At 44.7% G+C, this 95,705-nt stretch carries 85 protein-coding genes, 2 tRNA genes and 1 pseudogene; 43 read left to right on the forward strand and 45 right to left on the reverse strand.

Features of this window, described 5'->3' with window-relative positions; all coding sequences use genetic code 11:
- Positions 1-236 precede the first annotated feature (236 nt).
- A complete protein-coding gene (locus QUB52_RS08775; protein WP_332972745.1) occupies positions 237-395 on the forward strand; it encodes a hypothetical protein in 159 nt (52 codons plus the stop codon).
- A 5-nt stretch (positions 396-400) separates the two neighbouring features.
- Here the strand turns inward: QUB52_RS08775 and sfsA are convergent, their stop codons facing one another.
- Both sfsA and QUB52_RS08785 read right to left on the reverse strand, forming a co-directional pair.
- On the reverse strand, positions 401-1,135 hold the full coding sequence (sfsA, locus tag QUB52_RS08780; protein WP_332972744.1) for a DNA/RNA nuclease SfsA: 735 nt from the start codon (positions 1,133-1,135) through the stop codon (positions 401-403).
- 100 nt (positions 1,136-1,235) lie between these two features.
- The gene (locus QUB52_RS08785; RefSeq protein ID WP_332972742.1) at positions 1,236-1,895 is read right to left on the reverse strand and encodes a glutathione S-transferase family protein; all 660 of its coding nucleotides are present in this window, start codon (positions 1,893-1,895) and stop codon (positions 1,236-1,238) included.
- A 292-nt stretch (positions 1,896-2,187) separates the two neighbouring features.
- Here QUB52_RS08785 and murJ point away from each other — a divergent pair, with 292 nt between their 5' ends.
- A complete protein-coding gene (gene murJ, locus QUB52_RS08790; protein WP_265234710.1) occupies positions 2,188-3,804 on the forward strand; it encodes a murein biosynthesis integral membrane protein MurJ in 1,617 nt (538 codons plus the stop codon).
- A 75-nt stretch (positions 3,805-3,879) separates the two neighbouring features.
- Here the strand turns inward: murJ and QUB52_RS08795 are convergent, their stop codons facing one another.
- The 3 genes from QUB52_RS08795 to moaC all read right to left on the reverse strand — a co-directional run bounded on the left by QUB52_RS08795 (position 3,880) and on the right by moaC (position 5,111).
- The gene (locus tag QUB52_RS08795) at positions 3,880-4,182 is read right to left on the reverse strand and encodes a DUF3181 family protein (protein WP_265234709.1); all 303 of its coding nucleotides are present in this window, start codon (positions 4,180-4,182) and stop codon (positions 3,880-3,882) included.
- A gap of 61 nt (positions 4,183-4,243) precedes the next feature.
- Positions 4,244-4,501 (reverse strand): 2TM domain-containing protein, encoded by a 258-nt coding sequence (locus QUB52_RS08800; RefSeq protein ID WP_265234708.1) that lies wholly within the window; start codon positions 4,499-4,501, stop codon positions 4,244-4,246.
- Positions 4,502-4,589: 88 nt separating this feature from the next.
- On the reverse strand, positions 4,590-5,111 hold the full coding sequence (gene moaC / locus QUB52_RS08805; protein ID WP_332972741.1) for a cyclic pyranopterin monophosphate synthase MoaC: 522 nt from the start codon (positions 5,109-5,111) through the stop codon (positions 4,590-4,592).
- A gap of 105 nt (positions 5,112-5,216) precedes the next feature.
- On the opposite strand from moaC, the gene QUB52_RS08810 reads away from it, so the two are divergent.
- A tRNA-Arg gene (locus QUB52_RS08810) sits at positions 5,217-5,290 on the forward strand.
- A 280-nt stretch (positions 5,291-5,570) separates the two neighbouring features.
- Here the strand turns inward: QUB52_RS08810 and QUB52_RS08815 are convergent.
- Together QUB52_RS08815 and QUB52_RS08820 are read right to left on the reverse strand one after the other, a co-directional pair.
- The gene (locus tag QUB52_RS08815) at positions 5,571-6,815 is read right to left on the reverse strand and encodes an MFS transporter (RefSeq protein WP_265234706.1); all 1,245 of its coding nucleotides are present in this window, start codon (positions 6,813-6,815) and stop codon (positions 5,571-5,573) included.
- 291 nt (positions 6,816-7,106) lie between these two features.
- The gene (locus QUB52_RS08820; protein WP_265234705.1) at positions 7,107-8,294 is read right to left on the reverse strand and encodes a glycosyltransferase family 4 protein; all 1,188 of its coding nucleotides are present in this window, start codon (positions 8,292-8,294) and stop codon (positions 7,107-7,109) included.
- 100 nt (positions 8,295-8,394) lie between these two features.
- Here QUB52_RS08820 and QUB52_RS08825 point away from each other — a divergent pair, with 100 nt between their 5' ends.
- Positions 8,395-8,568, forward strand: coding sequence for a hypothetical protein (locus QUB52_RS08825; RefSeq protein ID WP_332972738.1), 174 nt, complete (start codon positions 8,395-8,397; stop codon positions 8,566-8,568).
- On the opposite strand, the gene QUB52_RS08830 is transcribed toward QUB52_RS08825, so the two are convergent.
- Positions 8,525-10,213 (reverse strand): DUF2079 domain-containing protein, encoded by a 1,689-nt coding sequence (locus QUB52_RS08830; protein ID WP_265234703.1) that lies wholly within the window; start codon positions 10,211-10,213, stop codon positions 8,525-8,527. The genes QUB52_RS08825 and QUB52_RS08830 overlap by 44 nt on opposite strands.
- An 88-nt stretch (positions 10,214-10,301) precedes the next feature.
- On the opposite strand from QUB52_RS08830, the gene QUB52_RS08835 reads away from it, so the two are divergent.
- Complete coding sequence (locus QUB52_RS08835; RefSeq protein ID WP_265234702.1) at positions 10,302-11,540, forward strand: histidine kinase; 1,239 nt, start codon at positions 10,302-10,304, stop codon at positions 11,538-11,540.
- 17 nt (positions 11,541-11,557) lie between these two features.
- Here the strand turns inward: QUB52_RS08835 and QUB52_RS08840 are convergent, their stop codons facing one another.
- From QUB52_RS08840 to QUB52_RS08855, 4 genes are all read right to left on the reverse strand, one after another.
- The gene (locus tag QUB52_RS08840) at positions 11,558-11,761 is read right to left on the reverse strand and encodes a hypothetical protein (protein ID WP_332972736.1); all 204 of its coding nucleotides are present in this window, start codon (positions 11,759-11,761) and stop codon (positions 11,558-11,560) included.
- On the reverse strand, positions 11,700-12,104 hold the full coding sequence (mutT, locus tag QUB52_RS08845) for an 8-oxo-dGTP diphosphatase MutT (protein WP_265234700.1): 405 nt from the start codon (positions 12,102-12,104) through the stop codon (positions 11,700-11,702). Before mutT ends, QUB52_RS08840 begins: the two co-directional genes overlap by 62 nt.
- A 324-nt stretch (positions 12,105-12,428) precedes the next feature.
- Positions 12,429-12,770, reverse strand: a complete 342-nt coding sequence (locus QUB52_RS08850) for a DUF760 domain-containing protein (RefSeq protein ID WP_194009546.1) — start codon at positions 12,768-12,770, stop codon at positions 12,429-12,431.
- 228 nt (positions 12,771-12,998) lie between these two features.
- The gene (locus QUB52_RS08855; RefSeq protein ID WP_265234699.1) at positions 12,999-13,958 is read right to left on the reverse strand and encodes an RNA polymerase sigma factor, RpoD/SigA family; all 960 of its coding nucleotides are present in this window, start codon (positions 13,956-13,958) and stop codon (positions 12,999-13,001) included.
- A gap of 506 nt (positions 13,959-14,464) precedes the next feature.
- Between QUB52_RS08855 and QUB52_RS08860 the strand changes: the two are divergent.
- Together QUB52_RS08860 and QUB52_RS08865 are read left to right on the forward strand one after the other, a co-directional pair.
- Positions 14,465-14,566: pseudogene (locus QUB52_RS08860) on the forward strand (cytochrome P450); the annotation flags it as partial.
- 110 nt (positions 14,567-14,676) lie between these two features.
- Positions 14,677-16,032 (forward strand): cytochrome P450, encoded by a 1,356-nt coding sequence (locus tag QUB52_RS08865; protein ID WP_265234698.1) that lies wholly within the window; start codon positions 14,677-14,679, stop codon positions 16,030-16,032.
- Positions 16,033-16,120: 88 nt separating this feature from the next.
- On the opposite strand, the gene QUB52_RS08870 is transcribed toward QUB52_RS08865, so the two are convergent.
- The 6 genes from QUB52_RS08870 to QUB52_RS08895 all read right to left on the reverse strand — a co-directional run bounded on the left by QUB52_RS08870 (position 16,121) and on the right by QUB52_RS08895 (position 22,194).
- Entirely contained in the window at positions 16,121-17,446 is a 1,326-nt protein-coding gene (locus QUB52_RS08870) for a condensation domain-containing protein (protein ID WP_332966566.1), read from the reverse strand.
- A gap of 101 nt (positions 17,447-17,547) precedes the next feature.
- Positions 17,548-18,825 (reverse strand): glycosyltransferase, encoded by a 1,278-nt coding sequence (locus QUB52_RS08875; RefSeq protein WP_265234696.1) that lies wholly within the window; start codon positions 18,823-18,825, stop codon positions 17,548-17,550.
- A 72-nt stretch (positions 18,826-18,897) separates the two neighbouring features.
- Positions 18,898-19,680 carry a TrmH family RNA methyltransferase gene (locus QUB52_RS08880; RefSeq protein ID WP_265234695.1) on the reverse strand — a complete coding sequence of 261 codons (783 nt, stop codon included), beginning with the start codon at positions 19,678-19,680 and terminating at the stop codon, positions 18,898-18,900.
- A 74-nt stretch (positions 19,681-19,754) separates the two neighbouring features.
- A tRNA-Leu gene (locus QUB52_RS08885) sits at positions 19,755-19,836 on the reverse strand.
- A gap of 318 nt (positions 19,837-20,154) precedes the next feature.
- On the reverse strand, positions 20,155-21,243 hold the full coding sequence (gene ald, locus QUB52_RS08890) for an alanine dehydrogenase (RefSeq protein ID WP_265234693.1): 1,089 nt from the start codon (positions 21,241-21,243) through the stop codon (positions 20,155-20,157).
- 105 nt (positions 21,244-21,348) lie between these two features.
- Entirely contained in the window at positions 21,349-22,194 is an 846-nt protein-coding gene (locus tag QUB52_RS08895) for a class I SAM-dependent methyltransferase (protein ID WP_265234692.1), read from the reverse strand.
- A gap of 352 nt (positions 22,195-22,546) precedes the next feature.
- On the opposite strand from QUB52_RS08895, the gene QUB52_RS08900 reads away from it, so the two are divergent.
- From QUB52_RS08900 to QUB52_RS08920, 5 genes are all read left to right on the forward strand, one after another.
- Entirely contained in the window at positions 22,547-24,082 is a 1,536-nt protein-coding gene (locus QUB52_RS08900; RefSeq protein ID WP_332972735.1) for a DEAD/DEAH box helicase, read from the forward strand.
- A gap of 235 nt (positions 24,083-24,317) precedes the next feature.
- Positions 24,318-24,779, forward strand: coding sequence for a DUF3598 family protein (locus tag QUB52_RS08905; protein ID WP_332972734.1), 462 nt, complete (start codon positions 24,318-24,320; stop codon positions 24,777-24,779).
- Positions 24,780-24,794: 15 nt separating this feature from the next.
- Positions 24,795-26,009: a DUF790 family protein gene (locus QUB52_RS08910; RefSeq protein ID WP_332972733.1), complete on the forward strand. Its 1,215-nt coding sequence runs from the start codon at positions 24,795-24,797 to the stop codon at positions 26,007-26,009.
- 204 nt (positions 26,010-26,213) lie between these two features.
- Complete coding sequence (locus tag QUB52_RS08915; RefSeq protein WP_332972732.1) at positions 26,214-26,933, forward strand: DUF2786 domain-containing protein; 720 nt, start codon at positions 26,214-26,216, stop codon at positions 26,931-26,933.
- A 33-nt stretch (positions 26,934-26,966) separates the two neighbouring features.
- Positions 26,967-27,200, forward strand: a complete 234-nt coding sequence (locus QUB52_RS08920) for a DUF433 domain-containing protein (RefSeq protein WP_332972731.1) — start codon at positions 26,967-26,969, stop codon at positions 27,198-27,200.
- A gap of 49 nt (positions 27,201-27,249) precedes the next feature.
- Here the strand turns inward: QUB52_RS08920 and QUB52_RS08925 are convergent, their stop codons facing one another.
- Complete coding sequence (locus QUB52_RS08925) at positions 27,250-29,091, reverse strand: tetratricopeptide repeat protein (RefSeq protein WP_332972730.1); 1,842 nt, start codon at positions 29,089-29,091, stop codon at positions 27,250-27,252.
- Entirely contained in the window at positions 29,081-30,484 is a 1,404-nt protein-coding gene (locus QUB52_RS08930) for an ATP-binding protein (RefSeq protein ID WP_332972729.1), read from the reverse strand. Before QUB52_RS08930 ends, QUB52_RS08925 begins: the two co-directional genes overlap by 11 nt.
- 123 nt (positions 30,485-30,607) lie before the next feature.
- Between QUB52_RS08930 and QUB52_RS08935 the strand changes: the two genes are divergently transcribed.
- A complete protein-coding gene (locus tag QUB52_RS08935) occupies positions 30,608-30,856 on the forward strand; it encodes a hypothetical protein (protein ID WP_332976159.1) in 249 nt (82 codons plus the stop codon).
- A 51-nt stretch (positions 30,857-30,907) separates the two neighbouring features.
- On the opposite strand, the gene QUB52_RS08940 is transcribed toward QUB52_RS08935, so the two are convergent.
- From QUB52_RS08940 to QUB52_RS08955, 4 genes are all read right to left on the reverse strand, one after another.
- Positions 30,908-31,468 (reverse strand): Uma2 family endonuclease, encoded by a 561-nt coding sequence (locus QUB52_RS08940; protein WP_332972727.1) that lies wholly within the window; start codon positions 31,466-31,468, stop codon positions 30,908-30,910.
- 214 nt (positions 31,469-31,682) lie between these two features.
- Positions 31,683-32,399 (reverse strand): GUN4 N-terminal ARM-like repeat domain-containing protein, encoded by a 717-nt coding sequence (locus QUB52_RS08945; protein WP_332972726.1) that lies wholly within the window; start codon positions 32,397-32,399, stop codon positions 31,683-31,685.
- Between the two features lie 224 nt (positions 32,400-32,623).
- The gene (locus tag QUB52_RS08950) at positions 32,624-33,196 is read right to left on the reverse strand and encodes a hypothetical protein (protein ID WP_332966543.1); all 573 of its coding nucleotides are present in this window, start codon (positions 33,194-33,196) and stop codon (positions 32,624-32,626) included.
- A 258-nt stretch (positions 33,197-33,454) separates the two neighbouring features.
- The gene (locus tag QUB52_RS08955; protein WP_332972725.1) at positions 33,455-33,664 is read right to left on the reverse strand and encodes a hypothetical protein; all 210 of its coding nucleotides are present in this window, start codon (positions 33,662-33,664) and stop codon (positions 33,455-33,457) included.
- A gap of 968 nt (positions 33,665-34,632) precedes the next feature.
- Between QUB52_RS08955 and QUB52_RS08960 the strand changes: the two genes are divergently transcribed.
- The 8 genes from QUB52_RS08960 (at position 34,633) to QUB52_RS08995 (ending at position 44,119) form a co-directional block, all read left to right on the forward strand.
- Complete coding sequence (locus tag QUB52_RS08960) at positions 34,633-37,263, forward strand: AAA-like domain-containing protein (protein ID WP_332972724.1); 2,631 nt, start codon at positions 34,633-34,635, stop codon at positions 37,261-37,263.
- A 168-nt stretch (positions 37,264-37,431) separates the two neighbouring features.
- A complete protein-coding gene (ruvA, locus tag QUB52_RS08965; RefSeq protein WP_265234679.1) occupies positions 37,432-38,052 on the forward strand; it encodes a Holliday junction branch migration protein RuvA in 621 nt (206 codons plus the stop codon).
- A 223-nt stretch (positions 38,053-38,275) separates the two neighbouring features.
- Positions 38,276-38,545: a 30S ribosomal protein S15 gene (gene rpsO, locus QUB52_RS08970; RefSeq protein WP_265234678.1), complete on the forward strand. Its 270-nt coding sequence runs from the start codon at positions 38,276-38,278 to the stop codon at positions 38,543-38,545.
- 170 nt (positions 38,546-38,715) lie between these two features.
- Complete coding sequence (locus QUB52_RS08975) at positions 38,716-39,192, forward strand: PAM68 family protein (protein ID WP_265234677.1); 477 nt, start codon at positions 38,716-38,718, stop codon at positions 39,190-39,192.
- A 367-nt stretch (positions 39,193-39,559) separates the two neighbouring features.
- Positions 39,560-40,621 (forward strand): 3-deoxy-7-phosphoheptulonate synthase, encoded by a 1,062-nt coding sequence (gene aroF / locus QUB52_RS08980; protein WP_332972722.1) that lies wholly within the window; start codon positions 39,560-39,562, stop codon positions 40,619-40,621.
- 444 nt (positions 40,622-41,065) lie between these two features.
- On the forward strand, positions 41,066-41,572 hold the full coding sequence (locus QUB52_RS08985; RefSeq protein ID WP_332972721.1) for a hypothetical protein: 507 nt from the start codon (positions 41,066-41,068) through the stop codon (positions 41,570-41,572).
- Positions 41,573-41,575: 3 nt separating this feature from the next.
- Complete coding sequence (locus QUB52_RS08990) at positions 41,576-43,324, forward strand: hypothetical protein (protein WP_332972719.1); 1,749 nt, start codon at positions 41,576-41,578, stop codon at positions 43,322-43,324.
- A 24-nt stretch (positions 43,325-43,348) separates the two neighbouring features.
- Positions 43,349-44,119, forward strand: coding sequence for a hypothetical protein (locus QUB52_RS08995; protein ID WP_332972718.1), 771 nt, complete (start codon positions 43,349-43,351; stop codon positions 44,117-44,119).
- A 476-nt stretch (positions 44,120-44,595) separates the two neighbouring features.
- Here the strand turns inward: QUB52_RS08995 and QUB52_RS09000 are convergent, their stop codons facing one another.
- Both QUB52_RS09000 and QUB52_RS09005 read right to left on the reverse strand, forming a co-directional pair.
- Positions 44,596-45,624 (reverse strand): C39 family peptidase, encoded by a 1,029-nt coding sequence (locus QUB52_RS09000; protein ID WP_332972717.1) that lies wholly within the window; start codon positions 45,622-45,624, stop codon positions 44,596-44,598.
- A 246-nt stretch (positions 45,625-45,870) separates the two neighbouring features.
- A complete protein-coding gene (locus QUB52_RS09005) occupies positions 45,871-47,199 on the reverse strand; it encodes a M16 family metallopeptidase (protein WP_332972716.1) in 1,329 nt (442 codons plus the stop codon).
- 147 nt (positions 47,200-47,346) lie between these two features.
- Between QUB52_RS09005 and QUB52_RS09010 the strand changes: the two genes are divergently transcribed.
- The 4 genes from QUB52_RS09010 (at position 47,347) to QUB52_RS09025 (ending at position 49,800) form a co-directional block, all read left to right on the forward strand.
- A complete protein-coding gene (locus tag QUB52_RS09010; RefSeq protein WP_332972715.1) occupies positions 47,347-48,219 on the forward strand; it encodes an ABC transporter permease in 873 nt (290 codons plus the stop codon).
- Between the two features lie 398 nt (positions 48,220-48,617).
- A complete protein-coding gene (locus tag QUB52_RS09015; protein WP_332972714.1) occupies positions 48,618-48,827 on the forward strand; it encodes a DUF2997 domain-containing protein in 210 nt (69 codons plus the stop codon).
- A 40-nt stretch (positions 48,828-48,867) separates the two neighbouring features.
- On the forward strand, positions 48,868-49,254 hold the full coding sequence (locus QUB52_RS09020) for a DUF1257 domain-containing protein (RefSeq protein WP_193974477.1): 387 nt from the start codon (positions 48,868-48,870) through the stop codon (positions 49,252-49,254).
- A gap of 78 nt (positions 49,255-49,332) precedes the next feature.
- On the forward strand, positions 49,333-49,800 hold the full coding sequence (locus tag QUB52_RS09025) for a ferredoxin (RefSeq protein WP_332972713.1): 468 nt from the start codon (positions 49,333-49,335) through the stop codon (positions 49,798-49,800).
- 78 nt (positions 49,801-49,878) lie between these two features.
- Here the strand turns inward: QUB52_RS09025 and QUB52_RS09030 are convergent, their stop codons facing one another.
- The 3 genes from QUB52_RS09030 to QUB52_RS09040 form a co-directional block, all read right to left on the reverse strand.
- Entirely contained in the window at positions 49,879-50,160 is a 282-nt protein-coding gene (locus tag QUB52_RS09030; RefSeq protein ID WP_265234666.1) for a YiaA/YiaB family inner membrane protein, read from the reverse strand.
- A gap of 333 nt (positions 50,161-50,493) precedes the next feature.
- Positions 50,494-50,853 (reverse strand): hypothetical protein, encoded by a 360-nt coding sequence (locus tag QUB52_RS09035; RefSeq protein WP_332972712.1) that lies wholly within the window; start codon positions 50,851-50,853, stop codon positions 50,494-50,496.
- Positions 50,854-50,904: 51 nt separating this feature from the next.
- Entirely contained in the window at positions 50,905-54,489 is a 3,585-nt protein-coding gene (locus tag QUB52_RS09040) for an nSTAND1 domain-containing NTPase (RefSeq protein WP_332972710.1), read from the reverse strand.
- A gap of 146 nt (positions 54,490-54,635) precedes the next feature.
- Here QUB52_RS09040 and QUB52_RS09045 point away from each other — a divergent pair, with 146 nt between their 5' ends.
- Positions 54,636-54,992: a CU044_2847 family protein gene (locus tag QUB52_RS09045; protein ID WP_332972709.1), complete on the forward strand. Its 357-nt coding sequence runs from the start codon at positions 54,636-54,638 to the stop codon at positions 54,990-54,992.
- Between the two features lie 154 nt (positions 54,993-55,146).
- Here the strand turns inward: QUB52_RS09045 and QUB52_RS09050 are convergent, their stop codons facing one another.
- From QUB52_RS09050 to QUB52_RS09070, 5 genes are all read right to left on the reverse strand, one after another.
- Positions 55,147-56,226 (reverse strand): hypothetical protein, encoded by a 1,080-nt coding sequence (locus tag QUB52_RS09050; RefSeq protein WP_332972708.1) that lies wholly within the window; start codon positions 56,224-56,226, stop codon positions 55,147-55,149.
- 191 nt (positions 56,227-56,417) lie between these two features.
- Positions 56,418-57,395 (reverse strand): hypothetical protein, encoded by a 978-nt coding sequence (locus QUB52_RS09055; RefSeq protein ID WP_332972707.1) that lies wholly within the window; start codon positions 57,393-57,395, stop codon positions 56,418-56,420.
- A gap of 56 nt (positions 57,396-57,451) precedes the next feature.
- Positions 57,452-57,820 carry a hypothetical protein gene (locus QUB52_RS09060; RefSeq protein ID WP_332972705.1) on the reverse strand — a complete coding sequence of 123 codons (369 nt, stop codon included), beginning with the start codon at positions 57,818-57,820 and terminating at the stop codon, positions 57,452-57,454.
- Between the two features lie 61 nt (positions 57,821-57,881).
- Entirely contained in the window at positions 57,882-58,583 is a 702-nt protein-coding gene (locus QUB52_RS09065; protein WP_332972704.1) for a hypothetical protein, read from the reverse strand.
- Between the two features lie 167 nt (positions 58,584-58,750).
- A complete protein-coding gene (locus QUB52_RS09070) occupies positions 58,751-59,017 on the reverse strand; it encodes a hypothetical protein (RefSeq protein WP_265234661.1) in 267 nt (88 codons plus the stop codon).
- Between the two features lie 252 nt (positions 59,018-59,269).
- Between QUB52_RS09070 and QUB52_RS09075 the strand changes: the two genes are divergently transcribed.
- From QUB52_RS09075 to QUB52_RS09085, 3 genes are all read left to right on the forward strand, one after another.
- On the forward strand, positions 59,270-59,593 hold the full coding sequence (locus tag QUB52_RS09075) for a helix-turn-helix domain-containing protein (protein WP_172189318.1): 324 nt from the start codon (positions 59,270-59,272) through the stop codon (positions 59,591-59,593).
- Positions 59,594-59,609: 16 nt separating this feature from the next.
- The gene (locus QUB52_RS09080; protein WP_332972703.1) at positions 59,610-60,299 is read left to right on the forward strand and encodes an ImmA/IrrE family metallo-endopeptidase; all 690 of its coding nucleotides are present in this window, start codon (positions 59,610-59,612) and stop codon (positions 60,297-60,299) included.
- 81 nt (positions 60,300-60,380) lie between these two features.
- On the forward strand, positions 60,381-61,232 hold the full coding sequence (locus tag QUB52_RS09085) for an ATP-grasp domain-containing protein (RefSeq protein ID WP_332972702.1): 852 nt from the start codon (positions 60,381-60,383) through the stop codon (positions 61,230-61,232).
- A gap of 46 nt (positions 61,233-61,278) precedes the next feature.
- Here the strand turns inward: QUB52_RS09085 and QUB52_RS09090 are convergent, their stop codons facing one another.
- A complete protein-coding gene (locus tag QUB52_RS09090) occupies positions 61,279-62,544 on the reverse strand; it encodes a hypothetical protein (protein ID WP_332972701.1) in 1,266 nt (421 codons plus the stop codon).
- Positions 62,545-62,629: 85 nt separating this feature from the next.
- On the opposite strand from QUB52_RS09090, the gene QUB52_RS09095 reads away from it, so the two are divergent.
- The 4 genes from QUB52_RS09095 to QUB52_RS09110 all read left to right on the forward strand — a co-directional run bounded on the left by QUB52_RS09095 (position 62,630) and on the right by QUB52_RS09110 (position 64,868).
- Complete coding sequence (locus QUB52_RS09095; protein ID WP_332972700.1) at positions 62,630-63,745, forward strand: hypothetical protein; 1,116 nt, start codon at positions 62,630-62,632, stop codon at positions 63,743-63,745.
- 79 nt (positions 63,746-63,824) lie between these two features.
- Positions 63,825-64,043, forward strand: coding sequence for a hypothetical protein (locus QUB52_RS09100; protein WP_332972699.1), 219 nt, complete (start codon positions 63,825-63,827; stop codon positions 64,041-64,043).
- Complete coding sequence (locus QUB52_RS09105) at positions 64,033-64,437, forward strand: type II toxin-antitoxin system RelE/ParE family toxin (RefSeq protein ID WP_332972698.1); 405 nt, start codon at positions 64,033-64,035, stop codon at positions 64,435-64,437. Before QUB52_RS09100 ends, QUB52_RS09105 begins: the two co-directional genes overlap by 11 nt.
- Before the next feature lie 17 nt (positions 64,438-64,454).
- Complete coding sequence (locus QUB52_RS09110) at positions 64,455-64,868, forward strand: hypothetical protein (protein ID WP_332966498.1); 414 nt, start codon at positions 64,455-64,457, stop codon at positions 64,866-64,868.
- A 216-nt stretch (positions 64,869-65,084) separates the two neighbouring features.
- Here QUB52_RS09110 and argS read toward each other — a convergent pair whose 3' ends face one another.
- A complete protein-coding gene (gene argS, locus QUB52_RS09115; RefSeq protein WP_332972697.1) occupies positions 65,085-66,842 on the reverse strand; it encodes an arginine--tRNA ligase in 1,758 nt (585 codons plus the stop codon).
- Positions 66,843-67,133: 291 nt separating this feature from the next.
- Here argS and QUB52_RS09120 point away from each other — a divergent pair, with 291 nt between their 5' ends.
- The 4 genes from QUB52_RS09120 to QUB52_RS09135 all read left to right on the forward strand — a co-directional run bounded on the left by QUB52_RS09120 (position 67,134) and on the right by QUB52_RS09135 (position 73,593).
- Complete coding sequence (locus QUB52_RS09120) at positions 67,134-67,529, forward strand: hypothetical protein (RefSeq protein ID WP_265234653.1); 396 nt, start codon at positions 67,134-67,136, stop codon at positions 67,527-67,529.
- Between the two features lie 253 nt (positions 67,530-67,782).
- Positions 67,783-67,929 (forward strand): hypothetical protein, encoded by a 147-nt coding sequence (locus tag QUB52_RS09125; RefSeq protein WP_265234651.1) that lies wholly within the window; start codon positions 67,783-67,785, stop codon positions 67,927-67,929.
- Between the two features lie 233 nt (positions 67,930-68,162).
- Positions 68,163-69,554, forward strand: a complete 1,392-nt coding sequence (locus tag QUB52_RS09130; protein WP_265234737.1) for a malic enzyme-like NAD(P)-binding protein — start codon at positions 68,163-68,165, stop codon at positions 69,552-69,554.
- A 196-nt stretch (positions 69,555-69,750) separates the two neighbouring features.
- The gene (locus tag QUB52_RS09135; RefSeq protein WP_332972696.1) at positions 69,751-73,593 is read left to right on the forward strand and encodes a PAS domain S-box protein; all 3,843 of its coding nucleotides are present in this window, start codon (positions 69,751-69,753) and stop codon (positions 73,591-73,593) included.
- Between the two features lie 95 nt (positions 73,594-73,688).
- Here the strand turns inward: QUB52_RS09135 and QUB52_RS09140 are convergent, their stop codons facing one another.
- From QUB52_RS09140 to QUB52_RS09150, 3 genes are all read right to left on the reverse strand, one after another.
- Positions 73,689-74,171, reverse strand: coding sequence for a GNAT family N-acetyltransferase (locus tag QUB52_RS09140; RefSeq protein ID WP_332972695.1), 483 nt, complete (start codon positions 74,169-74,171; stop codon positions 73,689-73,691).
- A 92-nt stretch (positions 74,172-74,263) separates the two neighbouring features.
- Positions 74,264-74,860: a tRNA-(ms[2]io[6]A)-hydroxylase gene (locus tag QUB52_RS09145; protein WP_332972694.1), complete on the reverse strand. Its 597-nt coding sequence runs from the start codon at positions 74,858-74,860 to the stop codon at positions 74,264-74,266.
- A gap of 303 nt (positions 74,861-75,163) precedes the next feature.
- Positions 75,164-77,338 carry a tetratricopeptide repeat protein gene (locus QUB52_RS09150; protein WP_332972693.1) on the reverse strand — a complete coding sequence of 725 codons (2,175 nt, stop codon included), beginning with the start codon at positions 77,336-77,338 and terminating at the stop codon, positions 75,164-75,166.
- Between the two features lie 99 nt (positions 77,339-77,437).
- Here QUB52_RS09150 and QUB52_RS09155 point away from each other — a divergent pair, with 99 nt between their 5' ends.
- The 5 genes from QUB52_RS09155 to QUB52_RS09175 all read left to right on the forward strand — a co-directional run bounded on the left by QUB52_RS09155 (position 77,438) and on the right by QUB52_RS09175 (position 85,308).
- Positions 77,438-78,103: a glycoside hydrolase family 108 protein gene (locus QUB52_RS09155; RefSeq protein WP_332972691.1), complete on the forward strand. Its 666-nt coding sequence runs from the start codon at positions 77,438-77,440 to the stop codon at positions 78,101-78,103.
- The gene (locus tag QUB52_RS09160) at positions 78,073-78,321 is read left to right on the forward strand and encodes a hypothetical protein (protein ID WP_332972690.1); all 249 of its coding nucleotides are present in this window, start codon (positions 78,073-78,075) and stop codon (positions 78,319-78,321) included. The genes QUB52_RS09155 and QUB52_RS09160 overlap by 31 nt, the downstream gene beginning before the upstream one ends.
- Positions 78,322-78,553: 232 nt before the next feature.
- Entirely contained in the window at positions 78,554-79,687 is a 1,134-nt protein-coding gene (locus tag QUB52_RS09165) for a serine/threonine-protein kinase (protein ID WP_332972689.1), read from the forward strand.
- Between the two features lie 479 nt (positions 79,688-80,166).
- Complete coding sequence (locus QUB52_RS09170; RefSeq protein ID WP_332972687.1) at positions 80,167-83,673, forward strand: PAS domain-containing sensor histidine kinase; 3,507 nt, start codon at positions 80,167-80,169, stop codon at positions 83,671-83,673.
- Between the two features lie 363 nt (positions 83,674-84,036).
- Complete coding sequence (locus tag QUB52_RS09175; RefSeq protein WP_332972685.1) at positions 84,037-85,308, forward strand: FAD-dependent hydroxylase; 1,272 nt, start codon at positions 84,037-84,039, stop codon at positions 85,306-85,308.
- 174 nt (positions 85,309-85,482) lie between these two features.
- Here QUB52_RS09175 and QUB52_RS09180 read toward each other — a convergent pair whose 3' ends face one another.
- From QUB52_RS09180 to QUB52_RS09205, 6 genes are all read right to left on the reverse strand, one after another.
- Positions 85,483-86,688, reverse strand: coding sequence for a catalase (locus tag QUB52_RS09180; RefSeq protein ID WP_332972684.1), 1,206 nt, complete (start codon positions 86,686-86,688; stop codon positions 85,483-85,485).
- A 23-nt stretch (positions 86,689-86,711) separates the two neighbouring features.
- Positions 86,712-89,498, reverse strand: coding sequence for a phospholipase effector Tle1 domain-containing protein (locus QUB52_RS09185; RefSeq protein WP_332972683.1), 2,787 nt, complete (start codon positions 89,496-89,498; stop codon positions 86,712-86,714).
- 597 nt (positions 89,499-90,095) lie between these two features.
- A complete protein-coding gene (locus tag QUB52_RS09190; protein ID WP_332972681.1) occupies positions 90,096-91,352 on the reverse strand; it encodes a DUF924 family protein in 1,257 nt (418 codons plus the stop codon).
- 670 nt (positions 91,353-92,022) lie between these two features.
- Positions 92,023-94,416, reverse strand: a complete 2,394-nt coding sequence (locus QUB52_RS09195; protein ID WP_332972680.1) for an EF-hand domain-containing protein — start codon at positions 94,414-94,416, stop codon at positions 92,023-92,025.
- 76 nt (positions 94,417-94,492) lie between these two features.
- Complete coding sequence (locus QUB52_RS09200) at positions 94,493-94,633, reverse strand: hypothetical protein (RefSeq protein WP_332972679.1); 141 nt, start codon at positions 94,631-94,633, stop codon at positions 94,493-94,495.
- Positions 94,634-94,776: 143 nt separating this feature from the next.
- The gene (locus QUB52_RS09205; RefSeq protein WP_332972678.1) at positions 94,777-94,938 is read right to left on the reverse strand and encodes a hypothetical protein; all 162 of its coding nucleotides are present in this window, start codon (positions 94,936-94,938) and stop codon (positions 94,777-94,779) included.
- A 233-nt stretch (positions 94,939-95,171) separates the two neighbouring features.
- Between QUB52_RS09205 and QUB52_RS29240 the strand changes: the two genes are divergently transcribed.
- Positions 95,172-95,345 (forward strand): hypothetical protein, encoded by a 174-nt coding sequence (locus QUB52_RS29240; RefSeq protein WP_442923171.1) that lies wholly within the window; start codon positions 95,172-95,174, stop codon positions 95,343-95,345.
- Positions 95,346-95,705: the final 360 nt, after the last annotated feature.

Genomic DNA, 95,705 nt, shown 5'->3' on the forward strand with positions numbered 1-95,705 from the left:
CTCCCCTCAGCTTCCTGGGTTTTGGGGCGGTATTTGTTGCATCCGCCGTGGCTGGGAGGACGTTAAGCGTGCGATCGCAAACCTCCTTCTACAAACACAATTCACTCTCATTTAACGATACAGTAGGGACAATAGCTCAAGAGATTTAGCCCAAAGGAGGCTGAATATGTCTGATGAACAAGTAGAGCGCATCATAGTGACTGTTGACGACCAACACTTATCGGTAATTCAATCTGTTGTCACTGCCAACCGAGTCGGCGGGAATGAAAGTCAATGGGGTGCTACCTGTGACTGGCATCATTACTGGAGAAGTTTCTCAGTCGAAACTAGAAGGACTAAAGAGTGTAACGGGCGTTGCTAACGTTGAGAGCGATGGAGAAATACAGGCAATTTAAACCAATCATTTAGAGGTTAGTAAATCCAGTTTTGCTAAGCCCAAATAGCGGACGCCTTCGGGAGTTACATCAAACCGGCAAGGCAAAACTTCGACACCTTCACTCATAGCTTGTCTGAACAATTCTCCGTAAAGGCGATCGGCACTATCTCCCGGAGCAAAATCCGTACAATCCCCGCGATTAATAAAATACAGCATTACAGCCCTCGAACCCTGCCGTACTACTTCGATCAATTCTCTCAAATGTTTCTGTCCTCTCTCCGTCACTGTATCAGGAAATAGAGCTAATGTATCTTTGACCCAAGTTGTATTTTTAACTTCCAGAAAAATCGGTTTTTCCTCACCAGTCAGCCAAAAATCAACTCGACTTTTATTGTCTTTTCCATAAACAACTTCCGGCTTAATCGCAGTATAATTGCCCAAATCGGGAAACAATCGCAATTCCAAAGCTAATTTAACTACTCGATTTGGCAGCCCAGTATTAACTCCCACCCAAGTTGGCACAGTATCGCAAACCTTAATTAATTCCCAAGTATAAGCTAACTTGCGTTTGGGATTGTCGCTGGGAGATACTAGGACTGGATTGCCGGGAATCAAAACACCAGTCATCGGGCCAGTATTCGGACAGTGAGCGGTGATGATTTCTCCCGAATCTAGTTCGATTTCGGCGAAAAATCGCTTGTACCGCTTGATGAGAGTTCCGGGTAAAAGAGGAGGATATTTGTAAATTAAGTTAGTCATTAGTCAGTTGGCAGTTGGCAGTTGGTGGTTGGCAGTTGCAAATTGTACTATACAAATTTTTATCTTCTTTTATCAACTCATTTATCTCATCATTTAAAGGCTAATTTGTCTTACTTTTCATCAACTGTTTCATCTGCGCTTTAAAAGCTTCCACCAGTTCGGGACTAGCTTGGGTTTTTTGCCAAGAAGGGCGGGAATTTAGCCGATCGCACCAAGCCTGCAATTTGGGGTAATTTTCCAAAGACAGACCTAGTTCGGGCAGCCAAGGCACGGAAACGCCAGCTACAACATCCGCGAGGGTAATCGTGTTGCTACCAAAAAAAGGTGTATCGCCCAACAACTCCTCAAAAAACCGCAGTACCGTCGCCACTTGCTGCCCAGCTTTTTCCAGCTTTTCCGGGTCGCCTGCGCCGCCGAAAGTCTGGCGTACCAAAGGACTCATTGCCGGTGACAATTCGTTGACTGTGACCATTTGTACCATGCGGGCGATCGCCAAATCCTGAGCATTCTTCGGCAATAGTGCGATCGCCGGATACTTAGCTTCCAGATAATCAAGAATAGCCAGAGTTTCTATTAAATGAAAATCACCATCAGCCAAAACCGGAACGTGGTGAAAAGGGCTAATAGCCAAAAAATCTGGTTGAAACTGATCCCCGTTTAATTGAAGTGGCACTAACTCAAACTCAATCTCCTTTTCCAGCAAAACAATCCAGACGCGGCGAGAATTAGTAGAGAGCGGATTATAATAAAGTTTCAGCAAAATCAAATCTCCTAATGGTCAAATTACTAAACTCTTGGTAGTTATTAGACTATACGCTTGGGTTAGCAGTTGTCATTTCGAGGAACGAAGCAATCGCAGTGTCTATTTTTCACATCGTTTTATTGACCGGACGCTCTTAACTGAACCGTATTGAGTTACTAGAGCGAATTAACGCCCAAAAATCATAGCACGAAACCCAGACACATAGAAAAAATCTGAATTCATGTTATGATTTTCCAGATTTGCTATTAAACTTAGTGAAGCCTTTTAGCACTAGCGTTAGTAACCATTTGTGTCTGAAACCCAGAAGCCCTCTCGTTCCCTAGCAGGGATTGCCGGCATTGTCGCAGTCGCCACTCTGATTAGCAAAGTCTTTGGATTGGTGCGCCAAATTGCGATCGCAGCAGCCTTTGGAGTCGGTGTCGCCGTCGATGCCTACAACTACGCCTACGTCATCCCCGGTTTCCTATTTATTTTGCTGGGAGGTATTAACGGGCCATTTCACAGCGCCATAGTCAGCGTTTTAGCCCGCCGCGACAAAAAAGAAGCTGCACCCTTAGTCGAAACTATCACCACCTTAGTCGGCGGCATATTGCTGTTGGTAACAATCGCTTTAATTATTTTTGCAGATCAGGCGATCGATTTGGTAGCACCGGGATTAAATAGAACAGCAGAAGGTTTAGAAATCAAAGCAATTGCCGTCCAACAATTTCGGATTATGGCACCGATGGCATTACTTTCAGGCTTAATCGGCATTGGTTTCGGCACTCTCAACGCCGCCGATATGTATTGGCTTCCTTCGATTAGCCCTTTATTTTCCAGCGTTGCACTTGTCGGCGGTTTGGGGATTCTCGCACTGCAACTCGGAGACAAAATTACTCAGCCAAAATATGCACTAATGGGCGGCTTAGTGTTAGCTTGGGGAACCCTCGCCGGAGCAATTTTGCAGTGGTTGGTGCAACTGGTGGCGCAGTGGCGGGCGGGCTTGGGAAAATTGCGTTTGCGGTTTAATTTTAAACGCCCCGGAGTACAAGAAGTAATTAAGGTGATGGTTCCTGCTACCTTGTCATCGGGAATGCTGCAAATTAATGTCTATACTGACCTATTTTTCGCATCGTACATCCCTCAAGCTGCATCTGCAATGGGCTACAGCGGCTTGTTGATAATGACTCCTTTAGGAATTGTTTCTAATGTAATTTTAGTACCATTTTTGCCAATTTTTTCTCGCCTTGCCGAACCCAAAGACTGGCCGGAATTAAAAGATAAAATTCGTCAAGCTTTAATTTTGACCGGGATTACGATGCTACCGCTAAGTGCTTTAATGCTAACACTTGCCGGGCCGATCGTCCGCGTTGTTTACGAACGCTATGCTTTTAATCAGTCAGCTTCCCAGTTTGTCACGCCGGTATTGATGGCTTACAGTATTGGAATGTTTGTTTATTTGGCCCGCGATGTTTTGGTACGGGTATTTTACGCTTTAGGAGATGGAGAAACCCCTTTTCGCGTCAGTATTATCAATATCTTTTTGAACGGACTTCTGGATTATTTGTTAGTAGGAGCTTTCGGCGCGCCCGGATTAGTTTTGGCGACGGTGGGAGTGAATCTGGTTTCGATGATTATGTTTTTGTACTTATTAGATAAAAAGCTGGGTGGCTTGCCCTGGGGGGAGTGGAGTTTGCCATTTCTGGGGTTAGCTTGTGGAAGTTCTCTCACTGCTTTCGTGTCTTTGGCTACTCTGCAAGGCTGTCAAAGAGTTTTGGGTACTGAAGGGTTGGTAATTCAATTAGTGCAGTTGAGTGTGGCAAGTTTCGCGGGGTTGGGAGTTTTTGCCATTTTTGTGAGTCAGATGAAGTTGCCGGAAGTTGATATGTTTGTCGATCGCATTCGCGGCCGTTTTGGTAAAAAATAAAATTTAAGGGGGCGGATTAAGCATGAAATACCAGACATAGCGCCCACAATCCACGCACAAAACCCGCCCTTTACTTTACATCTTCCGCTGAAATTCCTCAAGCACATCCATCAAATGAACCAGAGACTGCATCGGAATCAAATCTGCCAGCGGCACTTCCCGCTTACCACCGCCCAACTTAACTGAAATACCTTGCAAAACTTGTCCAACTTTGTCATCATCTAAATTGCCATCTGCCATCATCGGGTAAAGTTGTTCGGCAACCACCGTATGCAGGTGAGCATCTCTCAGATACAAATGCCACTTAGCAATGTCAATGTAGACATTTTCGCCGATTTCGGCTGCTAAGGATTCGATCGCCAGCGTAGTATTAGCCATATTAAAAAAGAAACTTATTTGTTATCAATCAAAACAGTTAACAAATCGCCGATAACTCCCTTCAGCCAGAATCTTTGGTGAGGGGCGAATAATTGGCGATCGCAAAAATGAAAATTGCGTGGGCTAAAACTACTAGAGCCCAGACACCCGTTACTGTAACTGCCCAAGGCCAATCAGCCTTTTGCAAATTTTGAACAAACCACAAACCAGAATTGGTAGCAGAAAAAAGACCGACGTGAATCGCAAAATTCATGCGATCGTCTAATTGGCGGTACTCTGGGTCTTGGCGATCGGGTTTGCGGGGCCAACGAGGAGGCATAGTTTTTCACTTGATGTTAGTAGTTCTCTGCCTATTTTAATCATAAGTGCAGCTTTTTGAATTCTGCATCCCTCTCAAGACAGGAAATTTAGTCCTCTAAATTTTCATAGTCTCCTGACTTGCCACCACTTTTGCTGATCAGTCGAATCGATTCAATGACGATCGACTTTTCCAAAGCCTTAGCCATATCGTACAGAGTCAGCGCCGCGATCGAAACCGCCGTCAGCGCCTCCATTTCCACCCCAGTTTCCCCCTTAATTTTCACCGTCGCCCGAATTTGATATCCCGGCAACCCAGCATCCGGAATCACCTGCACTTCCACGCTGCTAATGGGCAAAGGGTGACACAGAGGAATCAGATTAGCCGTCTGCTTCGCGGCCATAATTCCAGCCAGCCTTGCAGTACCCAACACATCACCTTTCGGCGCATTCCCGGCTTGAATCGCAGCGAATGTCTCCGGCAGCATCCGTACCCGCGCCGCAGCCACAGCTTGCCGCACAGTTGCCACTTTCGCCGAAACGTCCACCATTTGAGCTTCCCCGCTGTTGTCGAGGTGAGTTAGCTGCGCGCGATCGGGCAATTTAGAAAAAGTTTCGGAAATGTCTTGCATTATTTTGAGAATGGTGTTAGTGTTAGATTCTGTGCGGGACAGAGATTGTTCAATTTTAGATTAAATCTGAAATTTTAACTCTTAAAGCAACAGTAAAAACAACACGGGCTTGTAGCTTAGTTGGATAGAGTGCATGGCTACGAACCATGAGGTCGGGGGTTCGAATCCCTCCAAGCCCATTATCAAAAGCGACGCATCCTACAATATTTTGTAGGGTGCGTTGTTGTTTAAAATTGCAAAGTGCGATCGACAATAGACCAATACTTTTCAGTTAGAATTGTCCGCAGAGAGGAACGAAGCAATCGCAGAGTCTATTTTTCACATTGCTTTTACTCGCTTGACGGTCTGATCTAAACTGTATCGGACAATAGACAAGATTGCAAAAATAGCTAGGATGGGCAAGATGCCCGAAGAAACAAGATTTTTGTGGGATGGGCCGGAGAGCCCGTCCCCATCCTGTCACTCATTCAAAGCATAAACATCTTTGCCACGCCCGATCGCAAATCTCATCGAATGAGACAAATCCTTGCTACACCGAGTAGTGAAAATCAACAAAGCCAAGACAGCAAGTCCCGCAGCCAAACCAAACATATTTCTGTAACCGACTTGTTCAGCCACAAAGCCCAAAGTCGGGCCAGCCAGCGCAATCCCCAAATCAAATCCGCCAATACAAAGCGAAAACAATCTGCCTCTTTCTTGAGGTTCGCACCTGTCTGACATCAGCGTCACCATCATCGGCATAACAGTACCGCCCGCCGTACCTTCAAACAAAGCTGCCAGTAAAAAAGCATTGCTGGTATTAGCAAAATACAACAATAACATCGACACAGAATAACAGATTAAGCCGCCAGAAATAAACAAACCGCGCCCGTATTTGTCCGAAGCCCGCCCCGTCAACAACCGCACACCGAAACTAGCCACAGCCGCCGTAGAATAAAATAATCCCGGATTCAAATTAACCTGAGTTTCTTGGATAAACAAAGGCATGAAAGTGCTCAAAGTTCCAAATATCAAACCAACCAGCAATAACACCAAAGCCGGAATCCTCACCCTGGGATTCCACAGCATTTGCCAGTATTTTTGGGTATTTTTGTCCTCAGATAGCGAGTCATACTTTGTTAACTCAGCAAAATTTGGTTCCGCAATTTTGGTGGTAATAAATAAAGCTATTGTGGCGAAAGCCGCCGACATCGCAAACAAAGCTGAATAACCAACCCCAGCTTGCACAAATCCACCAATCGCCGGACCAAATGCCAAACCGATAGGACTTACCAAACTCATGTAACCGATTAATTCGCCCCGCTTTCCTGGTGGCGACAAATCTGTGACCAAAGCACTGTAAGCTGTAGTAAAAGCGGCGATACTAATCCCATGAAAAGCCCGAAGAACTAACAGTAAGGGGACAGATTGAGCGAACACGTAGCCGATGGGGGCAAGTGCAGCCACTGACACGCCTAGCAGCAAAACTTGTTTTCGCCCCCGGCTGTCGGCTATTTTACCCAACTGTGGTCTCGATAGCAAAAGCCCGATCGCAAATGCACCCATCACAAAGCCAATTTGCTGTTTTGTACCGCCCACAGATTGAACATAAAGTGGCAAAGTTGGCAGCAGCGAAGCCAAACTACACCAGAATAGCAAGCCTGCGGTAAATAAAATCAGCAAGCTGCGTTTGCGTTGGGGTTCGATGTCCCTAAAAATATTCAAGATGCAAATTCCCTTTGTATAGCAGTGGACAGTTGACAGTGGACCGTGGACAGTTGCATAACGGGAATCAAACCATTAATGCAGTACGGGTATCGGCTCTATTCATGAAGTTATTTATGTCCTCACCGATGTGGCGGTTGCTATACTTTATGATTACCCATTACCAATTACCCATTACCAATTACCCATTACCAATTACCAATTACCCATTACCCATTACCAATTCACTAACTTGAGAATTGCCATATCTCCCACTGTCAACTGTCAACTATCAACTGTCCACTGTCAGTTTCACCATTCAACTTCTGCCCTTTCCTCCAGTACCCGTTGATACACCCACTCAGTTTCCATCGCCAACTTCGGCCAACTAAAGCGGCGTTCCAAATCTTCATAAGCATTGTCAACCAACCACCGCCCGTAACCCGGATTTTTCAGCACTTCCAAAATTCCCCAAGCCAAAGAATCCCGATTATTGGCCTCAGTAACAACGCCAGTTTTAGTATGCTGCACCACCTCCGGCAAGCCGCCCGCATTCGACACCACCACCGGCACCCTAGCAGCAAAGCTTTCTAACGCCACAATCCCAAAAGGTTCATAAAGACTGGGGAAAACCGCGCAGTCAGCCACCGTCTGGAATTTGTCTAGATGTTCCTCAAACATGAAGCCCGTAAAATAACACTTATGCCAAATTCCTAAATTCCAAGCCAAAAGTTTGAGATGATCTGTATTGCCGCCACCAACAATTACTATTTTGGCTTTCCCCCCCATTTCCCAAATAACTTTAGGTGCAGCATTCAGAAATACAGCAATGCCTTTTTCATAGCTAATTCTTCCTACATAATAAACTATTTTTTCGTCATCGGCTGCAAACTGGCGACGGAAACCCATCGCGTCAAATTCGTTTCTGCGGGGCTTTTTTTCTGACCTAATTCCATTGTAAATTACCTCTATTTTGTTCCAGGGAGTCGATAGTACCCGTTCGGCTTCCCGCCGCATATAATCGCTGCACACAATTACTCGCCAAGAATTGTAAGCTAGGCTATTTTCCTTGGAGTTGATGTAGCGTTGTCCGTCATTGTGGATGCCGTTGAATCGCCCGTATTCGGTGGCGTGGATGGTGGCAATTAGGGGTACTTTAAAGGTATGCTTGAGGGCGATCGCCGCATCTCCCACTAACCAATCGTGAGCGTGGATCAGATCGAAGGGGCCTTCTTCCAGCATCAGTTTGCCACCTTGGTGGCCCATGCTTTGGTTGAGGTTCGCCACCCAGTGAAAAAAGTCCCTGGCGTGTCCCACAACCACCCGATGCACGTGTATTCCTTCCACCACTTCGTACATCGGCGCGTGGCCGAACTCTACTGTAATTAAATGAATCGAGTGGCCCAGCTTCACTAATTCTGGATACAGTTCCGATACGTGGCGGGCGATACCGCCTACTATTCTGGGAGGAAACTCCCACGCCAATACCAAAATTTTCATTTTTTCCCCCTCACAAAAATTTATAAATCTTTATGTGTATTGTTGACTACTTTATTGTATAATAACCAGCCTGAAATTTTGGTAGATCGCAAATTTATGCGTGAAGGCTGACATTTGGCAGCAACCAGGACGGAAAATTATGCAGAAACCGGGTTTTTGCAGGCAATTGCTCGATCGCCCGAAACTAAAATATTTGGGCTACACCGTCAGTTTCGGGCGATCGCGCACCGCTACCCTTGCTTCAAAATCGGCTCCAATTCACGGCGAAAACTAGCCCAACCAGCCACCGATGCAGAGTCAGACACAGCACCCTTACGCATCAAAATCGCGCCGTCTTCAAAGCCAACAATGCCATACTCGCCCGATTTCGATAGTCGATCGATCTGCGGGACGATCGCCTGCAACTGTCCCCGTTCCCGGCGAAACGCAGCCTGATACTGCTGCAACTGCCACATATCGGCAATCACATATTCCATTTTCACCGCTTTCCCAGCATCATTCCGCAGTTCAAACATCGGAAACCGGAGAATTTCGCGGCGGCTTGACAAAATCGGCACAATAGTATTCGTTGCAGCCACGCTAGCATCAGCAGGAATTTCAGCCAACAGCGGCCGGACTTGAGAAACGTGCTGCCACTGTCTGATCAGAGGAACCTGCACCCAAGGGGCGATCGCATCCGGTAAAATAAACGAAAAAGTCCGATTTGGGTTAGACGTGAAGGTAAAAAATAGCGATAAGCAGATGCAAAACCCCCAAAAGCGGCGAAACTTTGAAGACGAAGGGAAAGGCAAAACGGCATTCGGAAAACGCAAGATTGTTTGTTCTCCCCTTTTAATTTTATCCTCTTCCTTTTGGCGCCCGGCCCACCACAGGATCGCCCCATAAAACAGCCCAGGAACCACAGTCATCGCATAGCGAATATTAATCGCCAGCACCGACTCTCCTTTCGCTGAAAATAGCTTCAGCAGCGGAAATCCCGCAATCATCCAAGACGCAGGCGCTACCGCCGGAACCAAAGCTAATGGCAACCACTGACCCAGTAGGTATTTAATCTTACCAAAAAACGGCGTAAATAGTTCACCTACCAACCGCCCAGGATTGCTAACCATTCCCCAAAGAATTTCCAGAGTCGAAGCTTCATCCCCATCGGCATATTGGCCGAAGCGTTCCATCATAAACCGCTGGGATATGTCAGCCGAAAACAAAGGCATAATCAGATTAGTCAGAACGATCATGTAACCAAAACTGAGCGCGCACACAGCCAAGCCAGTTAGAGGATAGCGTCGGCTCAAAATTAGATAAACTCCCACGCCAAATAAAACAACTCCCCCATCTTCTCGCACCGCCAAAATTAAAGTTGCCAGAATCCCAAACAACGGCCACCAGCGCTTTTCCATCGCCAGCAGCAAGCTAAAAACAAAAAGCGGAATTTGACAAACATCGTGAAAATTGCCCAAAGTCGGGCCGATGACTGCGTTAGCACAGTAATAGCTGACAACAATTGTCGCTGACAACCGTGGTTCCAGATAGTGTCTGGCGAGAGCATAGAGCACTCCTCCCGCCGCCGTAATTAAAGTCACCTGTAACACCGTCAAAGTGACAGGCGAGGGAAACAGCGAGTAAATTGGCAGCCACAGCATTAGCGCTGGGGTGAAATGCTGCCCCAGCCGGTGATAAGACACTTCCGGGAGTTCGTTGTGATGAACGACATTGGTGGACAAAGCCGAAGAGAGGGAACTCTCAAACAAGTGACCACGAGTGCCATTCCAAAAAAGTTGATTGAAAATACCTTGGTCGTATGTAGCGTAAAAGTTGTAGTAGCGATGCAGTGTCAGCAATAGGCATAGCACAAAAAAGGCGATCGCCACTTGAACCACCACCCGCAGCGACTCATTTTTCTTCCAGTTCAAAAATACCATTCGCCCGCCGTAATGAAATCATCGGACAATAGCATAAATCTAAAGGAAGTATTAAATTAAAGTAGAAGTGAAATAACTCGGCTCGGCAATGGTCAATTATTTTCACCAGATCGAAAAGCTCAACAGCGTCCATCCGACATCCGGCACCAGCGACACCGACTGTTCTCCCGAACAGCCGGCCAATCCTGCACCGCTTTTACAGCTTTTGCTGTTCGTAGACAAGCGTCCCTCTTCTAGGGAAAAGACCAGACACATCCGCAAGTCCCTACAGGATTTGAAGGCAGAGTGCGACTTTGAGCTTCAAGTCATCGATGTAGGAGAACAGCCTGATTTAGCCGAACACTTTAAACTTGTAGCCACTCCCTCGCTGCTCAAAATTCATCCTGAACCGCGACAAACTCTCGCCGGCAGCAATTTGATCGCCCAACTCGAACACTCGTGGCCCCGCTGGAAGCGTTCTGTAGAAGAATACACAGCCCAGCAGCAGTCGGCCCTAGCTCTGGCGGTAGCTCAGGCAGACCCAAAACCAATCTATTCCGTTGCTTCCGCCACCGAGCTCGTACAGCTTGCGGATGAAGTTTTTCGGCTCAAACAGGAAAAAGAACACCTGCAAGAGCAGTTGCAGTTGAAAGACCGGATTATTGCGATGCTGGCTCACGATTTGCGTAATCCCTTGACAGCCGCATCTTTGGCTTTGGAGACTTTGGAGTCAAATCAGAAGGTGAAGGAGGGGCAAAAGTCTCGTTTGACACCGACTCTGGCGGCTCATTTGATGAAACAAGCCCGTCGCCAAATCCGCATTGTCGATCGCATGATTACAGATATCCTGGAAGCAGCGCGAGGTACAAACGCTCAACTCCACATTCAACCAAAAAAAATCGAACTGGGGGCGATTTGTCAAGATGTAATCCTGCAATTTCAAGACAAATTTCAGGCGAAAAGTCTCAACTTGGAAACAGACATTCCCACAGATTTGCCCTTGGTTTATGCCGATCCCGATCGCATGAAACAAGTGATTACCAACCTACTCGACAACGCCAGCAAGTACACGCCAGAGCAAGGAACTGTTAATCTTTCAATTCTTCACCGTACCGCTTACAAAATTCAAGTCAGCATTTGCAACAGTGGCCCGGGAATTCCTGAAGAAGATTGCACGAGCATTTTTGAAGATAGCTTTCGCTTGCAGCGAGATAAATCAAAAGACGGTTACGGCATTGGACTGTCTCTGTGTCAAGGCATTATCCGCGCCCACTACGGTCAAATTTGGGTAGACTCTGTACCCGATCGAGGCACTTGTTTTCACTTTACTCTGCCCGTCCAAAAATAAAAGTTAACTGTCAGTTGTCAGTTAACAGTTGTCAGTTGACAGTAGCAACCGCGCCCGACGGTTAGGACGTTCTTAATTGCTAAAACCCTTGCTTTTATTCCTTTTATTGCTTCTTCCTTCTTCCTTCTTCCTTCTTCCTTCTTCCTTCTGCTATACAGTTCAACTCGATCGCAGTGCAGCGATAATCTGTTCGTTGGCTTTGGGAAAAGTAAACTGGTCAATTTCGTCGAGTGTTACCCAGCGAATTTCATCGCATTCGATCGTTTGCGGTTCCCCGCTGACGTGGCGGCAGTGGTGGACGTAGAGCCTAACTGTAAATTTAGTATAGTCGTGGTCAATTGTAATCAGGCGATCGCCCACTTCGACGACAATCCCCAACTCCTCCATAATTTCCCGTTGTATGCAAGCTTCGACGGTTTCCCCAGGCTCTACTTTACCCCCCGGAAACTCCCAGAAACCGCCGTGCAGTCCGTGTTGTCGGCGTTTGTCAATCAAAATTTGTTGGCGATCATTCCAGATCACAGCAACGCCGATAACTTTGTGGATCAAGGGAGTAATAGACATATTTGGAAACTGGTAATTGCTAATTGGTAATTGCTAATTGGTAATTGCTAATTTAGTAATAATATCAACAATTATTCAATTATTTAATAAATCAACAATCTATAACAATCGCCACAGGGGTGAGGACATAAATAACCTCATGAATAGATCCGAGATCCCATAGCATCAACCGTTTGATTTCCGTACTGTGCAACCCAACTATCGGCAAGCTATCAACTGTCAACTGTCAACTGTCCACTGTCAACTGCTATAAAATCTAAAATATTAAGCCCCCATCTTACGAAGGGGGCTTGACATTTGTACAACTTAAATGTTAATAATCGACTAATCTTCCGAGCCGTGTCTCTCACTGGCTTGTATAGACTTTTCAAAAGTCATGCGCTGTTCGGCATTTTTGAGAAAATAACCACTAATCATAGCCGAGGCGAGCAATCTACCCAAATGTTCGCGACTGGTAGTTACTGTCACCCCGAAGTGTTCCGAAGGCAAATTCCCCAAGAGTCCGACAATATTTCGCTCCATTACTTGAAACACTTCATGAGAAGTCGGTTTAGACAACTGAGAAACAGTGTCGGGAGCCATTGACTGCACGTATTGCCATAATAAATTGGCATTTTCTCCATCTTCTTCAAAGAATTCTGGGGATTTATTAGATGAATTACTCACGAGTACCTCCGTTTCAGAGACAGCTTGTTATTTTAGATGCGGGCGGTGAAATTAAATAACCCTTACCTGATCCGATCGCTGTTGATCTTTATTACTAAGTATTTACTAATGTAGCAGGACAGTCGCAGCAACCAAGTGGGCACAACCGAATCAAAGGCGGCGGTTTTTACTATTTTAGATTGGGGAAGGGCGATCGGGACACACCCGATCGCACAATCCCGAATCTAGCTAGCTGGCGAGATAATCGTTGATATCTTGCTTGCGCTTGCGGAGTTTGGTCAAAGCTTCCCGTTCGATTTGCCGCACCCGTTCCCGACTGATGTTGAGTCGATCGCCTATTTTTGCCAAAGTTAAGGTTTGACCGTCTTCTAAACCGAACCGCAAGGCTAGCACATCTCGCTGTTGCTGAGTCAGTTCCGCCATCAGTTGGTCTAAGTCAGTCCGCAGGGAAGATTGCAAGGCAAAATCTTCTGGAGTAGTACCCGTATCTTCCAACAAATCCCCCAACTCAGTATCTTGATTGTCTCCCACGCGCAAGTCCAGGGAAAGTGGTAGGCGCGCGCGATCGAGATATTCGCGAATTTGCTTGGGAGTCAAATCTAACTCGGCAGCCAACTCGGCAGAAGTAGCCGCGCGGCCGAGCTCTTGAGCTAGCTGGCGCTGAGCTTTTTTAATTTTGTTGAGTTTTTCGGTAATGTGGATCGGCAGGCGGATGGTGCGACCTTTTTCGGCGATCGCCCGCGTAATTGCCTGACGAATCCACCAATAAGCATAAGTTGAAAATCTGTAGCCCTTTGTAGGGTCAAATTTTTCGACTCCCCGCTGCATCCCGATCGTCCCTTCCTGAATGAGGTCGAGTAAATCTACGTTGCGCTTGATATATTTTTTGGCGACAGACACTACCAGGCGGAGATTTGCTTCCACCATTTGGCGCTTTGCCCTGTCCCCGTGGTCGATCGTCCGCTGCAACTGTGCCTCAGACAGCCCGACTGCCTGTGCCCATTCAGCCGCCGTCGGGTCGCGGCCTAACTCTTCGGCTAAAATCTTTTTCTCCTGATGCAGTGCCGCCGATCGCTGTACCTGTTTCCCGTAGAGTATTTCTTGCTCATGGGTCAACAAGGGAACGCGGCCGATTTCCCGCAAGTAAGCACGAACAGAATCTGTATCTGAGGACTTAAGAGTTTTCATGAGCTTTTCCCGCTGAGGATCTTTGCCTCTAAAGGTTTGCGACTACCGCAAACCTTTAGTTTTAGTAAGGAAGGAAAGCGGGCGGGGATTTGCGCTTTCCTTCCATTTAAAGAGGCTTCGTTTTATGGTAGCTAGCTGCTACTCCCACTCAGCACCGTCTCAGGTTAGGTTTTGGTTGGGGGGTGCAAAATACTACTTGTGTTAAGAATCTTAACATTTGTGAGAGCGCTTGGCTACATTTCTTCACATTTATTTCTTGCAAGCCTGCACTGTTGGTACGAGAGTACCGGCAAACTAGCTTCACAGTTGCATCGTATTCAACAAAATCCCGGAAATATCAGAGAGGGAAATGGGGGAATGACAGGTGTAAGTTTTTTGCAAAAAAAAACTGCAAACCTAGATATTGCAACGGTTTTAAGCTTTGGTTTCGCACAAATTTTAAACTTTTATGGGATAAGACGTTTACCAAAAAACCTACACCAGTCAGGATCTGGTGAGGGGGAGATGAGGAGTTTAAACCAGAGCGGTTTCTGGAACGGCAATTTTCCCCATACCAATATTTTCCCTTTGGTGGCGGCAACCGGCGCTCTATTGGCATGGGATTTGCTCAGTAAGTAATCGCTGACAAATTTTCTGACTGTTTAGGTGTTATGTACCATAAATTTGGACAGATGCTATAGTTTATTATTAAAACAAAGAATTTTAAAATAAATAAAAAATGCCCTACAACAAACTGCCTGAAGGCCCCGAAACATCCCCCTTAAGACAGACATTCCAGTGGATGACTAAACCTCTGGAATATATGGAAGCCTGTTCCCAAAGCTATGGTGATATTTTCACCCTCCGCATTGGCCCTGTTTTTACGCCTCAAGTATTCGTTAGCAACCCCCAGGCAATTCAGGAGATTTTTAGCACCGATCCCAAACAATTAGACTCTGGGGAATCGGCGGGTATTAAATCGCCTTTGTTGGGACAGCAATCAATGCTTGCTCTGGCGGGGGAACCGCACCAACGCCAGCGCAAGCTGTTGACTCCTCCCTTGCATGGAGAACGGATGCGGGCTTATGGTGAGTTAATTGCTGATATCACTCAGCAAGTGACGGCGCAATGGGCGATCGGCGCACCTTTTTCAGTCCTTTCTTCCATGCAAGAAATCTCCTTTCAGGTGATTTTAAAAGCTGTATTTGGTCTGGAGGAAGGGCTACGTTATGAAAAACTTAAAGAACTTCTGATCGAAATACTGAATCCAAAACAACCTTTTGTGATGGGATTAATGCTACTTTTTCCGTCATTACAACAGGATTTAGGCGCGTGGAGTCCTTGGGGAAAGTTCATAGTGTTAAAGCAGCAAATTGACGATCTAATCTATGCTGAAATTCAGGAACGCAAAGCACAACCAGATCCCTCTCGGACTGATATTTTGTCTTTGATGATGGCGGCTCGTGATGAAGCTGGTGAAGCGATGACGAATGTGGAATTACGCGATGAGTTGATTACCCTCTTAGCTGCGGGTCACGAAACTACGGCGACTTCTTTGGCCTGGGCATTATACTGGATTCACTATCTGCCAGAAGTACGCGAGAAACTGCTGCAAGAATTAGATTCCCTGGGTGAAAATCCAGATTCTAATGCCATTTTAAAGCTGCCCTATTTGAATGCTGTTTGCCAAGAAACACAGCGTCTTTACCCAGTAGTAATGTTGGCATTAAATCGAGTTGTGAAATCACCTTTAGAAATCATGGGGTATTGTTTAGAACCAGGTACTTTGGTAATTCCCTGTATTTATCTCACCCATCATCGGGAAGATTTATATCCTGAGCCAAAACAGTTTAAACCAGAACGTTTTTTAGAGCGTCAATTTGCCACCTATGAGTATTTTCCCTTTGGCGGCGGCAATCGGCGCTGTATTGGCATGGCATTTGCCCAATTTGAAATGAAAGTGGTGCTGGCAAAAGTTTTATCTAGTTGGCAGATGGAACTTGCAAATACTAAGCCTGTGCAGCCGGTTCGTGGGGGCTTTCTATTAAGACCGTCAGAAGGTGTTAAGATGGTTGCAAATGGGATGCGATCCTAAAATCAGGGAATTCTCAAAACTAGCTCGATTGTTTTTAAAGATGTTAAAATAATCCGTGAGCAATGGTGTAATTAGATTCAAAGGCTAATCAAGTTATTTTATGATTTGATTCCGATATACAAGCTTGCTCAACAGTGTCTATAAAAGAATCTGCTAACAATTGTGCAGTCTGAGCACTTACTAAAGGAACTACATGGGCAAAACTACAAAATAGCTCTTCATGGAAAGTTACTACACCTAACCAAAAAGAACCACCAAGCCAATGCTGTCCTGTCGCAAAGTATAACTCTTTCAGTTTTAATTCGCCATATTTGTCGGCTAAATTAAATTGACCACGATTTGATATCTCTATTGTATTTTTTCGTCCCATATTCTGATTAGAAAGTTGGATAATCATATCCTCATTTACATATTGCAAACTTTCATTACAAAAACGAGCTATCGGAATTCCTAGACTAATGGACTTACTGATTTTTGATTTACATTCCCTTGCCAAATCCCAAAAACTAGTATTTTCTTCTAAGGTGTGAATTTCTTCCACGATCGAGATAAAGCAACCAATAGATTCAGGAGTTATTTCAGGCTGACAAGACTTTCTTAAACTTACATTTGAGCCGCAGGATAAACTCAGAGATGTATCCTTAAAAGCAATTTTTGCTGTTCCCAATAACATTGCTGCACATAAAGCACCATGTATGGTAGTTTGTTCTTGTTTACAACGTTCTTTCAGTCTTAGAGTCATCTCTTTACTGAAAATTCGAGTCACAAGATTTGTGCGTCGCTGACTTGGAGGTGCTTCGGTTTCAATAATTAACTGAGGTTTGGGAAATTCTTGAAGTGGTTTTTGTTCAGCTTCATCAAGGTTATTTGGACTGATGAGATTCCTGTTTAGCATCTCTTCTAGTGGCGGTAGAAGTTTCATCGTAGGGATTTCAGATATATTTTCTCCATCTGGAATTTTGTGACAATAGGACAATAGTTCATTGATGAAATTCATGCAAGACATACCATCAATGATAGCGTGATGAAATGTGGCAATAATTTCACTGAATTCGTTACTTTTAGCAGCACGAATAAACGTCACTCTACAAAGAGGATTTGTGCCACCAGGGAATTTTTTGTGCAATTCTTCTTCAGCAATCTCAATCCATTGATTCTCAGATTGCTTATCTATAACCTGCAAAGGAATTTTCGGTGTTCCTTCCGATTTAAAATAATTGCCATCTTCTGCATTAACGATATGAACTTGCAACATTGGATGACGCTTCTGTATCAAATCGAGAGCCTGTTGCAGGATATCAGGTGTAAGTTCACCTTCGATTCTAGCAACATTTACATCGATCATTCCACCCAACTCGTGGATAATTTCAAATAGATTTTCGAGCAGACCAAGTTTTCTATTTAGGATGTTCATATTAGTGGAATGGGAGAATGTAAAATAATCAGGACTTACGCACAGCGCTCAAGCCCATTATACAAATGCCTGATGACTAAGGGTGAAAAATTCCTGTTTTTCTATTTTTGAAATAATACAGTTTTTCCTGTAGATATCACCTGTTCCACAATATCAATAGCCCGACTAACCCCACCAGCCCCACGAATAGCTGCTTGTAACCTGGAAGCATTCTTTTTATAAGCATCTTCCGTCAGCACCCGCTTAACAGCAGTTCGCAATCTAGAAACGTTCAACTTAGCAAGGGGAACGACTTCACCCGCACCCGTCCAAGCAACACGCGCTGCTATTCCGGGTTGATCGTTAGTAACTGGAATTGCTACGATCGGTACACCATTGGTTAAAGATTCTAGGGTAGTATTCATGCCACAATGGGTAATAGTAAGTGTAGCTTTTTGAAGCAATTCCAATTGCGGTGCATATTCTACAACCAGCGGCGAACCAGGCAAATTAGGCAGCGAGTCGGGAGTGGCTGAACCGCCCAAAGAAATCACTAATTGAGCATCTAAACCCACACAAGCCTCAGCAATATTATAAAAAGTTTCTAATAGGCGATTTTGGATCGTCCCCATTGAAGCATAAATCAACGGTTGCCCAGTCAACTTTTCAAAGGGGAAATCGGCGATTTGCCTACCTGTTGCGCTATGGTAAGGCCCTGTGAAATGGAAGCATTGGGGCAACTGCTGGCGGGGAAATTCTAATTCAGCAGGCTGTTGACTGATTTGAGCCAGTTGCGAATAACCTTGATTGGGGTGTGACTGTAGAGGCAACTTCCACTCTCTGCGATATTCATCTATTAAATCTTGAACTGGTTGCGCCATGCGATCGAAAAAAGAATAAGCTGCTCGATTTCGCAATATTGACCACAAAGCCGGATTATAGCCCCAAGTTGTGAAAAAAGGCGGAATTGTTGCTTCTCGATTCACAACTACGGCACTGCAAATGGTAACAAAGGGAATCCCCAGGAAATCTGCCACCGTCCCTGCGCCTGGTGAAATTTGATCTATTAGCAAGGCTTCTACGCCAGCGGCTTTCAATGCTGGCGGAAGTTCTCGCAGAAACAAGGTCACCGTTTTCCCTATCCAGCTAAGGGTATATCGCAATGCTGTCATGCCGCTCAGTTTTCCTAGCTGGGTAAGCACTTGCGCTACTGATCCAAGGGGATATTCAGATTCACCTATCGCTTGAAATTCCAATCCTGCGGCTAGTGTCTTGGTTTGAGCATCGAGTATCCCGAATAGGGTGACGCGATGACCTCGCCGGTGCAGTTCTTTCCCCAAGGGCAACATAGTGTTGAGATGACCAGTTGATGCGGGACAAATCAGACCAAAATGAGTCATAAATAAATAGCCAGATGCGATAAAGGTCAATCCACCGGACATCAGATAAATCTCAAATCGAAGTCTCAAATCTCACATCGACTGACTTCTTTGCCGTTGAGCTTCATACAAGATTAGGGCAGAGGCGATCGACACATTTAATGATTCTACACTGCGACTGAGGGGGATTTGGATTTGTCGATCGGCCAAACTTCTCAATTCTGGCGACAATCCAGAACCTTCGTTACCCAAAACTATCAGAGTTGGCACTCGCAAATCTACTTCCCAATAAGTTAAACTGGCGTCGGCGACGGTTGCTAATATTTGCATTCCCCGATTTTTGTACCTGGAGACTTCGGCGGTTAAATCTGGAGTGACAGCTATGGGCAGTTTAAACCAAGCTCCTGCTGAGGCGCGCAGCACCTTTGGATGGTCTAAATCTGCGCTGTCTGCGCTCAGCAGTAAACCGTCGGCATTAGCAGCCGCAGCCGTACGGACGATCGCCCCTAAGTTGCCGGGATCTTGGATGGTTTCGAGGGCTATTCCTAAATTTGAGATTTCTGCGGGCGCGGTGGCGGTGCGGGGTGCGGTGGCGATAATGCCGTCTGGTTGAACTGTGGTGGCGATCGACTCTAAGACTTTTGCACTTACTAATTCTGTGCGATCGGCTAAACTAAGAATTTGATCCCACAGTTTTTCGTGCTGATCCAGCCATTCGGGAGTACAGCAAACTGTTTCTAACGGGTACTTTGCCGCGCAAGCTTCTTCGAGCAAATGCGTCCCTTCTAGTAAAAATAATTGTTGTTCCCTGCGTCCCTTCGAGCTGTGCAGCCTGCGGACTTCTTTAACTAGGGGATTTTGAATACTTGTAATCATTGTTTAATTCAGCAGAGCGAATGGGGTTAATTGCCTGTATCGGGTTAACCCCAAACTTTTTTCTGCCTTGGGAATGCGGAACCCGGGACTTGAACCCGGAAGGCTTGCACCACATGAACCTGAATCATGCGCGTCTACCAATTCCGCCAGTTCCGCATTGGTCACGAATCACTACTGTCCCATATCTTCGGGAATCTGTCAAGTGTTTTTTGCAATTAAATTTTAATTCGGGGATGCGATTAATTTAAATGCCCCATGCCCATTATGTTAAAATTGTCTTGGCAGATAGTTCTCACCTCGGCTACCTATGTGTCAGCCATTAACCCTCGATCCTCAAGAAAGAGCGACAATCTAACAGCGACGCACCAGGCTATTCAATAACTACAAAATTTAGTAATCTTGTAGGGTACGTCAGCAAAGTGTTAGTTTATTAATCGAGAAACTACGACCTGACGCACCCTACAGGATTTAAATTTAATCAGGCAAATCGGGGAAAACCTCGCGCACCGCCGGATGCACCAATCGGTGATTCTGCACGTTCAATCCCTTCGCTAAACTCGGATTAATTTCTAAAGCTTTAATCCCGTTATTTGCCAACTGCAAAACATAAGGCAAAGTGCTGTTATTCAAAGCTTGAGTTGCAGTCCAAGGCACGGCACCGGGCATATTTGGTACACCGTAATGCACAACTCCTTCCTCAACATAAGTAGGATTTGTGTGAGAAGTTACTCGCAAAGTTTCCACGCAGCCGCCTTGGTCAACGGCTACGTCAACAATCACAGAACCGGGGTGCATCTTGGCAACAAATGCGCGAGAAACCAACACCGGAGCTTTTTTGCCCAACACCAAAACTGCACCGATTAATAAATCAGCATCGGGGATAACTGCTTCAATTTGCAAAGGACTGCTGTAGAGGTATTCTACTCTGGAACCGAACAGAGTTTCTAGATAAGCGAGTCGATCGACATTTACATCTAAAATCTGGACTCTAGCGCCCATTCCGACAGCAATACGGGCTGCTTCTGTGCCAACGATTCCGCCGCCCAAAATCACAACTTTGCCCGGTCTTACCCCCGCTACGCCGCCCAAAAGTACGCCTCTGCCGCCTTGCTGCCGTTCCAGAAACCGAGCACCGAACTGCATGGCCAAACGCCCTGCAATAATGCTCATCGGCGTTAGCAGCGGCAATTTCCTGTCGGGGAGTTCGACGGTTTCGTAGGCGATGGCCTGGACTCCGCTGCTGATTAAGTGCTCGGTTAATGTACGATCGGCTGCTAAGTGCAAATATGTAAACAGCAACTGCTCTTTTTCAATCAGCGGATACTCAGCGGGCAGCGGTTCTTTAACTTTAACAATTAGTTGCCGATTCCAGACATCTGAAGCCTTGGAGACAATCTTCGCCCCGGCTTGAACGTAGTCCTCGTCGGTAAAACCTGCCCCAGCACCAGCATTCGTTTCCACAAAAACTGTGTGGCCTTTGTCCGAACAAGCCCGGACACTGGTGGGGCTGAGCCCGACTCGAAACTCCAAATCCTTGATTTCCTTGGGGACGCCTATTTCCATACGTGATACTCTAAATCTCAGGCTTATGTCGATCGAATTTAACCTAAAAACCAGCCCCACCGGGACAATACTCTTGGAGATTTTAGATTTGGGAATCCGGCGGGGCTAGGAGAATATTTGTTTGATTTTCATCCAGTGCGATCGCAATTTCCAAAATTTATCATTTTCCATAAAGTCGATCGCGCTTTTAGCCTGTTCCAACTTTAACTCAAGCTGCTGCATCTGAAGCTGCGAGTTTTCTAATTCCGACTTAGCCTCCTGCAACTGAATTCGCACCTCCTTTTCCCCAGGGTTTTTCCTAATCGCAATATCATGATAGCCTAGAGACTGAAGTGCTAAAAATACTACTTCCCAATCATTCGCAATACAAAACTCATTTGCTGCTTTCGCAACACCATAAGGTATGATCTCGCATACCGACCAATTCGTATAATCGTTAAAAACCATCATTCCGTCGGGCTTGACTTTAGTATAACCTTGCTGAATATCTTTGCAGACACCTTCATAGGCGTGGTCGGCATCGATATATATCCAGTCGAAATACTCGTTAGGAAAGCTGCTTAAAATTGTAGAGGAATCGCCTTCGTGAAGCTCGATAGTTCCATTTTCTATCCCCTCTTGAAATATATTTATTTCTTTCTGACTTAGCTCTTGTTTAAACAAGTCAAAACTATAATCTATGAGGTGCAGTTTTTGGGGCTTGGTAATAGAAATAATTTTCTCTGCAAACCGTCCGTATTGAGTTCCAACCTCAGCAACCACACTATTTTTAGGTAAAAATTCCAACATTTTAAGGCGGTTTTCAACCAAACGGCAATTTTTGATATGGCTGTGTTGAAGCATTGGAGCATAAATCACCAATGGATTGTCAGACCAATTATTCCATTTCTCGTTATCCCAGTCTTTAGTCGCGTCTAAAAAATTTTGTTTGTATTTGATAAAGTCTAACATATTATTCAGAGGGTAAGTGAGCTCAAAGCATGGAGAAACTCGATAAAAACCCCTTTTTAGTCAGGACTTCAGTTTTTTCTTTCCCAAGCCGTTTGCAGTCAGGACTTCATTCTTTTCTTTCCCCGTCAGCGGCAAGGACTAAAGTCCCTACTACAAAATTTTGACACTTTGGCAAATAAGTTTGCCAAAAAAAGGGTAAAAATCTCAACAAACAACCTGTAACAGTATAAAGTAGATTGTGCTTCTATAGATTTGCTTAGAAAAAAAATAACTTATAGAGAGTCTGCTGTCAATATATTTGATCGATCGCCTATAATTTAACAGGCTTGCACTCAGCGCGTCTCAAAAACAAATGCCCCGCATACCAACCCTAACATTCGATCGCGGAACGCTCCTGTTGCACCCGCCGCCCAAAGGCAGAGACTGGGCGGACTTTGCTACGTGGGACGATCGCGTGGAAAAATTCCGCATTCGGGCCATTCACTACCGCCCGCTGGTAGAATCGCTCCAAGCCGAGTGTACTAACTTCACCGACGAAGCTAGGGGATACGAACTACTTGAACTCGTGCCCAGCCTTGAAATGCAGCCTTACCAGCATCAACAAGAAGCCCTCGCAGCTTGGCAGGAAGCGGGAAGCCAAGGAGTAGTCGTCCTCCCCACCGCTTCCGGCAAAACTTATCTGGCACAATTAGCCATGCAAGTCACAGGTCGCAGTACACTAATTGTAGTACCGACTCTCGATTTAATGCACCAGTGGTACGCTAATTTAAAAGCAGCTTTTCCCGACATCGAAATTGGATTGTTGGGCGGAGGTTCGCGGGACAAAACGCCAATTTTAGTCGCAACTTACGACAGCGCCAGCATTCATGCCGAAACCTTGGGCAATAAATACGGCTTGTTGGTGTTTGACGAATGCCACCATTTACCAACGGACTTTTATCGGGTAATATCCGAATATGCGATCGCGCCTTTTCGACTCGGATTAACAGCAACACCCGATCGCACCGACGGCCGCCACAGCGACTTACATTTCCTCGTCGGCCCGACAGTATATAGCAAAAAACCAGAAGATTTAGCAGGCGACGCATTAGCCGACCATAAAATAGTTCAAATCATGGTCAAACTGTCAAAAGAAGAAACCGATCGCTATGCCGAATCCATGAACATTCGCAACGACTTCTTAAAACAGTCTAACATCAAAATATCCAGCCTCGAAGGTTGGAAACAGTTTATCATGGCCAGCGCGCGATCGCCATTAGGAAGGCGCGCCATGATTGCCCACCGCCAAGCCAAAGAAATCGCCCTTTGTACCGAAGGCAAACTGAGAATCCTAGCTCAAATATTAGCAGAACACTCTCCCCAGCGTACCTTAATCTTCACCGGAGACAACGCCACAGTCTACCGAATTTCCCAAGAATTTCTCATCCCCACAATCACCCACCAAACCCCAGTCAAAGAAAGACACGAAATCCTCGATAGATTTCGCAGCGGCGAATACAAAACCCTCGTCGCTTCCCACGTCCTCAACGAAGGAGTTGACGTACCAGACGCGAGAATTGCGATCATATTATCAGGTACGGGAAGCGAACGCGAATACATCCAGAGATTAGGTCGAGTTCTCCGCAAAAGCAGCGATGCAAATAAGTTAGCAATTCTCTACGAAGTCGTCACCGAAGACACCAGTGAAGAAAGAACATCGCAGCGTCGCCGAGGCGGAATGCAAGTTCACAAACCGCAACCAAAAATACAAACAGAACCACCACCAACCGAATATCCGAAATTAGAAACTGTCAAGCCAACACCAATTTACGGAGTCAACCGAGAGACAACAAAAAAAGCCGCAGAAACACCCGCAAAATGGGGAGATGATGATGACATTCCCTGGTAACAAGCTTAAAGAAGTTAGTTGTGGGATGGCAGTTTTAAGGAAAGGATTGCTATATAATTAAATCACTTCTAGGTTTCTTTAAAATTTTAAATCAATTTACAAAGTCAACCTAGAGGCGACAAAAAAATCAGCAGAACCAGCAAGAAAATAGGTCAAAACTGATGACCAAAATAAATATTGAATATAGCCAATTTAGTGTATAATCTCATAATCAATTAATTTAGATTACCTACAAATGAGCGATACCAGACAAATAAGAAACTTTAAAGTCTTTCCAAAACATACTGGAATTTGGGAGGGAAGCTGGACAATACTAGATGCTGACTGCAAAGAAATGCAGAAGTTTACAGCAGTGTTAACCCAGGAAATTGTTGACAACCAGTGGAGGCAAACTAACGTTCAAACCTATGCCAATGGCAAGACTGAAACCCAAACTTTTGTGGGTCATGTTGTCGGTGAAGGACAAGTGGAAATTGAAAGTCCTGATTCTATATTTTCTAACTACAAGACACTAGCGACAGAAGTTGGAGATCATCTGATAGTTTTTCAAATATGGGATAAAGCAACTAACATTCTCAGGGCCGTTGAAACAATCAATCTCGTCACTGACAATCGGCTAATTCGGACTACCCAAAGCTTGACAGAAGAGGGAAAACTTAGGGGAGTTATGGTGATTGTAGAACAAAAAATTGAGTAAAAGTTTTTACTGCTTATGTTACCAACCGACTTACTAAGTCACCGCCAAAACGGCGAATCAATCATTCCTCTCCGCCTAAAGATAGATGCAAAAAACTTAGAAGCAGCTAAGGAAACGATCGACTGTTTCCAAGAGGCGATCGGCAAAACCCAAGGCGAACTCGACGGACGCTTGCTAGAATTAGAAGGCGACAGCCCCGACTATCGGCTGAAACGGGGATTAGCGCACCTCCTCAAAGGCGGTTTCAGCACCTTGGAAGTCATCAGCCCCCTAGAACCCTCGGACTTGAGACAGCGAGTATTTGCCTTGTCCGCGCGATCGACTCCCAGCCCACAATCCACCCAAATAACCCTCGAAACAGTAGCCACAGAGCTCAGCCAAGACTTAAACAGAGAAGTTTTTGCCCACGAAATCAAAACAGGTTTATACGCCGATTTAAACGAAAACAAAATCCTCACCGAATTTGACGCACCAACACCCGAAAACTTACTTCACAAATACAACCTTTCCCAAGTTCAAGGCATATTTTACCGAGCAAGTCAAGTCCAATTAACCGCCCACCGCAACGATCCAGGAGAATACAAACTCTTATTTCGCTATCTGAAACTATTTCAATTAATGACTTATATTGAAGGCGATGCAGACCACGGTTTTACACTGACAATAGACGGCCCTACAAGCTTGTTCAAACCCAGCACCCGCTACGGCTTAGCCCTCGCAAAAATGCTGCCCGCACTACTGCACGTCACCAAGTGGAGTATGCACTCAACCCTGCAAACCAAAGATCCTTTTAGCGGGGTTGTAAAAACAGGTAAATTCACCCTAAATTCCGACTGCGGTTTAGTCAGCCACTATCCCCCCGGCAAACCCTATGATAGTATGCTAGAAGCAGCATTTGCTAGTAGGTGGGATAGCTTAAAAAGCGAGTGGAAACTCGAACGAGAAGTTGATTTGATCCCAATTCCAGGAAGCGTGATGATTCCCGACTTTCGGTTAGTACATCCCGACGGGCGAGTGTTTATCTTAGAAATAGTCGGCTATTGGCGGCCGGAGTATTTACAAAAGAAATTTGCACAAGTACATAAATCTGGATGTGATAACTTGATTTTAGCTATTTCCGAACGGCTGAATTTAGAAAAAGCTGGGGTAAATATCAAAGATGTTCCTGCAAAAATAGTCTGGTTTAAAGATAAATTGCAGCCTAAATCAGTCCTAGAAGTCCTCGAATAGTATGCCATCATTCCATCAATTGCAAACTTCTTTCTTCCTCTCTTCCTCTCTTCCTCTGTGAACTCTGCGCCCTCTGCGGTTCAAAAAACCTCTTCTATCAATTAAATTATCCTAAAAAGACGATCGCACATTCCAAACTCCAGTAAAATAGAAATATCCCCAAATCCATACCACCGCCTACCCTCACCCACAACCCATCGAACAATGGCAGACACAAGTATTGTCGAAAAAATCAAAAAGCTGTTAGCCCTCGCCACCTCATCCAATGAAAACGAATCGACGGCGGCGGCCGAAAAAGCTTCCGTTTTACTGGCGCAGTACAATCTGGGCCTCGCCGATTTAGGCCCGAATCATCAAGAAGAGATTGACGAAAACTCAGTTGAAACAACATCCAAATTTGTCACTTGGAAAATGATGCTGCTTTCGGGAATTGCTGAAGCTAACGGTTGTACTGGTATGCGGAACAGTTATACTGGTAGTATGTTTTTGGTGGGAAGTTCTACCAACTTGATTGTTTGCAAGCACCTTTATGAATATTTGAGTTCTGCGATCGAGAAACGGGCGAAATATCGCAAGGGAAATGGCCGGGGACTGGCGTATCTGAATGCTTTTAGGGTGGGGTGCGCGACAAGGCTGAGACAGCGATTGCTGGAACAAAAGCAGGAGATGGAGGAGTCGGGGATTCCGGGTTCGGTTGATACGGCGGCGACTCCTGCTATTGTAGTGCGATCGATGTTTGAGAAGAATCAACTGGCGATCGCGGATTATTTAAAAGGCCGAGGGGTTAAAGTTAAAACGAGAACAGATTCTCAAGTCAGCAGCGAAGCTGGTTTTAATTCGGGGTATGAAGTCGGTGACAAAATTAGTTTGCAAAAGCAAGTGCAGCCGGAAGGAGAACAAAAACAGCTTAATGAATGTGTTTGAGTTCGGGATTGTTATTGTACAATTAAAAGTGCCATGTCAGACCAAGAAATCGCTAACATCATAACCATAGAACCGGGTAAACGAGGTGGCAAACCTTGTATTCGAGGCATGAGAATTACGGTTTATGACGTGCTGGAATATCTCGCGTCTGGGATGACTTATCAAGAAATCCTAGATGATTTTCCTTATCTCACCCAACAGGATATTTTGACTTGTTTGAGTTTCGCGGCTAAACGGGAACGGTTGATGTTAGTTGTTGGGCAATGAAACTGCTTTTGTTTGATCAAAATCTTTCTCCTCACTCATACGTCACAGTTTATGTTTGTTGGTTCAGTAATTTTTCTTTTAACTCTTGACATTCTTTGGCTAGCGGGATGCCTAGTTCTGTGGATATGGATAAAGCGCGATCGCAATACTCAAGCGCTAGAGTGCGATCGCCCAACCTCAGATAAAGTTCTGCTTGGGTTGCTTGCACGATGGCTAAATGTTGCTGATTGTATGCGATCACTTTATCGTAGTCTTCCAAAGCACAGTAAACTTTACCTAAATGAATTAAAGCATACCCCTCTTCTTGGCGATTTTGGAGTTCCTGCATAACGGCTAAAGACTCTTGGAGCAAATTAAGAGCTTGGGGATAATTTCCTATAGAGAAGTAAGCATTTCCTAAATTTCCTAGCGCTTTTCCCTCATCAAGGCGATTGTCAATTTCACGAAAAATGGTCAAACTCTGCTGGTGATACTTAATCCCTTGAAGATAGTTGCCTCCAAAACGACACGCATTTCCCAAATTTCCCAGTACAATTCCTTCACCGTTGCGATCGCCTATCTCTTGAGCAACTACCAACGATTGCTGATAAAATTGAATTGCGTGTTCAATTTGTTCTAAATTAAAGTAAGCTAAGCCCAACTTACGTAAATAGGTAGCTTGACTCCAGCGATCGCCCATTTCTTGTGTAATTTCTAACCCTTGCTGATAAAACTGAGTTGCTTGGTTGTAATCTCCTAAATAACAATAAGCATCGGCGAGATTTGACACAGACATACTCTCGCCTCGGCGATGTCCTATCATCCGTTGAAGCTGCAACGATTGCTCATTGAACTGAATTGCCCGCTGGTATTCTCCCAAATGGAGGTAAGCAACACCTAGATCCAAAAGTGAATCCGCTTCACCTTGGCGATCGCTTATCTCTCGTGTAATCTTCAGTCGCCTCTGATGAAGTTCAATTGCTTGTTGAACTTGCCCCAAACAGCGGTAAGCATTAGCCAAATTGCCTAAAGAATTTGCTTCACCCCAGCGATCCTCTCTTTCGCGTCTAATCTCTAATGACTGCTGATGGCATTCAATCGCTTGCTGGTGCTGCCCCAATGAATTGTAAGCAGCTCCCAGATTCACAAGAGATATAGCTTCAAACGAGCGATCGCCACTCTCTCGCGCAATCTCCAATGCTTGTTCCAGTAGTAGAATTGCCTCCTGAATTTGCCTTAAAGAACGGTAAACGTTACCCAAAGCACATAGAGAATAACCCTCACTAGGGCGATCGCCAATTTCTCGCGTAATTTCCAATGCTTGTTGATATAACTGAATCGCCTGTTGAACTTCTCCTAGACAGTAGCAAACATTGCCAATATTATGCAGAGAATCAGCCTCAAATGAGCGATCGCCAACTTCCCTGTTAATCTCCCGTGCCTGTTGAAAAAATTCAAGAGCTTGTTCATGTTGCCCTAGTTGTTGATAAGCACCACCAATCTCAGTCAGGAAAGAACGGTCAAGGCTTGGGGAAATTTTATTTAAAAGGGCTTTATTTAATTCAATCACTTCACGATAATATCCCCAAATGCCCAGTTGATTATGCAGTTCGGCTTTAGCGGGTGTATTAATTATCATGTAGAAAATAGTACCTGCTGCTATCCATTCTTCTATTTCACAAAGATGATGAAAAGCCTCCAGATATCCCCGTACCTTTTCTAATTGGGAAGCATCCGACTTAGGTTTGTAATTTGTGAGCCAGTTTATTGAGGCTCTGTAGTGAGTACGCTTCCAAAGTGGTTTAATAAATTTGACAGATGCTAAATTAACACTTAAAACAATTTTTTCACCAGATGGTGTATCGCTAGCCAACACAACTGAGTTTTCAGGTGCTATGAAGTTACTCATCATTTTCGCCCAATTGCTTTAAGTGTTCAAGTGCTACACTGCGAATTAAATTGTGCTGTCGCAAGTGTACCTCATCGTCAATTAATTCTTCTTCTACCAAAAAGCGATCGCGCAACGCATCCAAAGCTAACTCTTGCTTCTCCTCATCACAATCCCAATCTTCCAAATGACTCAGCCAAAACTCCTCCCGTACTCTACAGCGATACACAGAAGCTTCGCAAAGCAATCGATAAGCATTCAAAACATCTTTTTTCAATCTCTCAAACGTCTTTTCCAGCCGGAATCGCACATTTTTTCGCAGTTCGCGAGTATATCGATCGAGTCGCCAGTCGTCATCTGCTGATGCGGTTATTCCTTTGGTCTTAGCTTCCTCAATTGCCTTCTCCACTTCTTCAATTTCATGCCCGTATTTATTCCAATAACCCGCCACGTTGCCATAAAAAGGCTGACTGCCAATTTCCCCAGCAATCACCCGCAAAGCCAATGGATGCCCTTCATAAGCAGCCCCGATTCGTTCTAAATAAGGTTTGTTTGGTGAATCTATTTCAACCTCTAGTCCAGTTTTATCGAACAAGTCTAACTGTTCTGATGCTGTCAGTCCCCTCAATTCTTGACGATACCAGAAATTTTTATAACGGGCCGGAATTTGCTCTGGCAAATCCTGCGATGTTACGATGATCCGACTTTGGCAAGATTCTACTGCCAAAACACTCTCAAAAAATCTTGCCCACAACTCATCCTGAAAACCATTCCAGCCTGCTTCTTCATTTCCTTTTAAAATCAGTTCCAGAGAATCTATCACCACCAAATACCGATTTTCTCGCAATCGCTTGACCAATCGATTCAGCAAATGCTGTGTATCTTTGCGGTCATCTGGCGTAATGCGTTCTCCCCACTTTTCCAACCATCGAATCGCGACACTAGCAAAATCCGAAGCTTGTTGCTCGTTTTCAAAATTCTCCTGATGAAACTTACGACCATCGTCTTGCAACTCCACCGCCAATCTTTCAGCTAAAGCCGTTTTACCAATTCCCGCGATGCCTAGAAGAATTAACACGCGACATGACCCCTGAACTTTCTCTGCGAGTTCAGCAATCAGGTCTGTTCGACCTACCCAAGCATCATCAAAAGCAAAAAACTCTGCTCTCGAATCTGTCTGAGACAAGGGAGTATTATCAACAATATCTTCCCAGTTATCCACTTCTACAGCCTTGCAAATATTGACAAAAACTTCCTGATTAATAGGCTTCCGCCGCCCCCAAAACCGCTTTAAAGTTGCTTTTGAAGTTGAGGCCTCTCGATACCAGCTAAGAGCGTCTTTGTTCCAGCCTTTCTTCTTTCTTGCTCGATCGACAATTTCCAGCCCAGATTCCGATGCTCTAAGAGTAGCTGCCATGCTGATTTTTTAACCTTCATTAACCATATTTAACTTATAACATCTGCCAATTTGTGGCGCGGCTCAATTTTGGCTCAGTTTTGGAGAGCGCCAGAGGTGCGTTGAAATAGAGCCGTCAAGCCTTTGCTGTTCAACGAATATAGAGAAGGGAAGCAAGCACAGGGCACGATCTCTTGCCAATTCCAATATCCATTACGGGCTAAAAAAATGCACGATTACAAACAATTGACCTTGGCTGACGCAGCAATCACACAACTTCAAAAATTACTTTCTGAACCTTTTTGTAGCCTCGAACAGGCTGAAAAATCGCGCCTACAAATTCGCGCACTTCTGGAGTTGCAAGAATTATTTTCTAAATGGAAGTATAACTGACATCTTGCACTCGCTGCGATCGCTCCACCTACCCAAAAAGAGCGATCGCCCTCAATCAATCAACTGGGCCTCTTCAAAAATCCGTCGAGTCGTCAAATCCAAACCAGGCAATAACTCATCCGCGATCGCCATTCTATCCGTATACACCTGACTAGAACCATCAGCGAAAAAGCTTCTAATTAAGATCAATTCGGGATCTATCACCCAAACTCGCGGAACCCCTGCCGCCAAATAATCCTGCGCCTTCTCTTCAAATTCCTTCATGGTTTGATCGGGAGAGATAATCTCAATCACCAATTCAGGAATTGCAGGACAAGCTTCATTCCGCCGCCAACTTTTCGGCAGACGTTCATAGGAAATATACGTCAAATCAGGAACAGGTGCCCAATCTTTACCCAGACGCTTTAACAAAATTGCCCATTCTGGAACAACTCGCCCGCGACTTTTACACCACACACCAATCAGGCGACATAAAGCAAACTGTAAAGTCGAATGAAAATATTTAGGAGACACTTTGGGGATTGCTTCACCATCTACAAACTCATAATATACATCTCCGTCGGGCAAAGCTAGAAATTCTTCTAAACTGAGTTTGGTTCCGATGCCTACCATGACTCGTAGCCCTCTCGCTAATTAATTCAAATATCAATTATACAAAATTTCCCAATATTTCTAAAAAGAAGACCGGGCGGTTGAAACCGCGGCTATACAAACAAAACCCGCCTGCGCGGGTTGAATAATAGGCGGTGAAAATCACGTTTTACGTGATTCTCTTAAGTCCGCGGAGGCGGACATCGTTTGTGTAGACGCGGTTTCAACGGCCGTCTTATTTCGCCCAAGCCGGATGAGCCATCAACGCCGAAAACGGCTGCACTCCCCGCAACTGATTTGACAGCGGCAAATGACCCCTCGGCGCGCTCAAATCCCAAATAAACTCTTGCGGGTAGCGCGTCCAATTATTGCCCTTCTTCCAGCCAATTAGCGGCCACAACTTATCCCAATTCTTCCCCGAACTCAGCCAAATGTCACGCTGCACCGAAAAGCCAAATTTGCCTTCGGAATGAACTTTCCACAAAGTATTCATTGTTTGCAAATCTGCCACCGGCAAACTCTCAACTTGCGTAAAATATAGCCACTTTCTCACCGAAGCTGTTCCACCTGCCAATTCACAAAGCTTCTCTAATGTCAAGCGATCGGCTTCTTGAAATTCCTGTATCGCCAATAATTGTTGCAGCGGAGTGTAGTCAATGTTAGCGGACGATCGCAATTGCACAACTCCAGTCGGAAAATTCGCTTGCAAAAACTCCGTCACTCTCGCAGAGTCAGCACTATAAAGAATTTGGTAAACCTTACCCATTACCGCCGTCGGTTCCTGCGACTTGCGCTCTAATAAAAATTCCATCAATACATCCCAACCGGCGTCTGCTATGTGTTGTTGCAGCAGTTGCAGTTGAGCTTTTTCCGAACCAGACCTCAACTGAGAGCGTAGTTCGGCTGTATCGGCCGCCGAGTCTAAAGGAGAAGTAGAAATCGAGTCAGTCATGGGACACTATCAGCTATCAGCTATCAGCTATTAGCTGAAGCCCTGGTTTTCCCCCATTGTACAATGCTACTGACTCTGATTCACTTCTCTGTACTCTGATGCCTGGGCGCAAGGCCGACCTAATGCCGATCGCCCGTGCACTCCTCGCCAATGGCAGCGATCGCAAATAGCTTTACCATCTGATTTTTGCGATCGATGCCATGTCAAAGAGTTTCTTGCCGAACCTAATCGTCCACGATCGACACCCATGCAGAGAACGAAGGCGGAAAATAGTTGATGTCATATTCCGAGTCTTCCCACTCTTTCACCCACAGCGGTACAACGCCCGGGCGAGGAGTTTCTGCAAAAATCCGTTCTTTGGACTCGATCGAGTGAAATAGCTGTTTCAAAGTATCCCCCCGATCCAAAGCTTCGCTGAGGATGTCATCCAACTCAGGATCGACCCGTTTGACGCGGTTTTTGTCCTCCTCAAGCCACAAAAGCTTCAAAGACTTCAGATCCCTCGGACTGAGAATGCTCTTGTAGTACACGCGCTTCAGGGTCGCTACGGGCTCCAATGAGCGTTCGATCCGGCGAATTTGCTGAACTCGCAGGTAGTGCCATTCCGCTAAACGCTTGCTTTCCGAAGGCGGGATGGTTCCCTTCCCCGCTGCGTGTTTGTAGTCGTATTTAATCAAACTGCAAGCCATATTGGCCAGCAGGTGAATTAACTGTTTTTCTTTTGGTGTCGCCTGACGCCGTTCCTGGGTTCTTGTCAATACGCGCTGTCTGCGGGTAGTTTCGAGAATATTTTCCATTGGGTTTTTACGAGATGAAATACGATTGTGCCAGATCCGAATCCCGAACATCAGAAGATAAGGAAGTTCATAGGCGGGGAAACTCCACCGACAGACTCGCCTTACCTGTTTATTTTCCCATTCACCGTTCTGACTTCAACCCCTCGGATTAGGTAGAATGAATATTCCGAGCGAGTTTTCACCCTTGAGCCAAGGCTGTTGCGACAACAACCACAACCACAACCACAACCGCTATGAGCGAACCAGTGACAGCGCCAATTATTTCCTGCCTTTACCTGTCTTTACGTCTTCTTGCTCCCCATCCTCATTCGTTCCAGTGTAGTTAAAGTCGGGACGACTCTCCCAAGCCGTCAAACTGCTGGCTGATGAAGATTGTCGGACGATCGCAGAAGCGCCGGCACTGCCCGTATGGAAAAGGCTCATGCCACCGGTGGCAACTACTGCTAATACTAAGATGCTGTTTTTCATGTTCGATGACCCTGATTTGAGTAGATAGACACCTTTTGGCTAACCCGATCTGTCAGAAGTGGGTTGATGCAATAGCCCACTTGTCTTCTGATAAATCTGCCTGCCATAATCAATTCAGACAGGCACACCCGCTTGCGATCGGAAACGCCGGAAGTGACGTGTTACTAATGTCCACGATCATCCACCAACCAGATTTTTTTGGGTAGTGGGGCTAAGGCCATCAGGGCGTCGATCCATCAGGGAGTTATGCCATCAGGGTGCTCATCTATCGGGTAGTTAATTCATCAGGGCGCATCTTCTACAAATTAGCCACAGACTTAACTTTTATCGTTGAGCCAGTGGCTAGCAGCGCACTGACAGCGCTTTTAAGAATTAAACTTTTTGTGGATTCATCCCCAAAAGTTTGTCCTTAAAGATTCCCGCACGCGAAAGCTGGGGAAGTGTCAGCAGCATGGAATTTCATGCAATCTAAGTCAACAAAAAAAACGCAGATTAACGATATCTCCCACTCAAGCAGTCCTCAGCCAAACGCTGAGGTTTTTTATTGCTACTCATTGCTGAGCCTTTTTCTGCGGCATTCCGCAGCCGGAGGCAGAAGGTTGACGCCATTGCGGTTATGAGTTTCCCTGGCAACATCATACCATCGGGTGAATTTTAAAGTATTATTGTAAAAAAATATGAACTCAAGGGCGTTTTGGTGTTCTCAATCCGATCGAGCAAAAATTGATATCGTTATGTGAACGAGTGTAAAGAATCAAGTGTCGGAGTCCGATCGCCCGCGAAACCAGATTTGAGGTCAACAGTTGCAAAGATACGGTAAAGATTGAGCAACAGAAAGGTCAGTTAGTAGACAATAGAGAAAGATGCACAAAAATTTTCCATAATAGGAAGCTGGAAATAATAATTATTGCAATTTGTAACCTTTCGATCGCACAGTATAGGGGCGCAGGATCTTGATGAATTCGCAGATGACAGCATACGTCAACTCAACCAACCAATATCAAGTCGGAGGATATTTGCCTGCCGATGCGCCCACCTATGTCAGGCGATCGGCAGATAGCGAACTCTACGAAGGACTAAAAGCCGGACAATTCTGCTACGTGTTGAGTTCGCCACAAATGGGAAAGTCCAGCCTGCTAGTGCAAACTGCCAAAAGGTTGCAAGCAGAAGGTACAGCTTTTGTCGCCATCAATTTGAGAAGCATCAGCAGCCCAGAAATTTCCCTCGAAAAATGGTATGCCGCGATCGTGTACCGCATCGCCAGCAGCTTACGCCTCACAAATAGGTTTGATGCCCTCAAATGGTGGAACGATCGCGAAGTGCTATCACCCGTGCAGCGATTGGAGATATTCATCGAAAAAGTTCTGCTCAAGTCTCTGCGGCAAAATCTGGTAATTTTGATAGATGACATTGACAGCACCAGTAGCCTAAATTTCAGTACCAGCGATTTTTTCGCCTTGATCCGGAGTTGTTACTCCAAGCGGGCAGAGCAACCAGAATACGATCGCCTGAATTTTGTGGTTTTCGGAGTAGCAGCCCCGTCACAATTGATCCGAGATCCAAGCTGCAACCCTTTTCATATTGGACGGTCAATTAATTTAAGTCGATTGCAACTGGACGAAAGTTTTCCACTAACAAAAGGATTGGCACTCAAAGCTTTTCGCCCGCAAAAAGTGCTCCAAGAAATATTAGCTTGGACGGCCGGTCAACCTTTTTTGACTCAAAGACTGTGCCAATTGGTACTTGAATACGGGAATTTTATTGGCAGAAATTGCGAAGCCCAGCAGGTGGAACAACTGCTCAAACACAGAATTATTACAAATTGGGAAGAATGGGACGAACCCCAGCATTTGACAGCAATTCGCGATCGCCTTTTCCACAACCGCTGTGATCTCACCAGACTGTTAACGCTGTACCAGCAAATTTTGCAACCGCCCGATCCCAAAAAACCGGAACAAACGCCGGGAGTTGCTGCCGATAATGCTCCCGAAAAAATCGAATTGCAACTGTCAGGATTGGTGGTAAAAACTCACGGTAAATTAATAGTTGCCAACCTAATTTATCAATCTGTTTTCAATCAGTTTTGGGTGGAAAAAGAACTGGGAAATCTGGCTCCGTACCGCGAAGCGCTGGCAGCATGGCTGGCTTCCGATCGCGAAGATAAATCGCAGTTGTTGACCGGGAAAAGTTTGCAGTCAGCTTTGGATTGGACCGCAAACAAACAATTAAGCCAAGAACATTATTGGTTCTTGAATCCCGGGAATTTTCAAAATAAACCCACAGTCGCTGTCGCACAAGTTGTAAAAAGCAGTTCAGACAGTGGTGCAGAGAGTATTCTCACCCCGCCCTCAGATGCTGTTTTATCGGGCAGCAACGAACAGATATTGTACGATCACATCGTCTCCTGCGTGGAACAAGAATCACCCGCACAGGTGATCGAGCGCTTCCGCAAGCTATTTATCGACGGCATGGGCTATCCCGATCGCGAAATTGAAGCAACTTTGTATAATATCATCTCCGTCAAGCGATCGGATCGGGAGTTTAAATATATCCTCCACCGCTGCTGCTACATCCCGATCAACCGTTGGCAATTGCACTCACAGCACAAATTTGCGATCGCCAATCTAGTAGCTTTATTTAAGCAGACTTCTCCCCGATTCGGGATGGAATTTTACATAGTCAAGCGCTTGCAAGAACAAATAACATTCTTTACTCAAAGTGAAGAATTTCAGACTCTAGAGCGCTTAGTAAAAGCCGTAGAGCAAGAGCCGCAACCGCAGGAAAAAGATAGTCATGCTCCCTTGGGTGAATTAATTTGTCGGTATCCTTATTTGTACGGGCATTCTTTGCTGAGCAAAGGCAGCATTGAGGAAGACCACCAAACTATCAAAAAACTGGAATTTCAAAGACAGCGACAATTTGAAAAAAACTTGTCTCAATATTTAAATTATTTAGTTGAACCGAGAAATACAGAAATAGGAATTGTGCATTCGGCGCCAAATCCCACACTTTTGAATGATGCGGAACTGCACTTAGCTGTTAGAGAATTTGCCGGGAAAGTAGCAGGCGATCGCAGTTACAAAGAATCGGCTCAATATTTTCTGAGAGATGCTAGAAAAATTCCATCTTACGGCTCATTTAAAGTAGCATTATATGAATATTTAATCTCGTCGATCGAGCCAGAATATGGCGGGCGTCAATTTAACGAACGCTTGTACAAGTTCATCAAAAATATATTTCCCGAAAACGACTCGGCGAAATTAAATCATATATTGTTAGCTCGGACTTGCAACCAATTGTTCAATTTTTTGGTAGTGAAAAATCCTCAACATCCCAGCCACTATGTTTTTTACGACTTGGTATACAACCTCGGCCCCAGCCGGACAATGGGTTTACTGCTGAAAATATTACTGCTTTCGGGTAAAGTTAAACCTGAGTTGGAAAAGCGATTTTCTGTTTTGTTCAACCACTATGAAGGTAAAGCTTCTGATGAAATTATGTGGTTTGTCAAATCGTTGGAAAATTTAAATGTGGCTTTTGTGGTGAATTTTAGCAATACTGATTTGTCTTTGGTTAAAGAGCATCTTATTTTGAATTGAAAAATCAGCACAGCGATACAGAAGTATAGTTGTAGGGTGCGTCTGTTTTCAGGTTACTATCAAAAACTAGGGTTTTCCAGACTGACGCACCCTACTAATTGTGCTTATTTTGAATTAGAAAACAATGAGAGCGATACAGAAGTATAGTAGTATTCAGTCAAAAACAATATGATCAGCTATCTCAAAGGCACAGTCGCCGATATCAGCAAAGGCAGCAACCGCGTCATCTTGATTCTCGAAGTCAATGGAATTGGCTATGCAATCCAGATTTTGCCCCGTGTGACTGGTCAATTGCCAACATCCGGCGAAGTCGCCCAAATCTTTACTCACCAGCAAGTTAAGGAAGACCAAATCATATTGTATGGTTTTGGTAGCGCGGCAGAACGCGATTTGTTTCGGCAGTTGACGAGTGTTAGCGGTGTTGGTGCTCAATTGGCGATCGCACTTCTTGATACTCTAGGAATGCAAGACTTAGTACAGGCGATCGTCGGCGCTAACACCCGTGTCCTCGCCAAAACCTCCGGTGTGGGCGCAAAAACGGCTGAACGCCTTGTCCTCGAACTCAAAAACAAACTCTCGGAATGGAGACAGGAAGCAGGTTTGACAACTTCAATGGCCGCCGGAGTCCCCCCAGCTATTCAAGAAGAAGTGGAGATGGTCTTGCTGGCGATGGGATACACTGGGGCGGAAGTCTTGGATGCGCTGCAAAATCTCTGTCAAGACGATAGTTTGTCGGGTAAAGGTGCGGAAGATTGGATTCGTGAGGCGATCGGGCATTTAAGCAGATAATCACATACTACATCCAGCAACCGGGAATACACCCAGGATGGGCGGGACATCCCACAGGAAAAAAAATTGTGGGATGTCCAGCCCGTCCTAAGTCTGTTGGCAATTCAAGTCTATGCTGCTCAAAAAAATAAACTCATCCGTGCGAAAAATTTGATCCTTCACGGTTCCCCTGTGATACTATATGGGATTGTGACAATCGTACAAAAAAGCATAAAATCAATTCATGGCTCTTACACAACAACGCAAACAAGAAATCATGGGCGATTTTCAAACCCATGAAACCGACACAGGCTCAGCAGATGTCCAAGTCGCCATGCTGAGCGATCGCATCAGCAAACTCAGCGCCCACCTGAAAATCAACCAAAAAGACTTCGCCTCCCGGCGCGGTTTGATGATGATGATCAGCCGCCGCAAGCGCTTGCTAGCATACCTGCAAAAGGAAAATGTCGATCGTTACAGAGCATTAATTGCCCGTCTAGGCATTCGCGGCTAAACAGCCAAGCGAAAATTTGCGACAATATTCAAGAATCTTGGACAATCGCCAGCAGGATTTACGCACTGATCACAAATCCGTTTCAAACCGTTGATTAACCATCAGAGTTGCGTAAACCCTCGCCAAGATTTATTGAATAATTGTTCGAGATTTCAGGTTAAACAAAAAATATGTCCTCCGAACCACCCACCCAGCGCCTACCCTTTGAACCGGCCTCAAATCGGAAAAAAACCGCTAAAAAGCCCCCAGAAACCGAAGCAAAGCCAGTCACAGAAGAACCAAAACCAGACAAGCAGCCCAAAGCCACAAAAAAAACTGGCCCGCAGGCGCAATCCATCCCGGAAGCAGTCAGCAAACGCATGATCTCCCGCATAGCGGTATTCTGTGGCGCGCCGACACTCCTGGGAATTTCCACATTTTTTGTGAGTTATTTGATAGTCAGCAAAGGCCTGTTTGACTTACCCAACACAGCAGTATTGCTGGTAAGCATGGGCTGTTTTGGTTTAGGTGTACTGGGATTAAGCTACGGAGTTCTCTCGGCTTCCTGGGATGAAGACAATTCAGGAAGCACTCTGGGGTGGGAAGAATTTAATACTAATTTTGGACGGATGCGAGAAGCGTGGCGCGCGGCTAAACCCAAAAGTTAGAAGTCATTAGTCATCAGTCATTAGTCAACATTTAATAGTTCAGTGGACAAGATTGCAAAAGTCCTTTTAATCAAATTTTCGGGCGGCGTCGAAGCCCACCCCACAAGAAAAAATGATTTTTGTGGGATGGGCTTCTAGCCCGTCCTAGATATTTTTGCAATAGTTCAGTCATGGACGTATGAAGACTAAAGAAACCGGGTTTTTCACCTAATCTCAAGGCTACAACGCAGGATTTTTGTAAAAAAACCCGGTTTCTAATTACGCTTACGTCCAAGACTATAAATAGAAGCTCGATCGCACGGCATCTATTTTTAGCACTAAATCCGTGTCATAATGCGTGTCTGAGCGCAACACAACAGAAAAAAATATGATTATTGTCATGAAAGCCGGCACTCCAGAAGCCGAGATCGATCGACTAGACGAAGAACTCCGCACCAACTGGGGTTTGACACCAGAAAAAATCGTCGGGCGTTACAAAGTCGTCATGGGTTTGGTAGGCGACACCGCCGAGCTCGAACCGATGCAACTGCGGGAAATGAGCACCTGGATTGAGGAAGTTCTGCGAGTGGAAAAACCCTACAAACGCGCTTGTCTGGAATACCGCCAAGGTGAACCGAGCTCCGTAGCGGTTGCGACTCCTTTAGGAACTGTGATGATCGGTCTAAATCACCCGATCGCAGTCGTAGCAGGCCCTTGCTCGGTCGAAAACGAAGAAATGATTGTTGAGACGGCAATGCGCGTCAAAGCTGCTGGCGCTCAATTTTTGCGCGGTGGAGCGTACAAACCGAGAACTTCTCCCTACGCTTTCCAAGGACACGGCGAGAGTGCTTTGGGACTATTGGCGGCGGCGCGGGAAGCTAGCGGTTTGGGAATTATTACCGAAGTTATGGATGCGGCGGACTTAAGTGCGATCGTAGAAGTAGCCGATGTAGTCCAAGTCGGAGCCCGAAATATGCAGAATTTTTCGCTGTTGAAGAAAGTCGGAGCTCAAGACAAACCAATTTTGCTGAAGCGCGGCATTTCCGCCACCATTGAAGAATGGTTGATGGCTGCCGAGTATATCATGGCTGCGGGCAATCCCAACGTGATTTTGTGCGAGCGCGGAATTCGCGGCTATGACAGGCAGTATACGCGGAATACGCTTGATTTGTCGGCGGTTCCAGTGCTGCGAACCCTGACTCATTTACCAATTATGGTTGACCCGAGTCACGGGACTGGTTGGGCGCAGTTTGTACCTTCGATGGCCTTTGCGTCGATCGCCTCTGGTACTGATTCGCTGATGATTGAAGTGCACCCGAATCCGAAAAAAGCTTTGTCTGACGGGCCGCAATCGTTAACACCGGATCAGTTCGACACCTTGATGGAAGAATTGGCTGTAATTGGTAAAGTCATGGGACGTTGGCCGCAACCGGTGCCAGTTTTGGTGTAGAAATCGCGGTAATCAGTTAATACGCTTGGCTTAAGCCCGATCCCCCCTAACCCCCCTTAAAAAGGGGGGGACAAGAATGCTCTCAAAGTCCCCCTTCTTAAGGGGGATTTAGGGGGATCTCCGGGGACTAAACAGTTTTAACTCAAGCGTATTGAGTAATCAGTTGGCGATCGCCCAAAAAAACCGTAGTATCTACAAGGTACTATGGTTTTTTTGCGTTTACGCTCTACTCATTGAGTTAGCCAGCACTTCGATTTAAGATTGTTTCAATTTGAGCCTTTAAGTAATCAATATGACGGCTTTAGGAGTATGAGGCGTGGTATTCTCTAAAATACCATCAACGTTGATCCCAGTAACAGTGAACAAGAGGAACTTATGATCGAGCTTTCTACCGAACAACTGCTTTACTTGCTGTACGCAGTAGCCTACTCAAAACAGAATAAGGTGACTAAAAGCGATGTGAAACAGCATTTATCTAAAGGATACCAGAAGGATGCGCCTGCTATCTGTGATGCTTTGTGTCAGAAGCAATTGCTCGAATCTCCTAAAAAGGGTCAGCTTTTTGTGACAGATCAAGGTAAGAAAGTTTTAGCTGCTAATCTGCAAAGTAGTAAGTATGAGTTTGAATCAGCAAAAGGAGCGAAACTTATAAATACTCTTTGGCGTTACTGCCAAATCGGAGTTGCGGATTCTCAGACTTCCGATGGTGGTAAAGAGATGGACTTTGAGACATTTTTAGAAAAGTTTAAGGCTCTTTATTTTGAAGAAAGAAAGCGTCAAGAATTAAGGGGAGTAGTTGCTATTCGCAGCCGAGAAATTTGTCATAAATTTTTGGAACAGAACGATCTATCTCAATCAAATTTGAATAAAAACTTTGCTTTGCTTAAATCAACTGGCAAAGTTTTTGCAGTTATCGAAAAAGAAGATGAACTTATTCAGTGGGTAGAGTAAGCCATGCCAGAAGATGCAGGAAAAATAAGGTACATAAGAGACTTCCTTCAGGACGTAAATTCAGGCGCAGGATTTGTTGATGATATTAGAATAGAGCGCGTTGTTAAACTTCCTGGAGCTGAGGGTGAAGGATCTACAGCCAAAAGTTTGTCGGGACGGCCCATATCTAACCTAACTCAGCTTCTTGAGGATGATTTAAGTCATACATTTGATGACGGCTACTTTACATTTAGATTCGTTGCTGCCTTAGTGGGTAGTGGTAAAACATCCCTGTTAATTTACTTGCATGACTTAACTAAAACTAAACCAACGTATCAGAATAACTCTGTAGTTGTTGAGTTCCAACTTTCTGTATTTGATGACTCTATTGAAAATGGTTTTAAGAAAGAATTGTACTCCCATATCCTAGCTCATACATTTTATGAGTTGTTACACAATTTAAATCTATTGGGGTCAGTTGAAAGTGTAGCTGAACAAGTTTTGAGCGATTATTTAGATGATACTCAAGTATATCAACTTAAAGGTGCAAAAAAAATAATACCATTTCGCAACAAATTTAAAACCTATATTGCCGATAGCGTAGATAGTCTTGAAGAATTTTTCTTTTATATAGTATCCGAAGTATCAGCCGTAGATCCCAACTTTAGTTTTGTTTATCTCATAGATGAGTTAGATGCTTTAGCACAATTTCCTGATAAAATCAAAGAAACTAGACTGCTTTTCAAACAATTGATTAGAAGGGCAAAAGAAAAATTTAGGTCAAAGATTCGCCTGTTAATTTACTTGGTAGGCACATCTAACAACGTACAAAGTTTTATTGCTGATGATTCAGTCATGGAAAGTCTTTTAGGTGAATCAGTTATCAATCTAAACAAGGGCTATACTAATGAATTTGAACTGATTAGAAATAAAATCGATGAGCGTATTAAAGGGGCTTATAAAGGATATAAAAATTTTGATAAAGCATGGCAAGAAATCAAAGATATACCATTGAATCCTGTGAATACCTTGAGGGAATTTTGTCAACACTATGCTGGATCTGTCTTAGAAATACATGAAAAATATTTTCAAGAAGCTGCAGAACAGGTGTTTGAAGGCAATTCACGCCAGTTAGTAGAATCCCAGTCTAGACAACAGTGGGCAAGTTTCCTAAGCCAGAAATCGTACACTCTATCGGCAGTTTCAACTACAAAAGTGATTGCAGGTCATGCCTTCGACTCTTATGTAGAATTACTTCACAATGGACATCTTGTTGCTAGAGCCTTTGGGGAAGCTAAAAACTATGAACTGTTGAGCAGCCATTTAGAAACGTTTAATCAATGGTTAGAAGATGCCAATTTTAAACCTGATGGGACACCGCGAGATATATCTTTTATGATTGCTCCTTCCTGTCCACCTCTCCTGCAAAGAAAATTGGAACTTAAACGCATTCAATTTATCAAATCTGATAAGGTGATTAGCACACCAACACCTACATCAACGCCAACACCTACATCAACGCCAACACCTACATCAACGCCATCACCTACACCAACGACATCATCTCTTAATCTCAATGGAGCCAATAAATCCGAACTAACGAAGGCTTTTCAGGGAACCCGTATCAAGCAGACAACTATTGATAAATTTATCAGCGATAGAAAGATAAAAACTTATCGTACTATTGATGATCTGGCATCTTATCTAAACCTTACTCCAGCAGCAAAGAAAAAACTTCAAGCAAAGTTTGATAAAGGTGAGATTTGCTTTTAACAGAAGATGCAATAATTAGATCGCGTGGTAGTTGGTAGGCGATCGGCTTTGCAACTCCAAGATATCAACCGCCGCAATGCTGAAATTGATGCGGCGCGGGGGATGTTGTTTGAAGCTTTGGCAGATTACAAAAATCCGCAGTTATTAGAAGAAACTTGTGCGGCGGGACAGTTGCGCCGGTTAGAGTGCAGTTGGGCGATCGAGCAAAGTATCATTGGCACGTATCAGGTGCAGAATGAATTTGGTGCTGCGGGCGATCGCATTTCTCAACTTCAACAACAAATCCGTCAAGATGGCCTCGGTATTATACAATGCTGTGACTCCGATGAAGAGCTTGATTTTCTCTTTCCTGAAATCACGCGAATTCACAATCACGATTTAGCCGCCTTAGACATTTGGCTTCATCAGATTGAATGGATTAAAGATTTGCCGCCAAGTGAATTAAAGCAGTTGCAGAGTGCTGATTTGAGCCAATCAAACTTGGCGCTTATTGAAGATAAAAAATCAGCAACAACAGCTTTATCAATACCAGATGAACAGTTATTTTATGAAAAATTGAGGCCGAAGTCTCATTTTTATGCGCTTTACACTCAACTGGAATTTATGCTCGATCCGCAGCAACGAAAAGAGCATGAAAATTATATTATTGAGCAAGGGGAAATAGCTGGTCATAAAAGTTTAGTAGCGTCGAATTTGGAAAAAGCCTCAGATTTGGCTGTTGCTAATCTTTTTTACTACTTTCGAGTCCGGGATAAATCGGAAGAATCGGAAGAATCAGAATTAGTTAACGCCTGAAGTTGAATAGGCAAATTTCAGGATCAGATTTTCAATTTCTCAATCTCTAAACTATGGAGGCTTCGTAACCCTTCTCTTTCTACTAAACACGAACAGGACTTACGCGCAAACTCTATCTGTAGGTAGGTGGGCATTGCCCACCTTAATGCTACAGGGAGAAGTTACAAAAGTGCGATACCTCAACTAAATCAGGAGGAACCATTGATTAAGTTTATTGGGCAACTCAAACTGCATAACAGTCGCCGAGTGTACTACCTAGAGGATTTTTACCGAGTAGAATAAGTCAATCCAAATAAAGAAAAAGTAACCTACGGAAACGATATTACCAAAGCACAGGGGATTTAAGCCCCCACCTTTAGGTGGATCGTTTTTAGGCAGGGGATTTAAGCCCCTGCCTAAAGACTTAGCTGTCAACTGTCAACTGTCAACTGTCAACTGTTAACGATTACCGATTCCCGATTCCCGATTCCCAATTATTACTTGGAGATAAAATGCACCCAAAAATTCCCATCAGCCATACAAACGCTGCGGATTAAACGATAGGAATAGTGCAAATAAGAACCGCTGACACTTGTGTCATAACCACTTGGGAACCACTCGCCATAGGGATCGTGAACAAAGAATCCTTCGCTGTCGTAACCTGCCGCAACTATAATGTGACCGAAAGACGTGAAGTATCCGTGGAGCACAGCCGGATTTCCGCTAGCTAGCCAATCTTGAACATCATCAATCGTTGCATTCTCAGTATAGTAATCTTGAGCGCCGTAATCTTTAACAATCTTTGCTAAATCATAGGGATCCCAGCGACTATAACCTTTGGCGATCGCATATTCGTAGAGTTCATCTTCATATTGTCCGCTTCTATTGCGCCGCGGCACTCTCAAAAAGTCCAGACACATCGCTATGGAAGTTACATTACAAGCACCTGTAGGATTGTAAAAATTATCTAATTGCGATCGATAAGGAATGCCAAGTCTGACAGTGGGCGGATTCGGTTTGGGATACAGCAAAACGCCATCTAGAGTCACTTGAGCGTGTCCTCCGTAAACATACCAAATCCCTGAACCTTTGAAAGATTCGTTGCGGAGAGCAACCCTAATGTGACCGCGAATTGGAACAAAAGCCAGGAGTTCAAACTCTTTTCCCGCTGGGATTACTTGTTTTTCTGATTCCTGAAGTTGAGAAGACGCCAGCGGTTTTGATTTAAAAATGGTGTCTTTGAGGATTTTCAGGATCGGGCGAGGTGTGGGAATGTCCGCCGGTTTGGCTTCGATCAGCTTTTTGGCTGTAATTGCTCCCAAAAAACCCGGTTCGCCACACTTCATCAAGGTTTGAAATCGGTGGAGGGCGGCGGTAGAAAGTGGGCCAAAAGCGCCGTCTACTGGAGGTTTCAGTAAACCCAGGTCAATGAGGCGGCTTTGAACTTGGCGGCTGAGTTCGTTGTCGGCAGCGATTGCTTTGACATCGTACCTAATTTTTGAGTTGAGAAAGTTTTGTAATTTCATGCTTCCCTGCACACTTCAACGATTCCAAGTTTATACTATGAGAAATTTATGGCAATTCTACCGATCGCCCGTACCTTAAAATCTTTAAATTCATGATTCGATACAAAACCTTTAAGGCTGCGAGCGATCGAACTTTGACACAGTATTCTCAAATCAAAGAAGGCGATGATTTACCTTCTTTGTGCTGTGGGAAGTCTCCCTAGCTTGACAAGCAAAGGATTGCGCCTGGAAAGGAAGCAGTCGGGTTTATGCTGCTTCGGGGCGAATTATCACAACACCCATCGCATCGGGAGATAGGTATTTGACAGCGGCTTCCCGGAGATCCTCCGCAGTCAGCGCTTGAATGCAGGCTGCGTAGTTGAGGGCGGGAGCGATATCTCCTACCATCGACTGATAGTAACCGTACAAACTTGCTCGATCGCTCGGAGTTTCGTTACCGAAGATAAACCGATTTGCTACTTGGGTGCGGATGCGGGAAATTTCGGCATCTGTCACCAGTTCGGTTTGGAGAGTACGAATATGTCCGACGATGGCTGCTTCGACTGCTGCTAAGTTTTCTGTCGCTAGTTGAGCAGAAATCGAAAATACACCGCCGAGTCGCTGAGTCATGTTGCTGACGGAAATTGACGAGACTAGCCCTTGATCTTCGCGCAAATCCTTAACCAGACGAGTTGTGCGCCCGTGGCCCAATACTGTCGCTAACACATCGAGGGCATAGGTTTCGGACATTTCCACAAAACCGGGGACTCGCCACATCACGATCAGTCGAGCTTGCTGAAGGGCTGAGTCTACAAATTCGCGGCGGACTGTTTCTGTAAATGGCGATTCTTTCCCGTAGTTCAGAATTTCGGATTCTGGGTGAAAGTTGCTGACAGCGGGTAAATTTATGGTGCTGTTTTGTGCTGTGCTTTTGGTGGCAAAACTTTCGGCGACAATTTCAATTAGTCGATCGACCGGCAAATTACCTACAGCGACTGCTGTCATCGCCCCTGGCTGATATCTGCTGCTGTGGAAATCGCGCATTTGTTGGGCGGTAAGCTGTTCGATGACGGAAGTCGGACCTAGTACCGGTCGCTTGTAGGGCAGGACTTCAAAGGCTAATTCCACCGATCGCTGATAGGTGCGCCGGCGCGGATTGTCTTCCGATCGTCTAATTTCTTCCAATACTACCAGCCGTTCGCGATCGAAAGCATCGTCAGGAATGCTGGCGTTGAGCAAGACATCGACTTGCAGCGGGGCTAGTTCAGCAAAATCTTTAGGGGCTGTGGTGATGTAATAGTTAGTGTAATCTTGGCTGGTGGCTGCATTGGTGACAGCGCCACGTTGCTCGATCGCCCGCTCAAATTCTCCACTGGGAATACTGGGAGTTCCCTTAAAAATCATGTGTTCTAAAAAGTGCGCCATGCCGTTGATTTCGTCGGATTCGACGGCTGAGCCGAGATTCATCCACACGCTGAGGTTGACGGCATCAACCGGCAAGTGTTCGGCTATAACTGTGAGGCCATTGGGGAAATGGCGCACTGTTGGAGCGTTCAGGGGCGGTCTGGAGGAGGATTTGAGTAGGGTTGATGTCATTTGGCTTTTAAATTTATCTTGTTCTTTATATCTTAAAGGGTCTTTTAGGAAGGGATCGGGCATTTGGCATCTACCATTCGCTATAAAAACTGCGATCGGGCAAAACTCCCGCACCGTATAGTTGAGTTTTTTTTGTAAAGGCACTCGATGGAAAATCCCAAATTGCATAAAAAATTAATATTTTTACAGCCAGCTTGGCAACGATTTGGGCGATCGACATCTGGGAAAATCGGCTTATTTTTGACTTTAGCGCTGATTTTGTCGGCTGTGTTAGCTCCCCTAATTTCCCCCTACAATCCGGCGGTCGATCGCGATTATTTATCCCGATTAGTGGCTCCTAGTGTCAAACATTGGTTCGGCACCGACAGTTTGGGGCGAGATTTGTTGGTGCGAGTGTGGCACGGATTGGGGATATCTTTGTTCGTCAGCTTAGTTTCTGTGGCTGCGGGATTGTTTGTGGGAGGGCTTTTGGGACTCTTCGCCGGATATTTTCGCGGATGGGCTGAAGTGGCGATCGGGATTTTGGCGGATATTTTGCTAGCGTTTCCTTCAATCTTACTGGCGATCGCCATTGTCACCGTCACCGGCCCCAGCCTGCAAAGCGTAATTATCGCCGTCAGCGTCGTACAAATTCCGATTTACATCCGCCTCACACGCAGCATGGTGTTATCGCTGCGAGAACAAGAATTTGTCTTAGCAGTCAAAGCCTTGGGCGCTGGCGACTTACGGATTATTTTTCGCCACATTTTGCCGGGAAGTCTCCCGCCGCTAGTAGTACAAGCAACTCTTTCCACTGGTACAGCCACGCTAGAAGCCGCCGGTTTAGGTTTTCTCGGTTTGGGCGCGCAGCCACCCGCCCCGGAGTTGGGGACAATGCTTTCGGACGCTTTCAAGGGCGGATACGCTCTTTCGTCTCCTTGGACTATTTTGTTTCCCGGTTTGCTAATTACCTTGATAGTTCTGGGTTTCAACCTTTTGGGCGACGGGCTGCGAGATGTTTTAGACCCCAGAGGGAATTAGATGGGGAGAGTGTTCGAGTGTTCGAGTGTTCGAGTGTCCGAGTGTCCGAGTGGGAAAAATCCTCCTTATTCAATCGGACTTCTACCCTCGAACCTCAACATCCATCCGTTACATCCGTTACATCCGTTACATCCGCTACACAATCCGTTGCCGAACTTTCTTCTTCCTTCAAATGACTTGACTGATGTCACAATGTACGCGAAACTTTACATAACACTGACGTATTGATACCACCTATTAATAAGTTCTGTTAAGTTCTGACTCAAAACCTATCAATTAGTCAAAATTGATATAGTGGCGAGTCAGCCAACTCTCAATAAGCGACTTCAGGAGGCATCGTACCAAGCTTGCTGGCGTCGGTGTCTGATTTCATCGTTCCTATTCAGTTAGCCCGGATTATGGAAACACTAGAATTTGTGATTTATCCAGATGGCCGCGTACAGGAAACAGTCACCGGCATAGTCGGTGCTTCCTGCGCTGAGGTAACTGCTGCTATTGAAGCTCAGCTTGGCGTGGTGCTTCATCAAGAGTCAACATCTGAATATTTCGCGCAAACGCTCAATCAGTCAGCCGAAGCGACGGCCCAAGTGGCTTTTAGCGATTGGTAATCTTTTTTGTTGAGTTCACTTAATATTTTTTGGAATCACCATGTCACACTTTAGCCAAATTAAGACCCAGATCCGCAATTTGAATTCTTTGGAAGCTGCTTTAACTGATTTGGGTATCGACTGGAAGTCGGGCCCGACTGAGGTGCGCGGCTATCGCGGCCTCACCAGCACTGCTGAGGTGGTGATTGAGCAAGAAAACGGCTATGACTTAGGTTTTAGCTGGAACGGGACTGAGTATGAATTGGTGGCAGATCTGCAATTTTGGCAGCAAGCTTGGTCTGTTGACCGTTTTCTGAATAAGGTGACTCAGCGCTATGCTTACCATACTGTGGTGAATGAAAGCGCTAAGCAGGGTTTCCAAGTTTCTGAGCAAAAACAAAATCAAGACGGTTCGATCCGCTTGGTGGTTCAGCGCTGGTGTGCTTAAGAGTTTTTCGAGATTTTTGCAATCTTGTCTCTTTCAAGTCCGCCCAGGCGGACTTATTTATTATTGTGAGGGATCTAAATGTCTGAGCTTTCTGGACTCGGAATAGATACAGCAGGCGATCGCACTGGTTTGGAACCGGAGTTGGGCGGATTTTTGCGGGATTCGCCCGATCGCTCTGGTTTGGAACCGGAATTAGGCGGTGTGTTTCGCCAAAAAGGTGTCTATGTTGATGAGATTACCTGCATTGGCTGCAAGCATTGCGCTCATGTTGCTCGCAATACTTTCTACATTGAGCCGGATTATGGGCGATCGCGCGTAGTCCGACAAGACGGTGATTCTGAAGAGTTGATTGCTGAGGCGATCGACACTTGTCCGGTAAATTGCATTCACTGGGTTGACTACACCGAACTCAAGAATCTGGAAGAAGAACGCAAGGATCAGGTGATTCCTGTCGTTGGTTTTCCCGTAGATATGGCTACCGTTCAGGCCGGCATTCGCCAGCGTCAGAAGGCTAAGGGCGATCGTAAGTTCAAAGGTACTCATTGAAATCCGCAGGTTGTCACCTCAAGCTCAACAAAAACAGCCCGCGCGGGCTGTTTTTTATATACATTGTATAATTCAAGTTTATTTGAGAGGATGATGTTCCGCGAGAATTTTCTCAACTCTCGCTTCGTCGATTCTCGCAGTCAATCTTGTTGACTCATTGTTATCGCGAATGGTTTTTGCTAAAGTAAAAGACGAGCCAACCGAAAAAGTTAAACCCATACCCATAAAAGCCTTTTGCCAAGGATCTACCTGTAAATAAATCACACCAATAGTAGTTGCAGAAATGGCAACAATAAAAGAAACCCAGCACTGAAGAATCCAAGCATTAGTATCTTTTTGACGTATAATTTGTTGTGACATAATCTTTAAGCCCCAAATATATCTTTTGGTTGATTAACTTATACAATAATGAGCGTGACTGAAGCGGTCAGGAGAACAAATGACAGTTTATAGAAGTGCACAGGGCGATCGGGCTTTTTACTAAAAATTAGAACGTTGTAGATAGGGTTTAAGGCTCAAAAAAAAGTCCCTGGCAGTGGACAATTTAGAAACTGTACTAAGAGAGATTGATTGAATTGGATTTGATGTATTGCTTATGGGCGATCGGGGTCTATGCTTGGCTGGTGTATTTATTCTAGCCAAGCTTGATAACGCTGTCGCTCTTATTCAACTAGGACGGGAACCTCTGTCACTTTAAAGAAGCGAAGCAATTATTGAAGGATCTTTACGTATTTCTTCGAGATACTCGATCAGTATTTCTAACTTTTCTGAATCGGAAGAATTTGCTATAAAAGCATTAGGTAATGTTAAGCTAATAATGTTCGCTAAGCTTGATCGGGTTTTAATTCGACATTGAGGCCAATCAGAACTATTTTCATTACAATCAGGAGCTGTTCTTTCTATAACTGCCAATTCTAACTCCTTAAATTTTTCGTTCACCTTCTTCACATATTCTAAATCTTGTTTCACTCTCTGGGAAACAGTTAATTTGTCAAAATTTTTCGGTGAAAAACAAGAACCAATGATTTTTAACGACGCTTCTGTAAGTTCCATTTTAACTATCCTGTATCTTTGTTCATCTCTATATATATTAGCTTGAATTTTTCAATTGTGATAATATACTTCACAAAATTTATGAATTTCTTTCTGTTTAAATTCCAGTTTTTTTTGTCCATTGAAATAGTCCTTTAACGAATTACAACCATACACTAATAAATTTTTTATATTTGTCGGATCACTACTTTTATCTCCTATTCGCCAAATTTTTACCATTTTATCATCACTTGCAGATGCAATTATTTTGATATTACTTTTATCAGGTAAAAAAGTGACCGATACAACTTCATCTTGATGTCCTTGCAGAATCTCTGGCTCTAGCTGTTTGGTTAAAACTCCTCTATAAATATCTTTTAACTTCCATAACTTAATAGTTGCATCTCCATCAGCAGAGGCAATTATTTTACTATCAGGGCTAAATGCCAGTCCATGTATAAAAGATTTTGTATCAATTCTCATTAAGACTTGATTTTTCTCTATGTCCCACAAATGAATAAAACCCTTGTAGTCACTGGAAGCAAGTAAATTACTTTCGGAATTAAATGTTATGTAACTCAGTCTAACTTGAGAATTTTTGAAATTTTCATGTCTGCCAATAATTTTTGAATCCTTTTCCTGTAAATTCCAAATATTTACACTATTATCATTGCCTACAAACGCGACTTTTGAGTCATTGTGGCTAAAATCTAAGCGAAGAAGTTTTCCTTTATTCTCTAATTTTTTCAGCAATCCACCAGTCTTGACATCCCATAGCCTTACACTTCCATCCCCACTTGCAGACACAACATTATTGCTGTCATGGCTAAATTTAACGTCGTAAACACTTGCTGCGTGGCCTACAATATTGGTCAGTAACTCACCAGTCGTTGCGCTCCAAATTTTTATAGTTTTGTCGCTACTAGCAGAGGCTAGTTTTTGACCATCAGGGCTAAAACTCAAACTCCAAACTACATCTTTATGACCTGATAACCCTGAAATTTTTTTTTGAAGTTTTCCTGCTTGACTCCAAAACCAAATAGTTCCGTCAGAAGTAGCAGATGCTATTACTTTGTTTTTAGGATTAAAAGTTACAACTGTTACTTGATAAGGGTGTAATAATCGGTTATGTTCTTGCACACTATTGATTGTTGATTGAATTCTATTTAACATAGGTGGGTCTTCTAAACCTAGCTCTTTGATTTTTGCCAGAGCTTCTATACTGGCTATCAAAGCATCAATTTGATAGTGGTTTTCTAAAAGCTGTTCAGCTTTTCCGATTAAAGCTCCTACCGTACTAGCTTCTTGTTCTCTCTTCTGATCGGCGAGTACATTGGTCAGTAGTCCCAAACCAAGTGTAAATGTTAGAAGGATACCAGATGCGATCGCTAACCTCGTTCTTTGCTTTTGAACTCTTACTCTAGCTTCCGCCTCTCCAACCCTTGCCGCTTCTGCCTTAGCTTGATCTTCTGCTGCGATCGCTCTTTCCATCTGAGCTATAGTTTTAGCTCTTTCCTCTTCAGCTCTTGCTGTTTCAGCTTCAGCCTTAGCTTCGGCAAGTTCTCGCAATTGTCGCTGTTGCTCTAACTCAGCTTTACTCTCCCGATCGCGCCTACCCACACTCTTCCGCAAAAACTCCCTCTCATCCTCAGTCAAATTCCGCTGTACCCTCTTCTCCCACTCCTCAACCTCCGCCAATCGCGCCCCCGTCAACAACGCCCCATCTGACTTGCGATAAGTTTCTTCCCACTCCCGACAAGCTACCTCTAAGCGCCGAGAAATCCGAATATTCTCCTGATCCTCTTCAATCCAATCACTCAGTAACTTCCAGCGACACAACAGAGCTTCGTGAGCCACTTCCACCGTGTTTTCATCCACAATAATTAAACGCTGCTGTGCCCCAGCCAACAGCCCAATTACCCGCTCTAACTGCTCAGGAGAATCCGCGATCGCCCTCAGTCTATCCCAATCAACCCGCCGGCGCGTTACTTCTTTGCCTTCACCCAACTGCACCAATTCCATAAATAGCTTGCGTACAAAAATGCGATCGCCATCACTAAGACTTTGGTATATCAGGTTAGCTCGATTTTCCAAAGCTCCCTGAACACCGCCAATTTCTTCATAGCCTTTTTTCGTCAGTAACGGATCTGGTGATTCTGGTTTTTCAATGCAGACTCGCCACAACTCTTTCAAAGCGTATTGTAATAACGGTAATGCTCCCGGTTGACCAGCCACATCTTGGGCAATCTGCGACACTAACCCCCGTTCAAATTTGACCCCGTGCAGTTCTGCCGGTATCTCGATCGCATCGGGCAACTCTTCAATCCCTAGCGACTTGACAATATAAGTTGTAGTCGGAATGTGATTGATCAAATTTAAAACGTCTGGATAATTAGCGCAGCGAATTAAAAAATCTCCACGAAGTGCAATAATCATCCGGCTCTTTCGCTCAGGATCCTTCATCTCCTGTGCGATCAGTCGAATAAAACTCTGTCGCTCGGCTTCATCTTCACAGAGAGTAAATACCTCCTCAAACTGATCTATAAAAATTACAAAAGGCTGGTTCTGCTCTCGATGCCAAGCTAGAATATCTACCAGTTTTCCCAAGGGATACTTTCCAGGAGTAAAAGATTCAACTAACCACTGACTGCTGCCCGGAATTCTATCCCGACTTAACTGTGGCAGCAATCCGGCTTTTATTAAAGAAGATTTCCCAGAACCAGAGTAGCCGAGGACAGATAAAAAACGGCTATTTGTTAGGTGAATAATCAGCATCCGAACTGCTTCCTCCCGACCACAAAAATACTTCTCTTGCTCAGATTCAAAAGCATAGAGTCCTAGATAGGGATTTTCGCGATCGAAAGTAATTTCAGTAGCCGTTGTCTCTAACTGTGAATACTTTACCAGAGTAATGCAACGCCCCCATCCCATGCGAATTGCTTCTTGCACAGAACTCTTAAGTTCGCCGCTAATGTAATCGAATAGGCGATCGCCACTAACTCGACGATTTCGGTTAGCATTTTCTGATTGCAACCCCTTAAGCACTGCACCTGTAAAATAACTATTGGGTTCACCTTTAAAGGATTTAGCCGTCTCAAATGTTCGGCAAGCTGCCATTAGGTAGTAATCTTTTTGTGTGCTGAAAGCCGTTAGAGTTGTCTGCACAAGCTGGCTTTCTAGAAAATAGCCACTGTGACAGCAATCTAACAGCATAACTAAACTGCTCAAATCAGATTGGTGGATTAGCTTGTTGAGACTTTCTAACGAAATGCCGTATTTATAATCAATAACTTGGTTTCCTGCCATTTCTACCTGACAGTCCGAAGTTGCTAAAACTCCCTTTTGCTGACCCAATGTATCGGAGAAGGTAAAACCGTGACCGGCAAAATAAATCAAAGCCTCATTCTTAGTCGCTCGTTCTAACAGTAAATTTCTCAATTCTTGACCTATTTCAGCCGCAGTAACTGCTTTCTCTCCACTAATTTCAAAACAATTTTTTTCAGCATTCCATCGTTCCGGCAGTCGTTTCACGCTAAACTCGCCGTACTGTTCTAATACTTTTGCTAAAGTCTCCGCATCGCTAGCCGCTTTCGGGAGACGAGACATTTTTGAACTTTGATACTGAGTAATGCCAATAACAAGGGCGTAACGAGCCATTTATTATAACCTAGATTTGAAGATACTGGCTGACTTGACAAGCACCCTGAACCGATTTTTTAATTCTAGTGCTAGAATAACTCAAGTTTCTGGAAACAAGCTAGAGCTTCAGGAAAATCTACATAAACTTAACATAAGGTAACATTATGTCAGAATTACAACGCTTCGCCTTTGAAGAAGATGGTGAAGTGTACGAAGTCACAATTGACGAAGACACCACCTCGGATGACGATAATCCTTATGACGAAGAGAGGGACGTGCGAAGTGATGCAATTAACCGAATGCAGCAAGCTCGCCAGCTAATTCGCAGTTATGCTATGTATGCTGTCACGGCTTTTAAAGATTTCGGTGCGGCTGAGGTTGAAGAAGTAACACTAAAATTTGCTGTCAAAATGGGTGGCAAAGTCGGCATCCCCTACATTACGGAAGGTTCAGCCGAAAGCAACTTAGAAATTGAGGTAAAGTGTAAGTTTCCTACCTCCTCTGCAAGCGAAAAGTCTTAAACCGTTCTTAAGCCTTAATCTCCGCTAAGTAAACCCACCTAAAAAACATAATACACAGATACCCGACTTATTTAATAATAAGTCGGGTATCTAACAGGCATCACGTTTTACGTTGAATTAAGCTGACTTAATTAACTCCTAAAAGTGCTACGGATTACTTATTTTTCTGCTGAGTCTTAGCTTGTTCGATCGCAATTTCCCTCACAGCTTGGAAAGAACTCAAATTCGACGAACCCTCAATCGCCTTCACCGCCAAATCTTGAACCTGTTTCAAAGCAGAATCAAGTTGCTGTGACAAACTAGCAAGCCGCCCATCTTGATTTTGAATAGTCTGCAACATCGCTTGAATTTGCAGTTCATAATTTTGCTTTTGTCCTTCAATATCTTTAGCCAACAAATCCGCCTTAATCTTAGCTTGATAATTGCCAATATTGCGACCAGTATCCTTCCCATTCTTGATATTAGCTTCCAGTTCCTTCGGGAAAGCTTCCACCTTAGCCTTAACATCCGCAGACAGTTTTTCCCGTTCTGAAATAGCTTTTTCGCGTTCCGCCCACTGTTTCTCCTGTTCCTGACGAAACTCTTCAATTTCTTGATACAGCCTTTGCTGGCGCTGTTCGTATTCTTCGATATCAAGATTTCGCTGAAGATTCAAATCGTAATCATACAACTCCTCATCGCGATCGCGATTTTTTTGCTCATTCTCATTACGTTCTGTAACAGTCAACTTTTGCAATTCCTGCTCTTTTTCCCAAGCCAGCCGCAGTTCCAACAACTCCTGTTCAACAGTTTCGCGCCCTTCGCTGAGTTCGTCAGTAAAAGTTTTCGCACTTTCTTCGTACTGCTGAATTAAATTATCCAGCGTATCTTCCGCAACATCTTCTAAACTGTGCAACTCTTGCAGTTGTTGAACTTCCTCCCCCACAACGCGCCGCAATTCTTCCAATTTAGTAGCTTCGGAAGTTAACTTCTCAGACAACTCGCTGACAGCGCCACCAAAGCCAAATTGCAGCAAAATTAGATTGTCGATTGTGGACTGCATTTTTTGTTGAGTTTGAGTTAAAACCATTGGTTTTTGTGCCTCCACAATAGGTTTTTCTGGGACTGCTATTTGCTTTGGGGAAGCATTTAGCTGTTTGATTTGCAATTCTAATGCAGCTTTTTCTTGCGCGGCGTCCTTGTACGCTTCTAAGATTTCAGCCTTGGTGCTTTTGTCGCTAACTTTTTTGTTCATGGCTTTTGATTTGTTAATAGTTGTGAATTAGGTTCGTAGTCAGGACTTCAGTCCGAAAAAGTTCGTAGTCAGGACTTCAGTCCGAAAAAGTTCGTAGTCAGGACTTCAGTCCGAAAGTTTTGAGAAAATAAAGAATAAAGTCTTCACTACGAACTCGGATGCGGACTAAAGTCCTCACTACGAACCGAGTTTTAAGCTTTGCTTGCAAAAGCTTTCATTGCCAAATCTTGCGCTTGCTTCATCGTAGCTTGCAGTTGCGCCGAAATCTCAGCAATTTGTTCAGTTTGGCGCGCAATTGTCTGCTGTAAAGATTGCACTTTCAACTCATATCCCTGCTTGCTTCCTTCCCATTCCTTGTCCGCTAAATCTGCCTTGACTTTAGCTTCGTGGGAAACTTCTTGAATTGCTTCTTCTTTGGCTTTCGTATAAGCCTGTTTTAGTTCTTCTTCAAATCCAGCGGCTTTCCTTTGATTCTCTTCAAACTCCGCTTGATTGTCGCTGAGGGCTTTTTCTCTTTCCGCCCAGTTTTTGTCTTTTTCGCGGGTAGATTCTTGCAATTGCCGTTCTAGTTTGCGCTTCGTTTCTTCGTATTCGTCGGTTTCAATTTTGCGTCCGCGCTGCAATTCGTATTGATAATCGGCTGTTTCCTGCTGCCGCTGTTTAGTTGTGAGTGCAGTTTGTTCTTGAACTGCTGCATCAAATTCTTGCTGTTCTTTTTCCCAAATTTTGCGCTTTTGGGTTGTATCTTTTTCGATGACTTCGCGCTGATTGGCGCTGTTTTGTTCCAGGAGCGTCAGTTTTTCCCGGTGTTCTTGAGTTAAAATGTGGAGAGCATCTGCTACAACTCTAACTTGCTGCAACTCTTGCAATTGTTCGGCTTCAATTTCGATCGCCCGTTTTAATTCATCTAATTTTGAAGATTCCGCCTTCAGTTTTTCCGAAAGTCCGCTGGTGATGCTACCGAAATCTAATTGCAAGTCTGCCAAGCCTTTAACAATGCTGTCAATTGTGTAGGTAGAAGCAACTTCGAGGAGTTGTTTGCTTTTGGCTTTTTCGGCTGACTGTTCCTTAGTTTCGACTTTAGATTCAATCTTTTTCTTGTCTGCTAAAATCTGCTGAAAATTTTGCAAAATTTTGGTTTTGCTATCTTTTGCTGTTGCTAGTATCATAAGGTTTTTTGCTCCTGATTTAAACTTTTGCAGGCTTGGTTGTGAGACGTTTTGAGCTATCCTAAGTTCCTGAGTTGGCTGAGAATAGCTCGGTATTCTTTGGCTGCATTCGGTGGAAAGTCGGGATTATTGCTGTCTAAAGATTTGAGAATCTTTAGACAGCGATCGCACCGATTACTTTGCCAGCATTCGCACTCCTCAACTATACTTAAAAGCGTGTTTTTCAGCAGTTGATTTTCCGCAAGCAAAGCTCGGTAATTCCGCCGGATAGATTCGGCAACTAAAGTCATGTGCTGGAAGTCTTCGGTAAGACTTTCGATGTCGTTAACTGTATCATCCCGAATGCGATCGAGCATCTCAAAATTCTCTTTCAAACGGCTTTCTTGCAGGTTTGGTTTGGCTTTAATTTTAGTTACTTTTTTCATTTTACTCTTCCTGGTCACAGTTACGGAAAAGGCGCGATTAAATCGCGCCTTTTCTACACAATTAGAACAAGTCAGCAGTTGCTCTGTCTTCCGCTGACGGTAGCGACATACCGCCGTTAGAATTCAAAGCAATCGCATCGCTTTCACCGCTAACGTGAGCGGCCATCAAGGACGCAACTTGTGCTGCTGGTAGGTTATCTAAACAGATCATAGCCCTGGTTCCTTCTAAGTCAATCATCCGCGATTGATTGCTGGTATCGGACAAAACTGCTGCTGCTTGGTCGATAACTGCCCAGTCTTTTCGCTCCATCCACGACCATTTTAAACTGTAGTAATTTATGGGTTTTACTACTCCGCTGTCGTCTGGTTTTTGACCGGAATGTTTTACGAATTCGGGAACAAAAATTCCGGTAGCCGGCTCTACGCCGCGCGATTGAACTGATGCGACTAAACGGTTAAAGTCGTTCAAGCTGCGGTTTTTGATGTATGTCACCATGACAACTCCTTGGGGGAGTTCGCCTGTTTCTGCGACGAACCAAAGTTGACCCCAAAGTGTGTGGGAAGTTTGACCGAGGGAACCGAAAAATTTGGCAAATTTGAGGATGGTGATCGAACACTTGGAACCGTAATCTGTATCGCCGATCGCCCACTGGCCGCTTTGGCAATTGTTGCGAACGGCGATCGGGATTTCTGGTACTAGCAAAGCATTGCTAGGTTTGGCTCCAAATACTGAAAATGTAGGTCTTTCTTTTGTGGTAGTCATGGTTAGTTTTTCCTTAGTTATTTATTGATTTACAGACAATTGGTAATCGGTAATTGGTAATTGGGAATTAGTAATTGGTAATTGGCTAATTCTCCCCATCTCCCCATCTCCCCATCTCCCCATCTCCCCATCTCCCCATCTCCCCCTCTCCCCATCTCCCCATCCGATTACCTAATAAGATGTGTAGTCGCTTTTGGTTCTGGATAGGTATACTCAAGCATCGCCTCTTGTTGAGCTTGAATAATCCGCAATGCGGTGAGCAAATGCTCTAAGGTTTCTAAGTGCGCTGGGGTGAAGTGGATGCTAAAGCCTTCGCCATCCCGCGCGTAGCCCGGACAAACCAGTGAGGCTGAGCTTTGTTCTTCGTGGGTGGCGATGTATAGCCAATCATCGTCTTCGAGCTTGTAATGCGTGTCTGTCCAGGTTCTCAGCATTTGCTATCTGTTCCTCCTTATTGGCTGCGTACAAGGGTTTAGATGCCGGGTGGCGATCGCTCCTCTCAACTTAACTACACTATATGTACGTGTTTTTTAGCTGATTTCCACTTTCAACCACAGCAGTGTGGTCACATAGGTTGACTAAAGCGTCAACTAAATTTATGGTAACGTATGTTGATTTTCCCGTCAAGTATTTTGTTGAAGTTTTCATCAAAACAGGCTAGAATGCTTGTCAGGAGGCGAAAAACCGTGGAACAAACATTTGGAAGACTGATCCGTCAAGCTCGCAAGGATAAGGCTTACTCACAACGTGAGCTTGCTGCTATGCTAAGTGTGGATTTTACTTATTTGTCGAAGTTGGAGAACGATCGCGCCGATTATGCGCCAAAAGAAGACGTAATTCGAGCATTGGCGCGGAATCTCGACATCAACGAAGAGGAATTGATTTTTCTTGCCGGTAGACTGCCTCAGCAGTACGAAGCGCTGCTGAAGCAGAATCCGAAGGAAATGCAGGCTCTTTTCCGCCGGATGCAAGAAAATCCAGATTGGCTCAAACAATCTTTTGAAGCGTAAGAGAGGCCCCTGAAGCGTGAGTATTTTTAAACCGTATTGCTTCTATCCCAAAGAATCGATCGAGCGTTTGGCAAATGACATCCTGATGCAGATGCAGAAAACGCAAAAGTTTGCTCCGAAATGGCCTTTTGAAGCGACAACTGTTGCTGATTTTCTGGACTTGGGCGTAGTTTGGGACTACATTGAGCCGGATGAAGAAGGTGCGATCGCCGCCAGGATTTTACCCCAGCAGCGGTTAATCGAAATCAACGAATTGATTCTCGAAAAACCGCCGGGGTTCATCGAATCGACGATCGCCCACGAAATCGGCCACTGGGTGCTCCACGTCAATCAAGATGAAGCAGACGGCACTGTGGAACAGTTGGAACTCAACTTGGGCGATCGAGAAAAAACAGCATCTGATGTCGAAGAACCTTTTGTGTGTCGGGGTGCGATCGCAAATACCAAAATTGCGTCGATCGAATGGCAAGCCCAATATTTTGCAAGCTGTTTGTTAATGCCCAGAGGAGTTTTGGAAGATAAAAGACAGGGACGCGATTTAACAAAATGGTCGCATTTATACAAAATGAGAGATGAATTGGGAGTGAGCATTTCCAATTTGACAAACCGCTTGCAAGAGTTCGACTGGATTTATATTCCCAAGGGAACGCGCGAGATTTATGCCGGGAAAGATGCCGCAAACGGTCAGCAGCGGTTGTTCGGGTAGAAGTTGATTGGATTTGAGGTTTGAGAAGTGCGATCGCGCTTCTCAAATTGTTAAAATTACTTTCTAATTAAGTTACATTTTATGCTAACCAATATTGAAATCCTGCTGGCAGCTTGTGAGGAATTAAATATCCCTTACGAAATCCTGCATCATTCCCAAAACTTGATTAGAATCAAACAGGGCGGCGAAGAATATTATTTTGTCAATTACATGACGCCATTTAACAGCGCCTCACTAGCAGAGATTTTTAAAGACAAAGAATATACCTATCAACTATTAAACGGCAAAATAAATACTCCCAGAACTTTCGGTTTTGTCTCGCCTCACTGCGAGGAGAAGTATAAAAAGTATTTGAGTTTCCCAGATATTGAATCAATAGTTTTAGAAGTAAACAAAAAATTCGCTTTCCCGGTGATTCTCAAAAGAAATCGCGGTGCTGGTGGCAACAATGTTTTTTTGTGTAAAACTAGAGAGCAAATTAAAGAAGCCCTAGAAATTATATTTAACGTCAACAGCAAAGATTATGACTATGTGGCCCTAGCTCAAGAATATATCGAAATTGCTCACGAATATCGGGCTGTATTCTGCAAAGAAAAGCTAGTTTTGCTGTACGAGAAAGATAAATCTGAGGCTAAATTTGCGGGGAATTTAAGCCCGCTGCACTGGGAAGGTGCAAAAGCCAAACATATCATTAACCCAAATATTATGTCTGAGATTGAAGATTTTGTTAAACCTGTTTTTGCAGAAATGGCGATTAATTATGCTGGGTTGGACATAGCACTCGATAAAAAGGGAGCATATTGGTTAATTGAAATTAACTCAACTCCCAACTACGATATATTTATCAGAGATAACGATCGCCAAATTGTCGTAACAATGTTTAAAGGTATTCTGGATAGCTTGGTTGTTAACAAAACGCCTTATTTGAAATGAAGAGTTGAGTAACGAGAACCTTAACCCAACCTACATATTTTGAACTTCACTCCATTCCTTGAAAATACCAGTAAAGATTAGCAACAGTTAAATCATTGACTTCTTGCCAACTTGAGGGGGCTAAAGCTTTATAGCCAGAGGTATGGGCTTTTTCACTGATATAAGATTCGTGTTTTTCACGCAAGCTAGGTTTGATCAAAAATCGTAATTGATCCAGTAGCGATTTGAAGTGGGATTTTTGTTGCAAGTTTTGGTAGAGCGCTATTTCTTCTGGTTCTGCCACTATACTAACTTCTTCTTGAGTGGTTGAAACTAATGTCGTTTCCATATTTAAACTAGCCAATTGTTTACGCTCATCAGCCGATAAACTTAGCATCCAATCTACCTGATTTTGCCAAGAGTTCAAAACTGCTAAATCCTGATTGTAAATCCGCGTAATTTCTGGAAATATAAAATCAATTTCATCTTTTGTGCAGCGCTCAATAACGGTGAAAATGTCTTGGCGTATTCTTTCTTGGAGGTGGGAAAGGGAATTACTTACAGATGCAGGCTCGTTCAGCAATTGATAAGTTAATGAAATTGTCTGCTCAATTGCCCAAGCGCATTCAACTCTACGAAGATAGCCAACTGCACAAGTGGCCTTAAATAAGTCAGGATTATTATAGTCAGCTAAAGCATTGGCTAAAATGTTTTGTGCGCTTGTTAAGGTAGAATTTCGGGTATGTTTATCTTCCATTAATAAAGCATTTTGAATTAGTCTCTGTGCTTGAGCGAATTTCTGATAAGCTCGACTTAAGATTAAACGATGTTGCTCAAAATTAATGCTTTCAGCTAACAGTTTGATTTCAGCAATAACTTCTGCTTTCTCGTCTTTCAGCAGTGCCGCTATATCAATAAAGCCATGTGTAACTGTTAGCTTCAATTCCTTAATATCTTCCCTCATTTTCAAGGTTTGATGAAGGTTAACGGCTGACAGTGCAGCTATGGCCACCACGCCGACACCAATGACGGCAGTAGATGCTGACAGAATGCCCACATTAGCCGAAAGAGATTTTAAGCCATACTCAATCACATCTAGTCTTCTGTAAGTTTCTTTAAAACCCAGATCGGTTTGAACCATTTGCGCTACACCTAATACAAAATCTGGAATAGCGAACAACGGCTCGGCAACCATACCAATTGCCGAACCTACAAAGCGACCTGTTGCCTTGTCTCTAGCTATTCCCAATAATAATCCTGCACTATTCTTCACGACTTCATAAGTGCCGGAGATGATACCAGCCTGTATGTGAGGAGGAAACACAAAAAACATATTTTTTACCTGAATAGCGATTAGTGTTATATATTATAATATATGATTATGGTTAACTTTTTCAGTCTAGAGTGGAATTACTTAGATGAACGAATTCATGACAGCATTTCAGAACATCGCCCAATATGCGGCTATCGTCGCGGTGGATGATGATAAATCCTTAGAGATTAAGGAATCTGCTACAACCATGATTAAGTCAGTCCAGCCTGGCTTTGACGAATTGAGGGAATCAGCTACCAGACTTAAGAAAGTTGTGCAAGAATGCCGGAACGAGATAGATCGTGCTGAAGACGTTTGGACTTGCAAACTTGGGATTACCCTAGCTTCAAAACAGGAAATATGGCAACAGCTTGGGGAACTGAGTGGCTGTCATTTTAGAATTAATGAACTCGGTCAGCTATGTAAAAGTTCGGTCATCACTAAATCTCAAGATTATTGGCATCAAATATTTGATGATAGCGTGAAAAAAAAGTGGTTTATTGATGCAGTACAAAAACAAAAAAAAGGAATTGGCTGGAAAGAAAAAAATGATTTTATTAAAGATATTCCTATCGTTATCAATCTTGTTTGTAGGGAAGTAGAGCAAATTATTAAGCACAGCCTGGAGCTGGTTTATCAAGACCTTAGCACGATCAACTTAAAAGTGATTACGCAGTGTGTCGGAATTTTAGATAAGCAGACAAAAGCTGTGTGGAATCATCAGATGAATTTAACTTTTAGTCCGATAAGGGGCTTGCAGTTTAATACCATACCAATCATTTGGCTACTCCTTCGACAATACAATTGCATGGCTGGGATTTTATTTTTACGCAAGTCCCTAACAAATAAATTTGAGCAGCCGACAGTTTACTTGCCTGAGAATACCGAATCACTGAGGTATGCACTTAGTCCGGCTCTGGATAATTTATCCAAATACCGTTTATGTGATCTTTTTTGGGAAGAGGTTGTAAATTTTGAAAAGCAGGTTTCAAATGCGATCAATAATTTCATCAATTCAATCTTTGATGACAGATTGAAGCTAGGAAATCAAGCTTTGGTCGAAGCCATGATGTTTTACAATAATTTTCTGGAAAAGCAAGAGCGATTTCAGCAAGAAACACCTGCACAACGTCAGGCTGAAAGAGCCTGGATTGATTCGCAATGGACAGAAATTCAGAGGCTGGAAAAAGGTATTAAAATAATTCTAAATTCTTCTCCATAATTCCTTAAGCTACTGTTATTGTACTAGATCGCACTTCTTCACACGCTAAAATAAACTTAGTCACAATTCCATGAAAAAAATGACAACACAACTACTAGAACTAGAGGGAACGTGGGAAGAAATTCTCGCCCAATCGGCAAAATTCACTGGACGCAGAGTCCGCATCGTCGTTCTTGCTAACGAAGATGAAGAAGCACTCCCATCTCCAGAAGAAAGTTTTCGGCAAGCATGGCTGGAAATAAAAACCGGAAAAACCAGACCTGTATCGGAACTGTGGGAAGGCATTGATGCAGAGTGATTCTCCTTCAATTAAGGTGTACTTTGCCGATGAATTTAAGCGCAATTTACGCGCACTGTCCAAAAAGTACCGCCACATTCGCTCTGACGTTCAGCCGATTGTTGAACAACTTCAAGCGGGAGAATTGCCGGGAAATCGAATACCGGGAATTAATGATATTGTGTTTAAGATGCGAGTCAAAAACAGCGATATCAAAAAGGGTAAAAGTGCTGGCTATCGACTAATATATTACGTTCAGATGCCTACAGCAATCTTCTTGATGAGTATTTATGCAAAATCAGAACAAGTGGATATTTCTGTAGAGCAAATTTTACAAATTATTAGTCAGTTGAATGATGCCACTATTCCTAAAGAAATACAAGATGAAGAAGATAGCGATCGCCCTGACGGTTAAAAATTAAAATCACAAAAATGACAACACAACTGCTAGAAGTAGAGGGAACGTGGGAAGAAATTCTAGCCCAAGCAGCCAAATTTTCTGGACACAGAGTCCGCGTTATTGTTCTTGCTGATGAGGAACCGCTGAAGTCAGCCGAAGACTGTTTTCGTCAAGGGTGGCACGAAGCAATGACAGGAGAAACTGTACCGCTTTCTGAACTGTGGGAAGGCATTGATGCAGCGATCGAGATGATGCACTCTCTGCCAGAAACTTTACAGCAGCAAGTAGCAGCATACTTGAAAGAGTATATCGCAGAATTAAAAGATGAGCTTCAATGGGACGAATCTTTCGAGAAAACGCAACAGCAACTTGTGGCTGCTGCCAAACGCGCAAAACAAGAAATTGCTGAAGGAAAGGCACAGGAAATGAAACTGAATGAGTTATGAAATCTGCGTTTCTTTGGCACGAAATAGAGGACACGGCACTGCCGTTTCCCTACGCGAACATCTGTACTCTTGAAAAAGTTACTCGTTACCAGTTAACATTGTTTTTGCTTGTTTTCTTGACCCGAAGTGTAAGGTGCGTCGCCATGAGATTGTCGATTCACTTTAGGAATTTTTTATGGCGACACACCCTACAAATATTAAATGCAGTACAATTTATTACATTCTCTCCAATACCTGAATCCCCAACAAATCTAAGCCTAATTTCAGAGTCCTCGCCGTCAAATCGCACAAAATTAGCCGCGAAGTCCGCAACGGTTCCTCAGCTTTCAAAACCGGACACTGTTCAAAAAATTGATTGAACTTTTGACTCAATTCAAACAAATACTGACAAATTCGATTCGGTAACAAGTCGCCGCCAACAGCATTTATAACTTCATTGAACTGCAATAAATGCTTTGCCAATACTAACTCGGCATCTGACTGCAAAATTACTTTTGCACTAGCATCTAAGTTATCAAAATTAATCTCACCTTTGCGGCGAATTCCCTGCACGCGCACATAGGCATACAGCATATAAGGTGCGGTATTTCCTTGCAATGCGAGCATTTTGTCGTAGCTAAATACATAGTTGCTGGCGCGGTTTTGACTTAAATCGGCATACTTGACGGCACTTAAGCCAACTGTTTGAGAGACGCTGGCAATAAATTCTTCTGTTTCGTGTCTTTCCTCTGCTTTTAATCTGTTTTCTAAATCTTGGCGGGTGCGGACAATTGCTTCGTCTAGCAAATCCTGCAAGCGCACAGCTTCTCCTGAACGGGTTTTTAATCTTTTGCCATCTTCTCCGCATACCAAACCGAAGGGAACGTGGACAATTTCGACATCTTCGGGAATCCAACCGGCTTTTCTGGCTACTGCAAATACTTGGGCGAAATGGTTGGCTTGTCCTGAATCTGTGACGTAAATTATGCGTTTTGCATTGTCGTTTTGGATGCGGTAGCGGATGGCTGCTAAATCTGTTGTGGCGTAGTTGTAGCCGCCGTCCGTTTTCTGCACGATGAGCGGTAATGGTTCGCCTTCTTTGTTGGTGAAACCTTCTACAAATACGCATTTCGCGCCGTCGCTTTCTACTAGCAAACCTAACTTCTTTAAGTCTGCGATTACTGCGGGTAATAATGGATTGTAAAATGATTCGCCGCGTTCGGTTAGTTTGATGTCTAGTAAGTCGTAGATTACTTGGAATTCGCGGCGGGATTGATCGCACAGCAGTTTCCAGGCGCGGCGGGTGTCTTCTGCGCCTGCTTGCAGTTTTACTACTTCTTGGCGGGCGGTTTCTTTGAAGGTTTCGTCTGTGTCAAAGCGCTGTTTGGCTTGGCGGTAAAATGCGACTAAATCTCCTAAGTCTAGGGCGTCTGCGGTGGTGAGGGCTTCGGGGTAAACTTCGCGCAAATATGCGATCAGCATTCCGAATTGGGTGCCCCAGTCGCCGATGTGGTTGATTCTGAGTACGTCGTGCCCTTGGAATTCGAGGATGCGGGCGATCGCATCTCCGATGATTGTCGATCGCAAATGTCCGACGTGCATTTCTTTGGCGATATTCGGGCTCGAAAAGTCGATCGCCACTCTCTGAGGCGTTTTCACCGGTTCAATCCCCAAACGGGTGTCGGCGGCGATCTCACTTATTTGCGCTTCCAAATACGCCGGTTTGAGCTTTAAGTTGATAAAACCGGGCCCGGCGATTTCTGGGGTTTCGCAGATGTCGGCGATGTCGAGGTTTTCGATGATTGTAGAGGCGATCGCCCGCGGTGGCTTACCTAACTTTTTGCCCAAACTCATCGCTGCATTGCACTGAAAGTCCCCAAACTTGGGATTTCCCGCAGGGGCTAGCATCAGATCCGTATCGGCATAACTCTCGCCGAATGCGGAGGTGAAGGCTTTTTCAAATCTGGTTTTTAACTGTTGGGCGATCGAGTTCATCTTTAATATTTTGATTGGATATTTATTTTAAACGCTAGAGGTTGAGGTCGATCGCAACTTTTAGCTGTACTTCTCCGGGGATTACCCCCTCGAAAATATTTTCCATCCTGATCTAAATCACAGGGTTTTGTATCTGAGATTACAGATTATCACAATGCCGATCGCTCTACACATCAAAAAATATCACATCTAGTCATGATCGCGATCGCCATACAATTTAGTTAAATCAGTTACATTAAGGTATGTTAATATTTTTTCAATGCTCCAAAAATTCTACGAAAGGAAGTAGTTATGTTATCTCAACCTGTTTTTGGCGATCGTTCCCTGACACAAGCCTTTGATCGAGCAGTAATCGCTCGCTTCGATGAGCCTCTGAGTCTCTCGACTCAAGCACTATTAGAAGAGTGCACCCTCGGCTTCGCCCCTTGTCCCGAAGGAGTCAAAACCTTTTTCATCATCGCGCCGAGTCTAGATGTAGCAGATGAACTAATTGAAAGAATCGACAGCATTTTAGATCGAGTTGTCGAACTCATGGCTGGAGTCAAACAAGTGGGCCTGTGCATCTTTCCCGCCGGCAGCGAAGACGAACAACCTGTAGATCTCCCAAACTCAGAAAAAGTTCCCCCCGATTGTATCGCTTGCAAATTCTTTACAATTATGTGTGCGGATGCTGCGACCGATCGCTAAAATTGACAGTTAGCAACCAGCAACTCGCTGTGCTGCGCTAAACCTCTGTTTTTACTGGCGCGGGGTAAATTCCTTATTAGTAACAGTCGCTGGAATTCTCCAGCAAAGCGTGCAGGTAGTTCGATCGTTTGCCCGGTTGCATTCGCTATTGAAGGCAAATTTTAACAAACAAGCATAATACATAAGAAATGCCCGCTTGTCAGTCGATCTAATTTTTACCTGCTGGATCAAACAGTGTTGCATCTACTGACAGTTGACAGTTGACAGAAGGAAGAAGGAAGAAGGAAGAAGGAAGAAGAAAGAGGGAAGTTCGGCAACGGATTTTGTAACGGATGTAACGGATTTAAAAGTCAAGGAAGAGGGAAGCAGAAAAAGGGAAGTTCGGCAACGGATTTTGTAACGGATGTAACGGATTTAAAAGTTAATAGTTAGTAGGGTTCGTCAGTCCCAAGTTTCGCTCCAATTCAAACATATTGAAACTGACGCACCCTACGGGGAAATATAGTGCGATCGCATCACCAGTTGATAGAATTTGTTAAAAATTTCAGTTGAAAATTTTAATTATTAAATTTTATGTCTAATATTGGCGATAAAATCAAAGATTGCAATTCTCAAATCTACAATCAAGCCATTATGGTAAAACTGACACCGAACCCCAGCTTTAGTTTAACGATTCGTGTTGCTCTGCCGAACCAGCCGGGAATGCTGGCTAGCGTCACCAGCGCGATCGCATCTGTGGGCGGCAACTTCGGCCAAATCGACTTAATCGAGCAAAGCCGCGCCACTACCATTCGCGATATCACCGTCGATGCTTACAGCATTGAACACAACGAAGAAATCGTCCAAGCAGTGAAAGCGCTACCGGATATCAAAGTGATCGATGTGTACGATCGCACTTTCGACTTGCACCGTGGTGGAAAAATCAGCGTAATTAGCAAAATTTCCCTCAAACGCCAATCTGATTTGGCAATGGCATACACCCCAGGAGTCGCCCGCATCTGTACTGCGATCGCCAATGACCCCCAACAAGTTTACAACCTGACAATCAAACAAAATACTGTGGCGATTGTTACCGACGGTAGCGCAGTTTTGGGACTAGGAAACCTCGGCCCAGCCGCCGCACTGCCAGTCATGGAAGGCAAAGCCATGCTATTTAAAGAATTTGCCGGAATTGATGCCTTTCCTATCTGTTTGGACACGCAAGATACCGAGGAAATTATTCGCACCGTGCAGAATATCGCCCCGGTTTTTGGTGGCGTTAACCTGGAAGATATTTCTTCTCCCCGTTGCTTTGAAATCGAAGCCAGATTGCGGGCAACCTTAGATATTCCAATTTTTCATGACGATCAACATGGCACGGCGATTGTTAGTTTGGCAGCATTAATTAATGCCTTAAAAATCGTCAAAAAAACGATCGCAGAAGTGTGTATCGTAATTAACGGAGCTGGTGCGGCCGGAATCGCGATCGCCCGTTTGTTGCGGAAAGCAGGTGCCGAAAACATCATCATTTGCGACTCCAAAGGCGTTCTCTGCAAAGATCGCACGGATATGAACCCAGAAAAACTAGAATTTGCTGTGGCTTCGGGCGGTACTTTGGAAGATGCAATGGCCGGTGCAGATGTATTTTTAGGTGTCAGTGCGCCCGGGGTGGTCACTCGCTCTATGGTGCGATCGATGGCCCAGAATCCCATTGTTTTTGCAATGGCAAATCCCATTCCCGAAATTCAGCCAGAATTAATTATGGAGGATGCGGCGATCATTGCCACTGGACGCAGCGACTACCCCAATCAAATTAACAATGTTTTGGCATTTCCGGGGATATTTCGAGGTGCTTTGGACTGCAAAGCTCGCACGATTACCACAAGTATGTATTTGGGTGCAGCTTATGCGATCGCCTCTTTAGTCAGCTCTTCTCAGCTTGACAAAGAGCACATTATACCGTCTGTTTTTGACGAAAGAGTTGCCATTGCCGTCGCCGGTGCAGTGCAGTTGGCCGCCCGCTCCGAAGGGATCGCTCGCGATTAATTGCAGGAAGTTCAGCAACGGATTCTATCACAGATTTAACGGATGTAACGGATAGAGAGATGTTCGGCCAACGAACAATGTACGGGATAGAAGGAAGTTCGGCCTCGTTGCCGAACTTCCTTACTGAGTTATAAAAGTTACAGCAATAAACAAGATAAAAAGATATAATTAAATAACCCAAGTCCAGCTATGTCAGATGCAAAGCCAGTTAGGAAAAGCCAAGCGCGATCGCTCCCACCGCAAATTGTTACAACTGTGCCCGCTAGGGCTGGCATTGTGCCGGACAGACGGGAGTTTTCTAGACATCAATCCAGCTTTTGCAAGTATTATCGGTTACACAGTTGCAGAAACTCTCAACCTCAATTACTGGGAAATTCTGCAAACAGATTGCGTTGGTAGAGAAAAATATTTAGAAATTCCAGCAAAAAATAGCTGTACTAGCCCGTGCGAAGCAGCATACAAACATAAAAATAACCATTTCGTATCCGTGCGAGTTTCCGAGCGGGCAATTGCAACTGATGGAGAATGCGTGATTTGGCTGAGTGCTGAAAAGATTTTAAATCATCGGGATGAAAACAGTCAGCCACGGGAATCAGCGCCACCGCACTGCAATTCACATCTAGAAAAATTGCTGGCAAACCAGACTGCCGAACTGACAAAAACTCAGGAACTACTCCAACAAAAAATCGCCGAACTGGAACAAGCAAAATCGAAACTGGAGCTGCAAAATCAGATTTTAGATCAAATTCGCGAAGCCGTAATTTGCACGGATACGAACGGCTCAATCACCAGTTGGAATAAAGAGGCTCAAAGGCTTTACGGCTACGAAACAAGTGAAGTTGTTGGTCAAGATGTTAGTCTAATATATCCGCCGAAACAGCGGGAATTAGTATTAGAATTGGTGACAAAACCGCTAGAAAAAACAGGCGAGTGTGAACTAGAAATTACTATGCAGCGCAAGTCTGGAGAAGACTTCTACTCGCACTTATCAATTTCTCTGGTTAAAGATGTTGGTGGCGAAGTCTTTGGGAGTGTGGGCTGCATCAGGGATATTAGCGATTGCAAAGTTTTAGAACAAGAATTAGCACAGAGACAAGATCGTTTTGATGCTTTTTTCAATGATGCGCCGGTGGGACTTTGCATTTTGGACTCCCAATTGCGGTACGTGCAAATTAATCCATACCTAGCAGAAATAAATTGCCTGAACCCAGCAGAACATATTGGCAAGACTGTAAGCGAAATATTGCAGAATTTGGCTCCAATGGTAGAGCCTTTGTACGAACAAATTTTGAGAACGAAAGAGCCCCTAATTAACATAGATATGAGCGGTGAAAGTCCAAAGCAGCCTGGGGTTGTTCGAGATATTACAGGCTCTTATTTTCCTCTGCTCGACAAAGACGGTGAGGCGATCGGCATCGGTGCAGTTGTAGTTGACATTAGCGATCGCAAACAAGCTGAAGTAGCACTGGAAAAAAGCGAACAGCTTTACCGCACTATGGCAAGCAACTTTCCTAACGGTGCAGTGATGCTGTTTGACAAAGAAATGCGCTACACCCTGGTAGAAGGTACAGAATTAGCAGCAATGGGGCTTTCTAAAGAGTTGATGGAAGGCAAGACAATCTGGGAAGTATTCGAGCCGGATTTTTGCAGTATCTTCGAGCCGAATTATCGGGCGGCGCTCGCAGGAGAAACCGTTGTTTCAGAATTTACTTACGGCGATCGCATTTACCTCGGTTACACTTTGCCAGTCAGAAACAAGCGGCAAGAAATCAGCGGCGGATTGTTAATGGCTCAAAACATTACGGAGCGTCACTTAGCAGAAGAAGCCCTCCGGGAAAGCGAGGAAAAATACAGGTGCATTGTCGAGACAGCAGATGAAGGAATTTGGACGATCGATGCGGAGGGTAAAACTACTTTTGTCAACCAAAAAATGGTCGATATGCTCGCCTGTACCGCCAACGAAATGATCGGGCAGTCGCTATTTGCTTTCATGGATGCAGAAGGCGTGGCGATCGCCGAAGCCAATCTCAACCGCCGCCGTGAAGGAATTAGCGAAAAGCACGATTTTAAGTTCCTTCGTCGAGACGGCAGCGACTTGTGGGCGATGGTTTCTACTAATTCCTTGTCAGACAAAGAAGGGCGCTATGTCGGCGCTTTGGCAATGGTTGCCGACATTACCGATCGCAAACAAACAGAAGCGGCATTGCAACAGTCGGAAGCCAAATTTCGATCGCTCTACGAATTAACCAGTTTGCCTGTTTTTATGTTATATGACAGTCGCATCGCAGATGCCAACACAGCCACCCTAAAACTATTTGGCTGCACCGCCCCGCAACAGTTGTACAGCAAAAAACCAGGCCAACTGTCGCCTTTTTTCCAACCCAATGGCAGAGATTCTTTGAGCATAGCCGACGAAATGATGGCGATCGCCTTTGAGCGGGGAAACCACCGTTTTGAGTGGGTTCACCAGCGCTTAGACGGTACGGATTTTCCCGCAGAAGTCGTGCTGACAGTCATCGAAGTTGGAAATGAAAAAATTATCCAAGCAGTCGTCCAAGATTTAACCGATCGCAAACTTGCCGAAGAAACATTAGTGCGATCGGAACAAGCACTGAGACAGCAAGCTCAGCGAGAACAACTGCTGAATCAAATTGCCAACCAAATCCGCAATTCTTTAGATTTAGACACAATTTTAGCAACCGCCGTTCAAGAAATTCGCAATCTGATGCAGCTAGATTGGTGCATCTTCATTTGGTATCGCCCCAACAGCAATCCTCCAATGTGGGAAATAGTTTGCGAAGCAAAGAATGCAAATTTGCCTAGTTTGCTTGGTACTTATGCTGTAGATGACCAATCTAGTGCCGCAGTGCAGCAGATTTTGGGCCGACAAATTATGCGAGTTGATGATGTTAGCTTTTTTGAAGATGTAGAAGTGCGCGCAATTTTCCAAGCATTTAAAATTAACTCAGTGCTGTCGCTGCCGGTTCATACTACTTCCGGCGATATAGGCACGATTAGCTGCTATCAGGCTCTGTCCGCGCGCCATTGGAGCGATTCGGAAGTCGAGCTGATGCAAGCAGTAATTGCTCAAATTGCGATCGCGATCGAGCACGCCGAATTGTACACCCAAAGCCGCACAACCGCCCAATTAGCCCAAGCTCAAACCCAACAGCTAGAACAAACTTTGCACCAACTACAACGCACGCAAACTCAATTAATTCAAAGTGAAAAAATGTCAAGTTTGGGACAATTAGTAGCAGGTGTCGCCCACGAAATCAACAACCCAGTTAACTTTATCTACGGTAATCTCAGCTACGTTAGCGAATACACTCAAAAATTACGAAAAATGCTGCAATTTTACCAGCGTGAATACCCGCAGCCTACCGCAGCAATTTTAGATGCCAGAGAAGACTTGGAAATTGATTATATTATTGAAGATTTACCAAAAATTGTCACATCTATGAAAGTCGGAGCCGATCGCATCCGCGACATTGTTTTGAGCCTGCGGACTTTCTCAAGACTTGACGAAGCCGAAATGAAACAAGTTGACATTCACGAAGGCATCGAAAGCACGCTGATGATTTTGCAAAACCGCCTGAAAAATAAACCAGATCGCCCGCCTATTAATCTTATCAAAGAATACGGTAAATTGCCTTTAGTAGAATGTTATCCCGGTCAGTTAAATCAAGTATTTATGAATTTGTTGACTAATGCGATCGACGCTGTGGAAATGGAAATTGATAAGTTCTCTCGCACGGGCAAAAATCTCACAATTACGATTCGCACCGAAGTAACCGACAATAACTGCGTGGCGATGCGTATAACTGACAGCGGCCCCGGAATCAGCGAAGACGTGAAACTGCGCTTGTTTGACCCATTTTTTACCACAAAACCGGTCGGCAAAGGCACGGGCTTAGGATTGGCAATTTCGCACTCTATTGTCGTAGAAAAACATGGCGGCCAGCTTTCTTGCAATTCTGTATTGGGAGAAGGTTCGGAATTTGCGATCGAGATTCCGCTGCGGCAAAAAACGAATTAAAACCCAATGCAAAATTCCCAGAAACCGGGTTTCTTCCGAGATATTTTGCCACCCACTGAGATTTTCTCAGAAACCCGGTTTTTTAGACTTTGCTTCTAACCTAAAGATTTAACATAAACCCGATCGCACCTTGGCGTTTCCACACCCGTCGTCGGTAGATATCCATTATTTTCGTACAATATAACAGCTTCCTTAAGAATGCTAGCAGTTTCGATCCAGATTTCATCAAAGCCGCGAGCCATTATTATACTTTCCAACTCTTGCAGTAAAAACTTCCCCAAACCTTGTCTCCTTGCTGCTGGCAAAATATACATTTTGCGAATTTCCACAGCATTTTTACCGCGCTCAATCGGATAGTAAGCGGCTGTACCCACGATTTCTCCTTGGCGTTCAACTACCCAAAATTCTCCACCCTTTTTATGATAATATAATTCGACATCATAGACATCTCGATCGGCCCCGCAAGGCTCACAGTTTAAACCGTATTCTGCTAAAATATTTTTAATTAAATTGAAGGCCTCCGCCCGATCGCGCGTTTCCCATGAACGAATCAAAAAATCGAGATGTTGGGTTTTCATTAGTTGTTGCAACTTACATTATTTTTTTGACTTTAGCAACCGTAAAATTACTGATTTTCTCGCATTTGACAGTCGTTAAATGCACCCAACTTTTAACTGTGAATTCTCGGTTCAGGATAAAGAGTTGCCAGCAACTGACTTTCTACCAATGATAATTCTTCTAGCCTCTCCATCACCAGAGTGCGATCGAAATAAGTTGTGGCTAAAATCCAATATACCCCATAATGGCGCGCTTCCGAAGCCATCAAACTACGATAAAACTTAGCTAATTCTGCGTCAGGACAACGATCGCCCAGCAGCCCCAGCCGTTCGTGACTCCGCGCTTCAATCAAAGCAGAAACCAGCAAAGAATCCAAAAGTCTCTCCGGTTCCTGTTTGCGAATTTGGGCGGACAAACCCGCACCGTAGGGAGGCGCAGCCAAAGGCCCCAAAGCGATACCGCGCTCTTCTAACCGCTGGTTGACTTGCTCGAAATGCTCCAATTCTTCGCGGGCGATGGCGGTTAGCATCCTCACCAATTTTTCCCGTGCTGGGTAGCGAAACATTAAATTTAACGCTACTCCCGCCGCTTTCCGCTCGCAGTGCGAATGATCTAATAAGATTGTATCAAAATGGGCGATCGCCTGTTCGACCCAAGCTTCCGAAGTCGGTTGTTTCAAAAACTTAATAGTTGGTAGTGTCAAATTCATTTTAGATTTTAGATTTTAGATTTTAGATTTTAGATTTTAGATTTTAGATTAGTCATTGTAGGGTGTGCATCGCGCACCATTGGTGTCAACTTAACGTCAAACGTAGTTACATACTGCTGTTTACCTCTGAGGCCAGATCCCCCCTAGCCCCCCTTAAGAAGGGGGGGACAAGAATCTTCTCAAAGTCCCCCTTCTTAAGGGGGATTTAGGGGGATCTGGTCTCGGATAAAAGCGAGATTTATCAACGGTTTTAGGCTTAATTTGACACCAATGACTGCGTATCTTACCCTTATAACTAGCGCGTCAAACCATTTTACACAATTTTTCAAACACCGCATACATATCACCCGCAAACTTTTTCGGATTCCACAACGGTGACAAACTTCCAGAGTCTTTAGACTTAATTAAATGTGCTTGAATTGCCTTTCTCAATTCACCATCTTTACCCAATTTTACACCCAAATTCACATATTCAGCCCAAGACCAAGCCACACCAGTTTCAATTCCCAAAGCCTGCAAAAACGAATAACCCATTCTCGACAAAAACTGCTCTCCGGTGCGAGTCACCACCGGCAAATCAAACCACAAAGCCTCTAAAGTGTGAGTACCTCCATTGTAAGGATAAGAATCTAACAAAACATCAGCCAGCAAATAGATAATTCTGTGCTCTTCCTCCGTAGCAAACCTCGGCAAAAACTTAATTCGATGCTTGCTAACTCCCTCAGCTTCGCAAGCTTGATGATACGCACCCTCAAACACCGCAGCATCGCCCAAAGCTTTGTGAATTAAAATACTGTTCGGAACTTGTTTGAGAATCGCAACTTGTGCTTTTACTAAGTCGCGATTAAATTTTCTGCCCGGAGCGACGCACAGGTAAACTATCTGATCCAAACCGATCCGATTCGACTTTCTCAATGCCACCGGATCGACTCCATACCTCTGAAAACCTGATACCGCCACAAAGGAATCCGGCATCCTAATTAGTTGCTCATCATAATATTTTTCCCTACCTGCTGGGTGCGAATGCCAGTCTGTAAGAAAGTAATTTTCCGGTGATATGTAAGGTGCATCAAATCCGAGCCAAGAAACACAAACTGGCGCGGGTTTTTGGTGAAGAATATCTGCGTGAACTGGTACGCTGAGAGAATCTAAATCGACTAAAATATCTAATTCATCTTGCTGAATTTGGTTGATAATTTCTGCGGAATTGGCAAGTCCGTTGGGGTAAGTTTTTGGGAAAGTCAGTTTACCGAAACTGTCAAATTGTTGAGTGCGATCGTCAGGAACAATTCTTTCGGAAGCGTACAGATACAAATTGGGTGTGATGACGGACAATTCGCGAATGATGTCAGCGCTGCACCAACCTACAGAATGGCGGCTGAAGTGATTGGACAAAAAACCGATTTTTAATTTGCTATTTGTTGGCTTGAGACTATAACTTACGGGTTGAGAAAAATTAGGTTTGATACATTTTTCGATGTACTTTTGGGCAATTAATCTGTAAAGTTTAGAGTTGGCTGCCAAGTCATCTCGCAGATAGGGCGTGCTGAATAACAAGTTTGCATAAAGCGATTTAATTTCTACCGGGCTAGCCGTTTCTAAGTTGTTCTGCAAGTATGATTCTAGTTCTAAAAATCGATCGCCTGCAATTTGATTCAATCCCGACACTTGATAGGTGCTGACGTAGTAAATCGCCGTCATAATTGGATCGGTTTCCGCGCACATTTGGCTGTATTTGTGTACGGCTTGGCGCGCGGCTGCTAAATCGCTAGTATCTCGGAGGATGCCGCACAAATGTTGGTGGGCGGCAATAAAATCTGGTTTAATTTCTAGGGCTTTTTGCAGGTTGGGTATGGCATCTTTAAACTTGCCCTGGTGGCGCAAAATTATGCCAATTTGACAGTATGCTTCGGGTAAATCGGGTTTGAAAGCGATCGCCCGTTGCCATGCAGCCACAGCCTCATCTAACTGCCCCTGCCGCGCTAATTTATCGCCTAAATTTATGTGAAAATCAACCTGAGCCAGATTGGGATTGAGTTCTAGGGCTTTTTGCTCATAGGCTACGGCTGCATCCGATTGCCCCTGCTGCTTCAGTGCGCTTGCCAAATTCCAGTAAGCAGCGGCCAAAGTTGGCTTGAGTTCGATCGCCTTTTGGTAATTGACAATCGCCTCCACCAAACGCCCTTGCTTGTAGAGCATACTGCCCAAATTAGCATAGGCCTCAGCAAAATCGGGATTTAGGGCGATCGCCTCCGAATAAAACCGCATCGCCTCCTCAATTTGGCCGCTGGCTTGCTGCACATTACCCATTGTCACGTAAGCCGCCGCCCAATCCGGTTGCAATTCCAGAGCTCGGCGACAAGCAGCGACGGCGGCTGCTAAATTGCCTTCAGAGTAATACATTTCTGCAACGACAGTCAGCGATGCAGCATCTTCTAATTCGGGTGTTTCGGATTGGTTGCGAAAATCGGAATTCATTTGGCGGCCTATGTGTGCTATCAAGTTAAAGGTTGAATCTATATTATTTTGCAGAGTACCAGTTTTACCGGAATTACGCGCGATCGTCACAGAGAATTTATGAGCGACAAGCAAGCGACACAGCACCAACCTAACATCAAGTGGAAGCCAAACCTCCTGCTGGGGATACTCTTGTTAGCCTTAGCAATCCCCTTGCCTTTTGCCCAAAAGACTCTGGCACAGCAGCAAACAGCGAACTTTCGGCAGCGAGTATTTCAAACTGCTCTTTATTTCACCTTATATTTTGAGGGCGGATTCAGCAATCACCCAGCCGATAAGGGCGGCAGAACCTATCGAGGCGTTCTCCAAACAGAATACAACTCGTACCGCTACAGTCGCGGGCTGCCACCCCTCGACGTGACGCAAATGTCGGAAGCAGAGCTCCTAGAAATTTATAAATATTACTGGGATTCTAGTCTTTCGGGAACTATGCAGCCTGCTTTGGCGATCGTCATGTTTGACACCGCAGTTAATTTTGGTATTAACAATTCTATTACATTTTTGCAGCAAGCTTTAGGATTGCCACAAACTGGTATTTTTGATTCACGCACCAGGGAAGCATTGAAAGTTGCTAATAACAAAAATACAGCGCTACAAATGATTAATGAACGGATTATTTACCGCTACAAACGGGTGCAAGAAGATCCGAGTCAAATGGCTTTTTTCAGGGGTTGGCTGAGCCGCGATTACAGTTTGTGGGGCTACGTGAACAAGATGAAAAATTAAGCACGGCGGTTGAAACCGCGTCTACACAAACGATGTCCGCCTCCGCGGACGAAGAAAATAAAAGGGTGGTTGAAACCGCCTATTTTTATTATATTCAACCAGTTTCGACAGGTTTTGTTAGACAAAACGCGGTTGAAACCGCCGTCCTATATTTTGCTAATACATCAACCATTGGTCAAGTCAATCGAGTTCAGAAAAGTCATAATATTGATTCATAAAAATCGAATTTATCAAGATATATTTCAATAAATTAAAAGGTCGGCCAATTTAAAATAAACCGCCTATAACAGAAATATAAAAACAAAACCTATAGCGCAAGCACGAGTAATACCATTTTTCTAAATATGTGCTATAGATGAAGTCCGAAGCCCCCCCTTAGTAAGGGGGGGTTGGGGGGGGGTAATATCTAGCGCTACTTTATGAAATTGGTATAACTTAAGCCATAAAACTATGACAGTAGAAGAAGCAATAAATTTTTTAGACAATCTGGTTTACGAACAAACCCAAAAACGCCTAACTCGGTTGCAACAGTCGATCGCGCGAGGCGTTTTAGGGGGTTTGACATACCAAGAAATTCAGCAAAACGATCCGATCGCCCGTGGCTACACAGTGGGCTACCTGGCGCGCTATGTCGGCTACAACTTGTGGAAAGACCTCACCAAGGTACTGAAGCAAGCAGGAATTATTGAACCAGAAGAAAGAGTAGTCGGAGCAAATCTTTGGGACTGCATCATCAGAGGTGTACAAAAAGACACGCAACCAGCTCAATCTCTCGATCCGATATTGGGAAAGCTACTGCGGATGCGTTACCGAATCCGAGAACATTTGGCGAGCACCGAGTACAGCGATACCTATCTCGCTGAAGATGAAAATTTGCCCGATCGACCTTTGTGTCTCGTCAAGCGCCTGAAAAGCCAGTCAGACAGAACCAGCCAGCTATTCGATCGAGAAACGCGAGTGTTATATCGCTTGGGAAAACACGATCGGATACCGGAACTGTTAGCTCGATTTGAAGAAAACGGGTATTTTTATTTAGTCTATCAATTCATCGAAGGAGAACCCCTATATCAAGAATTAATCGAAGGTCAACCCTGGGAAGAACATCGCGTTATTGCTTTGTTAAAAGATATCTTAGAAGTGATGGCCTTCGTTCACAAACAAAATGTAATTCACCGCGACGTTCACCCTCAAAACTTAATCGAGCGCGCATCAGACGGCAAGATTGTATTAATTGACTTTGGAGCAGTTAAAGAAATCAACAGCTCCCAAAACAGCACAGGCCAAACGCGATCGCGCGGCGGCACTCAACAAGACTACATTCCCCCCGAACAAGCCATCGGCTCGCCGAAATTTTGCAGCGACATCTATGCTGTCGGAATCATCGGGATTCAAGCCTTGACAGGGATGCGGCCGAAACAACTCAGAGTCGATAACTTAGGCAATCTCATCTGGCAGAAAAATGCAACTGTTACCCCGCAGTTTGCTAGCATTTTAGACCAGATGGTGCTTTACGCTTTCCCCCAGCGTTACCCATCAGCAACCGAAGCTTTGGAAGCACTTCAACAGTTGACAGTTGACAGTTGACAGTAGTCATTGGTCATTGGTCATTAGTCATTAGTCATTAGTCATTAGTCATTAGTTAAAGAACGAAACCCAAGACCATTGATGTAAGATTTGATACCAAAATCCGGTTTTAATACGGCCTCTTGAGTCCGCGAAGGCGGACTTTGTTTGTGTAGACGCGGTTTCAACCGCTGAGTCTTATTTGGACGGATGAATCGGGCGATCGCTAATTTCCCCGCAAGAAGGAACAAGGAACAAGGAATTTTTGGTTCTAACTAACAATCAAGAAAAATTATGGAATTCTGCCAAATACCTTCTACACCAGAACCTTTGATTTTCAGTTGACACTCTCTCTCAAGTTAGATAAGATAATTAATATTTTATGCTATGCAGTTTTAACAATATCTTAAGCAGCTTTGTATAAGGGGCAACAATATAACTATAGTGTTTATTGCTACCTTAGATACGTAGAAAAACAAATAATTTGAGGTATCGAGAAATTGGAACGTTTTTTACCCGCACCAGCGCAGTCACCCTCAACCACAATTGTTGCACTCCAGTCTTTTGCCAAAAAAGCTGGAATTGCAGTAATCGCGATCGGCTGTACAGTCATTTTGGGTTGGATATTCGACCTCCAACTCTTAAAAAGCATTCTGCCCGGACTCGTGACAATGAAAGCCAATACAGCCGTCTGCTTTATTTTGGGCGGGCTTTCTCTGTTCCTCCAACAGCGCAGCCACAGCGAATTAACAACAACAAAATATCAAAAAAACTATAACTTTTTAAGTTATAGCAGTTCATTTTTACTTATATTAATTAGCCTACTCACCCTCGTTCAATATAGCTTTAATTTAGACTTAGGCATTGACCAACTACTATTTAAAGAAGGTTACACCCTGACAAGCCTCTCAACACCGGGACGCATGGCGCCGAATACTGCTGGTGCTTTTTTATTGCTGGGAACAGCCCAGTTGCTGCTGTCAGAACGTCGCCCTAAATACCTGCGGGTTCAAATCTTAAGCTGTTGTGCATTTTTAATTGCATTTCTGGGTTTGATAGGCTACATCTACGGCAAAGCTTTATTTTACCGAATTGGCGATAATACAGGAATGGCTTTGCACACTTCCGTAGCATTTATGTTGCTGAGCCTCGGAATTTTATTTGCCAATCCAGAGCGAGGATTTATAGCAGTAATTGCCAGCGATCGCGCGGGCGGCGTTATGGCGAGGCGCTTGTTGCCCCAGGCGATCGTTATCCCGCCTTTAGCGGGTTTATTCATCATTTCAGGAGATCGATTTAAAGCCTACGAACCAGAGCTAGGACTATCGCTATTAAGTGTATTGAACGTAATTATTTTTACAGTTTTGATTTGGCAGAATGCGAAGACTCTTTGCACCGCAGACCGGAAGCGCCATCGAGCAGAAATGGGATTGAGAAAAGCTAAATTAGACCTAGAAACTCAAGTTGAAAAACGGACTATCCAACTGCAAATTACCAACGAACAATTGCAGCAACAAATTCTAGATTCTCAAACAACAAAGCAGGCGCTTCAAAAAAACTACAACCTGTTGCTGACAGTCATTAACAGTATGCCAACAGCCCTGTTTGTTAAAGATATTCATGGCCGTTACACGATGCTCAACGCTGCGGGAGCAAGTATAATTGGCAAGTCGGAAGATGATATAATCGGCAGAGATGATAGCGAGTTATTTCCGGCGGAAATTGCAGGCAATATTAAGAAAATAGACCGCCAGATCGTGGCAGCAGGAAAAACGCAAGTTATAGAAGAAGAACTGCCAGTTAAAGGCAATTTGCGGACATTTCTTTCTACAAAAAACGCTTACCGGGACTGGCAAGGAAATATCAGCGGTATAGTTAGCGTCGCGCGGGATATTACTGAGAGCAAAGAAGCCGAAGTCGCCAAAAACAATCTGGTAGCAATTCTGGAAGCAACGCCGGATTTTGTAGGTATCTGCGACCTCGAAGGACGCGCAGTTTACATCAACAAAGCAGGCAGAAAAATGGTGGGTATCGACGAAGACGCAGATATATCCCACCGACAAATTGCAGAATTCACAGCAGCGTCAGCCCGCAGCACCTTGAAAGAGGCGATCGCCACCGCAGTTTCCGGGGGCGTTTGGAACGGAGAAACAACCTTTGTGTCAGCATCGGGCCTGGAAATTCCCGTCAGCCAAGTCATCATCTCCCACTCCGCATCCGGCGACAAACTCGGATACATTTCCACGATCGCCCGCGACATCAGCCATCGCAAACAAGCTGAACAAGCGCTGCAACTGTCTCAAGCTCGTTTCGCCGGCATTGTAGAAATTGCCGACGACGCGATTATTTCCGTCGGTGCTGACCAAAAAATTATCCTGTTCAACCAAGGTGCAGAACGGATTTTTGGGTGGACAGCAGCGGAGGCGATCGGGCAATCCCTGAACCTGCTGTTGCCCGAAGCTTTTGTCGCGACTCACAGCCACCTCGTCAGTAATTTCGGCGTCGCTGTTAAACAAGCGCGAAAAATGGGCAGCCGCAAAGAAATTTTTGCCCGCCGCCGAGACGGTACGGAATTTCCCGCCGAAGCTTCTATTTCCAAACTCGAAGTTGCAGGCGAAATCATATTCACAGCAATTTTGCGCGACGTGACAGCCAGCCGGCAAGCCGAAGAATTTGTGCGTTTGAGCGAGGAAAGATACCGATCGCTGGCAATGGCCACCGCACAGATGGTTTGGATGACAGACGCTAGCGGAGTCTTCGACAAACCTCAGCCGGATTTGACGGCTTACACGGGCATGAGCTTGGAAGAGATGACGGACAACTGGATACAAGCAGTGCACCCAGAAGACCGCGATCGCACAATACAAGCTTGGACGCGCGCCATAGAAACAAAAAGTCTCTACGAAATCGAGCACCGCTTCCGGGCAGCAGACGGCAGCTACAGACACTTTTGGGTGCGCGCCGTCCCCGTTTTGGCAGCCGGCGGCAGCGTTCGCGAGTGGGTGGGAACTCACACCGATATTAGCGATCGAGTGCAAGTTTTGGCAGCGATGGAACAATCAGCCGCACAATATCGATCGCAAGCAGTCCAGCTCGAAAAAGCTCTCCGCGACTTGCACCAAGCTCAAACTCAACTAATCCAAACCGAAAAAATCTCTTCACTCGGCCAGCTAGTCGCCGGAGTCGCCCACGAAATTAACAACCCGATTAGCTTCATTTACGGCAACATCACCCACGCCAGCGAATACGCCAGAGACTTGCTCGGTTTGCTCCACCTTTACCAGAAAAAATACCCAAATCCCCTCCCAGAAATTGCCGAAGCAACGGAAGATATGGAAATCGACTTCTTAATGGCAGACTTTCCGAAGATTTTGGAATCAATGAAAGTAGGAGCCGATCGCATCCGCGACTTAGTTGTATCCTTGCGGAACTTTTCGCGACTCGACGAATCGCAGATGAAGCTAGTAGACATTCACGAAGGAATCGAAAGCACTTTGGTAATTTTGCAGCACAGGATAAAAGCTAATGCAGGTCGTCCGGCTATTAAAATTATCAAAGAATACGGCAACTTTCCAAAAGTCGAGTGCTATCCAAGTCAGCTCAATCAAGTATTTATGAATCTTATAGCAAATGCGATCGACGCCCTGGAAGAATACAACAGCCAGCGTTCTTCCCAAGAAATATATGCTCATCCCAACACAATTCGGATTAGCACCAGCGCGAATTCAGACACAGCAACAATTCGGATAGCCGACAGCGGAAGCGGAATCAATCAAGAAGTCATTAGCAAGTTGTTTGACCCATTTTTTACTACTAAACCAGTCGGTAAAGGCACCGGATTGGGACTGTCAATCAGCTATCAGATTATAGTTGAGAAACACCGAGGCAAATTGCAGTGTGTTTCCGCGCCCGGAGAAGGTGCAGACTTTATCCTAGAGATTCCCATTTCCCAGAAAGTATTAGCCCCGGCTGCGGAAAACGTCAAGGAAATGGTCATTAGTCATTAGTCATTAGTCATTAGTCATTAGTCATTAGTCATTAGTCATTAGTTATTAGTTATTAATTCCTCAAGGTCACGCATGGGGCGAGAAACCCGGTTTCTACGAGTTTTGGGTTGAGTGACGAGAAATATCCAAAGAAACCGGGTTTCTGATAGTCGCGCATCGGGCAAGAAACCGGGTTTCTACGAGTTTTGGGTTGAGTAACGAGAAATATCGCAAGAAACCGGGTTTCTGTCTCCCCATCTCCCCATCTCCCCATCTCCCCATCTCCCCATCTCCCCCTCTCCCCATCTCGATCGCCCAAAATCGCAATAATTCTTTACAATAAAATAGTAAATATAATTATTCACTTAAAAAAAACCCTTGAAAATGCCCGTAAACCAACTTTCTGCAACCACAGCCTCAACCCAAACACCAACACTCGACTATGATATCGCGATCGTCGGAGGCGGCATAGTCGGCGCTACCTTAGCCTGCGCCCTCAAAGATTCAGGATTAAAAATCGCCATAATTGAAACCCAACTCCCGGCCGCCGCAGCAGCCAAAAAACAAGCCTATGCAATTACCCTGCTGTCGGGAATGATTTTAGAAGGTATCGGCGTGTGGGAGCAAATATTGCCACAAATCACCACCTTCGAGCAAATTAGCCTTTGCGACGGCGACTATCCCGGTGTCGTCGAATTCCACCGCCCCGACTTGGGAAATACTGGCAAATTGCCGGTACCAAAAACAGCTTTAGGTTACGTTGGCGAGCACCGAGTCATGCTGTCAGCTTTGCAGGAATCTTTGGCAAAAAATCCGAATTTTAATTGGGTTTGTCCTGCGGAAGTGGTCGAAGTAAAATATTTAACTAATTCGGCTGAAATTCAAATCAAACAAAACGGCGCAACTCGCACAATTCGCACCAAATTATTAGTTGCCGCCGACGGTTCTAAATCGCGCATCCGCACCGAAGCCAACATCAGCACGCGCGGCTGGAAATACTGGCAATCCTGCATTGCTATCACCATTAAAGCAGAAAAACCGCACAACGATATCGCTTTTGAGCGCTTTTGGCCGAGTGGCCCGATGGGAGTTTTACCATTACCGGGGAACCGCTGTCAAGTAGTTTGGACAGCACCCCACGCGGAAGCAAAAGATTTGCAGTCAATGGACGAAACAGAGTTTTTGACTTTGTTGGAACAACGCACGGGCGGGATTTTGGGCCGTTTGGAGTTGGAGAGCGATCGCTTTTTGTTCCCGGTGCAGTTAATGCAGAGCGATCGCTACGTGTTGCCCAGATTAGCATTAATTGGCGACGCTGCCCACTGCTGCCATCCCGTCGGCGGACAGGGATTAAATATGGGGATTCGAGACGCTGGGGCCATCGCCCAAATCTTGCAGCAAGCCCACCAAAAAGGCGAAGACATCGGCGACTTGCGAGTATTGAAACGGTATCACAACTGGCGCAAAAAAGAGAATTTAATCGTGTTAGGTTTTACCGACTTTCTTGATAGATTATTTTCCAATACTTGGCTGCCAATTGTTGCATTTCGCCGCTTCGGATTGTGGTGTTTGCGAACAATTCCCCCAGTCCGATTTGTATCTTTGCGCTTGATGACCGGCTTAATGGGCCGCCCGCCAAAATTAGCGCAAAACTAGGTTCGTAGTGAGGACTTCAGTCCTCAAAATTTGTTACAGCCCGTCTATAGCGGTTCTCAAAAAAGTGAGGTCTGCCCAATGCCCAATGCCCTATGCCCAATGCCCAATGCCCAATGCCCAATGCCCAATGCCCCATGCCCCATGCCCCATGCCCCATGCCGCCCAGTCTTCTATTCAAAAAGTCTCGTTTCCAGTTGGTTCTGGGATTGGGTCGCTCAGACCTAGCTTCTGATAGCGATAGGAGGCGACAACCGGGTAAACAATGCCGCGCAGCCGATTTATTGCACCAACCGGACGATGGACTGCTAGACCGTTCCAAGGAGAAAATCGCAGGTTTTCACAGAAATCGTATTGTTTCTCAAAATTAATGATTTGATGCTTGACGGTGAGACGACCTACTGTGAAAAACGGAGATTCATTTTCCTTCCAGAGAATCGTGGTATCGTCGATCGACATCTTGGAGTTGGTTTGGAATTGAATGCCAAAGTCCCAACAATATTGAGCATCAGGTTGGAAAAGGGCTTGAATGATGTCATCCCGGTAGTAATTGTCGAGTTTATTGGGATCTAAACCTAAAGCTTTGGCGCGATCGCTAAAAGGAAGTTTAGGAATCCCAGGTCGAGACTGGGATGCAATCTTATTGTGCGGCGGTTCGCCTGAAACTGGAGTAAACGCATATTTAATCACAGCCGGATATTCGACAGGAACTAGACTCGTTTTGGAAGCATCAAAATCGGGTTTAAGACCCAAAGCAGAGGCTGAACTGCTCCAATATCGTTCTGTTAGTAAACTTTTTGGAGTCGAACTCGTACCCTTGAGGAGTGCTAAGAATTGCCTCGGATGTTGATACAACCACTTCTTTGTTGCCTCCTTCGACTCAACGACGGCAGAAAAAAAGCCGTAGTAGTCTTTGATGTTTTTAACAAAGAAAAACGCTGAATTGTGAACAATCAGATCCTGGGTTTTCGACTCATAGCTTTGCAGCAGTCGTTCCCCTTCAACTCCCATCACTTTCACTGCCATTGAGCGGGTGTCGGGTTCGCAATCATTTTTGGGTTGGAAAGCCCCGTTGGCAAATCGCAGCCAAACAGGATATTGCTTGGGCAAAGAGAGCAAGCCTTGCTTCAGGGAAATAGCATTGAGTTGCGAAGAAGTCAACGAGGCGCGTTTGTTCAACTCGCGTTTAATCGCTTCCTCATCAAAGTCAAAGATTTCGAGAGTTCCTTTAACAGCAGCGTGGCTTTTGGTGTGGGTATCTCGCAGCGCCCGTTCCTTGTCCTTATAAAGATTATCCATGCGGATATTGGTTTGCTCGACTAGGCGATCGCAATATTCGCCTTCATCTTGTTCGGGATATTCTGTAAACAATTTATTGTTCATATTTACCTTGATGCGTTTGCTGATTAAACGGGTTGCCAATTGTAGCGGTAAAACGAAATTCGATAGTTTTTACCTTGAGGAATGTTGCGGTGTACTACCTCAGAAAGCGTTTTGGTATTGTGAATAATTTCCCAGCCCACAGGCGAAAAAGTTTCTGGATTGAAGATATTTTCGGCTAATAAAGGATTGGTGAATGCTTGAGAAAACGCATCAATTCCGATTAATCGTCCCACTAAAGGAGGTAGGGCTGAGTTGGGACGCAAATCTTCGGCATAGAGTCCGACATAAAGCTCAATATTATCTACGTGTCCGTACAAACTTTTTAGTTCTCGTTGAACTCTTTTATTGCCACTAATCTGATCGAAATCGGTGACGCGGGGATACTTGCACAACTCACGATAATCGTTGTAGCTTCTCAGTTTTGATTGACGAGCCATGCGAATACTGGCTAACTCGGTTGGTAATAGAAATTCAGGCGTATTGAATAAACTCAGTTGCGCGGCGGGTTGGGAACAACTTTCTTCAAAGATGCCTCCTAACCCCTTGCTGATAATCATGTTGTTGTTCCACATTGAGGCAGGCATGGGAACTGTCTGATCGTTGTGAATGAGAGTATCAGGCAACATACTGTGCCAGCGGTATACCAAACTAAATTCTACCGACATCCAATTATGGCGATACCATTTTTCATTAGTGAATGCCTGTGGATCGGTGAAGAATTGGAAGTGATAGGGAGTAATGTGGTTGATGTAATCTTCTAACACAATCCTGAGAAATTCAACCACTACAATGTTTCTGGCAGTTTGGAACAGACGTTCATCATCCCAGGCTGGATAGTGTTCTGCTAAGATGTCGCAGACGCGATTGTGTTCTCTCAAGCAAAGAACGTTCAGCATGACATAGCCAATTTGCACGTTTGCCCGTTCTAATTCAATCCCCATCGCGAATAAACTTTGTTTTTTTTCGTGAGAGAATGTCTCGGATTTTGGGATGGAATTTTCGGTGTAAAGATGAGGTAATTCGGCGAATTCTTCTTTGGCTCGTCCATCCTCATCGTAGTAAAACGGAGGATATTCTTCGCCATTAATAAATTGGCTTTTCATCTTGCCGCCTTTGTGCGATCGCAGCATCTGTGTAATCTTGGGGTTTAACCCATAGACATTACACAGATCGATATGGTGGTTGGAAGTATTTTTACGGTGATCGTCGCGGGCTGTACGCAGAAAGCTGTCGGTGAACCACTGCACAAAATAGGGAAACATCAGTGAAGATTTGGGCGAGTATTGTGTCTCCCCGTCTTTACGATACAAAATTTCCAAATCCTTAATCGGCGGCAGATTTTTCTCAAACTCTTCGGTAGGCGCTAAATTAATGCCGACGTGATTTTCATTGGTCAAGGGTTTCCAATCTAAAGGCGGCAACTGGAGTCCAGAGTACGAGCGATCGATCAATGAATCCCAAGATGTGTAGGGAGACATAGTGCTAAACTGATAGGGACGAACCGGAATCTTATTAATGGCATTGTTAATCAGCGTTTTATTGACTTTTTTTGCAAGACCTGAATTGTTTTGAATAAAGCTCCAAATTGGCTTTAAGCCAGTTAAAGCAGCCGTCTCCAGTTTGTTTTTAAATCCGTCCCGTGAAGTATCTCTTTTGCTTGCCATGATAGTTTTTCTTTCTCGGTATTTGTCGGTTTGAGGGGGTGATGCTGCTAATTTTTCAGATTCTCGGTATTGCTCGGTTCTAGGTGGTGATGTTGCTAATTTTTCAGATTGTGATGCAGTCTTTTCAGCCTGCTGGATGGAATCAAGTTTTGGGAGATGTCGTTGTAGATTTTTGGGGCGGTAATCCTGGCGGGTTTGCAACCGCAAGATCGTGCTTTCATGGAGTTCTTCAATTGCATCGCTCACTTCACGCAACTTGATTCCTGCTAATTTGAAAACCCCTGGATCGTTCTTAAAGTCACACTCATAATTAGGATTGATACCTGTTGGAATGACACTAGGATCGAATTCTAGCCCCAGTCCAAGGTTACGGGTTGAATCCAACATCCACTGCAAGGCGGCATCTGATAACCCACTGTATTCTTTCGTTCCACCGCCTACGCAGCTATGTCCGCCGGGAAACCAAACTTGAATTACCCGCTGGTTCTCAGTATCAGGATGCTTTTTCATGGGAGTTACGTCGAAAGCTTCGCGGATTTCGTCGATCGCCACGGCGTGCAACGCATTCTGAATCCCTTTATTTAAAGTTGTGTCGTGAAATCTGTAGCGCTTGTTGAGTTGTTCGTGAACCTGCTTGAAGGCAGGTAAACCAGGAATCCCCAGGGAACCGACGGTATCGAAACAACCAATCAAGGTAATCGGGACGCGATCGCCATAGGTGTCGCGGTAATCGGCAGCCATTTTATCTCGCGGTTTAACCTCTCGATGACGGTAAAGCTCGTAAGCTTCGTGGGTTTTAGTCACATGAGGGCGCGATAGAAGACCGGCGCAATAAATCATTCCCGCTAGACTTCTGACGGTGTAAGCACCGCGACTGAACCCGAATAGATAAATTTCGTCACCATCTACATAGTTGAGACTGAGGAACCGATAGGCATCCTCAATGTTGCGATCGATTCCTAATCCGGTGGCTCCGCCTAAAATCTTTTGACTCTCGGTGCCAATGCCCTCGTCATAAAACACGACCTGTGGAACTCCATCACTTGCGATCGGTTTCACAGATTGAGCCAGCTTAACTACATTGCTTGGGTAAGGACTCGATAGCTGTTGCCAAGTTCCATCACAGCAAATAACCAGACGTTTCATGTTCCACCTCAAAAGCTTTAACTCGCCGTAGCGTGCATTGCAACGCATCTTACAAGTTGAGTAGCTGCGTAAGCCTATTTATTTTACCAAGTAATTAACTGTTTTAAGAAAAACTTTAAAACCTGAAAGATGACGGGCTGACCGCAATAGTCTAAATCCCTATTTATACCAGTTCAAAAAAACCATGCAACTGTAGGAAAGCTGCAAACCCTTATGTGATAGATCATTCCCTATCTCCCATCGAAAATCCAAAATCTAAAATGGTATTACACTGCGATCTAAAATGGTATTACACTGCGATCGTAAACGGTCAATCCTTCGATCGTCGCATTCTTTTTCCCAGGATTAACTGCAACTGAGCCTGCAATGGTAGTCCTGCATAGTAAGTATGAACCGATTCCAGGTCAACGGCTGTCCTACCCTGGGATCGCGCAAGCCGATCACACGGGAGGATTTCAAGTAAACATCAACCTCGATTAGGATTGACACCCGGTTTGGCTCCACAGAAAACACAAATTGTTTGAATACGCCTTTGTTTATTCAATGTGAGTGACGTAATGACAAACAAGCACAGAACCAGAAAATTTTCATTGGCAATTAGGGAGAATCCACGGTTTCATTGTCATCCACGTCAAGTTGCGGTCGTACAGCCTTTTGAGATTGGAAGGTCTGAAAAAGTTCGTAGAACTCTTCATAGCTAACTTGTCCATCAGCACTGGTATCAGCTCGCTTCAACATTTCCTCAACCTCGGCATTCGTGACCAATGCATCAAGGCTGCGGATGCAAATGCTCAACTCCTCCAAACTGATGTAACCAGAACTATCGAGATCGAACACTTTAAAGCGTTCTAAAAGCCGTTTATCTTGATCGTCCATCAGATCCGACTCCAGCAAGGTAGCAAACTCTTCAAAGCTGATGCTGTTGCTATTGGGGCGACCTGTGATGATCTCTATCGCTTCCTGAACTCGTTGGGGCGAATACGGGCGACCCACGGCTTTCAATACAGAGCCCAGTTCTACCGCAGACAGGGAATTGCTACCATCTTTATCAAATTTCCTGAAGGTGTCTTTGCAAAAAGCAATCTGCTCGTCGCTCATCCAGTCAATATTGATGGGTGTGTCTGCACCTTCACGGGTGAGTTGGCGCTGAGTAGCGATGGAATCCAGGCGATCGAGGACATCATAGGCATGGGCCGTCGCTTGCCAAAGTCGGTTTGAATCGGTACCAAACCGCACGCTGCCGTTTTCGGCAACGAGGGGTAAATCAAAGCGCAGCGTTGAATCTTCCATCAGCAGCCGTCCGGCTGGGGAGGTTTCTCGTCCGTAGTAGTGGTCTCGATGGGGAAAGACGCCGCAAATGTTGATGATTTTCAGATGCTCTTCAAAGATAGTGCGAAAGATGTGGAATTCTGACTGCAAATGCGGCTCTATTTTCTCGTAGTAGACTACACAATGTTTCTGAGCGTCGAGATTTTCCTGGTGAGTCAGAATTAGACAAGGCATAAACAGGCACTCCTCTGGAGTTAGTTCCGCTTGCCAGTCGTGTCCCCGCTCGACAAGCTCCATTGCTTTTTTATCCCCGTCGTACATATGGATAGTGTGGCGATAGAGATTGCGGGGAAATTGATCCAGCAGGATCATCAAGGCAAGACAACCGCGAGGGGTTTCTATCCAATCGTCTAACTGACCTGCGATCGCCTGCTTTACCAGTTCTCCATACCGATTGCGAATTTCGTTATCCGTGTCATGACTTTTGCCAAACCATAGTTGCAGACACGCCATAGGATCGAGCTTGCCTGTGGCATCCCGAAGGAACATATACTGGATGATTTGTTGCTGTATATCTTGATTCATTTTAGATTCTCCTTTTTTGCTGTAATAGCTAAGAAAGCATTGATTTGATTTAGTGATTCAGGGTGCCGATAGTCCTGCAAAAGCAATGATAAAATTTGATATAACCCTTGCTGTATAAAGATCGAGAATGCAACAATCCTTACTTGTGCACCACGACCCTTTTCGCAGGATTAATTGGGCATTACTGAATGCAAGTTTAACATAATCCGCTCAAAGGTTGAAGTCTCGCTCTAAATTTTGAGAAATCATACCCGTATTCCGCAACGCCGCAACTGAGCGCAATCATCCATCTCAACCAGGATTAGTTGCAAATAAGCTGAAAGCACTGATGGGAAAAGGAAACAAGGTAAGAGTTCCTGTCACAGGTCAAGAAACTCGTGGTGATGCAAGGCGAGGTTGCATTTAAAATTTTGACGACTTTCTTGACACGAAAATAGAAGATTCTGAATCGCTTACAGAGGTTTTCGGAAAAGTCAAGAAAGCATTCGTTTACTTGACTCTTCTAGTTGCAAATAATCCGGGTCAAAAGGGATGAATGCAAGTTGGTTGCATTTAATCCAGGATTATTTGCAATAAATCTTGGCTGAAGCACAATTAGAGTTGCAAATAATCCAGGTTATACAATGTCTCGATTGCAGACGATCGCGATTAGTATGGCAGTTCGCTACAGTTATGCGACTTCTACGAACACACCGCTGCGGGCAAACTCTTCCTCTTCCGGCGTGAAGTGGGGCACTTTATCTACAATCTCAGGGTCAAAACGGTATGTCTCCTGAAGGAATTGTCCGGCGATCGCAGCTTCCTCCAAATCCTTGATGTAATCTTGGGCTAGGGTGCAAGCTTCTCTCATACCTGCCTCGTCGCCCTTCTCCAACAGCTTTTGCAGCGTTGCTCTGACACCTGCTAAACGCGATGCTGGCTTGAGCAGCCCGTAGAGGCGGTATAAGCGATCGACCGAGATGCTGAGGTGTTTAAGCGCTTTGCTACGCGCTAGTTCGGAGTCCAGACTAGGCCAGTAGCGGGTCGTGTAGAACGCTTTCTCATCCTTGTGATACCATTCTTCCGATCGAGCGATCGATGACGAGACAGTGTTGTGTAGTTTCCAGAAGAATAAACGCAGGGCAGAACCATCGACAACTGTAGACAGCTTTGCATCCATCGATACCTCAAAGTTATTAAGCTGGCGATCGCGCCCCAGCAAAAGATACTCCACCGGGTACATATCAACCTCTTTGTTCTGCACAACGTACATATTGAGGTGGTGGCGGCAGTAAGGGCAGGGATACATGGTGGCAAACAGCTTAAAGAAGTCCTTGAAGACTGCTACTAAGGCTTTTTGGTTCTTTAGGGGCTTAGTACAGACAATTTCCGCCGTAGTGTGGAAAAAGCGCCATACTCCAGGGCCGATATAGTAGGGGAAACTGACGCGCATCTGGGCATCTTTCACGTCACTTCGCCCCAAATACACATCAATGAATGACACATACTGGGAAAGCGCCCCAGACTCGCGCCCAAACTCTTGGCGTTCGCGCCGTTTCTGCACCCCATTCAGATAGTGGTGGGTTAAACGCCATGCCTGCATGATAGCCAGCTTTTGTTTTGGGCTGCATTTAGGAAAGTTTTCTGCCACATCCGCCCCATAGTGGCCAAATCCTCCAACGGATTTGGTGTTTTCGTACCATTGAGCTAATGCCGCTTCGTCAGGTACGGTGTTGCTTGGGATGTCAGCCGCCGTACTGACGCTGAAGGCCGCTAGCAGCTTAGGCATAAAATCCTCATACCAATATGCGACTGGCATCATCGCACCTTTGATTGCTTCTGAGGCATCGGAAATGATCACGCGGTTCCACTGCTTCAAATAATCTTTGGGATCGCCTTCAGATTTGGGGGGAGGTGGGGCAAGCTCTGCATTCAGTTCCATCTGCCTCAAGCGGTTGAGTTCGTTGATTGCCAGCACGCCTTCGGCGATATCACGAAAGCTGAACTGCTTTTTCTTCATGGTGATGGCGAACTCGACACCTGCGGCAAACTTCTCTTTGACTGAGATTGAATTGCGACTGGCTTCCAGCATCGCTTTATCTTCAGCCCGCATCTCTGGTGTTTTTTCGATGGTGTTCCAGTTTTTGATGCGGTTTTGCAGTCGATCGTACTCAGAATCGATCGATTCAACGACTGCATTTAGCAGGGGATGGCAAGCTTTTTCTACGATATCTAAGCCTTTGTAAAGCGCGATCGCTTGCTTCACAAACTGCACAAAGTCGGTGATTCTATAGGGTAGGTTTCTCACGCGCAGGTGAGTTTCGTGGTTGGCGGAGAAACTCTCGCGGAAGCAGCGGTAGGCAGATCCTTGAATCAGGCGGAACATACCGATTTGCATTTGCAGGCGCGAGGTAACGCGCTCTTTTTCCTCCTGTGGATGTTGCGCGAGCAGTTCTTTGAGTCGCGCTACCTCCGGATCGTCGCTTAGTGCTTCCTGTACTGGAGATTCGGCGGTTGTTAAAGTGGTTGTGTTAGTGGCAGCCAGTATTTCTTCTTCGGTGAGGGTGGCTGCATCGCTTGAAGTAGGATTCGTTAGGGTAATTGGCGAATCTTGAGAACTACTTATTTCTGATTCATGGGGGACGAGTTTCATGAACTCTTCAAAGTCAATTGAGGCATCGCCATCACCATCGACTTCTTCGATCATTTTTTTCAGTTCCTCATTAGTCAGCCCAAACTGACTCATGACGCTGTGCAGCTCGTTTGCAGTAATTTGACCGGTGCCGTCTTCATCAAACACGCTGAATGCCAGCTTGAGACGGCTTTTGCGATCGCCCTGCTGCGACAAAATTAGGGTTTGGAATTCCTCAAAATCTATACTACCCGACAAGTCAACATCTACCTCCTTGACCATATCGCGCAGTTCGATGTCGCTAGGACTCTGCCCGAGCGATCGCATCACTTGCCCCAGTTCCTCTGTTGAAATCGCACCGCTGCCATCTTCATCAAATACTTTGAAAGCTTCCCAGAGCTTCGCCACCTCTTCTTCAGTCACAACTTTGTTTTCAAGGGCCACAGGTACCATGAATCAATCCTCCCTAATGTTTTAATTGGGTCACTATTGGATCGAGGCGGTTCTCCTAAACCAGAGAGTGCCGTATTCATTGCCGGAAATGCCGATCGTCAACATCGATCGGTAGAACATAACTGACCAAATCAGTGTATCCCGACAGGAGGCCACAATGAAGCATTAATTCGCCAAATTCTGCAAAATCGATCGTTCCACTTCGATCGCGAGCCATAGATTTCTATAAAGCGGGTTCTGAAACCTCTAGATAAGTCGTAATTTTATCCACATCATGCGTCATGGCGATAATTTCTGCATATTGACGGATTGCTTTCTGATTAGTCGCCTCAAAATACTGCGGCACTATCAAACACCAAATTACTCTTTAACAACATCCATTAACTCTTCAATCAAAATATCGAGGGTGCGAGCTATTTTTTGAATCGAGGTGATGTCAACCGTGGCCAGTCCTTCAGAACGAGCATAGTGCCTGACTCTGCTGTACGGAACGTCCGAGCGATCGCATCCTTGAGCGTCCAACCTTTTTGATCAGCCAACTCTCAAATTCGGAACCTAACTAATCCCATTCTGCCTATTGACAAACGATAAGTATCTATCGTTTAATATTTTTAGTAACAAAGACGATCGCCCTGAGATTTGATAAAAGGGCGATCGCCCAAATTTTGCAGCAAGCCCACCAAAAAGGCGAAGACATCGGCGATTTGAGAGTTTTAACACGGTAGCACAATTGGCGCAAAAAAGAGAATTTAATCGTGTTAGGATTTACCGATTTCCTAGACAGATTATTTTCTAATACTTTGCTACCAATTGTTGCATTTCGCCGCTTAGGATTGTGGTGTTTGCGGAAAATTTCCCCAGTTAGGTTTTTAGCCTTGCGCTTGATGACAGGCTTGATGGGGCGGCCGCCGGAATTAGCGCAAAATTAGAAGAAACCCGGTTTTTTCCTATGTTGCTTGTCTTCTAGTGGTGTTGCCACAACCGCCAGGGGTTTCAACCCCTGGCTAATAGCGAAAGTCGGTTGAAACCGACTGAAAATCCGAGATAAAAATGAAAAACTCTTTAGTCCTCTTTAAGAGGACTTTTGCTATGAGACAGGGGTTGAAACCCCTGGCGGACTATCGTGCTAACCGAGGTTTCTCGCCACTCGCACCATCAAATAAACCGGGTTTTTTCCTCAATCTTTGCAATGTTGCGAAGTAAGGATTCAGGGTATCCGCTCAATAAGTTGCGGTAAATCTTAATTTTTCGACAGTGTATAACTTATTTGATTCTACAAATATCTTAAT

Source organism: Microcoleus sp. A6-C6, from assembly GCF_036705955.1.
GTDB lineage: Bacteria > Cyanobacteriota > Cyanobacteriia > Cyanobacteriales > Microcoleaceae > Microcoleus.

What these genes read in the sequence shown, in the direction of transcription:
- QUB52_RS09135 (WP_332972696.1), top strand. Translation starts at nt 69,751, where the DNA reads ATGCAAAGCCAGTTAGGAAAAGCCAAGCGCGATCGCTCCCACCGCAAA.
- QUB52_RS09060 (WP_332972705.1), bottom strand. Translation starts at nt 57,820, where the DNA reads ATGAAAAAAGTAACTAAAATTAAAGCCAAACCAAACCTGCAAGAAAGC.
- ald (WP_265234693.1), bottom strand. Translation starts at nt 21,243, where the DNA reads ATGGAAATAGGCGTCCCCAAGGAAATCAAGGATTTGGAGTTTCGAGTC.
- QUB52_RS09010 (WP_332972715.1), top strand. Translation starts at nt 47,347, where the DNA reads ATGGAAAATCCCAAATTGCATAAAAAATTAATATTTTTACAGCCAGCT.
- QUB52_RS09070 (WP_265234661.1), bottom strand. Translation starts at nt 59,017, where the DNA reads ATGCTGAGAACCTGGACAGACACGCATTACAAGCTCGAAGACGATGAT.
- QUB52_RS08940 (WP_332972727.1), bottom strand. Translation starts at nt 31,468, where the DNA reads ATGGTAGGCATCGGAACCAAACTCAGTTTAGAAGAATTTCTAGCTTTG.
- aroF (WP_332972722.1), top strand. Translation starts at nt 39,560, where the DNA reads ATGATTATTGTCATGAAAGCCGGCACTCCAGAAGCCGAGATCGATCGA.
- QUB52_RS09040 (WP_332972710.1), bottom strand. Translation starts at nt 54,489, where the DNA reads ATGGCTCGTTACGCCCTTGTTATTGGCATTACTCAGTATCAAAGTTCA.
- QUB52_RS08855 (WP_265234699.1), bottom strand. Translation starts at nt 13,958, where the DNA reads ATGAAAACTCTTAAGTCCTCAGATACAGATTCTGTTCGTGCTTACTTG.
- QUB52_RS08795 (WP_265234709.1), bottom strand. Translation starts at nt 4,182, where the DNA reads ATGGCTAATACTACGCTGGCGATCGAATCCTTAGCAGCCGAAATCGGC.
- QUB52_RS09150 (WP_332972693.1), bottom strand. Translation starts at nt 77,338, where the DNA reads ATGAATTCCGATTTTCGCAACCAATCCGAAACACCCGAATTAGAAGAT.
- QUB52_RS08910 (WP_332972733.1), top strand. Translation starts at nt 24,795, where the DNA reads ATGTTACCAACCGACTTACTAAGTCACCGCCAAAACGGCGAATCAATC.
- QUB52_RS08945 (WP_332972726.1), bottom strand. Translation starts at nt 32,399, where the DNA reads ATGACTGACTCGATTTCTACTTCTCCTTTAGACTCGGCGGCCGATACA.
- QUB52_RS09130 (WP_265234737.1), top strand. Translation starts at nt 68,163, where the DNA reads ATGGTAAAACTGACACCGAACCCCAGCTTTAGTTTAACGATTCGTGTT.
- QUB52_RS08870 (WP_332966566.1), bottom strand. Translation starts at nt 17,446, where the DNA reads ATGAACATCCTAAATAGAAAACTTGGTCTGCTCGAAAATCTATTTGAA.
- QUB52_RS09185 (WP_332972683.1), bottom strand. Translation starts at nt 89,498, where the DNA reads ATGAAACGTCTGGTTATTTGCTGTGATGGAACTTGGCAACAGCTATCG.
- QUB52_RS09095 (WP_332972700.1), top strand. Translation starts at nt 62,630, where the DNA reads ATGAACGAATTCATGACAGCATTTCAGAACATCGCCCAATATGCGGCT.
- QUB52_RS09100 (WP_332972699.1), top strand. Translation starts at nt 63,825, where the DNA reads ATGACAACACAACTACTAGAACTAGAGGGAACGTGGGAAGAAATTCTC.
- QUB52_RS09145 (WP_332972694.1), bottom strand. Translation starts at nt 74,860, where the DNA reads ATGAATTTGACACTACCAACTATTAAGTTTTTGAAACAACCGACTTCG.
- QUB52_RS08865 (WP_265234698.1), top strand. Translation starts at nt 14,677, where the DNA reads ATGCCCTACAACAAACTGCCTGAAGGCCCCGAAACATCCCCCTTAAGA.
- QUB52_RS09065 (WP_332972704.1), bottom strand. Translation starts at nt 58,583, where the DNA reads ATGACTACCACAAAAGAAAGACCTACATTTTCAGTATTTGGAGCCAAA.
- sfsA (WP_332972744.1), bottom strand. Translation starts at nt 1,135, where the DNA reads ATGACTAACTTAATTTACAAATATCCTCCTCTTTTACCCGGAACTCTC.
- QUB52_RS09105 (WP_332972698.1), top strand. Translation starts at nt 64,033, where the DNA reads ATGCAGAGTGATTCTCCTTCAATTAAGGTGTACTTTGCCGATGAATTT.
- QUB52_RS09055 (WP_332972707.1), bottom strand. Translation starts at nt 57,395, where the DNA reads ATGATACTAGCAACAGCAAAAGATAGCAAAACCAAAATTTTGCAAAAT.
- argS (WP_332972697.1), bottom strand. Translation starts at nt 66,842, where the DNA reads ATGAACTCGATCGCCCAACAGTTAAAAACCAGATTTGAAAAAGCCTTC.
- QUB52_RS08930 (WP_332972729.1), bottom strand. Translation starts at nt 30,484, where the DNA reads ATGGCAGCTACTCTTAGAGCATCGGAATCTGGGCTGGAAATTGTCGAT.
- QUB52_RS09050 (WP_332972708.1), bottom strand. Translation starts at nt 56,226, where the DNA reads ATGAACAAAAAAGTTAGCGACAAAAGCACCAAGGCTGAAATCTTAGAA.
- QUB52_RS08835 (WP_265234702.1), top strand. Translation starts at nt 10,302, where the DNA reads ATGGTCAATTATTTTCACCAGATCGAAAAGCTCAACAGCGTCCATCCG.
- QUB52_RS08895 (WP_265234692.1), bottom strand. Translation starts at nt 22,194, where the DNA reads ATGTTAGACTTTATCAAATACAAACAAAATTTTTTAGACGCGACTAAA.
- QUB52_RS08990 (WP_332972719.1), top strand. Translation starts at nt 41,576, where the DNA reads ATGCCAGAAGATGCAGGAAAAATAAGGTACATAAGAGACTTCCTTCAG.
- QUB52_RS09035 (WP_332972712.1), bottom strand. Translation starts at nt 50,853, where the DNA reads ATGGAACTTACAGAAGCGTCGTTAAAAATCATTGGTTCTTGTTTTTCA.
- ruvA (WP_265234679.1), top strand. Translation starts at nt 37,432, where the DNA reads ATGATCAGCTATCTCAAAGGCACAGTCGCCGATATCAGCAAAGGCAGC.
- QUB52_RS09015 (WP_332972714.1), top strand. Translation starts at nt 48,618, where the DNA reads ATGGAAACACTAGAATTTGTGATTTATCCAGATGGCCGCGTACAGGAA.
- QUB52_RS09000 (WP_332972717.1), bottom strand. Translation starts at nt 45,624, where the DNA reads ATGAAATTACAAAACTTTCTCAACTCAAAAATTAGGTACGATGTCAAA.
- QUB52_RS09085 (WP_332972702.1), top strand. Translation starts at nt 60,381, where the DNA reads ATGCTAACCAATATTGAAATCCTGCTGGCAGCTTGTGAGGAATTAAAT.
- QUB52_RS08800 (WP_265234708.1), bottom strand. Translation starts at nt 4,501, where the DNA reads ATGCCTCCTCGTTGGCCCCGCAAACCCGATCGCCAAGACCCAGAGTAC.
- QUB52_RS09110 (WP_332966498.1), top strand. Translation starts at nt 64,455, where the DNA reads ATGACAACACAACTGCTAGAAGTAGAGGGAACGTGGGAAGAAATTCTA.
- QUB52_RS09025 (WP_332972713.1), top strand. Translation starts at nt 49,333, where the DNA reads ATGTCTGAGCTTTCTGGACTCGGAATAGATACAGCAGGCGATCGCACT.
- QUB52_RS08905 (WP_332972734.1), top strand. Translation starts at nt 24,318, where the DNA reads ATGAGCGATACCAGACAAATAAGAAACTTTAAAGTCTTTCCAAAACAT.
- QUB52_RS08880 (WP_265234695.1), bottom strand. Translation starts at nt 19,680, where the DNA reads ATGATTACAAGTATTCAAAATCCCCTAGTTAAAGAAGTCCGCAGGCTG.
- QUB52_RS08955 (WP_332972725.1), bottom strand. Translation starts at nt 33,664, where the DNA reads ATGAAAAACAGCATCTTAGTATTAGCAGTAGTTGCCACCGGTGGCATG.
- QUB52_RS08960 (WP_332972724.1), top strand. Translation starts at nt 34,633, where the DNA reads ATGACAGCATACGTCAACTCAACCAACCAATATCAAGTCGGAGGATAT.
- QUB52_RS08875 (WP_265234696.1), bottom strand. Translation starts at nt 18,825, where the DNA reads ATGACTCATTTTGGTCTGATTTGTCCCGCATCAACTGGTCATCTCAAC.
- QUB52_RS09005 (WP_332972716.1), bottom strand. Translation starts at nt 47,199, where the DNA reads ATGACATCAACCCTACTCAAATCCTCCTCCAGACCGCCCCTGAACGCT.
- rpsO (WP_265234678.1), top strand. Translation starts at nt 38,276, where the DNA reads ATGGCTCTTACACAACAACGCAAACAAGAAATCATGGGCGATTTTCAA.
- QUB52_RS08950 (WP_332966543.1), bottom strand. Translation starts at nt 33,196, where the DNA reads ATGGAAAATATTCTCGAAACTACCCGCAGACAGCGCGTATTGACAAGA.
- QUB52_RS09090 (WP_332972701.1), bottom strand. Translation starts at nt 62,544, where the DNA reads ATGTTTTTTGTGTTTCCTCCTCACATACAGGCTGGTATCATCTCCGGC.
- moaC (WP_332972741.1), bottom strand. Translation starts at nt 5,111, where the DNA reads ATGCAAGACATTTCCGAAACTTTTTCTAAATTGCCCGATCGCGCGCAG.
- mutT (WP_265234700.1), bottom strand. Translation starts at nt 12,104, where the DNA reads ATGTCTATTACTCCCTTGATCCACAAAGTTATCGGCGTTGCTGTGATC.
- QUB52_RS08900 (WP_332972735.1), top strand. Translation starts at nt 22,547, where the DNA reads ATGCCCCGCATACCAACCCTAACATTCGATCGCGGAACGCTCCTGTTG.
- QUB52_RS09120 (WP_265234653.1), top strand. Translation starts at nt 67,134, where the DNA reads ATGTTATCTCAACCTGTTTTTGGCGATCGTTCCCTGACACAAGCCTTT.
- QUB52_RS09180 (WP_332972684.1), bottom strand. Translation starts at nt 86,688, where the DNA reads ATGAACAATAAATTGTTTACAGAATATCCCGAACAAGATGAAGGCGAA.
- QUB52_RS08915 (WP_332972732.1), top strand. Translation starts at nt 26,214, where the DNA reads ATGGCAGACACAAGTATTGTCGAAAAAATCAAAAAGCTGTTAGCCCTC.
- QUB52_RS09140 (WP_332972695.1), bottom strand. Translation starts at nt 74,171, where the DNA reads ATGAAAACCCAACATCTCGATTTTTTGATTCGTTCATGGGAAACGCGC.
- QUB52_RS09190 (WP_332972681.1), bottom strand. Translation starts at nt 91,352, where the DNA reads ATGAATCAAGATATACAGCAACAAATCATCCAGTATATGTTCCTTCGG.
- QUB52_RS09175 (WP_332972685.1), top strand. Translation starts at nt 84,037, where the DNA reads ATGCCCGTAAACCAACTTTCTGCAACCACAGCCTCAACCCAAACACCA.
- QUB52_RS09195 (WP_332972680.1), bottom strand. Translation starts at nt 94,416, where the DNA reads ATGGTACCTGTGGCCCTTGAAAACAAAGTTGTGACTGAAGAAGAGGTG.
- QUB52_RS08925 (WP_332972730.1), bottom strand. Translation starts at nt 29,091, where the DNA reads ATGATGAGTAACTTCATAGCACCTGAAAACTCAGTTGTGTTGGCTAGC.
- QUB52_RS08920 (WP_332972731.1), top strand. Translation starts at nt 26,967, where the DNA reads ATGTCAGACCAAGAAATCGCTAACATCATAACCATAGAACCGGGTAAA.
- QUB52_RS08820 (WP_265234705.1), bottom strand. Translation starts at nt 8,294, where the DNA reads ATGAAAATTTTGGTATTGGCGTGGGAGTTTCCTCCCAGAATAGTAGGC.
- QUB52_RS08830 (WP_265234703.1), bottom strand. Translation starts at nt 10,213, where the DNA reads ATGGTATTTTTGAACTGGAAGAAAAATGAGTCGCTGCGGGTGGTGGTT.
- QUB52_RS09200 (WP_332972679.1), bottom strand. Translation starts at nt 94,633, where the DNA reads ATGGCTCGCGATCGAAGTGGAACGATCGATTTTGCAGAATTTGGCGAA.
- QUB52_RS09165 (WP_332972689.1), top strand. Translation starts at nt 78,554, where the DNA reads ATGACAGTAGAAGAAGCAATAAATTTTTTAGACAATCTGGTTTACGAA.
- QUB52_RS09155 (WP_332972691.1), top strand. Translation starts at nt 77,438, where the DNA reads ATGAGCGACAAGCAAGCGACACAGCACCAACCTAACATCAAGTGGAAG.
- QUB52_RS08975 (WP_265234677.1), top strand. Translation starts at nt 38,716, where the DNA reads ATGTCCTCCGAACCACCCACCCAGCGCCTACCCTTTGAACCGGCCTCA.
- QUB52_RS09030 (WP_265234666.1), bottom strand. Translation starts at nt 50,160, where the DNA reads ATGTCACAACAAATTATACGTCAAAAAGATACTAATGCTTGGATTCTT.
- QUB52_RS09045 (WP_332972709.1), top strand. Translation starts at nt 54,636, where the DNA reads ATGTCAGAATTACAACGCTTCGCCTTTGAAGAAGATGGTGAAGTGTAC.
- QUB52_RS09020 (WP_193974477.1), top strand. Translation starts at nt 48,868, where the DNA reads ATGTCACACTTTAGCCAAATTAAGACCCAGATCCGCAATTTGAATTCT.